Genomic DNA, 94,219 nt, shown 5'->3' with positions numbered 1-94,219 from the left:
CTGGCGGGGTGTCCGCTCGCGCTCAACAAACGCTAAGTCGATCCAGCCGGTATCACCGTCGAGGCGGTCGATTTCGACCATAGACCACTCGAAACACCGACCGCCTCGCTCTTAACTTAACAGCGCCTGTCGCTGGTCTCCCTAAAGCTATCTCACAAGCGCGGAGATGTTTTGATGGGGCGATACGAACACGGAGTCATGATTCCTAACTACGAGGACAAATACGACGCGGAAGCGGTGTTCTCACCGGAAGAAGTAGTCGGGATGGGTGGCGAGGGACTGCCGGACGTTCCTCCGGCCGTGATTCTCGGATACCAGCCGAAGCTCACGGAGTTCGTCGAACGGCGGGCCGACTCGCCGGTCCAGATAGTTCGTTCACAGGAGCTGTACCCGGTGACCGAGACGGTCGGGTACGTCCCCGTCCACGAGTGGGGCGTCGGTGCGCCGGTATCAGCGATGGCCACTGAGAACCTCATCGCAGCGGGCGCCGAAGCCATCGTCCTGTTGGGCGGTGGCGCGGGACTGCAGCCGGACCTCCCAGCCGACGCGGCCATCCTCCCCACCGATGTCATCAGAGACGAAGGGGTCTCCTACCACTATATCCCAGACGGGGAGTCGGTGACACCGACAGCCTCGCTCGTCGACGGCCTGGACGACGCCCTCTCGGAGGCGGGCTTCGACACACCGCGTGGGACGACGTGGACGACCAGCGCCTTCTACCGGGAGACGGTCCCCGAAATCAGGGCCTACGGCGACGACGGCGTCGTCACGGTGGACACGGAATCCGCAGCCATCTGGGCGGTGTGTCAGTACCGTGGCGTCGACACCGCTTCCGTCCACGAACTGGGTGGCGTTCTCACGCCCGAGGAGTGGCAGCCGGAAACCCAGCGTGACCGGGGCGTGACGGACATGTTCGACCCGACCGTCGCCGGCTTGGAAAGCTACGTGGCCGATACGTAGCGCCGCTGGAGAAGGGGAGAGTGGCCGAAACGTGGGCGCGTTAGTCGCTCGCGGATTCCCCGCCCGCCAGACTGCTGGAGCGGTCCCGGTCGGCGCGGGACGGCGGCGGGTAGCGGTCGTCGTCGGGCGCCCGCCAGCGCTCGTCGTCCCGGGGGAGGACACAGCGGTCCGGTTCGCGGTTGACGTGGGCGTACTCCTCGGGCGTGTTGGCGAGGGGGTGGGCGGGGTTCTCGCCGCTGTCGATGCGGGCCGCACGGAGTTCGTCGAACCCGGCGACGCGAGCGCGGATGCCGCGCCAGTGGTAGGCGGTTTCGGACGGAACGCGAACGGGGTACGGCGGGCGGGCGCCGGGTTGCTGGCCGGCGAGCATGACCCGGTTGACGTTCGCCGCGAGGTCGTCGTGGTCTATGAGGACGCCGACGCGGGCGTTGTCGGGCGCGCGGTTGGCGAGTACGTCGAGGCCGAGGTGGAGCGCCCGATACTCGGCGACGTTGTTGTCCGGGACGGAATCGGGCACCGAGAGGCGGGCGACGCGCTCGCCGTCTCGGGTCTCGATAACGACACCCAACCCTCCGCGGTCGTCGGAGCGATAGGAACCGTCCGTCGCGAGATAGAAATCGCGGCGGTGTGTGCGCGGAGGATGCGCGATGTGGGGGGTCGGTGAGTCGTCGAACAGGTTGCGCAAGACCGGCCGGCAGTACGCGGCCATATGCGGGGTAGGGGACGCGGCCCATATAAATCTCCGGGCGGGAATCAGGCGACGACCTGTGACCACGCGAGAACGACGACGATTCCGCCGACGACCGCGCTGATGGCGGCGTGGGTTCGCAGTCGGTCCTGAAGTTGGTGGAGGTCGCCGTCGAATTCGGCGTCGGTCGGACACGTCTCGCTTCCGGCGGTACACTCCGGCAGGAGGTCGATGGCGACGTGCAGGAACACGCCGGCCGCGACGCCGAATAGCAGCCCTCGAACCGCGGTCGACGGAGCGAAGCCGACGATACCGACGGGCAGCGCGACGAGTCCGACGGCCGCCGCGGGCAACAGGAGCACGACGGCGGAGTGTCCATTGTCGACGAGACGGCGCGCGGCCGCGTAGCCCGCGGGTGCCTTGTGCGAAACGAGGACGACCCCGAGGACCGACGTGAGTGAGGGCATCGCGGTGTATATCGCGCCGATGATCGCGCCCGCGGAGACGGCGTGGACCGTCAACTCCGCCGCCGTGTGGTCGACCGGCAATTCGAGGTGTGTGAGCCGGTGGCCGAGCGTGTGGCCGACGTAGCCGGCGAGGAAGCCGCCGGCGATGCCGAGGCTCCCGAACTGGCCGTGCTGGTCGAGCGCCTGTGGCACCAGAAAGACCGCGGTGCTGGTGACCATCGCCCCGCTGGCCAGCCCGTATCCCCACACCGGTTCGAGTGGGTGGTTCGTCGCCGCTGTACGCGCGCCCAGCGGTGCCCCGATGGCCATCGCTCCGAACGCGAACCAGGAGACGGCCAGCAGTTTCCACGTGACGCCCACCGCCAAGGCGAGAGCGGAAAGCGCCACCAGTGCAACGAGGCCGCCGAGACCGATGGCTAGCCCGCCGGCGTTCTCCCGGACGCGGCTCGATTCTATCGACGAGGTGGTAGGTTCTCCAGTCACTACGATGTATTAATAATACATACACATTGATTATTAAGACTTTCGGGAGGGGTTCGCCGTGCCGGTGTATCGTGGGCTCGCTGGCGGTAGACTGTCTTAAACGGTCGTCCGAATATGTTCTTTCAGAGGGGTCTTATGGCGTCGAACTCCTCGATTCGATGATGTCTGAGGCTCAGTCGATATATGCGAGAATCGGCGGTCAGGAAGCCGTCGAGGCCGTTGTATCGGATTTCTACGACCGCGTCTTCGATGACCCGCTTCTCGAACCGTACTTCGAGGATACCGACCGCGAAGCACTGTACGCCCATCAGGTTCAGTTCATCAGTTCCGTCGCCGGCGGCCCCGTCTCCTACGACGGCGCCGACATGCAGCAGGCCCACGAGGGGATGGGAATCACCGAGGAGGCCTTCGGTCGCGTTGCGACCTATCTCGAGGATGCACTCAGAGAAAACGACGTCCCCGAGGACGACGTCGACGCGATTCTCAAGGAGGTCGGCGCGCTCGAACCCGACGTCGTCGCACAATAGTCGACACCCCCTCGGAGCGTTCGAATCGCAGGAATCAGAGCGAAGCCCCACGCCCGCACCGATGCCGAACAGTTCTCAGTCGGCGGGGTCCTCGATAGGGTCGTCGGCTGTGGCGACCTCGCTGCTCCTGCGGCGGTCGCGGAGTTTGCCGGCGAGGACGGCGACGATGTAGATGCCGACTGCGACGAGGACGATGGTCCCGCCGGCAGTCGTCTCGTACTGATACGAGAGCGTGATACCGGTCAAGACGGCCAGTTCGGCCAGTACGACCGAGGCGAGGAGTGCAGTGCTGAATCCGCGAGCCAGTTGTGCGGCGGCGGCGACGGGCACCACGAGCATCGCGGCGACGAGGATGACGCCCATGATCTGCATCGCGCCGACGACGACCATCGCGGTCAACATGGCCATCACGCGATTGTACCACGGGACGTTGACGCCGGCGACCCGGGCGGCCGTCTCGTCGAAGGTGACGTAGACCAGTTGCTTGTAGGTGGTCGCGACGACGCCGACGATGACCGCAAAGAGGACGACGAGGATGGCGGCGTTCTCCCGGGAGACCGTCGAGAGGTTCCCGAAGAGGTACTGGTTGACGCCGACCGCGAGTCCGCCCGCGTTGATACTTATAAGGACCGCGCCGAGGGCAAAGCCCGTCGAGAGGACGATGGCCATCGAGACGTCGTTGTAGGCGTCGGTCACCTCGGAGATGAGTTCGATGGCCAGCGCCGCTATCATGGCGACGATGACGGCCGTGATGTACGGCGAGATGCCCGCATCGAAGACTGCATTTATAAACAGACCGACGGCGACGCCGGCGAAGGCGGTGTGCGCCAGCGCGTCACCGATGAGGGAGAGTTGACGGTGGACGAGGAAGGTGCCGATGAGCGGCGCCATCACGCCGATGAGCAGGCCGACGAGGAAGGCCCGGTGCATGAACGAGTAATCGAACATGCCGATGCCGAGCAACTCCCCGAGAAGCGACAACAGGTCGCTCCAGCGGTCGATGAGCCAGCCGAGCGGCGCCACCTGCAGGACGAGCGCGCTGGCGCCGAGGGCGGTCATCGGGAGACCTCCGCAGTCGGTCGGATTCGCGTCCCGTAGGCGCGTTCGAGGGCGTCGGCTTCGAGGAAGTCATCGGGCGGGCCGTCGAAGTAGAGTTCGCGGTTCAGACAGACCACTCGCGAGGCGTGTTCGACGACGGCACCGATGTCGTGTTCGACCAGCAGGACGGTGATGCCCTCGTCGTTGAGCGAATCCAGCAACTCGAAGAACGCCTCGACGGATTCGGCGTCGACGCCGACGGTCGGTTCGTCGAGGACGAGGAGTTCGGCTTCGGCCGCGAGCGCGCGGGCGATGTAGGCCCGCTGGCGCTGGCCGCCGGAGAGTTTCGTGATTCGGCGGTCGGCGAGGTGGTCGATGCCGACCGTCCGGAGGGCCTCGCGGGCGCGTTCGCGGTCCCCGCCCGTGATGCGGCCGAAGCCCGCGTGAGGGTATCGACCCATGAGGACGACTTCGGCGACGGTAATCGGCATGCCCTTCGTATCGCCGGTGACGTCCTGTGCGACGTAGCCGACGCGCTCGCGGTTCTCGAAGGCGCGGGCGGGCGCACCGAGCAGTTCGACGCTACCAGCGTCGGGTTCCAGCAGGCCGAGGATCAGCTTCAGGAGCGTGCTCTTGCCGGAGCCGTTGGGACCGACGATGCCGACGTATTCGCCCGAATCGACGTCGAGGGAGACGTCCTCGACGACGGGATGGGCGGTGTAGCCGAAGGTGACGCCGTCGACGGCGACGAGTGTCTCGTCGGTCATTCGAAGTTCCGCCACTCCTCGCCGAGGCTCGTTTCGTCGGGGGCGGCGGCCCCGAAGATGACACGGAACGTCTCCATGTTGATGTTGCGCGCGATATCGGTGTACCCCCAGCCACGGTCGACCCATGCCTCGGTCGTTCCCGCATAGGGCGTGACCGGGTAGTAGGCCTCGACGCGAGTGTCGGAGACGAGCTGTCGGGCGGGTCGTCGCGGTTCGAACACCGCGGCGCCGATATACCGGATGTCGTAGTCGTCGATGGTCTCGCGGGCCCGCTGCATGTCGGCCGGCCGGACGTCGTCGCTGGCCGCGAGGTTCGTCACGAGCGGTTCGATGGTCGCGCCGTAGCGTTCGCTGACGTACTGGAAGGCGTTGTGGGCCGCGAGGAAGGCCACCTCTCGGTCGGCCGCCTCGAAGAGCGTTTCCCACTCGTCGTCGATGGCGTCGAGGTCGGCCCGGACCGCCTCGCCGTTTTCGGCGAGTGCATCCGCGTGGTCCGGCACGACGTCGGCGAGGCCTCCGACGATGTTGTCGACGGACTGCTTGGCCCGCTGTGGGTCCAGCCAGAAGTGGGGGTCCCGGCCGTCGGCGACCTCCTCGTCCTCGTCGAGGCCGGCACCGAGCGGGAGGAGGTCGACCCCCTCGCGAACGTTGAGAAGGTCGGTCTCGGCCCCGTCGTCCTTGACGGTCTGGATGGCCCGGTCGGCCCACGGCTGGAAGTCGGGCCCGACGTGGAGGAACGCCTCGGCATCGATGATGTCGCGAGTGATGGATGGGTCCGGCTCCCAGCCGTGGCCGTGCAGTCCCGTCGGAACGAGGTTCCGAATGGTCACCGGCGTTCCCTCGGCGACCTGCCGAGCGAAGTCGTAGAAGGTAAAAAACGACGCGACGGCGACGGGCCCGTCGTCGGTCGAGGCGTCCGCAGACCCCCCGAGACAGCCGGCCGAACCGAGGGCGCCGAGACTCCCGAGGCCGGCCAGGACCGACCGACGTGAAACCCGCATACCACTCGCACAGTTCGTCGTCATTACGTGATAATGTACTGTCGAAGTATATAATTGCTTGTATCTAAGCTAAAGATTAGACTACTCTAATCCACGACCCGAACGCCTACCTTGGAGGCCCGCCAACGGGCGGATATGGTCACTGCACGCGACATCATGACCCGCGAGGTCGAGACCGTCTCACCGGACGACGACGTGAGCGACGTTCTCACGCGACTCGCCCGGGCCGATTTCAACGGCTTTCCCGTCACCGAGGACGGCCTCGTCGTCGGCATCGTCACACAGGGCGACCTCGTGGACCTCTTTCAGCCCTCCGACCGGACGCTGTGGATTCCCATCGGCTTTCCGCCGTTCCTCGAGTCGCTCACCTACGGCGTCGACCTCTCGTGGGACGAACTCGACGTGGGACTGGACCTCGCGCGCAATGCGGGCCGCCCCATTAGCGAGGTGATGACCGAGGAGGTCGTCACCGTCGGCCCGAAGACCGACATCGACGAGATACTCGCGCTCATCGCCGACGAGACCCGGGACATCAACCGCCTGCCCGTCGTCGACGAGGCCGGCGCCCTGATGGGCATCATCGCCCGGCAGGACGTCCTGCGGACCCTCAAGGAGGAACGCGACGCCGAGGCCAGCGAACGGCAGGACTGACCGGCCCGTTCCCCGCGCCGATATCCGGAGACGAAACCTTGAGGCAACCCCCGTTCGGAGTTCCGCCGTGCGCTATCGCAACCTCCTGTTGTTCTGTGCGCTGGCGGCGGTGTGGGGGTCGGCCTTCATGGCCATCAAGGCCGGACTCGGTAGTGCCGCCGCGCCCGCGTACTTCTACGATGCTCCCGTGTTGTTCGCCGCGGTCCGCTACGACGTCGCCGGCGCCATCATGCTCGGCTACGCCGCGTGGGTCACCGACCGGTGGCGGCCGCGAACCCGCCCGGAGTGGCTCGTCGTCGGCATCGGCGCCGTCTTCCTCATCGCCGGCTATCACGCCCTGCTGTTCGTCGGCGAACTCGGCACGACCAGCGCCGCCGCCGCGGTCATCGTCTCGCTGTCGCCCGTCCTGACGACCGCCTTCGCCCGCGCGTTCCTCCCGGAGGAACGACTCACCGTCGTCGGCCTCGTCGGGATGGCGCTGGGACTGGTCGGCGTCGTCATTCTCTCTCGGCCCGACCCCAGCAATCTCGTGGGCTCTCGGTTCGAGGCGCTCGTCTTCGGCGCCGCGCTCTGTTTCGCCCTCGGAAGCGTCCTCACCCGACGGTTCGAGACGGACCTCCCCATCGAGACGATGGAAGCGTGGTCGATGGTCGGCGGCGCCCTCCTGATGCACGGCATCAGCCTCGGCCTGCAGGAATCGGTCGAGGGGCTGCCGCCCCTCCGAGAGACCGTCGCGCTCGTCTATCTCGCCATCGTCGCCAGCGCCGCCGGCTTCCTCATCTACTTCGACCTGCTGGACCGACTCGGCCCCATCGAAATCAACCTCGTCTCCTACGTCGCCCCGATATTCGCGGCGCTGACGGGCTTTCTCTTCCTCGGCGAGGTCATCGACGCGCCGACGGTCGTCGGCTTTCTCGTCATCCTCGCCGGCTTTCTCCTCATCAAGCGGCGCGCGATTCGCGAGGAACTGGCCCGGCGGCGGTAATCACGTTCCGTAGTCGTGGCCGACGAACAGCGCGAGGACGTTTCCGGCGATGAACCCGGCGAAAAGCGCGTAATCCGCGTTCGTATCGAGGCCGCTCGCGAGTAAGCCGAGCGTACAGAAGGGCAACAACACCGCCGCCCAGAAGGCACCGGCCCTGAGATGCCGCCGCAACGAGGACCGCTCCCCCGTCGACACGGCGGATTCGTTCGCGGGAGTGGAGGGACTCATTACGACTGGCTTATCTCGGAGTAAGCCCTAATAACTGCGAGAGCGTTCGGCACGTTTCAGGCCGTTTCACGGAGTAGGCGTCTACTACCCGACGTTTTATTATCCGGTCAAAAACAGCCAGAGGTTTCATGCGGGCTGGAACACCCCGTATCAGTCCTCATCCGCCTCAGCCGAGCGGCGCGACCCGGACCTCGTGTGGCCCCTCGGGCGTCTCGATGGTCACTCGCTCCCGAAGCCGCTCGCGGACGGCCGCTCGCCACTCGTCGACCGCCGCCTCGTGTCGTTTCCGGTGTTCTGCCCGGCTGTATTCGGTTTCGGGGTCGGCCCGAATCTCGTCTTCCGTGTCGTCGGCGCTCGGAAAGGCCGGCACCGATTCGACGAGTTCCGACGGCTGGATGTGGACCGGCTTCGGCGTCCCGTAGTCGCCTTCGGTCCCCGCGCGATGAATCCGGGCGCGCATCCGGCCGCTGAACGGCGGCGTCACGCGAAGGACCGCACCCGCCTCGCGCCGCTGGTTGGCCTCGATGGCGGCCACCACGTCGTCGACCGTAACGGCGATGGCTCGAATCGCCGATGGGTCCTCCGAGGTCACGTTCGATACAGCGTGGGCCACCCGCTTGATACTGCCGGCTGTACTTCCGTGAGTATCATTTCGAGAGCTTCGTCAGTAGACAGTCCGAAGCCCGGGGTTCCGGACGTCCATTCGTCAAATAGGTACAGCCGGCAGTATGAGACTACCGCCCGATTACAGTCCAGGCTCGAACTCGCGGAACCGCTCGCGCCACGCCTCAGGAACCGGCTGGGTGCTCTCGCCGTCCCCATCCAGTACGACCTGTACCGTCGTTCCGGTCGCGGCCGGCTCCTCGTCGTCGCCCGCGTAGACGCGGTAGCCGAGGCTGAAACTCGACTCGCCGACCTCGGTGACGCCGACCTCGACGCGGACGTACTCGTCGGCGTGAACGACGGGCCGCCGGAAGTCGAGGTTGATGTTGGCGAGTACCATCTCCCACTCGTCGAAGGTCATGTCGATTACCTCCTCGACGTACTCGATGCGGGCCTGCTCGATGTAGGAGCTGTAGACGGCGTTGTTGACGTGGGCGAGGGCGTCCATGTCGCGATACCGGACCGTCATCTCGACCTCGAACCGGAACTCCTGATCCATACCGGTGTCGCGGCCCTCTCCGCGAAGGGCGTTTCGCTTCGGGCGAACGCCACGGCCGTCAGGGTTTCCACGCGATTCCCCGCCGTTCCTTGGGCGGGGCCAGCGGACTCGACGGGAGGTCCGGCCGTGGTTCGGGGTCGTTGTATCCGCCCGGCGCCACGTCGTTGGGCGCGTCGGGATAGAACAGCGACGCCAGCGCCTGTATGTGCGCGCGCCCGACGTCGAGTTCGAACTGACCGCCACCGTAGCACCGGATTCCTCGGTCCCGAGCGTACTCGATTGTCGCCAGCACCGACCGCACCGACCCGAACCGGGAGGGCTTGACGTTGAGCCAGTTCGGCTCCCACGGCAGCGCCTCGACGCTGTCGACGCTCGTTATCGGATAGTCCCACGAGATTCGGTCGCCGGCGGCCTCGATTATCGGTCGCGTCTCGTCGGTGAGGTCGGGGTCCTCGATGACCGCCTCCGGGAAGGCCTCGACGACCAACTCGTAGAGGTCCGGGTCACCCGACTGGTCGACGTCGGTGCCCTCGTACTGGCCCTTGAGGTCGAGAATCCGGACCGCATCCGTCTCGGCGAGTCGGTCGACGAGCTCCGGCGTCCACTCGTCGGTCGGGTCGAGTTTGAATTCGAGGGCCGAATCGAGCCCCAGCAGCGTCTCGATTCGGTCGAAGGTCGGCGGCTCGCCGAGGCGCGTGCTCACGACGAACCGGACCGGGTCGTAGGCCCGACCCAGCGCCTCTCCGAGGGTGGTCTCTGCCTGCTTCAACGCGAGGTCGAGCGCCGCGCTCTCGAAGGCCCAGCGGCGATAGTTCCGAAACGTCGACTGCCCGGGGTCGCCCGCCGGAAAGAGGTCCCACTCGCCGACGGCCGTCGAGAACTCGTCGAAGGAATACTCGCCCGCCAGCGACGGGAGTTCGGCGTCCTCGTGGAGGCGGTAGTGGTCCTCGCTCTCGTAGGTGACGTCCTCGCCGTAGCCCGTCTCGCCGGCGCCGTGGAGTTCGACGACCGTCGTGGTCCGAGTGAAATCGCTCGACGTCTCGCGTTCCCGAAGCGAGAGCCGACACTCCTCGATTGCGACCGGCAAGTTCGAGATGGAATCGTACAGCGACACGGACGGTAATCGCGCGCCGCGGTCTTGGTCGTTCCGCCGGGATAGCGCTGTCGCTGGCCGGCTCGTAGTTCGCTTAGAAGTATGCCCGGGGAGGACCTCCGAACTACGCCGAGACGTGCTCGTTCGCTTCGCTCACTCCGCGGCGACTCGTCTACTTCGGAGCCCTCGGGGCAATTCTCACAGCGCTGCCGCTCACTACGTTCGCGGCGTCTGTGAGAATATGCCCGGGGAGGGCTCCGAACCCTCGATCTCCGCATGTCCCAGGAACGAGGCGCAGGCAACGCCTCGGGACATCGCGGTTGCCGCCTCGTTAACCCTATGAGTGCGGCGCTATGTCCAGCTAAGCCACCCGGGCTCGTTTTTGGGTTACCGGTTGGCACCCTTCAACCTTCCTATCTCCGTCGGTCGATTCGGTCCGCCAGCACACCCCACGACCCGACCCATCGTTTTATAGCCCGCAACGAACACACCGCAGGCATGGACGAACTTCCGGAACGGCTGGTCGAGGCCGTCGGCGACGCGACGGCCATCGAACTCATCGACATCGGCGGTGGCGACATCGTCGCCGTCACCCGAGCGGCGACGTACTGCTACCGCTCCGAAGGGCTGCTATCCGACGAAACCGTCGACCGATTCACCCACGATATCGAGCGGATGAGCGTCGATGCCGGCCGTCGAAAGACGACGGTTCGCTTCGAGACTATCGACGGCGAGCAGAGCCTCACCGTTCCCGGCGGCGTAGCCGACGAGGTCATCGAAGCCGTCCTGAAAGGCGTTCTCCGAACGACCGACGTCGTCGACGACGACGAGACCATCCAGTCGCTGTTCCGCTTCAGCGAACTCACGCTGGCCGTGACCGACCACCAGCTCCTGAAACACGTCGGCGGCGCCGTCTGGAACGACGACTACGAGGCCTTCCCCTACGAGGAGTTGACCGACCTCGATTTCGAGGAGGGCAGCGTCGCAACGCAGGTCATCGTCGAGGTCGGCGGCCGCCGCCAGCGCGTGAAGGTGCCGAACGAACACGCCGGCCGCGTCCGGCAGGAGGTCCAAAGCGCCGTCTTCGAGTACCACGACGTCTCCTCGCTGGGCGGCCTTCGCGCGGAGGTCCGCGAGGAGGAAGCAGGCGAGGACGGCGAGGAAAGCGAGGCGACGACCGACGAGGAAAGCGAACCCGTCGAGTCCGAGTCGGCCTCCATCGCCGATACGGGTTGGTCGCCGCCCGCCGACCAGGACGTGACCAGCGGCGCCCGGGACGATTCCAGCATCGACGAAAGCACCTCCGAGTCGGCGACCGACGCCGGAGCCGACGGCGAGACCGACATCGACGCGCTGGCCGAACAGGTCGAGGAACTGACTCGAACGGTCGAACGGCAGAGCGAACTCATCGAGGCCCAACAGGAGACCATGGAGAAGTTGGTCGACGAACTCCGCCGCGGCCGATAAGCCGTCGCCGGTAGTCTATTCTCGCCCGGTCACTTTCCGGATGCACGACGACCCGAACGGTCCGTGCTCGCCAGCCTCCAGTTTCATGAAGTAGCCCGTCGAGATGGAGGCGCCACAGCGCCGACACTCGAAGTCGCCGTCCCGGGAGACGACCTCGCTTTCGAAGCCGAGGAACTGCCCGCCCGCCGGCTTGACGGTATCGCCCTCGCGGGTGATGTGGCCGCGCTTTTCGGCCTCCTCGAGGATGGCGCGGGTCGTCTCCGGATGGGTCGTAATCGTCTCGATGCGGTCGATGACCTCCGCGAGCGATAGCTCCGCGTGTTCGAGGCGAGCGAGCAGTTGCACGCCGAGTTCGACCGGGTCCGCCGTCTCGTCCACACCGGATTCTCGATTCGAGCCAGTAAAAATGGCCGGGTCAGCCCACCACAAGAGGTTTGTCGGATGGGTGGCTTGCTCCGACGTGAACCGCGCGACCGCTCGTCAACTGGCTGGCATCGGCGTCGTCGTCGCCATCGCCGGCGTCGTCGCCCTGTCGACCTCCCCGTCGGCGCTTTTCGCCCACGCGGAGGCGCTGGCGGCCCGCCCGGCCCTCCTCGCGCTCGCGCTCGTCGGCCTGTATCTCGTCCGGCCGGTGCTCGCGTGGCCGATAAGCGCCCTCTCGATTCTGCTCGGCTACCTCTTCGGCCCCGTCGCCATTCCCGTCGCGCTCGGCGGCGCCGTCCTGACGGCCCTGCCGGCCTACACGCTCGCGCGCCATCTCGGTCACGACGCCGGGATGCTCTCCCGCGTCGGCGACGCCGGAAACGTCGTCCGGAAGACCACCGGCGACCTCCGGGGCATCATCGCGGTCCGACTCGCGCCGCTGCCGACCGACCCCGTCTCCTACGCCGCCGGCCTCGCCGGCGTCCCGCTGCGACCCTACGTCCTCGGGACGGCCCTCGGCGAATCGCCGTGGGTCGTGACGGCGGTCCTGCTGGGGGCGTCGATGGGCGAGTTGACGGCCGCAGGAGCCTCGGCCGACCCGCTGTTGCTCGTCACCGCCGTCGCCCTCGCGGCCCTGCTCGCGCTGTCCGGGCCGGCCTATCGCCGCGTCGTCGGGAACGCCGGGGCCTAATAAAAGGTATCCGCACAATCGTAGACGACGCCGTGTTGCGGGCAGACGTACTTGCAATGCCGCTCGTACATCGGCCGCTCGCACATCGGACACGGCCGGCCGCCCGTATCGCCGTCGCTCATACACGGACGGTCGGAACGTGGGCGAATAAGCCTATCTCACTCGTGAGCGAGACTCACGGGTCGTACACGCCCGGTAACAATATAAAAAGGCGGTCGAACAGCCGATTTCGCGTCGATTAGATTCCGAACGCCGTTAGCACTCGGACCAGCCGCAGGACTCGCAGGTCTTGCAGCCTTCCGAGTAGTACAGCGTCATGCTGCTACATTCGGGACATTCGGGGGACTCGCCGGATTCGATGACCGACTGGGTGTCCCCGGTGTCGTCGTTCGGCGACTCTGCGGAGGCAGAGCCGGACGCGGAGACGGCGCCGCCGTCGGTTTCGGGCGCCGTCGCGTCACGCTCGGCTTCCTCGCGCTCTTCGACCTGCTGGGCGGTCTGGTCGAGGGTGGCCTGGTCGGGGTAGGCCTTGTCGACCTCGCCGTCGAGGTAGCGGCGCATCGCGGTGCCGATGGCGTCCGGGATGGAGTTGATCTGCTCGCCCTTGTCCCACGCGACCTTCGGCGAGCGGATGCCCTGCAGTTCGTCGGCGATCTCCTCGGGGTCGACGCCCGAACGGAGCGCCGTCGAGATGGTCTTCGCGAGCGCCTCGGTGAAGGAAGCGGTGAAGCCGCCGGAGTTGCCGATGTTGGCGAAGAGTTCGAACGGCCGACCCGTCTCGGGGTCCTCGTTGATGTTGACGTAGAGTTTCCCGTAGCCGGTGTCGATGCGCTGGGTGACGCCGTGGAGGACGTCGGGCCGCGGACGCTTCTTGCCGAGGTCGACCTCCATGTCCAGCAGGTTCTCGACGTCCGTTTCGAGGGCCGCGGCGACCTCCTCGCTGTCGAGGAAGCCCTCGATGTCGCCGAAGATTTCCTGAATGTTCTCGACGATGGCTTCGGCGGCCTCGGCCTCGTCCATGTCGGAGAACTCGGCGTTCTTGGCGCGGGTGGTCAGCACCTGCTTCGAGCGGGTGCCGTCGCGGTAGTAGGTGACGCCCTTGCCGCCGTGTTCGTAGATGTACTCGAAGACCTCCTTGGCGTCCTCGACGGTCGAGTCGTTGGGCGCGTTGACCGTCTTCGAGATGGCGGAGTCGACGCCCTCCTGACAGGCGACCTGCACGCCGGCGTGCTGCTTCGCCGAGAGGTCGCCGGTGACGACGAAGAGTTCGCCGATGGCGTCCGGGACGGTGTCGAGGCCGTCGATGCCGTCGAACTCGTTGTTGGCCATCTGTTCCTGTGCCTCCTTCTTGACGGCCTCGACGTCGAGGCCGTTCTCCTCGAGCACGCGGAGGAAGTAGTCGTCGAACTCGACGAGCATCTCGTCGCCCTGCACGTCGTCGGAGACGTTCTTGTAGTAGGCGACGTTGTAAATCGGCTCGCAGCCGCCGGTCGTGTTGCCGACCATCGAGGTGGTGCCGGTCGGGGCGATGGTCGTCGTGTTGTGGTTCCGGATGGGGAAGCCCTCGGCCCAGTCGTCGGCATCGAGGCCGGTCTGCTTCTCGAACCACTCGCGGTATTCGGTGGGGTTCGCGTACTTCGATTTGTCCCACTCGTCGAAGCTGCCGCGCTCCTCGGCGAGTTCGTGGGAGGCCGACTTCGAGCCGTGGTTGATGTGCCGCATCACCTGTCGGGCGACCTCGTTGCCCTCGTCGCTGCCGTACTTGATGCCGAGTTGGATGTACAGTTGAGCCAGCCCCATGACGCCGAGGCCGATCTTCCGCATCTCGCGGACCTTCTCCTCGATTTTCGGGACCGGGAAGTCCGACATCGTGACGACGTTCTCGAGGAAGCGCGTGCCCATCTCGATGCGGTGGTCGAACTCGTCCCAGTCGACGGCCTCCTCGAGGAACGCCGCGACGGCGTCCTCCTCGGAGTCGAACTCGTCGCCGTGGCGCTCGTTCCAGACCCGCCAGTCCGGCGAGTCCTCTGCCGCCAGCGTCGAGAGATTGATGTGACCGAGGTTACAGGCCTCGTACTCCTCGAGGGGCTGTTCGCCGCAGGGGTTGGTCGCGAGGATGCGGTGGTCGGGGTGTTCCTCGACGTCGAAGGAGTGTTCCTTGTTGATGCGTTCGAGGTAGACGACGCCGGGTTCGCCGTTCTCGTGGGCGCCCTCGACGATGTGTTCCCACAACTCCTCGGCGGGAACGGAGAGTTCCTCGCCGACCTCGACGTACTCGCCCATGTCGAACATCTCGTAGAGTTCCTTCGTCTCGGGCGTCGCGACGTGGGATTCACCGGTTCGCGGATTGGTGAAGGTGAAGTCCTCGCCGTTCTCGACGGCCTCCATGAAGTCGTCGGTGATGCCGACGGAGATGTTGAAGTTCGAGAGGTGGCCCTCGACGGCGTTCCGGAGGTGCTTGGGAACGCGTCCCTCGTCGTCGATGAGTTCGCGGGCCTCCTCCAGCGCCTCCGCGAAGGAGTTGTGTGTGAAGTCGTCGGGGTCGTTCAGTCGCAGCGTCTCCGCCAGCGAGACGTCCTTGTTCTTCGCGTGGAGGAACTGGATGACGTCCGGATGGGAGACCCGCATGACGCCCATCTGCGCCCCGCGCCGGGCGCCGCCCTGGGCGATAGTCTCGCACATCTGGTCGTAGGTCCGCATGAACGTGATGGGCCCCGAGGCGATGCCGCCGGTCGAGCCGACCGCGTCGCCGTAGGGGCGGAGTCGCCAGAACGCATACCCCATGCCACCGCCGGACTGGAAGACCTGCGCGGCCTCCTTTGCCGTCTGGTGGATGTCGTCGATGTCGTCCTTCGGGGAGTCGACGAAACATGCCGACAGCTGCTGGAGTTCGTCGCCGGCGTTCATCAGCGTCGGCGAGTTCGGCATGAACGCGAGCCGTTCCATCAGGTCCTGGAACTCGTCGGCGGTCTCCTCGACGTGTTCGCGGATGTCGTCGGGGAGTTCGGGAACGAGCGTCTCGTAGGCGAACTTGTTGACGTTATAGATGGAGAGCGTCGTCTCGGCGTCGTCCTCGGCGGTGACGCCCGTGCCGAAGACCTCCGCGGCGAGTTCGTCGCGCCGCGGGTGGTCGGGCTTGAGCTGCTCGGGCGTGACCGTAACGTCGACGCCCTGTTTTTCGGACTCGAAGACCGCCTCGGCCAGAGCGATGTTCTTGGCGACGCGGTCGAAGAGGTCCTCCTGCTGTTCGATGGGTTCGCCGTCGGCGTCCTTCCGCAGATAGCGGGCCGGCAGAATGTTGTGATAGGCGTTGCCCGTGAGGCGCTCTTCGAGGGTATCGCCCTCGGTGCGCTTGACGGGGAGTGTAATCTCGTCCGCGGAGAGGTCGGCCCCGGACATTACTCGGCCCTCCGGTGACGAGCGGCATGTTCCCCTACGATTCCTCGGCTAACGAAAGTGATGGCGCGGGTCATCTATGACGGAGTTTTCGTACTGTGGGATGCCCAATAACCCTTGGCATCTCGGAAGGGTTCTTGTCGAGATTCCGATACATATCGTGGGCACTCGTTGTTTCCCGTTTCGACGGCCATGCGCGTGCCCCTGCGCGTACGACCTGTGTTGTTCGCTGGAACTCTTATAAGGATGGGTAGACCGTAGTGAAAGTGGTATTCGAACCCCCGAAACCGCAAGAAGGAAGCGATGTTTCCATTGGAAGTAATCGGGGGTTGGAATCAGCTCTTGTACGGTTGTGACAGCCCACACAGAAACCGTGTGGCTAGTCGGCACATCGCTACGGTGTCACAGCACAAAAACGGGCACATGGCCGGGAACTCCAGAAAATATATTTTTTCTTAGAATAATCGCCCGCCTTATTTTCGTCCGAGTTCTATTACTAGAATGTCGCAGTACCTCCCCCTGCTGCCGACGCGTGAAATCCGACAGCGGGACGGGCTGCCCTATGGGACGAAGCTATTCGACGCCTGCCAGGAAGTTCTCGATGAGGTCGTGGCCCACGCCGGTCAGCACCGACTCGGGATGGAACTGGACGGCCTCGATGGGGTGTTCGCGGTGGCGAACCCCCATCACCAACCCCTCCCCTTCGTGGTCGGTGGTCGCGGTCACCTCGAAGACGTCCGGCACCTCCAGAGCGACGAGGGAGTGATACCGACCACCCTGGAAGCCGTCGTCGAGACCCGCGAAGACGCCCTCGCCGTCGTGGTCGACCGAGAACGCCTTGCCGTGTATCGGCTCGGGCGCGCGGCCGACCGACCCGCCGTATTCGTGAACGGCCGCTTCGAGGCCGAGACAGACACCGAGCGTCGGCACCTCGGGGCTAATCTCCCGAAGCACGTCCATCGTCACGCCGACGTCGCGGTCGTTCTTCGGGTGGCCGGGGCCCGGCGAGATGACGATGGCGTCGGGGTCGACGTCGCGGACGTCTTCGAGGGAGGCCGTGTTCCGCAACACCTCGGTTTCGGTGCCCTCGTGCTGGCTCACGTACTCCACGAGGTTGTACGTGAACGAATCGAAGTTGTCGATAAAGAGGACGCGCGTCATTCGGCCATCCCCTCGATTTCGTCCTCGGGTGCCGATTCACGAATGCGGTCCAGCGCCGCCAGCACGCCGTCCATCTTCTTTTCCGTTTCCTCGAACTCGCTTTCGGGGTCCGAATCGGCGACGATACCGGCACCGGCCTGTACGGTCACGCGGTCGGTGCCGTCGACGCCGGCGCCGTCCTCGACCGTCGCGGTCCGGATGACGATGGCGAAGTCGGCGTCGCCGGTCCACGAGTAGTAGCCGACGCCGCCGCCGTAGAGGCCGCGCGGTCGCTCCTCGAGGTCGTCGATAATCTCCATCGCGCGGATCTTCGGCGCGCCCGACAGCGTCCCGGCGGGGAAGGAGGCCCGCGTCGCGTCGAAGGCGTCGCGGTCCTCGCGCAACTGCCCGGTCACCGTCGACTCGATGTGCTGGACGTGGCTGTACTTGAGGACGTTCATGAACTCCTCGACGCGGACGCTGCCGGCCGCACAGACGCGGCGAACGTCGTTGCGCGCGAGGTCGACGAGCATCGTGTGTTCGGCCCGCTCCTTGCCGTCCGCGAGCATCTCGCCGGCCAGCCGTCGGTCCTCGACGGGGCTGTTTCCGCGCGGGCAGGTGCCCGCGATGGGATTGCTCATCACCTCACGACCGCGGACCGACACTAGCGTCTCCGGGGAGGCGCCGACCACCGAGAGGTCGTCGTAATCGAGGACGTACATGTACGGCGAGGGGTTGACCTCACGAAGCGCCTCGTAGAGGCCGAGCGGGTCGATGTCGCCGTCCAGTTCCCGCGTGCGGGAGATGACGCCCTGATAAATGTCGCCGTCGAGGACGTGCTCTTTGGCGGTCCGCACCGCATCCTCGTAGTCCTCTTGCGGGCCGGCCCGCTCTGCGACCTGCTGGAACCCGCCCGTCGAGACCCCCTCGGCGTCGGCCAACAGTTCCTCGACGCGGTCGACCTCGTCTTGAAGTTCGTCGTAGATAGCGCCGGGGTCGTCGTCCTCGCGAACGACCGGCGTGAACGCCAGCGACACCGTCCCCGCCGCGTCGTCGAAGACCAGCGTCTTCGTGGTGAGGACGAACTGCGCGTCCGGGAACCGCGAGTCGGGATGTTCCAGTCCGACCTCGTCGAGCCACAGGTCGTAGACCGCATCGTAGGCCAGAAAGCCGACCAGTCCACCCTGCAGTTGCTGGCGCTCGGTCTCCGGGAAGTTCCGCAGCGGCAGGTCGGGTAGCGATGCCCGAAGCTTGTCGACCGTGTCGCCACCGTTGGGCGTCAGCAGGCCCTCGTAGCGGTCGTCGACCACCTCGACGGACGCACCCTCGTCGGCCTCGACGGTCACGACGGCCGCGGGGTCGTAGCCGACGAAGGAGTAGCGGGCGTGGCGGTCGGCACCGTGGCCGGCCGTGAACGCGCCATCGGGGTCGCTGGAGGCCACCTTCTCGGCGCTTTCCAGCAGGAAGGCGTAGTCGCCGGCCTCGGCGTCGGTCGTCCGGCCCGTCACCGCGGCGTAGGCCGCCAGCGGTTCGGTCGACGCGTCCAGTTCCGCGACGGCCCGAACCACGGCCGGGCCGTCGTCGGCCAGTTCCACGAACGCCTCGCGGGAGATCACGGTCGTTCGCCTCCCGCACGTACGAACGCCGAGACGGCATCGGGGTCCTTCCGGCCGGGGTCGGCCTCGACGCCGCTGGCGACGTCGACGGCGAACGGTTCGACCCGACGGACCGCCTCGCCGACGTTCTCCGGGGTCAGTCCACCGGCGAGTACGACCGGCGATGCCAGCGAGTCGACCAGTTCGGCCGTCCGGTCCCAGTCGTGTGTCTCGCCCGTGCCGCCCGCACCCGATTCGTCCAGCGAATCGACGAGCAGGGCGTCGGCAACCGTATCGTACTGTGTCGCGTCCTCGGGCGAGACCGCCTTGATGACGTCGCCCTGAACCTTCGCCGAGAGGTAGGCGAGGTCGCCGGACGAGAGGTCGCCGTGGACCTGTACGACATCGGGTTGGACGCGCGAGGCCAAATCGGCGGTCGCCTCGGGGCGTTCGGCCATCGTCACCAGCACCGTCGTCACGAACGGCGGCGCCGCGCGGGCGAGTTCGACCGCGCGCGTGGCCGAAATCTCACGGGGCGTGTCGGTCGAAACGTCGGCGATGAACCCGACGGCGTCGGCGCCGGCGTCGACGACCATCTCGAGGTCCTCGCGAGTGGTGATGCCACAGATCTTCACGCGCGTCATGGCTCGAACTCGCGGAGCGTTCGCAGTTGCTCCGCTGCGGCCCCGGAGTCGATGGATTCGCGGGCGGCGTCGACTCCCGCCTCCAGACTGTCGGCCTCCCCGGAGACGTAGATCGCCGCGCCGGCGTTCGCAAGGATGATATCCCGCTTTGCGCCGTCGACCTCGCCTTCCAGAATGCCGCGGAGGTCCGCCGCATTCTCCTCGGGCGTCCCGCCGGCGACGTCCTCGAGTCGGTGTTGCTCGACGCCGAGGTCGGCGGGCGTGACGGTGTATTCGGTGACTGATTCGCCGTCGACCTCGGCGACCGTCGACGCGCCGTGGACGCCGATCTCGTCCAGCCCGGCCCCGTGGACGACGAGCGCCCGGTCGACGGCCATATTCGAGAGCGCATTCGCGAGAACGGGCACGAGGTCCGAATCGTAGACGCCGACGACCTGTGCGTCCGCATCGGCGGGATTGGTCAGCGGACCGAGCACGTTGAAGATGGTCCGCATCCCCAGTTCCTTTCGCGGACCGATGACCGCCTTCATCGCCGGATGGAACACCGGCGCGAGCATGAAGCCCATGCCGATGTCCTCGATGCATCCCTCGACGGCCGACGGTTCGGCGTCGATAGTGACACCCACCTTCTCCAGTACGTCCGCGCTCCCCGACGAGGAAGACACGGAGTAGTTGCCGTGTTTGGCGACGGGGACGCCGGCGCCGGCGACGACGAACGAACTCGTCGTCGAGACGTTGATGGTGTCGTGGCCGTCCCCGCCGGTCCCGCACGTATCGACCAGCGGCTGTCGGTCGGGGTCTATCGTTCGGGCGGCACCGCGCATCCCCTGTGCGAACCCCGCGATTTCGGCCTCCGTCTCGCCCTTCGCGCGAAGGCCGGCCAACAGCGCGCCGATTTGAGCCTCCGTCGCGTCCTCGAAGACCCGCGATGCTGCGTCACGCGCTCCCGACTGCGTGAGATCGTCCCCGTCCGTCACTCGTCGAATGAAATCCTTCATGCTGAACACCAATGTCCGATGATGCGTTGTAATGTACAAGTAAGTACACTCGTTTAAGCCTGTCGCTACGGCTGACGCTGGCGGGGCGTGAAACCGAAAAGGAAAGCGGGTCAGTTATTCGTCGGCGGTGGGTGCGGGGAAGCTCGGGTACTCGGTAAACTGCGGGAGGCCACGGGTACCGGGCTGACATTCCTCGCCGTCACAGTCGACTTCGACGCCGACGCGCTTGTTCAGCACCTCGACGTCCGTGTACGTGTAGACGCTACCGTCCTCCCAGTAGCGGACTCGGGGCTCGACGGCGTACTCCTTCTCCCCGTCGCTGACCGCAAAGCGAAGCTGATTGTCACCGTAGTCGGGATTCGCACCGAGGGCGACGACGCCCGACGTGCCGGGACCCTCTCCCGACTCGTTGAGGGTCACGTCGTAGAGGACGACCGCGAGGACGCCGCCGTCGTTCTCACCGATGTACTGGACCTCTCGGTCGTACCCGGGGTCGACCTCGTCGTCACCCGTTATCGGGTTGTAGCTCGGGTCGTTGGGGTCCTGAATATCACACTGGTTCGGCGTCGCACCGAAGACGATGGCCGCGACGGCCTGCGGCGTCACCACATCCGTCGGCACGCCCGGCGGCTGGGCTTCCGACGGCAGGTCGTCGAACCACGGCACCTGCTCGAGCGGCACGTTCTCCTGAGCAACGTCTCCCACATCCGTACAGACCTCGCTCGGGACCGTCTCGTTTTCGTCGCCTCCGTCGTCGGCAGTCGGAGCTGGGAAGCTCGGGTACTCGGTGAACTGCGGGAGGCCACGGGTACCGGGCTGACATTCCTCGCCGTCACAGTCGACTTCGACGCCGACGCGCTTGTTCAGCACCTCGACGTCCGTGTACGTGTAGGCGCTACCGTCCTCCCAGTAGCGAACCCGCGGTTCGACGGCGTACTCCTTCTCCCCGTCGCTGACCGCAAAGCGAAGCTGATTGTCACCGTAGTCGGGGTTCGCACCGAGGGCGACGACGCTCGAAACACCGGGACCGTTACCGGATTCGTTGAGAGTCACGTCGTAGAGAACGACCGCGAGGACGCCGCCGTCGTTCTCACCGATGTATTGGACCTCTCGGTCGGCGGCCGGGTCCACCTCGTCGTCGCCCGTCACCGGATTGTAACTCGGGTCGTTGGGGTCCTGAATATCACACTGGTTCGGCGTCGCACCGAAGACGATGGCCGCGACGGCCTGCGGCGTCACTACATCCGTCGGTACTCCCGGTGGTTGGGCCTCCGACGGCAGGTCGTCGAACCACGGCACCTGCTCGAACGGCACGTTCTCCTGAGCAACGTCTCCCACGTCCGTACAGACCTCCTCGGGGAACGGTTGGTCCGTTTCGTTTTCGAGGGGCGTGTCGTCGATGGGCCCGCCATCGTCGGACGGCGTCTCGACGACATCGTCGACTCCGCTGTCGTCGAGGGAGACGTTCTCGTCGTCGGGCGAAACGCCATCATCAACCGAGATATTCTCGTCAACAACGGAGACGCCATCGTCATCGATCGAAACGTCGTCATCACCGACCGAGACGCCATCGTCATCGACCGATACTCCGTCGTCGCCGACCGACACTCCGTCATCGCCGACGGAGACGTCGTCATCAATGGAGACATCGTCACCATCGAGGGCCGCAGCAGGGGCGGCCGTAAAGCCGATGACCATCACGACGGCGAGGAAGCAGGATATGGCTGCTCTCACGGTACTCGATTCCATTGCTGCCTCGTTGTTGCTCGTTTCTCGGTATCACCCTTCTGCCCAGAATATACGGCGTTTTTTATATTACGGACGAAGCGACGGTTTCGCGGCCGGCAGCGACGTACAGCAGGTTTTTCGACGGCGACTACTCGCGGGTAGCGGTGTCACGGGGGAGAATGACGGACGGCGGGCTATTCCGAAAGGTTCAATTACCTTACCGAGGTATGAATGAGTGCAGGCAAGCACCAGCGTGGGTTCGTGGTCTAGGCTGGTTATGACACCTCCTTGACATGGAGGAGGCCGGCAGTTCAAATCTGCCCGAACCCATCCCACTTCTAACACTTTCGGTACCTCAAGTAAGCACTCACAAGTATCTTCTGCAGGTTCACCATCTTCACCCCGAAATAACTACCAGCGCGCGGATACTTTCAGAGGTGGTCCGCGTTGAGCGGATCACTCGTCGAATATCGCTGTCGGAGCTGCCACGACTGGTGTCTTAATCCTCGTCGAGAATCACCGACGAGATATCGGGAGTGCCGTGACTGCTACCGCGTACCCGACCTCCAGCGTGAGCCGGTCGACGAACTCCTCCCATCGCTTCACTGGTTCGTCGATTTCGACTCCGCTGCCCTTCCTTTCTCTCCCCACGAGTTTACTGCGGTAAGCATCCGCGAGCGAGCGGAATCCCCGTCTCGGAGCGGGCCGAGGCGAAACGAGCCGCAGGCCCGCGAGAATACGGCGTTTCTTGCGCGAGCGAGCGGTTCCCGCGTGCGCACCGACGGAGGTGAGGATGTCTAACCCTCCGTCTTTGTGCCATACTGGCGAGGGCTATGAGTACGTCCGGTGTCGCGCCAACGGAGCTGATGATACGGTCTACATCCATCGGCTCCTGTACGTTGCCGAACACGGCCTCGATTCCCTTCCTGCTGACTACGAGGTTCATCATCGTGACTCGGTTCCGTGGCTCAACATTCCGGATAACCTCGTCGCGGTCGAACCCGAGGAGCATTCGCGTCATCATCTCCACGACGATTCTCTCGCTTCCTCTCCATGAGCGGGGCCGATCAACAACCTGCGGCCTCTCGGCCTTCCAAGCAGACTAACTCTGTAAACACCTCTACCGACGAATTATCCGATTACGAGGAGAAAATCCACGAGCGCGTTTCGGAGTTCGTCCGAAACTATCCGGAGCTGGCCGACCTCCCGATCTCCGAACAACACCAGCGGTCACTCCGTCGGGTCGTGACCGAAGCCGAGTATGAGGACGTGTACGTTGAAACCGAAAAGGACGTGGACCGGAATTTCATGGTATCGGAACTCCAGCGGCGCGAAGCCGCTACTTGGGCTGATGCCGTCTCCGCGTTTCTCTTCGCGCACGCGGAGTATCGAGGACTGACGGCCCGCTTCGCGAACCACTACGGCGAATCATTTGAAATTCCGTTGATGGACGCATGGGGCGAATCGTACAGCAAAAAGGAGTACGCGCGGGCGATGGCGCTTGAGCGTGAGATGTCCGGCGGGAAGCGACCCACCGCCGGTTCGTCCGTCGGTGAATGGTCGAACCCGTCGACGGCGATGCTCACGTTCACCGCGTCATCGAAACCCGATTCGCGGCTTCCACCCATCGAACACCTCGACGCCATTCACGACGCTTTCTCGAAACACGGCGTTCGGGACGCACTACGGAATACGATGGAGTATCACCTCGGGCTCGACTCCGATGATTGGATATACTGGAGTCAGGCCGAACCGCACGGCATGGGTGCCGCTGCCGACCCGGACAAGAAACCGGGCGCGAACGCCTGTTACACCCATCTTCACGTCGGCGTTTACTTCGACCAAGATGCTCTCGCGACGACCTCGCTCGAAGAGGTCGGCAGTGAACTAGAACGAGTGATAGACAAGCATATAGAGGAATGTGACCCAGCGTCTTTCCGGGCGCACAACTATACCTCGATAGATTCTTACGTAGAAGATTCAGACGGCTGTATTTCGATAAATGGTGATATCGAGAATATGGGATCATATATGGCCGCCTACATGGGCGGCTACACCGAGGAGCTGATCGAGAAACCCATCGAATACCTCGCGTGGGGCGCGCTGTACTGGTCGGGTTCCCGTCGACGTGTCTCCCGTTCGGACCTCGCGAACGCTGCTATCAAAGCCGACGCTTGCGACCAGCGGTTTGAATCGGAACAGGCCGAACAGGACATTCCGCACGGTGAACTGGTCGAATGGAATGATGGCCGTGGTGCCGATGTCGTCTGTGCCTGCTGCGAAGCCTCGTGGCGGATTGACCAAAACCAACTTGAAGCGCCGACGACGGACGGCGGTGAGAAGATCGTCGAGGACGATGACCAGGAGGTCAGCCACTTCGACAAGTCGATGGCCGAACGGTGGCCCTCCGCGAGCGGTGGTGTCTCCATCGGTGAGACGCTTTCTCGGTCACAACTCCGAAGAGAGATTCTATCTCTCGTCGATGATTCTCCTCGCGACGACTGGACGATTCCCGAAGTGATGGGCCAACTGTCGCTGAAGCCGTCGAATCGGTCGTTCGTTGCTGACGTATTGGACGATCTCGATGAAGGGCGTACTCGCCCGGAAACTGATTCGTTCCAAGCACCGCCACCCTCGCCTGATGAGTGGGAACTCGACGCTATCATTGATAACGACGGTGAGGAACACGAACCCGGCGGTGGTGGCGGTGTCGATATGGTGAAACTCCATCTGCCGGTGAAAGCTATCGAGGAGGAAACCCGCCTTTCGATACCGCTCCAGAAGGCAGAGGTCTATCGGTGCCGTATCTGCGGGTTTTCCTCGCATGAGTCGGAGACGATGGCGTATCACTTCCACGATGATCACGGATTGGAGGAACCTGCAGCTGCCGACCGCGCGCTACGGTACCAGCATTATCATGACGAACACGGTGAGAAACGGCCTGAGACAGAATATCCGTATTAGGCCCCAAAGAACCGATTATCTCCAATATTTCAGTTTCACCGAGGTTCCCCTTAACCCCATTCCTTTATGTCTAGTATACTAGAATGCAATGGCGACAGACAAGCCAACCCCGCCCGAGGGGTTCGAAGAGTTCGAATCGAGTACGAACGACGGCGAAACCGAGACGGTCGACCTCGACCCCGGTGAGGTTCTGAGCGGCGTCGTTCTCGACCTCACCGAAGGCGAGAACGATAACGGTCCGTGGTACCGGCTCAAAATCAAGGACGAGTCGCGTGGTCTCGTGAAGTATTTCGCTAAGGACCAGGCGAAGCGTGCAGCTGCGGAGGGTCGCATCGAGGTCGGGGAACCGATCTGGATCGCGATGGACACCGAGGAAGAGTCCTTCGAACGTCGTGACGGTGAGACGGTTACCTACAACCCGACGAAGGTGGCCTTCCCCGGAGGTAACTAACGATGGCGTCGGCTCGCGCATCCCTCGACTCGACGCTTCGGGACTACGCCCAACTGAACACGGTGCCGGCGCTGCTATCCATCGTGTTCGCGGTGGCATCCCTGTACGCCTTCGGCGGCGTTTCCGAGATTCATCTGGAGTGGTTCAACTACACCCTCACGGCAGAACATTCGACGATCTTCTCGCTGGCTGTGCTGGCGGTCGCCTTCGCCAGCTCGGAAACGCGAGAGTTCCAGAACTACGAGCGATGGGAGCAGATCATGATCGCCCTCGCTCCGGTGCTGATCGTCGGGAACCAGTACACGAACTTCGTGAGTGACTTCATCGCGACGAACGCTCCGGCTGCTGGCATCGCGGCGTTTCTGATCACCGTCGCCTCGTGGGGTGTTGCGGTCCGATGAAGCGGATTACCGCGCTGCTGTTCGCGTTGGTCGTCATGCTGGCTGGTGTCGCTGGACTCGCTGCGGCGGCGACGTTCCACGACTCGACTCACTCGGTTTCGTCCAACACCTCGCACATCTTCGTCGACGTGGAGGACACGAACGGTTCGGACGTGACGGTGACGATCTACGGGATCGACTCGACCGGCGCTGAGACGCAGGTCAATCAGACAACGCTGAACGCGCCGTCCGGTGAGGTCGCGTCCTATCAGTACGAGGACGTGAACGCGACGAAGTACCCCGAGTACCGAGTTACGGTTGAAGGGACTGGTGACGCCCCGGTGTCTGTCGAATCCGGTGCAGCGGATGAAACGAGTTCGGGCGCTGGCTTCGACCTTTCTGAAACGTTCGCTATTCCCGGATGGGTCATAGCGATTATCGCGCTGGCTGTTGTCGCTGGTCTCCTCTCTGCGAATGGGAACGGAGGTCGTCGACGATGACTGAACGTCAGGACACAGTAAGCCCGTCTCCGACTCGTAGGGGGTTCCTCAAGACGGTTGCTGCTGGTGGCGCTGCCTGTGCCACGACCTCGACGATCTCCGCGCCTGCGGCTGCCGACGGCTACGATTGGAAGGAGACTATCGAGGACGCTACGCTCTACTCACTCGGCGGGCCGACCGCCCTCGGTGTCGACTACATGATGGGCAACAACTACGTCGATGAAGCGACAACTCGAATCGCCAACTACGCACATCGTCGATTCGGTGATATGCGAGATTACTCTGGATACACAGGAGCAGATGCTCTACATACAGAGATTATTACTGGTACCACCCAAATGCGACTTGCTGACGAGAAGGTTTTGACCTCTCTCGTCAACAATATCGAAGCCTCTGATAACGTCGCGTATTCGAAGGGTCAACTTGCTGTCGCTGACGCTCTCAATGCGGGTAAATCTGAGACGGAGGCTCAAAACCAGATGGAAACGACGTTAGATGATTACTTCTCCAAAGTTCAGAAGAATATTCTTGCCCACGTTGACACCCAGATGGGCCAGCTGTATCATATGATACAGCAGGTCGATTCCCACAGTAACCTATCAGTTGAGACCGTTTTCGAAGGGTATCAGTTGGATGGTAATAGCACGCCGTTTACTTGGGAGACGCTTACCTACTCGTTCAACCTGCTTAACGGGAACACGTACGATGTCACGGTTCCAAAAGTCACCAACGGCTCCGGCGACGAGATGAATTTCATTTGGGGGTGGCTTGATAGCTCCTCCGGTACCAGCGTCGACGACAATGTTACACACAAACCAACGCTGGCTAACTCTCCCGCAAGTCCTACCTACACCAGTAATGGATTCTGGGTTCGTGCCCGTGACACCGACGGTTCGTCCCTTAATCTGCAATGGAATGAGGCCTATAAAGACCCCGATGGCGATGGGGAATATAACGCGGTTCAGGTCTTTGAAGCGTGGGACCAGTTGGTTCAGACGCGGGATAATGTCTTTTCGGACCTCACGGGCTACGTTTCGGACGTGTACGCTGAGTATGAACCCGGTGAGGTTGACCTGACCGACGTGGTGGACCCGACGACCTTCGCCACCGAGATGGCTCAGGAAAACAACGACGAGGCCTTTAGACAGGCCGCCGCCGCCGAAGGCGGTTTCCCGACCGCCGCGACGGAAAACGTCGTTATCACGATTACTTCGACCGACGCCGACGGAAACGAGGTTTCCGACCAAATCCGTACCGACCTGTACACTCAACACGTCCCGACCGACGGGAGCGGCAACGAGGTTGGCTTCCAAGTCGGTGAAACCTACGACCCGAGTACGTGGTCCGAACCGCTGTTCATCACCTACCGGAGTCAGCAGGACGGCCACCAGAAGATGGGCCAGCTCGAGGACACCTTCACTATCAACAAAGCCTACGACCCCGATGGGACCGAGGTAGACACCTTCTCCGTTGAGGATACTACCACCCACACCTCCGACGTGCAGGAACTCCAAAACCAGTTGGACCAGTTGCGCCAAGAGCAGCTCCGTCTACAAGAGCAGGCCGAGAACACGGCTCCCAGTACCGACGATGGCGCAGGCGGTGGCACCGGCTCCGGTGGTATCATCGGCTGGATGAACAACAATCTCGGCATCGGCCCGATTCCCGGTGCTGCTGTCGGCATCGGCTCGATTTCGGCGGCGGCCTACGGTGTGTACAGTTCCACGGTCTCGGCGGCCTCGAATGCCGGGCCGAACATCAACGTCGGGAGAAACGGTCGGGACAAGTAACTGCCATGAAGCCCGTTTTCACGCTCGTACTCGCGCTGGTAGTCCTATCCGTTGCCTCCGGTGGTGTCGTTGCACAGGAGAACGCGACCGACGACGACCTCGACGCCAATCTCGAAGGTGAGGAGTGTCCGGAACCGGAAACTATCGACGAGAATACCGTACTCTGTGAGGCGTACCTGAACGACGACGGGAACGCGATTCTCGTTTTCAAAAGCGACGAACTCCAACGAGTTACCCTGACGGACTCCGGTGCGTTCATGGCTGGCGGTGAGGTGCCGCAAAGAGACGTCGTGCTTCGCTCCGAGGGTACGAATCACGTCGAATGGTCGGTGACGCAACACGACGGCTTCGCCGGGGTGTCTGTCTCGACCGGTTCGACCCTCTACGCTGTCCCGCTCGAAAATCGGTCGACGTTGATCGGCGGCCCGTGGGGTGCGAACGACGTACAACTCGCGGCGATCTCGTCGGCGACTGGTGTCGGCTCGGTCGCTATCATCGTCGTCATTCGAACCGTGCTTGGTCGAACCGAGGAACCGGAGCGGGTAGCATGACCGAACCGGAGTTGAAACAGCGGCCCTCGAAGCTCGCTCTCGCGGTCGATTTCGTCAAAAGTCGGCTTGGGACGCTGCTCATACTCGGCGGTATCGCCGCCGTCGCGTGGGGATACTTCGACCCCTCGTTTACCGTCTCCCGAGAGGCGAAGATCGTCCTGCTGTCGTTCATCGGTGCCGGTGTCCCGCTCGGACTGTTGTCCGGCAACTACATCACCAGCATCCTCTACGACCCGACGTTCATCTGGTTGATCGATCTCGACGCACGTCGGCTCGACGGCGGCCTCTACGCGATTCCCTACGCGGACTTCAAGGAGTTGACCGTCACGGACGAAGAGGGCGAACCGAACGACGTTCACGACATCACGCAGTTGACGCCACAGCTGTACGTCGGCAAGAAGGTCGACCTCCAAGAGATGACGGTCGTCGGGACGTGGCGCGGGACGCTCGATGACCGGGAACTCGCCCGGAGTCTCCAGAAGGTGCGTGAGTGCCGGAATCAACTCGAAGAGGACGCAAAGCGTGGCTTCGCCATCGAGACGAGCGCGTTTACTATCGTCCGAAACGCGGCCCGGGAAGCCACCCTCGACGTGATCGAGTCGTTCCAGGAGGGGACGCTTCCCGATGCTGGCGACTCCCTGAACGGTGCGGTAGATGACGCGCTGGAAGATTACGGACTCGAGGAAGAGTTGGACAACGAACTCACTCCCGAAGCCGTCGACGCCGAGGAGGTTTCGACGAGTCCCGAGGAGGAAGCCGGCGCCGAGGACGCGAACGGCGCGGAGGTGCCTGCCGATGACTAAGCGTCGACTCGTCGGCGTGTTCGTCTCGGTCGTGCTGCTCTACACGGCTTCGTCGACGGCAATGGACTACGTGGCGTCGACGCTTCCGAGTCGACCACCACGGCTCTACCTGACCGTCTCGCCGACGGTCGTGACGCTGCCGGTTCCCAGCATCGAGACGGTGTTCCTCGTGTTCGCTGGCTGGCTGCTCGGTGTCGCCTACGGAATCTACCTCTTCGAACGCCACAACAAGAACCGCTCGCTGACCGACCTCTTTCGTCAAAAACTGAACCATGAGTGACCCAGATAACAGCCTGCTGAACGCGTCGAAGCTCCGCGAACAGGTTCGCGGCGAGATGGAAGGCGCCGAGGAGCTTCACCCGCACGCGGGCGTCGTCTCCGACCCGAACCGGCAGTCTACGCTGTCGTTCGTCGAATCGGTGCTGGCTGAATCGGACCTCTCGGAGCGGAATATCGACGCCACTTCGTTCGGTGATACGGCGCTCGGTGAGGCCGTTACCTCGTCGTTCCTTACCGAGGAGGCCACCGAGGCAATTCACCGGGAACAGGCGTCGGTAGTCGCTCACTTCACCGGCATCACCGAACAGGACCTCGACGGCTCCCGGCTCCGGCTGCCGATGCGTATCAACTCGTGGCTGCACAACAACGATGCTCCGGCGTTCATCGTCGGCGCTGGAAACCCGAACACCGGCAAGACGAACACAATGAGCGAGCTGGTGGAAATTCGGAACTACGCCCTCGATGACGATCTCTTGGTACTCTCGAATATCCGTTCGTGGGACCGGACGGATCACGTCGTCACCAGCGCCCACGACCTCGCGGTGAAACTGCTGGAGCATCGGGAGCAACCGAAGTTCATCGTGCTCGACGAGGCGTCGACGCACATGGACGCTCGTGTGTATCGGCGGGAGGTTGCGACTCAATGGACGCCGCTGGCGAAGCGGTTCGCGAAGATTGGCGTCGACGCTGCTGGCGTCATCTGTCACACCGGGAAGGACCTCCATCCCGAGGCGAAGCGGCTTGCGACGCTTCCGTACTTCAAGTTAGAAAAAGACGTCGTCGAGTTCTACGAACGGTGGCCTGCTGATGCCGACTACCCGCAGGATGAGCGGATGACAATCGAGGACCTCGAACCGACCTCCTACGGCTATGACCCGGATGATGCTGCTCCGTGGAGTTGGAATCTTCGAGCTGACCTGTTCGCTGAGGACGTTACATGGAACTCCTTACTTGATTTACTTCGAAATAAAGGCCCAACTGAGAACTAATCTATCTGTCTGCTTCAATACCTATACTGCCTGTTATTGCGTGTCTCGATACAAATTGACGCTCTATTTTTCGTGCGACTCAGCCCTCGAAACGGGGAACGTTTTAAACAGGTTGCCTGTGCTACGGCTACCTGTAACGCAGTTTGCACGCGAGAAAACCGGGATGAGGGTGTGACCCAAGTTCCCCTCTCGACAATCGAATGTTGACGAGGGCGGACATAAACCCCGCGGCCCCATTCTCGCTGTGAGAACACTGCGTCCGAACCAACCATGCAATTCAAACAACTACTCAAAGACGACGATGCGGTCTCGCCTGTCATAGGCGTGATCCTCATGGTCGCGATAACCGTGATTCTCGCGGCTGTCATCGGGACGTTCGTTCTTGGACTTGGCGACCAAGTCCAAGAGACGGCACCGAATGCACAGATAAGTTTCGATTACACAGAAGGGACCAGTGACACGCTCCAAATTACTCATGATGGAGGAGACCCTCTTCCGGGCGCTCAGACGTATGTCGTTATTAGTGGTTCGTCCGCCGACACAGACATCAACAGTCGACATGAGTGGGAGACTGATATGAGTGGAGACGCTGAAGTGACCGCTGGCAATTCAGTTACTATTGATGATACTACACCTGTAAGTAACGGGAATATTGATCTCAGTAGCGCAAGCGTCCGCATCGTTTGGGAATCCGAAAGCGGTGACCAGTCCTCGACAATTACGACGTGGGAGGCCTAACGCATATACATGAATTTCAAACAACTACTTAAAGACGATGACGCAGTATCGCCTGTTATTGGTGTTATACTCATGGTCGCGATAACCGTGATACTTGCCGCAGTTATCGGGACCTTCGTGCTTGGTCTTGGTGACCAAGTCCAGCAGACTGCACCGAACGCACAGTTTAGCTGGGACTACGACAGCAGCGGCGGCGCAGGCGGCGAAGGAGAGGTCGTGGTCACTCACGATGGTGGGGATGGAATTACTGCCAGCCAGATTTCGGTTGCCGGGACCGGTATCGTTCCGGCGGATGGCGACCAATGGCAGGACCTCACCGACACTTCCGAATCGTCTGGTTCATCGGTCACTGCCGGCAGTTCCGCGACAATCGGTGTTGATAGCACCGATGCCGAAGCGCGCCTCGTCTGGAACTCCGAGAGCGGCGACCAGTCCTCGACGCTCACCGAGTGGGAACTGTAACCCCCCGCTGACCAACCGCTTTTTATTGCACATCCTAATCCCATAGCATGCTCGCCGACCCGACCGACAGCACCGGCGCCAAGAAAGCCCTCGTGCGGACCTACGACCCGCCGGGCTACGCCGACCCGTGGGATTGCGTGCAGGATTACGAGCGCGTCCAGCGGGCTGCCGCCGAGCATCCGAATAAGGGCTCGCAGGCATTGAGTTCGGTCGTCGAACTCCCCCGATCTCGCATCCGTCCGTGGTTGGATGGTGCTCAACCCGACTGCTATCGCGGCCTGCAGACCGCCCTCAACCGCGGTTGGATTCTCGATAGTTGGTCATCCGATGCTGCGCGCACATTGAACCGGCTGGCGGCATGGCTGCTGGCCTCGGGGTCAGTCAGCCACCAGACGCGTGTGCCGGACTTCGTCGTCGAAACGTCGGCACAGGAAGACCGACTACTCGGCTACTTCGAAACCTTCGACCTGCGGCCGCGAGTTGTCACTCGCGACGGCAAGCCCGACGAGTGGATTCCGCGGTCGGATGCGAGCATTCTGGGGCGCGTCCTTCAGACGTGGACCGGCCTCGACGGCGACAAGACATCACTGGATACGCGCTTCCCTGAATATCTACAGTATGCGCCCGTCGGTATCGCTCGCGGCTTCGCCGAGACCTACGTCTCGCTGCGGGCGACTGTACGAACGGACCGCGGCGACCGGCTCCAGATTCAAGCCGAGCGGAGCGAGTATTTCCGCCAGCAATTGATCGAATTGCTGTCTCGTGTTGTCGACCCGGACGAGATTCGCGGCGACTCTTGGCCCGTCTATTTAGTCGATGATGCGGCTTTTCAGTTGTTCAATCCGGACTTGGCAGGGTACGAAGCGGACGACGTTTTCAGCCAATAACGTTCGTTTCGACGAGAATCCGCCACCGCTTTACCCACCTCCCCAAAGCCGCGTTTTGGCCGAACCCCCTCCCTGCGAGGGGGTGACGGCCTCTATATGTATTCGTCCAACTGCCGAGGCGATCTGGGCCGAGGGTACAGCTCTACATCGAGTTCCCCATCGAGGTACAGCTGCCCCTCGGTAGTGAGTTGAACCATCCAGCCAGAATCAGGTTCAATCGCTAACAGTTCCGCATCGGCTAGCACTTTACACCGCTCTCGAATCTGATTCTCCGTCGCGTGAATCGACGGCTCGACCGTCATCGTCGACGGTGTTGACCAACTCTCCTCTGAGAGGTGTTCGAGGATTCGTTCATCTAAAGCCTGCTGCCACCGGGCGGTGCGTCGTTGAGTCATGGAGGGCTAAATCTCGTTTTCCGATTTTGCGCTTTCTGTCGAAGGAGCATCCGTCTGGTCTTGGTTGATAAACTTCCCCTGTTCTACGTCATACTCTTCTTCGAGGTAGGCCTGCCCCTCGTCGGTGATCATGTAGACACCGTGGCCGACCTTCCGAAGGAGGCCATGCTCTTCGAGTTTCTTGCATCTTCGTGAGATTTGCGTCTTAGAAACCCGAATGTATTCGTTTTCGTGGAGGTCACCGACGCTCATTACCCCATCTTCATCCGCCTCGATAGCCTCCAAGATTCGGTCATCCCAGACGCTTTGCCACGATCCGCTTCTTCTCACTAAATTCCTCTCCGGTATCTCAGTACCTAATTCCCTTTATTATTCCCTATTTACCTTAAAGTAGTGCTGTAGCATCGTCGTTACATTTATGCAACTATGTCGTGAGAGAGGAATTGCGGGGTCACCACACCCTGCTGGCGATGCTATACGTCGTCAGAAGGTCGGGCCGTGCGCCAACACGGCCCGTAGAAGGTGGCTCCGGGGAAACCACGAATGTCGGAACGCACCAACGCGGGCGAAGCCCGCACCGACCGAGAGGAACTGTATCCAAATGAAACCGGCGGGTCAACGACGATCTCCGCGCGTCCGCACCTGGTCCGACTCGTGTACGTCTGCCTCAGTTGCGGCTCAACCGTCTGCGAGTGGCGGGAAGCGCCGGGCCATCCCGGTGACTGTATCGAATGCCGGAATCCCCCGCATCTGGAGGGTCACCGATGACGGAACCCTATTGCGCGGTTTGTCGCCGAACCGTTACCCCAGACGGTGATCACGTTGAGGCCACGCTCGTCACCAACCCGAAGGAGGCCCCCGACGGAACGACCTTCTACTTCCATAATAACTGCTTCGAGCAACCAAACTGGGAGGTTCCGGCGTAATGATCGACGACATTCCAGCCCGTCCGCGCTGTACGTTCTGCGATAGCTCGGTATCGGAGCATCGTCGGCGTCCATGTGCTCGCTGTTCCTACGCTCTCGAACAGCTACACCAACCCGGTGTTTCCGTCGTCTCGAAGGAAGGGGAGGTGATTCGATGAGTCTCCAGTATCACGAACACGAATGTTCCGACTGCGGGAATTCGACGGTTCATCATATCCACCCTCATGAATCGAAGGGCGATGAGGCTCGCTTCTGGTGTCGACATTGCGAGGAAGATGTGACCGGAACTATTGGAGGGTTCTTCGCGTGACGGTACTTCATCTCGACCTCGAATTCTCTTCGCGCGAGCGGGCTATTATCGCCTGTTCCCTCGTTGCTGGCTTCGTCGTTGGAATGTGGTTCGGTATTACAACTATCCCCGCTGAGGCTCTGGACGTTCCGAAATACTACGGTGACGAGTATGTTCGGACAGCTTACAATCCGGTTGATACCGCACATGTGTTAGCGACGTTCGCGCTTCCTCTCGTGGCTGTCTACTATGCCTACCATACCCCGTTCGACGATTCTGAGGGAGGTGCCGAAGAATGACCGACAATCGTCGCGACCCTCCCGAGGACCTGAGCGTTCGTGATGCGGTCCAGAAGTATCTCACCCGGCTCCGCCGTGATCGTGCCGAGGCGACCGTCGACGCCTACCGCCTCGATCTTCGTCAGTTCGTGCTGTGGTGTGAGGACGAAGGTATCGAGCAGGTGTCGGACCTCACCGGCTACGATTTCGAACTCTACGAAACGGACCGGTCCCAAGAGATCGCTCCCACCAGTCTCGAAAACCAGATGGGACTGGTAAAACGGTTCATCGAGTTCTGCGAAGACATCGGAATCGTTCGCGACGGGCTTCATGAATCGGTTCACGTTCCCCGTACTTCGGTCACCGAACAGTCTCGCGACGACAAGTTGTCGACCGACGACGCGAAGAAGCTGCTGAAGCATTTCCGTGACCGGAGTAACGGACTCTACGGAACGAAGTGGCACGCGATTCTCGAAGTAGCATGGCACGTCGGCGCTCGCATCGGCGGCATCCGGGCGCTCGACCTGGACGACTACGATAGTGATTTCCGGGTCCTCGAATTCCGCCACCGACCGAAGACAGATACGCCCCTCAAGAACCAACTCGGTGGTGAGCGTGACGTTGGGATTCTTCCCGAAGTGGCCGACGTGCTGGACGCCTACATCGAGGAGCATCGCCATGATCGCCACGACAAGAACGGTCGCGCTCCCCTGTTCGCTACTCGGTCCGAATACGGACGGGCGTCGAAGAACGCCCTACGGAGTTGGGTCTATCAGGCCACGCAACCCTGTTGGCACACCGACCCCTGTCCGCATGACCGTGAGCGGACCAATTGCGAATTGACGATTCAGAGCAAGGCCAGCCAATGCCCATCCTCGAGGTCGCCGCACGCGGTTCGAACCGGCTCGGTGACGTTCCACCAGGACCGTGGGTTCGACCCCGAGGATACTGCCAAGCGGGTTAATGCCTCCCTTCGGACGATTCGCCGCCACTACGACAAGGCGTCTCGCCGCGATGAGATGGAGAATCGTCGACGGCCGCAGTTGGATAAACTTCGCCTCGACCGCGACGGAGGTGACGATGTTTCGACGTGAACTGAGCGGCGGATTTTCGTCCCTGAAATATTCTGCCCGAACCCACTCGCTTTTCGATTCGCTACGTTCGATAGATGGTAGTCGTTCGTCCCGATTACCGGTCGGACCGAACTGCGTCGACAAGCGGTTCGTCGATATCCAGCAGGTCGGCGCGCCGTTTCCAGAGTTCGACCATCGCTTCCCACGCCACTCGTCGACCCCGTCACGAGGGCCGCCGTCCCGGAGAGGTCCCGGCCGGCGATACCCGCCTTTTTTCCGGCTCCGTATCGGTCCGTCGCATCTCGGCAGGGGTTGTGGGGACCGGCTCATGTTTGCACCGGTCGTGGATGGACCGTGCTATGGGCCGACTACGCGTCGAACAGGTCGGCCAGCAGTTCGTACGTGCCGACGACCATCGACGGGACGACGAACATGAAGAGGTGTTCTTCGAGGGGCACGTCGGCTATCTCGACGCCGGTTCGTAATGGAATCTCGAAAACGCCGGCTTCGAGCGTATACCTGTCCCACGCGTACGCGAATGGATAGAGGACCAGACAGACACGGAGTGCCTCTCGCGTCGAGTCGGTCCGTCGCAGCAGGGCGGCGGCGACGGTTCCCCACAGGAGTTCGGTGACCAGATACGTAAACCGGCCGAATACTGTGATATCGGGTCGCATAGAATCCATATCGGTCCCGCGCCTAATAGACCGCAGGGGTGGGTCACATCGCGGGGAGTACTTTGAAGAGCCATCGTGGCGAAGTCCGACGGGAGAGATGAATATTGCAGATATCGCCACCGACGAGTATATCGAGGTGGACGTCGACGACCGTCTCGGCAAGGTCCGCTCGGTCTTCGAGCGTGAGCGGTCGAAGGGTATTATCGTAACCGACGACGGCGACTACGAGGGTATCATCACCGAGCGCCAGCTCCTCCAGTCGCACATCGAGGACGACGCCAAGGCGAACGTGATGGTCCGGCGCAACATCCCGCGAATCGGCCGCGAGGACGGCGTCCGCGACGTCGCACGCATGCTCGTCGAGGGCAACACGAAGGTCGCGCCCGTCTTCGAGGGCGACGAACTGTGGGGTGTCGTCACCGAGGACGCGATTCTGGAGGCCGTCCTCGACAACCTCGAGGTCCTGACGGTCGGACAGATATACACCCAGGAAGTCGTGACCCTCACCGAGGACGACAACCTCGGGAAGGCCATCAACTACCTCCGCGAACACGGCATCTCGCGGCTACCGGTCGTCAACGAGAACGGGAAACTGACCGGGATGGTCACGACCCACGACATCGCCGACTTCGCCGTCCGGACGATGGAACGGCAACACTCCGGGGACCGTTCGGGTGACACCGACCGGATGCTCGATTTGCCGGTCTACGACCTGATGAACAGCCCCGTCGCGACGATTACACAGGAGGCGACCGTCCGCGAAGCCGTCGAGCGGATGCTGGCAAACGACTACGCCGGCCTCGTGGTGACGCCGGAGGGCGACGGCGAGACCATCGCCGGCATCGTCACGAAGACGGACGTGCTGCGGGCACTGACCTACACGGAAAAGGAGAGCATGGACGTCCAGATTACCAACATCAACCTGCTGGACACCATCTCCCGACAGGACATCACCGACGCCATCACCGAGGTGACCGACAAGTATCAGGACATGCAGGTCCAGCACGCCCACGTCCGCTTCCACGAGCACAAGGAACGGCTCCGCGGGACGCCGCTCATCCAGTGTCAGATTCGCCTCCGGACCAACCGCGGACAGGCCCCCGGAACGGGCGAAGGCTACGGCGCCGAGACCGCCTTCCACGTCGCCCTCGACAAACTCGAGCGGAACGTCCTCGAACTCAAGGGCACCCGCGCCGACGAGGAGTACGAGGGCCAACTCCTCCGCAAACTCGGCGAACTGTAACGGACAGCCGCCGACGGCGACCCCGGACCGAGCCATCATTTCCGTTCTCCCGTTTCCGGTCGAACAGCCGCCCGGCCGACCGGCTACTCGCTCTCGCGGTGTTTCGCCAGTGCCTCCTCCATGCTCAACTCGCCGGTCGCGACCTTGCGGGCCAGCCGTTCGCTGATGGTGCGTTCGGCCTCGCTTTCGCGGCGCGAGCGGTCCTTGATGCGCTGTATCTCGCCGGGCGTCGGCTCGATGTCCCGCTCCTGTACGACCTCCCCCTCCAGCCGCGCGATGTTGACCGCCGCGAGCACGTCTCCCATCCCGCGTGCACCGGTACCGAGATACGGCGTCGTCCCTGTTTCGTCGACCACTTCGACAGGGGCGTCCTCGATGGCCTCGATGATTTTGGCGCCCGCCAGTCGTGCGCCGTCGCCGATGCGGACCAACGGGTCGCCCGCGTCCTCGATTTCCCGAGCGACGACCTCGGAAGTCTCGTCGGCCGGCACCTGAAACGCGGCGACGACCGTCTCACCCGAGAGGACGGCGATACCGGGTCTATCACCGGGGTCGATGCCGACGACTGTGCGGCCGTCCGAGCCACGGAGGATGGCAAGGGCCTCGTCGACGGCCCGACGTGGGTTCTCCGGGTCGGCCCGAACCGTATCGATATTCGGGTGTTCGTCCTCAGGGCCGACGATGGCGACGCGGGCGGCCTCCGGAAGGGGGTCGCCGGGTTCGATAGTCGTGAATCGGACGCCGCGGTCCCGCAACTCGTCGACCACGCCGTGATAGACCTCGAAGTTCTCCGTCGCGACGACGATCACTACCGACGGTTCGGGCGAGGCGTGCTTAAAAACGACGGCAGGAGGCCACCGCCTCGCCGAAACCTCCCTATCGCGGGAGCGCGCCGGTTCCGGCGTCGACCACGCCGAGGTCAAAGCGGCCCTGCGAGATGGGAACGCCGCCGTAGGGGTCGGCCTCCAGCAGGAGCGACCCGTCGAGGTCGGCGTAATCTAACAGCGGAAGCAGGTGGGCACCGCCGGCGATGGCGGCGTTCGTCTCCAGCATACAGCCACACATGACCTCCAGCCCGTGTGCCCGCGCCGCGTGAATCAACTCGACTGCGGGCGTGGTGCCGCCGGTCTTCATGAGCTTCAGGTTCGCGATGTCACAGCGGTCGGCGATGGCGGGGATATCCGCGGCAGTGAGGCAGGACTCGTCGGCCGCGATGGGCAGCGGCGACCGCTCGTAGACGTGCCGCAGGCCCTCGGGGTTCTCCGCGGGGACCGGCTGTTCGACGAACTCCACGCCGTAGTCGGCCAGTTCTTGGCACTTGCGGACGGCCTCCTTCGGCGTCCACGCCTCGTTGGCGTCGACCCGAATATCGACATCGGGCTCGACGGCGCGAATCGCCTCGATGATACGCAGGTCGCGGTCGGTCCCGAGTTTGACCTTCAGGACCGGGTAGCCGGCCCGAGCGGCCTCCCGGGCGCGGCGTTTCATCGCCGCTGTCTCGTCGAGGCCGATGGTAAAGGACGTCGGCGGGCACGCTTCGGGGTCGTCGGCGAGACCGAGCAGCCGATAGACGGGTTGGTCGAGGAGCTTTCCGGCGAGGTCCCACAGCGCGATGTCGACCGCCGCGCGCGCGGCGGGGTTGTCACGGGCCACAGCCAACATCTCGTCGTGGATTCCCCGGCGGGCGTGCGGCGACTCGGCGTTCTCGACGACCTCGAACAGTTCGGGGAGCAGCGCCTCGACGGTGCCGGTCGTCTCGCCGTAGTGGCGGGACGGCGCGGCCGCGCCGTAGCCCGTCTCGCCGTCGTGGTCGATTGCGACGACGACGTTCTCGGTCGTGGCCGTCGTCCCGCGGGAGATGGTAAACGGCACGTCCAGCGTCAGTTCGACGGTCTCGAAACCCGCGTTCATTCTAGCTGGTCGATGAGCGTCGCGGCGTCGTTTCGGACCGGGTCGATGGCGGGCGCGCCGATGGACTCCTCGTAGTCGGCCAGGGCCTCGCCGGCCTCGGTCTCGGTCAGGTGTGACGTGTTCAGCGTGCCGCCGAGGAGTTCGGTCGGCGCGACGTTCTCCGCGAGGTCGAGATAGAGGTCGACCACCTCGCCGGGGTCGGGAATCGCGAAGTCCTCGTAGCCGTGAATCGCCTCGCGACCGGCCTCGTGACAGAGGACGATGTGGTCGGGCATCGCCCCGTGGAGGATGCCGCAGGTGACCGCCGAGTAGGCGGGATGGGTTATCGAGCCCTGCCCCTCGACGAAGAGGTAATCGTGTTCGTCGGCCTTCTCCACGAGCATCCGCTCGACGGCGCCGTTGGTGAAGTCGCTGATGGTGCGGTCAATGGGGATGCCCCAGTCGGCGATCATGATGCCGGTCTGGCCGGTCGGGACGAAGCCGGCATCGAGGCCGGCCTCGCGGGCGGCCTCGACGAGTTCCAGCGTCGCCGTCATCTTGCCGGTCGAACAGTCGGTGCCGACAGTCAGGACGATTTCGGCATCGAGGTCGCGGGCGACGCCGTCGGCGACGGTCAAATCCTCGGGCGGCTTGCGGACGTCGCGCAACTCGACGCCGTTTTCGTCGGCGAGGCGGGCGAACTCGTCGTCGTCTTCGAGGAAGTAGTGCAGGCCAGCAACCACGTCCGCACCGCGTTCGATGGCCCCGGTGACGTCGGGGCGCCACGACTCGTCGAAGCCGCCGCCGATGGGCGCGATGCCGATGACCAGCGCATCGAAGTCGGGCGCGTCGTGGACGCCCTCGACGACGGGGGCCTCGGAGTCGATATCGGGGATGTGGTCGCCGACGGTCGTACCGGCGTTGTCTCGGTCGAGGACGGCGACGACGTCCTGTTGACCGTATCGGAGGACACCGACGGCCGTCTTCGCCCGGTCCGGGAACTGCTCGTGAGCGAGAATCGCGATGCGCATACGCGGACCGAAGCGGTCCGGGGGTATAAACACATTCAGTCCGGGCGGTGAGCGGGACGTTCCGTAACGGGTCGAACAGTGACCGACTACCGGCGGGACGGAGAGCCCGGTATAATCACCGATTAAAGCCCGTAGACGGCCACCGACCAGAAGTCCTCGAAGGCGTCTTCGAGGGCGGGTTCGGGCTTGCCGGTGGCGTCGACGGCCGCCGTCGCGTCGGTCTCGAACTCCTCGATGAGTCGTCGGTCCCCGACGACGAAGGTGCGGTCGGCGTCCACGTCGGCCAGCGCGTCCTGACACTTCTCGACGTGTTCGGCGATCTGGTCGTCGCGGATGCGCTCGAACCGGGACTGGGAGAAGCCACCCTTCGAGTGGTCGCTTTTTACGTTGCTACTGAAACCCTCGTAGTCGACGCGGTCGTCGCCCTCGTAGACGCCGACGGCGAAGACGTCCGAGCGGACCAACGCGAGTGCGTAGCGGCCGCTCGGTTGGAACCACGAGCGGTCGATACGCGGCGCCGCCTCCCACGTGACGAAGGGGTCGGGGGCGATGGGCGGCCGAAGGGCGACCGCCAGCAGGCCGGCGTCGTCCGCACAGACGAGACAGGGTTCGGCCCGGGAGACCAGCGGCGCGTGGTCGCCGAGCAGTTCCCGGACCGAATCCGGGATATCGCCGTCGACGTAGGCCGTCAGGACGCTCTCGGGGTCGCCCCGAAAGGACTCCAGCCGCGAGAGGACCGTATCGAGCCGAATGCCCCGAACCGACGCCTGATGGCGGAAGCCGATGGCGGCCTCGTCGGTGTCGGCCTCGACGCGGCCTTCGAGGTCGGCGATGCGGTCTTCGAGGCGGTTGACGCGCTCTTCGGCCTCCTGTCTGGCGCTGACGGCCGTCGCGCGGCGCTCGCTTTCGGCCTCCAGTTGGGCCTGAAGGCTCTCGACCTCGTCTTCGAGTTCCGCGATTTCGTCTTTCAGTTTCGTCCGACCGAGGAGGTCGTCGAGCATCGCCGGACCGACGGGACGGGGCGCCTAAAAGCCCGCGGGACCGTCGCCGTCCGCCGGGTCGATGCCGAGCAGTTGGGTGGCGCGGTCGGCTTTCGCCAGCAGGACCTCCCGGAGCGTGGGCGGGTTGTCCACGCCGGTCGCTTCCAGCGCCGATTCGGGGAGGCCGACGGTTCGACCGGGGACGTCCTCGGCCCCGTGGACGGGGACGTGTGCAGACCCGATCTTCATGACGAGCGGGCTCTCGCTTTGCCCGTCGTAGAGCTGTCGGTTAACCTGCTCGTGTTCCGCACGATGCATGACCGCGCGGTCGCCCTCGTAGGGCTCGACGTAGAGCCGCCCGAGGTAGTAGCCGCTTGAGAACGGTTCGAACATTGCCGCTAGTGTTGTGTCATTCGTTACCACACATAAGCGTTGTGCGGAAGCCCTTATGCCGTCGGGCAAACAGCGAACTCTCGCGGGGACGCATCGACTGGCCTTACCCGTCGACAGTTACGGTGTTTAATCCGATTATAAACGCTATTGGACGGTATAGAGTAGTTTCACGGGGCTGGTGAACGGACCAAACGGAGGGCGGGTTTTTACGATGTGTGCGTCTCAGAGGCAGGTAATGAGAACTGATGCCGTCGCGGCGGGCCTCCTCGTGGCCCTTGCCGTCCTCGCGGTCGCCACGATGGGGGGCGCCGTCGCTGATACCCAAGACAACGGAACTGAGGCGAACGCCGCCGGCGCGAACGTCTCGGTCGGCGCGGAGGTGTCCTCGTTCATGCAGGCCAGCACCGCCGAGGCCGAGGGCGAGGTCGACGATGGAATGTTCGAGGCGTCGCTGCGGCGGACCGAGGACCCCGAGGAGCGCCGACGGCTCGTCGAGAACCGGACCCGGCGGCTCGAAGAGCGCCAACAGCGCCTCGAAAACCGGCGGGCGAACATCGAGGGCAGCGGCACCGTGCGTGACCGGGCGCTCGCCGTCGGCGTCGCCGTCGGGGCCAACCAGCTAGAGGAGTCCGTCAACGAGACCGAACCGGTCGCCGAGCGCGTCGGCGTCGACACCGGACGCCTGCACGAACTCCGGACGAACGCGCGAAACCTCTCCGGCGGCGACGTCGCCGACCTCGCCCGGGGTATCGCCGGACCGCCCGTCGACCGTCCCGACGTAATCGGCCCGCCGAACGAGTCGCCGGACGTGAACGTCAGCGGCGACCGTGGCGGTGGCATGGGAAACGCGCCCGAGGTGGGGCCGGGTAACCGAACCGCTGGCGAAGCCAACGGACCCGGTGGTCAGGCGGCCGCCCCCGAGGACGCCAGCAACCGGAGCGGTAACGCGTCCGTCGAGGACGGCAATCCTCAGAACTCCGACGACGCGGAGCGACCGAACGACGGCGGGAGTGATGCCGACGCGGACGCCGACAACGCGGAGTAATCGCTCGGCCGATTCGCGTCACGCTTTTTCGTACGCGTCCCCAAGAGTCACCTAATGGATTCGGCGGCCCTCTTGGATTTGTTGGGCAACGAGAACCGCAGGCGCATCCTGCGACTGCTCGCTCGCAAGCCCTGCTACGTGACCGAAATCAGCGAGTACCTCGGTGTGAGCCCCAAGGCCGTCATCGACCACCTTCGGAAGCTCGAGGAGGCAGGCCTCGTCGAATCGACCGTCGACGACGGCCGCCGCAAGTACTTCTCCATCGCGCGCAACCTCCGTCTGGAGGTCAACGTCTCCCCCTACGATTTCGGGACGAAAAGCGCGTATTCGGCCTCCTCCAGCCTCGATATCACCTCGTGGCGGCACGTCTCGCTGGACACCGACCGCGAGGACCTGACGGATATCGACGCCGCCGACAAGGACCTCTCGGAGTTGGCCGCCGACCTCGAATGTCTGGAACAGCTCGAAAACGAACTGTCGATGGCTCAGCGGTGGGTACAGGGTCGGCTTACCGAAACGCTCGACCAGATTAGCGCCCACTTCGAGGGACTTGACGGCCGTTTCTATGCCGACCTGTTGCGCGGACTCGCGACCGGCCCGGCGACGCCCGAGGAGTTGAGCCGGCAGGTCGAGGCACCGCCGGACGTGGTCGCCGATGCGCTGGAGGGGCTGGCCGCCCACGGCGTCGTCGAGCAGGACGGCGACGCGTGGCGGTTAGTCTAGACCTACGCGACGTCTCGCGTCAGGCCGTCCCGCAGGTCACGGCCGAAGTAGTTGCCGACAGCACCGACGGCACCGCCGAGGAGACCGCCGAGCGCCGCCAGCGGTAGGCCGAAGCCGCCTAAAAAGGCGACGACGGCCACATCGAGGACGGCGCTGCCGGCCATCGCGATAGCGCCTGCGAGAATCGCTTCGGCGTAGCGGCGCTCGGAGACGATGAGGCCGAACCCGAACGTGGCGAGGAACACCCCGAGCAGGCCGCTTCCGGGGATAGGGAGGAACGCGCTGCCGAGGAAGACCCCGAAGGCCGAAAGCAACAGGGCGGCGACGAACAGCCGCGGCGAAAAGAGGGAGTTCGCGCGCGAGCCGACACGGCCACGGATACCGGACGGCTGGGTTTCGGCCGAGGATTCGGCGTCCAAGTCCTCGTCAAGGCCGATGTCGCTCTCGACGTCGCTCCCGGAGCGGTCCCTCGTCCGAGTCCGGTCACGGCTCATATCGGATGATGGGCCGCCACGGGCATCGGTCTTTCCCACGTCGCGGCGGACAGATATACCCGGCTCAGGCACGTAGTCGTGGTGTGAACCGCACGTATCGGTGCCTCAACTGCACCGAACACACCGTCTCGCGGCCGTTCGACACCTCGCACCTCTCGAAGCACTGTCCCGTCTGTGACTCCTTCGAACGACTGGTCAACGACGCCGTCTTCGAGCAGTTCCGGACCTTCGAGGAGTCACCGCCGGAATCACTGTCGTGGTCGAAACTGGAACGTCAGGAGAAACTCCTCATCAGCGAACAGGTCACCCGGAAGGGCCGTTCGGTCGAGGATTTCTCCATCGAAGCTTAAGCACGGTCCGGGGGGGCGAGACGCGTCAGTCATCGCCCTTCGGCACCGGCGCGTTAGCGACCGCAACTGAACGACGCCCACGGGGAAAAGTGGGTTTGAAGGGTACTGGTGTGGTAGCCGACTGTATGAACGCAGGGGACCGCGTCCGTGTCGACCGCGGCACCGCCACCTACGAGGGCGTGTTGATGCCCTCAACGACGGCCGAGAACCTGGTCGTCAAACTGGAGGGCGGCTACAACGTCGGTATCGACCGCGACGAGGCCGACGTCGAGGTACTGGAACGGGATAGCTACGACATCGAGGAGGCTCAGGACACCGGCGGCACCTCCGAAATCACCTTCGAGGACGAGTTGCCGACCATCTCGCTCATCTCGACCGGCGGGACCATCGCCTCGACGGTCGATTACCGGACGGGCGCCGTGACGGCGCAGTTCGACGCAGAGGACGTCCTCCGGGCCGTTCCCGAGTTGGCTGGCCGAGCGAACTACCGGGGTCGCGTCGTCGCGAACATCCTCTCGGAGAACATGTCTCCCGACGTGTGGGTCGACCTCGCCGAGGCCGTCCACGAGGAAATCGAGGGGGGCGCCGACGGCGTCGTCGTGATGCACGGCACCGACACGATGCAGCACACCGCCTCGGCGCTGTCCTTCATGCTCGATACGCCGGCGCCGGTCGTCTTCACGGGCAGTCAGCGCTCGGCGGACCGACCGTCCTCCGATAACGTGATGAACGCCGTCTGTGCCGTCGAGGCCGCCAAGGCCGACCACTCCGAGACGGTCGTCTGTATGCACGCTGACGAGTCCGACGACGACTGTGCGCTGCATCGCGGCACGCGCGTCCGGAAGAACCACACCTCCCGCCGGGACGCCTTCGAGACGGTCGGCGCCGAACCGCTCGGCGAGGTCGAATGGAAGACCGGCGAGGTGTCGTTCAACCGCGAACCCGCCGCCCGCGGCGCCGATGACCTGCATCTCGCCGAAGGGCTGGACCGCGATGTCCAGCACATCAAGTTCGTCCCGGGCGCGCCCGTCGAGTTCCTCGACGTCGCCGAGGACGCCTCGGGACTGGTCATCGAGGGCACGGGCCTCGGCCACGTCAACACCGAGTGGATTCCGCGCATCGAGGAACTCATCGAGGACGGCACGACGGTCGTCATGACCAGCCAGTGTCTGGAGGGCCGCGTCTGTGACCGCGTCTACGACACCGGCCGTGACCTGCTGGACGCCGGCGTCGTCGAGGCCGGCGACACTCTCCCGGAGACGGCCTACGTCAAACTGATGTGGGCGCTGGCGAACGTCGAGTCCGTCGAGGAGACGATGCGGCGGTCGGTCGCCGGCGAACTGCAGGAACGCTCCGTTCCGTGGACGTGAGATGAGCGACGCCGAGACCGCTTCCGGCGCGCCGGTCGAGACGCGGCAGGCCCGCGCGGAGGACCGCGAGGCCGTCGTCGCCTTCACCCGCGATACGTGGCCGGAACTCGGCGGCGATTACATCCCGCGAGTCTTCGACGAGTGGGTCGAAACGGACGGCCCGGACCAGCGAACCTTCGTCGCAACCGTCGACGACCGGCCGGTCGGCATCTGTCAGGGCGCCCTGCTATCGGACCACGAGGCGTGGGCACAGGGCATGCGCGTCGACCCCGAGTACCGTGGCCGGAGCATCAGCCCGAAACTCACCGAAGCCGTCTACGAGTGGGCCGCCGACAGCGGCGCGACGGTCTGCCGGAACATGGTCTTCTCGTGGAACGACGCCGGCCTCGGCCAGTCGCGGGCGATGGGCTTCGAACCCCTCGCGGAGTTCCGCTGGGTGGAGCCGGAGCCGCGTGCTGGCGCCGACCCCGAACTCGACGTCGTCGACGACCCGACCGTCGCGTGGAGCGTCTTCCACGGCAGCGACACCTACCACGAACTCCGCGGACTCGGACTGGACCTAGACGAATCGTGGGCGCTCGCGGAGGTCACCAAGGAGCGCCTCGCGGCGGCCGAGCGAGCCTTCGCGGTTGCGGACGACGAACGCGCCCGCGGGATGACCTACCGGACCCGGACCTTCGAGCGCGAGAACGACGACGGCGAGGCCGAGACGTGGTGTGAGTACGGCGTCGGTGCGTGGGACGACCACGGGACGCTCAGGGCGCTCGGCGACGCAATCGCCCGCGACGCCGCCGAGCAGGGCGCCGAGAAGGCGCGAATGCTCGTCCCCGAGACCCCCCGACACGTCTCCGATGCCGCCTACGCCCGCATCGACTTCTCCGATGACCCCGACTTCGTTCTGGAACGGGACCTGACGCGGTACTGAGCCCGAAGGTTCCGGCCGGTTGCGGTCAGTTTCGGTTCGCTGAGTCGTCGCTGTCGACGAGCCGTAGAAAACTTTATGTCCTTTGGTAACTAATAACAATGTCCCGACGGGCGCCGCGAGGGCTCGCCGGACGATCCGCTCCGGTCCGGTCACAAACCGGGTTGGAGGGGGTTAGAGGCAAAACCAAAGCCCCCGTAAAAGGGGAACAAGGTGAACGCCTCGAAGGAGAACCGAAGCGGCCCGAAACCCGTCCGCCATGGCGGATCGGCGCGAAGGCCAAGTAACGGACCTCGTGTAAACGGGGCTCGCGAATCCGGGTCACCGGCAAAAGCCGTATGGGCCGTGGAAAACATCTCCCGTCCGGGTCCAAATCGCGGCGTCCGTTCGTTACCGTTCTTTTCGATTCCGTAGCGCCTACACTGTCAGGTCGAAGGAGACAGCGACGGCGCCGTCGCCGATGGCACCGAAGTACGCGAACCGGTATCGACCGGACTGCAGGTCGGGACAGACCCCGGCGTCGTCGTGGTAGGTCCCCTCGACGATACCGTCCTCGGTCAACTCGATGTCCCACGCGAAGCCGTCACCGGGCGGGTGACCGACCGCTTCGTCGGTGTACTCGAAGTAGCCGTCCTCGTCTTTGACCCGCAGGTCCTGCCACCCCTCGTCGGTGTAGACCTGCAAGTTGTACTTCGCGCGGGTGCCGGTCGAGAGGGTCTCGTCGGCGACGTTCGTCAGTTGGATGCGGGCGGTATCGCCGTACTCGTAGTCGACGCTCTCGACCCGGACCGAGAACGCCGACTCGCCGTCGGCTTCGAGGTCGCCCCACGCCACGTCGCCCTCGTCGAACCACTGGGGATGGCGCTTGATGCCGTCGCGGGCACAGTCCAGCGGCGCGACGGGCGATGGTTCGGCGTCGGGACGGACGTGTCCCGGTAGGTCGGCGGGGTCCGGAGACAGCGCGTCGTCGGCAGTCGCGGTCACGGTCGCTTGCTCGCCCCAGCCGTCGGTCACGTCGATGGCGACCTCGTCGGCGGGCGCGTCCTCGAAGGCCACTCGGAGGAGCGTCGAGGGAAACGTCACGACATCGGCACACGCCTCGTCGTCCTCGCTGGTGTCGGCGACCGTCGCGTCGGCGCGGAGTCGACCCTCCTCGACGCGGACGCTCCCGACGTCGAGTCGGCTGTAACAAGCGTTCGGTCCGGCCGACTCGACGACGACGAGCCGTTCGGTCTCGTAGTCGATGCCGTCGAGGAAGTCGCTGATGTCGTCGTGGCGGTCCCCGGAGGGGTCGAAGATTCCGATGAGGGCCCGCCGGCGGTCCTCCGAGTCGGCCACGGCGGCATAGCCGACCGAATCATCGTACCAGTCGGGGTCGTTTCGAACCGTGAACGGAAGCGTCTCGACGTCGGCGATGCCGACTCCGCCGGATGTCGGCGTTTCGGTGCCGCTGTCGCCGAGGCCGAGACAGCCGGCAAGCGCCGCGCCGGCGCCCAAACCGACGGTTCGGAGGAGGGCGCGTCTATCGGGGGTCATGGTGGAAGGGAGGCGGCGAGTATATGAATCCCTTCTGTAGCCTCAAAGAACCGTTGAACGTATCAATCGGCGCCGCCGCTGACGGGCGGGAACAGGGCGAGTTCGTCGCCGTCTTCGAGGACCGTCTCGAAGCCGTCGTCTTTCACGAAGGGGTTGGCGTCGTTGCGGAGGACGCGGATGTGGTCCCGTAGCTCTCCCTCGTCGTCCAGTACCTCATCTTCGAGTTCGGGATGGGCATCGAGCAGTTGCTCGAAGGCCGCACCGAACGTGTCGCCGGGTTCCGCGGGGACCTCGACGTGTTTCGTGCCGGCGGTCTCCGCGAGGTTGGCGAACAGGCGCCATTCCATGCTCGGTGGTCGGGTTGGGTTCCTCTTAGGGGTGTCGGCGGCGACATCCGCGCGCCCGTGACGTAATCCTTACCGCCGTCGGCCTGATACGGCTGGTAATGCGAGATATCTTCGAGTTGCGGGACGTCGACGGCGCCGGCCGCATCGGCGAACTCGACGTCCCACGCGCTGGCGTCACCGTCGAGACGCCCGCGCTGTTGCCGGTCATCAATCCCCACATCCGGACGATAGAGCCCTCGACGCTGGAGGCCGATTTCGGCGCTGACATCCTCATCACAAACGGCTACATCTTCTATACCTCCGAGGAGTACCGCGAGCAGGCTCTCGATGAGGGCCTACACGAACTGCTGGATTTCTCCGGCGCCATCATGACCGATTCGGGGTCGTTCCAGCTATCGGAATACGGCGAAATCTCGGTCACCAACGAGGAGATTCTCCGATTCCAGGCAGACATCGGTTCCGACATCGGCACGCCCGTCGACATTCCGACGCCACCGGACGCCAGCCGCGAGCAGGCCGAAGACGAACTCGCGACGACCAAGGCGCGTCTCGAAGCCGCCGAGAACGTCGACGTGGGCGACATGCTCGTCAACGCGCCCGTCCAGGGGTCGACCTACACCGACCTCCGGACCGAGGCCGCCGAACACGCCTACGGGACGGGACTCGACGTGTTCCCGGTCGGTGCCGTCGTCCCGATGATGAACAACTACCGGTACGCCGACATGGTCGAGGTGGTGCTGGCGGCCAAACGCGGCCTCGGCGCCGACGCACCGGTCCATCTGTTCGGCGCCGGCCACCCCATGATGTTCGCGCTGGCAGTCGCCGCCGGCTGTGACCTCTTCGATTCGGCGGCCTACGCGCTCTATGCCCGCGACGACCGCTATCTCACGATTTCGGGGACGGAACACCTCGACGACCTCGATTACCTGCCCTGCTCGTGTCCAGTCTGTGCCGAACACACGCCCGACGAACTCCGGGCGGCCGACGAGCGACACCGCGAGGAACTGCTGGCCCGCCACAACCTCCACGTCAGCTATCAGGAACTCCGGACGGTCAAGCAGGCGATTCGCGACGGCGAACTCATGGAACTCGTCGAGCGGCGCGCCCGGAGCCACCCCGCGATGGCCGACGGCTACAAGGCGCTGCTCGACGGCGCCGACCAACTGGAACGACACGACCCCGTCTCGAAGGGGTCCTTCTTCTACCTCTCGCCGCAGTCTGCGCGCCGGCCCGAAGTCGCCCGCCACCACGACCGCATCGAACGGCTCCCCGTCGAGGCCGACCGCGTCCTGCTGTCGGAGGGCGGCGACAACCGCCGCTTCGACGAGACGTGGCGCCTCCAGCCACCGTTCGGCCCCTTTCCCTCGGCGCTCTCGGAGAGCTACCCGGTCTCGGCGGAGTTCCCCGAACGCTTCGACCGCGAGGCCTACGAGGCCGCCGCCGAGGGCGTCTGCCGACTGGTCGAAGCCAATCCGGACACCGAATTCGCCGTCGCCCACTGGCAGTGGCCCGAAAGCGCGCTGGCGGCGCTTCCGGACGAGATAGAGGTACTCGAACTCGGCGAAGATAGCGAAAACCCGGCCGAGGAATGATTTAAAAGCTCGCTTCGATTTCGTCGAACAGCGCCCGAACGTTCTCACGGACTTCCTCGCGAATCTCGCGGGCCGTCCCTTCGTCGGCACCGTCGGGGTCGCGAAGTGCCCAATCGCGGACGTCGGTGTCGGCGTCGAGTTCCAGCGTCGAACAGCCCATCGTAGCGACGATATCGCAGGCGTTCAACTCCTCGGTCGAGACCTCTCGGGGCCTTCGCTCGGAGAGGTCGAAGCCCTCCTCGTCCATGAGTCGGACGACGATGTCGTGAACCTCGTCGGCGGGGTCGGTGCCGCCGGTGACGATGTCGACGGCCCCTTCGAGGCCGCGTTCGGCGCGTTCGCGTTCGGCGAAGGCCGTCGCCATTTGACTGCGGCCGGCGTTCTGTACGCAGACGAATCCGAGTCGAATCGAGTTGTCGGTCATGTCAATCGTCCTCTCTGGGTGGGTCGGCTGGCGGGTCGGGAGCGTCGAGGCTGCCGGTCCTGTGGCCGGTCCAGTCGATACGCCGCTGGAACCAGATAGCGACGTAGACCAAGGAGAGCAAGACCGGGACCTCGATGAGTGGGCCGATGACCGTCGTGAAGGCGACACCGGAACTGACGCCGAAGACGGCGACGGCGACGGCGATAGCGAGTTCGAAGTTGTTGGAGGCGGCGGTAAAGCCGATGGCCGTCGTCGTGGAGTAGTCCGCGCCGATGGCGTGGCCCATGCCGAAACTGACGAAGAACATGACGACGAAGTAGATTGTCAGCGGCACCGCGATGAGCAACACGTCGGTCGGCGCCGCGATGATGGCGTCGCCCTGCGTGGCGAACATCACGACGACGGTAAAGAGGAGGGCGACGAGCGTCAGCGGGCTCACGGTCGGAACGAACGTCTCCTCGTACCACGACTCACCCTTGAGGCGAACGCCGCCGGACCGAGAGAGGAGACCGCCGAGGAAGGGGACACCGAGGAAGACGGCGATGGCCCAGAACACCTGTTGAGGAGTGATGTCGAACGTACCGATCTGGGCTGCCAGCGCGTTCAGACCGAGCAGGTTCGGCGCGACGAGGGCGAACAGCCAGACGTAGACCCCGTAGGTGAGTATCTGGAAGACGCTGTTGAAGGCGACGAGGCCGGCGGCGTACTCGCTGGAACCGTCCGCGAGGTCGTTCCAGACGAGCACCATCGCGATACAGCGGGCCATCCCGATGAAGACCAATCCGAGGAAGAACTCGGGGCGAGCCGGCAGGCCCGGGACGACCCCGCCGAAGAAGACCACCGCGAGGCCGAACATCAGCGTCGGGCCGATGAGCCAGTTTTGCAGGAGGCTCAACCCGAGGACGCGCCACTGGCGGAAGACGGTCGGCAACTGGCGGTAGTTCACCTTCGCCAGCGGTGGGTACATCATCAGGATGAGCCCGATTTCAACGAGGTAGTAGTTCTCGATGGGTTCGACGACCGACGGCGCGACGTAGCCGAGGCCGACGCCGAGCCCCATCGCGAGGAATATCCAGACGGTCAGGTACTTGTCGAGGAAGTCCATCGACCGCGGGTCGCCGCAGGCCTCACAGCCGCAGTCCGGGCCGTGTTCGTGTTCGACGTTACTCATCGACGCTCACGCTCCCGTCGAGTACGGTGACGATGGCGACCGCTCGGTTCGTCGCCCGATACTGCTTCCAGCGGCCGTCCTTGCGGCCTCGAACGAGGCCGGCGTCGACGAGGTCCGACATCGCGTGGCTCAGCGCGCTCTCGCTGACGTCGACGACCGCGTTGAGTTCGCAGACGCAGAGTTCCTCTCCGGCCGCGACCAGCACGCGAAGCAGCGTATACCGCGTCTCGTTGCTCAGGGCGGCGAGGACGTCGAGTTCCCGGTCGATGCGGCCGCCCTCGATTGCGGCCGTCAAATTGCCGAGTTCGTCAAGTCGTTGGTCGACGTCCTCGCTTCGGCACTCCCCGAGCTGGTCTTCGAGGTATCGTTCGAGCCGTTCGGTTGCCTGTGACACGAGAGATAGTTGAAGGCTCTTTCAATTAATAATTCCTATTCCGCGACGGGGGAGGTACGGCGTTAGCTCTGTGCTTCCTCGATGGCAGATTCGAGTTTCTGCATCTGTGCTTCTTTGACGTCCTCCGTCGCCGGTACGTAGCCGACGTCGCCGGCGACGAGGTCCTCGTTGGTGGTCTGCTCGACGAAGAACCGGGCGAACTCGGCGACGTGGTCCTTCTCGAGTGCGGACATGGCAGGGTAGGTAAAGAGCGGCCGCGATAGCGGCTGGTACTCGCCGGATGCCGCCGTCTCCAGGCTCGGTTCGACACAGCCGTCGCCGTTGTCGATGCCCAGTGCCTTCACCTCGTCCGGGTTGTTGTAGTAGTACGAAAAGCCGAAGTAGCCGATGGCGTATTCGCTGCCGGCGACACCTTGCGCAATCGTGTCGTCGCGTTCGGTCGCCTGGTAATCGTCCGTGTGACCAGCCTCCGCGCCCTGGACGTTCTCGATGAAGTAATCGTAGGTACCCGACGTATCAGCGGCCCCATAGCGTTCGATTTCCTCGTTGGGGAACTCCTCGCGAACCTCGTCCCACGTCTCGACGGCGTCGGACTCCCAGATACTGGCCAACTCCTCGATGGTCAGACAGTCCACGAAATCGGCTTCGGGATTCACGACCACGGTGAGGGCGTCGGTGGCGGCGATGAGTTCTATATAGTCGACGTCGTTGTCCGCACACAGCTCCTCCTCTTCGCCTTTTATCGGCCGACTGGCGTTGTTGAAGTCGGTGTTGCCCGGACAGAAGTGGTTCGCGAAACCGCCGCCCGACCCCGTCGAGGAGATGTCGATGTTCACGTCCGGGTGGTCCTCGCTGAACTCCTCCGCGACCGCACTCATCAGGGGGAAAACGGTGCTCGAACCGGCGATATTGATATCACCGGAGAGGCTCCCGTCCCCCTGTTCGGTTCCGCTCGTCTGCGTACAGCCGGCCGCCGCCACTGCGGCAGCGCCGCCGAGCGTTTTGAGTGCGTTCCGCCGCGTCAGGTCACTGAATCGGTTCGTCGGCATCACCTGAGCGTTGCCGAGGGATTGATAAAACAGATGCTATGAGCAATGTATATTCTATCGTATCTATATATCCAATTCCGAAAGAGCCCATTGACATATATTCTCACACGAAGTGACGAGATATCACAAAGTAGGCGACAGTCCACTGGCGGAACACGTCGAAACGATTCGGGCGAGGAGAAAGGAGAGAAACGAAGGAACGCCGTAGTGCCTACTCGGCCTTGTTCCGGATGACGATGGCGGTGGCGTTCATCCCCAGCAAGACGATGAGCAGGGTGACGACGCCGGCGGCGACGACGCCGTAGCGGAACTCGTCTTGCGGGTAGTTCGCCCACGCGTAGATCTGCATCGGCATCGCGCTGACCTTGCCCCAGATGCTGCTGGGCGGGCTGAATACGGTCGTCGCGGCGCCGACCATGATGAGCGGTGCGGTCTCCCCGATGGCACGGCCCAACGCGAGGATGGTTCCGGTCAGGATACCGGGCAACGCCTCGGGAAGCACGATGTTCTTCGTCGTCTGCCAGCGGGTCGCGCCCATCGCGTCCGAGCCCCGGCGCATGTCGTCGGGAATCGAGCGGATCGCCTCCTGTGCGGAGATGATGGTGATCGGGAGGATGAGCAACGAGAGCGTGATGCCGGCGGTGACGGCCGTCCCGAAGCCGAACCCGAGCAGGTTGGCGAACAGGCCCAAGCCGAGCAGGCCGTAGACGACCGAGGGAACCGCCGCGAGGTTGGCGATGTTGACCTGAACGAGTCGGGTGAGTGCGCCGATGATGCCGGTGTCGGAGGTGTACTCCTCGAGGAAGACGGCCGTCCCGACCCCGAGGACGAACGAGAGGATGGCCACGATGGCGATGATGAGGACCGACCCGACGATGGCCGGATACAGACCGGCTTCGACGGCGTTCCGGGAAGGTGCGCTCGTCACGAAGGAGGGGTCGAGCCACGGGTCCGGCCGCGGAACGCCCCACGCGCTTACGATAGCGGCCCCGGCGAGCGCCCCGCCGATGAGCAAGAGCGGGAGCAGGAGCCCTTCCTGACCGTCGCGTTTCTCGAAGACGCGGTCGACGAACGTGATCGTCGGCGCGCTGGCGGTCAGCAAGACGAGCGTCGCCTTCGCCATCGGTTGGCCGACCATACCCGACGCGAACCCGCCGCCGGCGGCGATGGCCAGCGTCAGGAGGCCGATGACGACGCCGACGGTGCGGCCGCGACGGCGGTAGGTGACCGCGCCGACGGCGGCCGCGACCGGCACGACCAGCGTCCAGACGTAGATGATGAAGGTGGTCGGGTAGACGTTGAGGGTCTGCCGGACGACCGTAGCGGCGACGAACCCGACGACGGCCAGCGGCACCGCGGCCATCGAGACGCGGGAGTCGGGTCTGAAGCGACCATAGAGGAAGACGACCGCGGCCGGGAAGACGCCGAAGGTGTAGGCGAGGAACCAGAGCCGCGCGTCGAAGACCAAAAAGAGGACGACGAGTGCGAGACCCAGCGCCGCACCGCCGAGAAGCCGCCCGAGGAGGCCGAAACCGGCCTTGCCGGCCGGTCGCTGGCTGCCGACGAAGGTGACGTAGGCCGTCACGGGCGTGACGACGACGAACAGGTAGACCAGTTGCCACGACAGCCGCGGGACGGTACCGACGAAGGTTTCGACGGCGGTGAAGACCACCGCGGTGCCGACGAGGCCGCCCCCGAGGGCGATGGCCGTGTTCCGGGCCAGTTCGCGACTTTTCGCGCTGTAAAGGCAGAAGCCTACGAAGGGGAGAACGAGCGTCAAGAAGTAGGCCAACAGCCACTCGGGGCTGGCCTCGGCGAGGTCGAAGGCGTCGACGAAGACGTAGATGAGCAGCACCGCCAGCGCGATGAGACCGATGACCGACGCGCCGAGCGAGAGGTACTCGAAGAGAACGCCCTTGGTTCTGCTGACCTGTTCGAACTCGGGTGAGGTCTCTTCGGTCGCCATCTCAGTACTCCTCCCGGTAGCGCTGTGCGATGAGGTCGCTGATGACGTTCATGATTAGCGTGACGACGAACAGCGTCAGACCGAGGGCGAACATCGCGTCGTATGCGATGGAACCGCCAGTGAGGTCGCCGTTTGCGATCTGGACCATCGCGACGGTGATCGTCATCCCGGGTTCGAGCAGCACGTCGGCCGGGTTGACGAAGGGGATGCCGTTCCCGACCGCGAGTTCGCGAATCGGCGGCAGGTTCGCCTGCGAGCCCATCGCGACGACGACGATCATCGTCTCGCCGATGGCGCGGGAGACGGCGAGGATGTAGGAGGAGGCGATACCCGAAATCGACGCGGGAACGACGATGCCGGTCGAGACCTCGAACTTCGTGGCGCCGAGACCGTAGCCGGCCTGTCGCAGTTCGTCGGGGACCGCGCTCATCGCGTCCTCGCTGATGGAGGAGACCATCGGGATGGTCATGATGCCGACCATCAGCGACGCCGACAGCGCGTTGAACGTGCTGATTTCCGGAAACAGGGTCGCCTCCAGTACGGGTGTCACGTAGACGAGCGCGAAGTACCCGTAGACGACCGTCGGGATGCCGGCGAGGATTTCCAGCAGCGGTTTGAGTATCGACCGGGCGCGCGACGTGGCGTACTCGCTGAGGTAGATGGCCGTCAGCGTGCCGATGGGAATCGCGACGAACGCCGCGGTTATCGTGACGACGACCGTCCCGATGAGAAGCGGGATGATACCGAATATATAGCCGTCACCGCGCGGGTTCGGACTCCACTCCAGTCCGGTCAGGAACTGGACGACGTTGTACTCGATGAAGAAGGCCACCGCGTCCGACAGCAGCGTCAGGAAGATGGCCAGCGTCGTCAGCAGCGTCACCGCTGCACACGCGAGGAAGAAGCCGCTGTAGGAGCGTTCCCTGAGGCGGTCGATAGTACCAGAGCGCTGCAGGTCCGGCCCCTCCGTACCGCTCACGGTCGAATCCACCTCCGGTCAGCCGACCAGCCAGCGTGGAGCGGCGGGTCGGCGTCGTTCGTATCTCGGCTCATGCGTTCAGCTCTGTGCTTCCTCGATGGCGGATTCGAGTTTCTGCATCTGTTCTTCCTGTGTCTCCTCGGTCAAGGGAACGTAGCCGACGTCTTCGGCGACGAGTTCTTCGTTGGTGGTCTGCTCGACGAAGAACCGAGCGAACTCGGCGACGTGGTCTTTGGCCAGCGACGACATCGCGGGGTACGTGTAGAGTTCCCGCGAGAGGGGTTGATATTCACCGGATGCCGCCGTCTCCAGGCTCGGTTCGACACAGCCGTCGCCGTTGTCGATGCCCAGTGCCTTCACGTCGTCCGGGTTGTTGTAGTAGTACGAAAAGCCGAAGTAGCCGATGGCGTATTCGCTGCCGGCGACACCCTGGGCGATGGTGTCGTCGCGTTCGGTCGCTTGATAATCGTCCGTGTGGCCGGCCTCTGCGCCCTGCACGTTCTCGATGAAATAATCGTAGGTGCCGGAGGTGTCGGCCGCACCGTAGCGTTCGATTTCCTCGTTGGGGAACTCCTCGCGAACCTCGTCCCACGTCTCGACGGCGTCGGACTCCCAGATACTGGCCAACTCCTCGATGGTCAGACAGTCCACGAAATCAGCCTCGTTGTTGACCACGACGGTGAGGGCGTCCGTCGCCGCGACCAGTTCTATATAGTCGACATCGTTTTCGTCACACAACTCCTCTTCTTCCGGTTGGATTTCCCGACTGGCGTTGTTGAAGTCGGTGTTGCCCGGACAGAAGTGATTCGAGAAGCCGCCGCCCGAACCCGTCGACGAGATGTCGATGTTTACGTTCGAGTGTTCGCTGCTGAATTCCTCCGCAATCGCGCTCATCAGGGGAAAAACGGTACTCGAACCGGCGATATTGATATCACCGGAGAGGCCCCCAGAATCGCCGTTTTCGGTTTCGGTACAGCCGGCCACCGCGACTGCGCCGGCGCCGCCGAGTGCCTTTAGCGCGTCACGTCGTGTCAGGTCGCCGAATCGGCTCGCTTCCATCATTGTCGCGTATCCGAGGAGCACATATAGGAGGTACTATGTTTACTGTAGATATCCCTATATCCGAACCGTGGATAATACAAACATACATAGTACTATATAGAATCCGAATCGCGGCCGGTTAGATGTCGAAAGGACGGAAGCAGCAATCGAAATAGAATCCGTTGTGGGCCGTTACAGGCTCGCGACGGCGTCCAGCGCGATGCGAATCGCGCGGCCGACGTTGTCCTTGGCCTTGTCGGGAAGTTCCTCGTCCTCGGTTTCGCCTTTTTGGGTCCCCTCGACGAGGTTGCCGTCGACCGTACAGATGGCGCCGGCGCTGAGGCCCTTCCGCCGGGCGAGCGTGAAGAGCGCCGCGGCCTCCATCTCGACACAGAGCAGGCCGGCGTCTTCCCACGCCTCGACGAATTCGTCGGTTTCGGCGTAGAAGGCGTCGTCGGTGGCGATAGGGCCAACGTGGACGGGCGCTTCCCGCCGTTCGGCCGAATCGACAAGCGCGTTCAACGTCTCGTAGTCGGGGACAGCGGGCACCTCGACGGCCTCGTAGCGTTTCGTCGTCCCCTCGTCCTTGGCGGCGCCGGTGGCGACGACCATGTCGCCGATTTCGATGCCGGACTGGAGGGCGCCGGTGGTGCCGACCCGGATGAACCGTTCGACGCCGACGGCGGCCATCTCCTCGACGGCGATGGCCGTCGACGGCGACCCGATACCGGTCGAACAGATGGTGAGGTCGGTTCCCTCGTAGGTGGCGTTGACGACCTTGTATTCGCGGTTCTCGGCGACCGTTTCGGCGTCGTCACAGTGGTCGGCGATGCGGTCGACGCGACCGGGGTCGCCGGGCACGAGCGCGACGTCGGCGAGGTCGCCCTCCTCGACGAGCAGGTGCGGCTGTTTTGCCATGCCGAAAGGGTCGGCGCGCCGCCTCAAAAGTCGCGTGGGTTCGAAGCGGGCGGTCCGCTTGGGCGGTCTATACCGGGAGGGCCCGGTGGATGGCCGTCAGGGCGGCGAACACCAGCGGGGCGTACACGGCGACGGAGACGGCCCACTGCCGGCGGACCGCCTCGGCGCCGCTCTCGAAGGCGACCCCGCCGTATCGGGGGAAGACGACCCACGCGAAGAAGCCGTAGAGAAAGAGGGCGACGAGGGCGAGCGCGAGCAGTTCGAGGACGGAGATAACGCCGGCGACGATTACCTCGATGCCGATACCGAGTGCCGGTCGCAGGCGCTCGGCGCCGACCACGAGTACCTCGAAGAGGACGCCAGCGAGCATGCCGGCGACGATGTGGACCGCGTTGGCCGCCGACCACGAGACCCGTTCGGGAGGCTGTCGCCAGAGGGCGCTTGCCGCCACGTAGGGCGGGACATAGCCGCGGGACTGCAGGCGCATCGCGACGGTCATCCCGAGGGTCGCAGCCAGCCCCGCAAGTGCCGCCACCGCGAGGCGAATGTCGATAGACGTCGTCGTTCCGGCGTGCAACGGGAGGAACGCGGCATCCAACATCGAGGCCCCGCCCATCATCGCACCTCCGCGACCGGGTCGGCGGGGAGGTTCGGTCGCGGACCGTAGGTCGCTGCCGCGAGCGCACCGCAGGCGTTGGCGACCGCCAGCGCCTGTTCGGGGTCGCGGTCCGACAGCCACGACGACAGGAAGCCCGCGGCGAAGGCGTCGCCAGCCCCGGTCGTGTCCACGACCGATTCGACGTCGAACCCGGCGTGACTGAACTCGCCGTCCGGCCCCGCGTAGGTCGCCCCGGCGGCGCCGTGTTTGGTCAACTGCCGCGGGACCGACACCTCGAGGAGCTCGGCCTCCCGGTCGTTGACGAAGACGAGGTCGGTAAGCGTCAGGGCGTCGGTGAAATCCCGGTCGGCGAGTCGACGCCCCGGATCGAAACTGACGAGCACGTCGCGTTCGGCCGCGAGGCTGGCGATGCGGTGTGCGGTATCGGGCCGCTGTCCGGTGAGGTGGACGCAGTCGGCGCCTTCGAGCAGGGCCGGCGAGATATCGCCGGGGTCGATGGCCTCGTTCGCGCCGTCGGTGCCCAGAAGCGCCACCTCGCCGTCGGCGTCGATGAGGATGTACTTCGTCGTCGTTTCGGCGTCCTCGACGACGGTCACGAGCGGGTCGACGCCCGCCTCTCGGAGTTCGGCCACGGCTCGACGCCCGGGGCCGTCGTCGCCGACGCTGCCGAACAGCCGTGTCTCGACGTCGAGTCTCGACAGGTCGACGGCGACGTTGGCCGCGCTTCCGCCGCCCGAGGCCGACCGCTCGTGAATCCGGGCCTCGTCGTCGGGGGCCGGAAGCCGGTCGACCCGGAGACGCACGTCCCAGTTGACATGACCCGCACAGACGACGCGCATACCGGACGTGGGGGCGGCGACGGTATAAATGCCGTCAGTTACGCGATGGCGAAAAGGACGACGTTGTGGGCACCGGGACCGAGGCCGACGGCGGCGATGAGCCCCAAAAAGAGGTAGCCCTCGGTCGGTTCCTCGCGGATGTACTCCTCGAAGGCGGCGACGACGACCGCCGCGAGCACCAGTTTCACGAGGACGAAGAGCCACCCGGCACCGAGGAGTTCGGCCGTGGGCAACGCTCCCCCGGCCTCGATGATGATGCGGGACAGCGGCGTCTGTTCGCCGAAGCCGAGCAGGTCGTAGCCGACGGCCGTCGAAACGCCGTCCAGCGCGTGGCCGAACACCGCCAGCAGGCCGACCGAGCCGCTCGCCTCGATTGCGCCGGGGCGGAAGCGGGTGAGCAGAACCCAGACCACGGCGACCGACAGGAGGGTTCCGAGCAGGATGCCGAACGTGATTCCGACCTTGATTTCGATACCGCGGTCGACGGCGTTCAGGTAGCCGGCCGTCGCCGCCGAAAGGAGGACGAGAACGCCCGTAATCGCCACAAAACCGGGCGTCGTGGTCGGCCGCCAGCCCTCCGGGGGACGGTCTGCCACGAGCACCAGCACGATTCCCGCGAGGACGCCGGTGGTGAGGTAGACGGCGGGCGAACTGAAAAGCGGCCGTACGCTCGTCGGTACGGCCTCGGCCTGATAAATCGCATAGAGCGCGCCGCCGCCGGCCATCCACGGCGCGAGCGCGGTTACCGTCTCCTCGGTGACGGCCGGTCGGCGCCGATACAGCAGGGCCACCGTCGCCGCGCCGGCGACGAGCAATCCGAGCAGGTACGGGAGCGCTGGCAGCGCGAAATCGGACGGGAGTAGCGGCACTACCGGATTCGGCGGGGCGGCGACTCGAAAACGTTGCGATTCGGCCACTCTCCCGGGAACACAATCCCTTTTATCGCACCTGCCGAACCCGAAGGCATGACCGTGGACCTCTCCGACGAGAAGTTCGAGAAACACCGGGAAGCCGGCGAAATCCTCGCGCAGGTCCGCGAGGAGGCCGCCGAGCGGGTCGAGGTCGGCGTCAGCCACCTCGAAGTCGCCGAGTTCGCCGAAGAGCGCATCCGCGAACTCGGCGGCGAACCCGCCTTCCCCGTAAATATCAGCATCGACGAGGAGGCCGCCCACGCGACGCCGGAACCCGGCGACGACGCCACCTTCGGCGAGGAGATGGTCAACCTCGACATCGGGGTCCACGTTGACGGCTGGCTGGCGGATACCGCCGTCACCGTCGACCTCTCCGGACATCCGGAACTCGCCGAGGCACCCGCCGAGGCACTCGATGCCGCCCTCGACATCGTCGAACCCGGCGTCCACACGGGCGAAATCGGGGCCGAAATCGAGGACGTCATCGACGGCTACGGCTACAACCCCGTGGTCAACCTCTCGGGCCACGGCCTCGGCCACTGGGAACAGCACACCGACCCGAACATCCCGAACCGCGGCGTCAAGCAGGGCGTCGAACTGGAAGTCGGCGATGTGGTCGCCATCGAGCCCTTCGCCACCGACGGCGGCGGCAAGGTCAACGAGGGCGCTGACGAGGAAATCTACGCGCTCGAACGCGAGGCCAGCGTCCGCAACCGCGCGGCCCGCGACGCGCTCGAACAGATCGTCGAGGAGTTCAAGACGCTGCCCTTCGCCCGCCGCTGGCTCGATACCCAGCGCGCGGAGATGGCGCTCCGGCGCCTCAAACAGCAGAACGTCGTCCACGGCTATCCCGTCCTCAAAGAACAGGACGGCTATCTCGTCAGTCAGAAAGAACACACAATCATCGTCACCGAGGACGGCTGTGAAGTGACGACGCGGGCCTGAGTTCCCGCCCAACGGTATTCGCGTCCGAAGCCGACCTCGTCTCGACTACCGAATATAAAACGAGTCGAACGCTAGCGCGTTGTCAGCGCGCCGTGTAACGACGGAGCGAAAATCAGGCGTTGTTCATCCGCACGGATTGCTCGGTCCCGCAGACGCGACACGTGGAGACCCGGTAGGGCTCACGCGAGAACTCCGCGTTCTCCTCCTTCCGACTCTCGGTCAGGAGCTGGATGCTCACCTCGTGGGGGGTCTCCCGGCCACACTCGCTACACTCCTCGGCCATCCCCTCGTCGTCGATTCGAGTTGCCATAGTCACCCGGTCGTAGTCCGGAGATGAGTATAAAAACCAACCTCGGTTAACCACCGTTTAATCCAGTTTCGATGACAACAGTACCCAATGGGACGAGAGGTGTTCTAATCGGCCGATACAGTTCATAGCCACTATTTAGAGTATTTCGAGATTTTAGCGAGTCTGTAAACCGACGAAAAGTATTTATATTAGAACCCGCCGTGGACAGGGTTAACAGCGCGCCGAACCGAGGGAGTCGGTATGGACCAGTTGTTCGCTCCGTGGCGAATCGAGTGGGTGGAACGCGACGACGACGACGAGGTGGAAATCGAGGGCTGTCCGTTCTGTGTGCTTCCCGACCGTTCGGACGCACGCGAGGCGAGGGTCGTCGCCGAATCCGACCACGCGTTCGTCCTGTTGAACAATTATCCGTACAATCCCGGCCACGCGATGGTCATCCCCCGCGTGCACACGGGAGACTACACGGACCTCGACGACGAGGTGTTGCTGGACCACGCCCGCCTCAAACAGCGGACCATCGAGGCCATCGAGTCGGGCCTCGGTGCCGATGGCGTCAACGCCGGCCTCAACCTCGGGAACGCCTCCGGTGGCTCCATCGACGACCACCTCCACACGCACGTCGTGCCGCGCTGGCACGGCGACACCAACTTCATGCCGGTCCTCTCGGATACGAAGGTCATCGTTCAGGCGGTCGACGACACCTACGAGGTCCTCCACGATGCGTTCGCGGCCCACCCCGACGCGTCGGTCACCGATAGCGGCGCGGTCCGATTCGAGTTTTAGCCGCGGCGAACGCACCCCTTCGCCCCCTCTAATCCTATCACTTATCCGGGTGGTCACGCTACGGTCGGTATGAGCGATGCGGCGTTGACCGAGACGGGTGTCGAAACCGGCACCGAGCGGCGCGATTTCATCCGCGCCAGCGTCGTCAACGTCCTCGGCAACGCCGTCAAAATCGTCGTCGAAGCGGCCGCCGGCCTCGCCTTCGGGTCGCTCGCACTCTTGGCCGACGCCGCCCACTCAGTCGCGGACCTCGTCGCCAGCATCGTCGTGTTGGTGTGGGGCCGCAGCGTCTACGCCGACCCCGACGACACCCACCCCCACGGCCACCAGCGCGTCGAACCGCTGGCCGCGCTGTTCGTCGGCAGTGTCGTCGCCCTGCTCGGTCTGAACTTCTTTTACGAGTCCGTCCGGGGGTTCATCGTCGGTGTCGACGTACGCTTCAGTCCGATACTCGTCGCCGCGCTACTCTTCGCGATGGCCGATATGTACGTCCTCTACCGGTATACGACGTGGGTCAACGAGACGGTCGATTCGGCGGCGCTGGACGCGCTCGCGGTCGATTGTCTCAACGACATCTATACGACCATCGCCGCCTTGGTCGGCATCGCCGGCGTCTTCTTCGGCTACCCGCTGCTCGACGCCGGGGCCGGCGCCGTCGTCAGCGTCCTCGTCATCTATCAGGGGTTCGAGATCGGCCGCGAGAACGTCTCGTATCTGGTCGGTGCCGCACCCTGCGAGGACGACTACCAGCGGGTCGTCGAGGCGCTCCGCTCCCATCCCGCCGTCGAGGGCGTCCACGACGTGGCCGTCTTCTACGACGGCACCGACCTCGAAGTCGAGGCCCACGTCGAGGTCGACGGCGAACTGACGCTGGTGGAGGCCCACGACATCGAGACGGAACTCATCGGGCGCATCCGGGACCTCGATATCGTCGGCGACGTCCACCTCCATCTCGACCCGGCGGGTATCGGGGAGTGGAAAGACGCTGAAGAAAACCGAGAGTGAGTCGTTTTATATCGGGTCGCCGAAGCAGTAGACGTTCTCGTTGGTCGTGATTTCGACCTCGAAGAAGTCGCCGATTTCGACGTCCGTCTCGGAGGCGTTCGTGACGATGACCTGCCGGTAGGCCTCGTCGCGGCACTTCAGGGAGTCGCCAGTGCCCTCCTGTACCGCCAGGACTTCGTGGGTCTCTCCGACCATCGACTCGTGAGCCTCCCGGCAGACGTCCATCTTCAGGTCGGTCATCTCCTTGGAGCGTTCCTTCTTGAGGGTCCCGCCGAGGCCCTTCATCTCGGCGGCATCGGTGCCCGGTCGCTTCGAGAAGCGCGTGATGTTGATCTTCTCGGGGCGGACCTCATCGAGTAGTTCCATCGACTTCCGGTGGTCCTCGTCGTCCTCCGTGGGGAAGCCGACGATGAAGTCCGTCGACAGCGTCCAGTGGTCCAAGCGGTCGTCGAAGGTGTCGACGATTTCCTCGAATTTCTCGACGCGGTGCTGGCGGCGCATGTCCTCCAGTACGTCGTCGCTGCCGGACTGGACCGGCGCGTGGATGAAGTTGTAGAGCTTCTCGTTTTTCGCGAAGACGTCGGCCAGTTCGTCGTGAATCCCGTGGATGCCGCCGGGGTTGGCCATCCCGAGCCGAACCCGAAAGTCGCCCTCGATATCGCAGATGCGGTCCAGCAGTTCCGGGAGCTTCCGGTCGCCCTCGTCCCAGCCGTAGACGCCGGTGTCCTGACCGGTGATTCGGATTTCCTTCGCGCCCGCGTGAACCAGCGCCCGGGCCTTCTCGACGTTCTCCTCGACGGGCGGGGAGTCGACACGACCGGTCGCGAACTTCGTGATGCAGTACGAGCAGTTGGACATACAGCCGCGGGCGATGGGCAGGATGCCGACGACGCCATCGAGGATGGGTTCGGCGTCGGGCGTCGTCGTCGGGCACTCGCCGTTCGTCACGGCGGTCGGGACGTCCTCCCAGTGGAGGACCTGCGCGTCGACGTCCTCGAACTCCTCGCCCTGCGCGAGGGCCATACAGCCGGTGACGATGAGGTCCGACGTCTCGTCCTCCAGTTCCTCCGCCCGGCGGAGCATGTTTCGTTCGGTCTTCTCGACGACCGTACAGGTGTTGAGGATGGCCACGTCGGCTTTCTCGGGGCCGTCGACGCGGTAGTGACCCGCGTCGCGGAGCTTGCGCTCTATCTGACGGCTCTCACCCCGGTTGGACGTACAGCCGTACGTCTCGATGTGATACGTGGCCATCGTGTACCAGCAGATTACGTACGGGCGCTCAAAAGGGCGACGTTTCGGGCCCCAAAGACACTTGTCGGTTCGCACGCATTCGCCGGCCATGCCCTCCAGACGACGCCTTCTCTGCGGTTTCGGGAGCCTCGCGGCAGCGGGGCTGGCCGGCTGTACCGACGGTCCGTCCGGGAACGACGTTTCCCCCGGAACCGAGACCGATACCGAGTGGCCCCAGCCCGGCGGCACCGACCGGTTCGATTGCTACCGTGCCGACGCCGCCGCCCCCCGGGACTCCCCCGACGAACGCTGGGCGGTCCCGAGCATCTGGCCGGCCGGCCGACCCGTCGTCGCCGGTGGGCGGGTGATGCTCCCGACACAGGGCGGCCTCGTCGCCTACGACGTGGCGTCGGGCGACGAGCAGTGGCGGTTGGGCTTCGGCGAGGACGGGCCTGACCTCCGAACACCACCGCTCGTCGTCGACGACATCGCCTACCTCGGGACGCGGACCGGTCTGGTCGCAGTCGACGTCACCGACGGGACCGAAGCGTGGACGGCCGAGTTCGACACGTCGGCCACCGCCCCGCCGGTGGTCGGCATCGACCGTGAGCGACTCGCGGTGGGAACCGATTTCGGCCTCATCGGCCTCGATACCGATGGCCAAAAACTGTGGCGACGCGAGACGTTCACCGAAGTCACCGCGCTGGCGTCGTGGGGTGACGTCCTCTACGCCGGCACCTCGGGCGGCGAACTGTTCGGGTACGCTGGCATGGACGACCCGAACGGAATGTGGCGCCGACAGTTGGACGGACGGGTCGTGCAGGTGGCCCTCCTCGACGGGGACGGCATGGTCGCCTCGGTGTTCGGCGGCCCGACGACCCGACGGGACGACACCGCCGCCGGGGCGGAACGCTGGTCGCACGCCACCGGCTCACACGGGTTCGTTCTCGCGGGCGACACCTACGCGGTCGGTGGGGGACTCACCGCGATACACACCCGGACCGGCGAACGGCGCTGGTCGGTCGACGACCGCCTCCGTGCGCCGCCGGCCGGCGCGGGCGATACGGTCTATACCGGCGGCGACGGCTTCGTCGTCGGCTACGCGATGGGCGGCGGTACCGGCGTCGGTGCGTATCGAACGAACACGGAGCGCTGGCGATACGAGGTCGACGGTGCCGTCACGTCGGGACTGGCAGTCGCTGATGGAGCAGTATTCGCGACAGCTATGAACGACGACGGCGACACGACGCTGTACGCCCTCGAATAATCATACTGTCGGACGTAATTTCGCAAACCGCCGAATCGAGGAGGTCCCCGAAACGCTGGTAGGGGGATCGATACGTGAAACGTCGCTTCGAATAGTTACGTCCGACAGTATCAGAACGCGCCGGCGTCGTAACCCTCGACGATTTCCACACCCGACGATGCGCCGATACGCTCCGCGCCCGCCCCCAGCATTGCGACCGCTTCCTCGAAACTCCCGACGCCGCCGCTGGCCTTGACCGGGAGATACTCGGCCATGATTTCGACGTCCTCGACGGTCGCACCACCCTCGGAAAAGCCGGTCGCGGTCTTGACGAACGCCGCGCCTGCCTCCTCGGCGAGTTCGCAGGCGGTTCGGAGTTCGCCCACCGAAAGCAGCGGCGCTTCGACGATGACCTTCACTGGGAGGGGGACGGCCGCGACGACCCGTTCGAGTTCGTCCGCGATGGCGTCGCCGTTGCCGTCGTGGAGTCGTCCGACGTTGAGGACGACGTCTATCTCGTCGGCCCCATCTTCCCACGCGTGTTCGGCTTCGCTCTCCTTGGCCTCCGGCGCTTCCTGTCCGTGTGGGAAGCCACAGACCGTGACGAGGGTGACCTCCGGTGCGTACTCGGCGGCCTCGGCGACGTAGCACGGCGGGATACACGCGTTCATCCCGTGCTCGGCCGCGGCATCGAGGACCGTCTCGACGTCCTGCCACGTGGTTTCCGGTCCGAGAACGGTGTGGTCGATACGCGCGGCGAACTCGGTGCGGTCCATACCGGAGTGTGACGAGCAGGCGTTATAAATCCCGCCGGGCGCGGGGCTTTTGCCCGTCCCGTGCCAAGGACGCGCATGGACAGCACGTCGGGGCTCCATCCCGAACTCGAACGGACGGCCGAAGACATCGCGGAGATGGAGGTCCGCGGCGCGGCCGCCATCGCCGATGCGGCAGCGGCGGCGCTCGGCGCGCAAGCGGCCGACTCCGATGCCGAAACGCCCGAAGCGTTCCGTTCGGAGATACGCGAAGCCGCCCGCCGACTCCACGACACCCGGCCGACGGCGGTCAGCCTCCCGAACGCGCTCCGATACGTCCTCACGGAAATGCACGGCGATACCGTCGCGGAACTGCAACGGTCCGTCGAGCGGAGCGTCGCCCGGTTCCGGACCGACCTCGATGCGGCCCAGGACCGCCTCGGCCGCATCGGTGCCGGCCGACTCAAGGACGGCGACGTGGTGATGACCCATTGCCACTCGACGGACGCGCTGGCCTGCATCGAGGCTGCCGTCGAGGACGGCGCGGACCTCGAAGCCATCGTCAAGGAGACGCGCCCGCGCAATCAGGGCCACATCACCGCCGAACGCCTCTCGGAGATTGGCGTCCCTGTCACACTCATCGTCGACAACGCGGCCCACCGGTTTCTGGACGACGCCGACCACCTTCTGGTTGGCGCCGACAGCATCGCCGCCGACGGCAGCGTCGTCAACAAAATCGGCACCGCCGGCCTCGCCGTCTCGGCCAGAGACCGCGGCGTCCCCGTCATGGTCGCCGCCCAGTCCATCAAACTCCACCCCCGAACCCTGACCGGCGCTGCCGTCGAAATCGAACAGCGGGATGCCGAGGAGGTCATCGACGCCGAAACCCGAAAAGAGGTCGGCGACATCGGCGTCGCGAACCCCGCCTTCGACGTGACCCCGCCCCGTCACGTCGACGCCATCGTCACCGAGCACGGGCAGTTCCCGCCCGAGAGCGTCGTCGTCCTGATGCGAGAGCTGTTCGGCGATAGCGTCGAGGAGCCGTGGAGCGAGTAATCCCGATTAGTAGCACGGTTTCGTTATTCAGAAGAACTGAAACAGCCGAAAGAACGGGCGTGCATAATCCGTATCAATTTAGCTATTTTTAATATAAAGTAGATGGTCAGGAGAAAATCATGGTTGACTGGGACCCGAAAGAGCACATGGGGTATATCTCCTATATTAAGTTCAAATCGGGTCGGTGGGTAAAGGTAGATACTGTCCCAAATTGGGTTCAGAACGCTTCCAACCCCCCCAAGGAAAACAGAGATCCCACTAAATGGAAGTGTAGAAGCGACTTTTACAGGTGACAGTTTAGAGTACAAAGTCGTAACAAAGCGACTTCCGCGGGGGGCAGGTACTTATACAGAACAAGAGTTCGCTGTTCGGATTAAGAAACATAGATAGTTCCTGAAGTCATCCTCTACATCAACAGGTTTTGTCGTGCATTGATTCGGGACCAAGACCGAATTAAAATCGCATCATCAACTACTTCCTAATGCCTGTGTGACACTCTGTAACACCCACCAACGTCTCTAAACACTTATCCGCCCGCCTTGGCTTAACTCGGGCATGAGCGATATCGTTGTCACGCTGCCGGACGGCTCCCAACTCGAACTCGAGGAGGGGTCGACGGTCGAGGACGCGGCCTACGAAATCGGACCGGGCCTCGGTAAGGACACCGTCGCGGGCGTCGTCGACGGCGACCTCGTCTCGAAGTACGACGAACTCGAAGACGGCGCGGAACTCGTCATCGTCACCGACCAGTCCGACGAGTACCTGCAGGTGCTGCGCCACTCCGCGGCCCACGTGTTCGCACAGGCCCTTCAACGTCTCTTCCCGGAGGCGAAACTCGCCATCGGCCCGCCGACCGAGGAGGGCTTCTACTACGACGTGACGAACGTCGACCTCGACGCCGACGACCTCGCGGACATCGAAGCCGAGATGTACGACATCATCGAGGCCGACTACGACATCGAGCGTGTCGAACGTTCCCGCGAGGAGGCCCTCGACATCTACGAGGACAACCGCTACAAACAGGAGATTCTCGCAGAGGAGGCCGCCGGCGAGGAGACCGTCTCCTTCTACGTGCAGGACGACTGGCAGGACCTCTGTCAGGGCCCCCACGTCGAGTCGACGGGCGAGGTCGGTGCCGTCGAACTGCTGAACATCGCCTCCGCGTACTGGCGCGGCGACGAGGAGAACGAACAGCTCACCCGCGTCTACGGGACGGCCTTCGAGTCCGAGAAGGACCTCGAGGCCTTCCTCGAACGCCGCGAGGAGGCCAAGGAGCGCGACCACCGGAAACTCGGACAGGAACTGGACCTCTTTTCGATTCCCGAGACGACGGGGCCGGGACTGCCGCTGTATCACCCCAACGGCAAGCGCATCCTGCGTGAACTGGAGGGGTTCGTCGACCAACTGAACGACGACGAGGGCTACGAGTTCGTCGAGACGCCGCATCTCTTCCGGACGGAACTCTGGAAGAAGTCCGGCCACTACGACAACTACGTCGACGACATGTTCCTCCTCGACGTCAACGAGGAAGAGTACGGCCTCAAGCCAATGAATTGTCCCGGCCACGCGACCATCTTCGACCAGGGCAACTGGTCGTATCGCGACCTGCCCATCCGGTATGCCGAGAACGGGAAGGTCTACCGCAAGGAACAGCGCGGCGAACTGTCGGGGCTCTCGCGGGTCTGGGCGTTCACCATCGACGACGGCCACCTGTTCGTCAAGCCGGAATCCATCGAGCGGGAGGTCAACACCATCATGGACCAGATAAACGAGGTCCTCGACACGTTCGACCTCGATTACGAGGTGGCGCTAGCCACGCGCCCCGAGAAATCGGTCGGCAGCGACGAAATCTGGGAGCAGGCCGAGAATCAGCTCCGGTCGGTCCTTCAGGACAGCGGCATGGACTACGACATCGAGTCCGGTGACGGCGCCTTCTACGGCCCGAAAATCGACTTCGCCTTCGAGGACGCGCTGGGGCGCAAGTGGGACGGCCCGACGGTCCAACTCGACTTCAACATGCCCGAGCGGTTCGACCTCTCGTATACGGGCGAGGACAACGAGGAACACCGCCCGGTCATGATTCACCGCGCGCTCTACGGCAGTTACGAGCGGTTCTTCATGGTGCTCGTCGAGCACTTCAACGGGAACTTCCCGACGTGGCTGGCGCCCGAGCAGGTGCGTATCCTGCCCGTCTCCGACGACAACATCGGCTACGCCAAGCAACTCAAGAACCGCTATCTCGGCGACTTCCGCGTCGAAATCGAGGACCGGTCGTGGACGGTCGGCAAGAAGATTCAGACGGCCCACGACGACCGCGTCCCCTACATGCTCGTCGTCGGCGACAACGAGGAGGAAGCCGGGACCGTCTCGGTCCGTGACCGATTCGAGAACGAGCAGAAGGACGTGGAAGTCGACGCGTTCCGCGAACACCTCGAATCGGAAATCGACGACAAGCGGGTCGAACCCGACTTCATCGACGAATAGCGTGACGGGCGCGGATTTCAAACACGAACTCGTCGCGGGGAGCCGAGACGCCGGCAACGGCCACGTCGACAACACCGTCTTTCCGGCCTACGTCGCGTCGGTCCGGGAGGCGTTCCTCCGGGAGACGGTCCCCCGGTTCGAGGAGTACGGTCGGCCGGTCGCTCGACTCGAAGTCGATTACCACGCGGAACTGTTCGCCGGCGACCGTATCGTCGGCGAAATCGAGGTGCTGGAGGTCGGAACGACGAGTCTCACGACCGAGGTGACGCTGTGGCGCGGCGACGAGAAGGCGGCGACCGGCAAGACGGTTCAGGTCATCGTCGACCCCGAGGCCGACGAACCGACGCCGGTGCCCGAGGACTGGCGGGCCGCACTCACGAAACGGGTTCCGCCGTCGGCGTAGCTACTCCTCTTTGTCCTCGTCTTCTTCCTTGAGTTCCTCGAGTTCGGCCTCGATTTCGGGGTCCGAGGAGGGAGCGTCGGCCTCCGTGTCGGCCGCTGCCGGTTCGGCCTCACTCTCCGCGCCGGTTTCGGACTTCAGCGTCTCCAGTTCGGCCTCGACTTCGCCCTCGCGGCGCATCTCCTCGAGTTCGGCGTCGATATCGTCGCCCTCGGAAAGCGCGCTCTCGAAGGCGCCGCTTTCCTCGAGTTCGTCCATCGCGGCCGACCGGGCTTCCATCTCCTCGGTCTGCTCGCGGGCCCGCTCGATGGAGCGGTTGATGTTCTCCATCTCGTCGCCGGCGCCGGTCATGGCCTCGCTGACGCGGGCGCTGGCCTTGGCGGCGTCGTGGCGGGCCTTCATCGTCTCCTTCTCGGTGCGGAACTGCTGAATCCGGCTCTGGAGTTCGTTCTTCTTCTCGACGAGGTTGTCCTGCGTGTTCTGGAGGTCCGCTATCTGGGCCTCCAGTTCCTCGATCTGGGACATCTTCTGTTTCTTCTTTTCGAGGGCCTTCCGCGCGAGGTCGTCTCGGCCCTGCTCGACGGCCTGTCTTGCCTGCTCGTTGTGTTTATCGACGTTCTCCTCGAGACGGCGCTTCTGAATCTCGAGGCGCTTTTTCTGTGTCGTCAGATCGGCGATGCCCTGCTTGACGTTCTGGAGTTCGTCACGCAACTGCTCGTAGGAGTAATCGAGCGTCTCGTGGGGGTCTTCGGCACGGTTCAACAGCGCGTTCACTTTCGACCGGATGACGTAGGAGGCCCGCGAGAGGATACCCATACCCGCCTATTGTGCGTCACGGCCCTTAAAACGCTACGCGCGCTCGGCGGCCGACCGGACACGCTCAAGTCGGCCCGTTCCGAAGCGCCGGTATGAGCGAATCCGTACTGGTGCCGTCGGACCGCGACGTTCGCGGGACGCTGGATTCACCGGATAGCGACACCTGTGTCGTCGCCTGCCCGCCACACCCCCAGATGGGCGGCAGTCGGACCGATTCGAAGTTGCGGGCGGTCAGCGACGCGCTCGACTGTGCCTGTCTCCGCTTCGATTACGGCGCGTGGGACGAGGGCGACGGCGAACTGGCGGACACGAGGGATGCTTACGCGTGGGCGCGGGACCGCTACGCGCGGGTCGGCCTGTTCGGCTACAGTTTCGGCGGCTGTCTGGCACTGGTTGCCGCTGCCCGCGAAAGCAAGGCGGGGCGGCCACCCTTCGCAGTTGCCGCGCTCGCGCCTGCGGCCAACATCACCGCCGACATCGATGCGGTCGAAGCCATCGACGATATCGACTGTCCGGTCGGTATCGTCTACGGCAAACGCGATACGACGGTCGACGCCGAGGCCGTGGCCGAACGCGTCCGCGCTCGTGGCGGTACCGTCGAGGCGGTGGGCGCCGACCACTTCTTCGTCGGACAGACGACGAAGGTCGCCGAGACGGTGGCGTCACTTCTTATTTAGGGACTCGACTTATCCCTACCCACCGATTGCTATCGGTATGCTCGATATCGACTGGGCGGCAGGAAAACCGCCCGTCAACGATGTTGAGCAGGTCTGGGCGTCGGCCGAGTTCGAGGCGGTGTCACCGGATGCGGCGCCGGTCGACGACTACGTCGATGCCCTGTCAGCGACGCGGCCGCGCGGTGACGCGCGGCTCTGCTGTGTTCGGGCCCCCAAATCTCAGGCATTGGACTGGTATGCGGCACACAACGCGCTCGCGGAGGCGGACTTCTTCGCCGAGTTGCTCTCCTCGGCGGCGGTCGCTGAGGGACTCGACATCGAGGCCGACGACGACCTCGACCCCGAGTTCACCGTCGAATCGGCGCTGTCGCTGGACGGCGTGCTCGCCGAACAGCTCGTCCACGGCGGGTCGAAACCCTACGACGAGACAGTCGACCAGCAGTACGGCGGCTGTGCGAAGGCAAAGCGACTGTCGAGAGCGGCCGCCGACGCCGTCGTCGAGGACCGCTACGAGGAGGTCACCGTCCACCGCACCCGCGAGGCCTGGAGCGACTGGTTCGGCCACCCGTGGTGGAACCTCACGCTCGTGGTCGTCGACCGCCGCTACCGGTGGGTGTGGATACTGGTGGCGACCGACGAGGGGCTGATGGAAGCCGCAAAAGAGGAAGCCGGCTTGTAGCCCGCTCGCGTCGGCCGTCACTCGCTGGCGTGACAGGCCGGCCCGAAGCGGGTGGGTGTCGAAACCGTTTTGTCCGACGCTCGCGGACCGTCGGTATGCCGACGGAGCTTACTGATTACGACCCCACACTGGGGAACAAGTTCATCTTCGTCACCGGTGGCGTGATGTCCGGCCTGGGCAAAGGCATCACAGCGGCGAGCACGGGGCGGTTGCTCGCCAACGCCGGTTTCGACGTGACGGCCGTGAAAATCGACCCGTATCTCAACGTTGACGCGGGGACGATGAACCCCTACCAGCACGGGGAAGTCTACGTGCTGAAGGACGGCGGGGAGGTCGACCTCGACTTGGGGAACTACGAGCGGTTCCTCGATATCGACATGACCTTCGACCACAACATCACGACGGGCAAGACCTACCGCCACGTCATCGAGAAGGAACGGGCCGGGGACTACCTCGGCAACACCGTCCAGATCATCCCCCACATCACCGACGACATCAAGCGCCGGATTCGGGAGGCCGCCGAAGGCCACGACGTCTGTCTCATCGAGGTCGGCGGCACCGTCGGGGACATCGAGGGGATGCCCTATCTCGAAGCCCTCCGCCAGTTCGCCCACGAGGAAGACGACGAGGACATCCTCTTTACCCACGTCACGCTCGTCCCCTACTCGAAGAACGGCGAACAGAAGACCAAGCCCACCCAACACTCCGTCAAGGAACTCCGTTCTATCGGCCTCCAGCCCGACATCCTCGTCGGCCGCTGTGAGGACAAACTCGACCCCGAAACGAAGGAGAAAATCGCGCTGTTCTGCGACGTGCCGACCGACGCCGTCTTCTCGAATCCCGACGTCGAGGACATCTATCACGTCCCCCTGATGGTCGAGGAGGAAGGCCTCGACGAGTACGTCATGGAGCGGCTGAATCTGGCCGACGAGGCCATTCCAGCCGACGAGCGCGAAAACGAGTGGCGCGACATCGTCACACAGGAGACGACCGACGAGGTCGACATCGCGCTTGTCGGCAAGTACGCGCTGGAAGACGCCTACCTCTCGATTCACGAATCGCTCAAACACGCCGGCTTCGAGACCAACACCGACGTCAACGTCCTGTGGGTCGATGCCGACGAGATGGACGATGCCCACGCCAACCGCCTCGAAGAGGCCGACGGCATCATCGTCCCCGGCGGTTTCGGCGCCCGCGGAACCGAAGGGAAAATCGAGGCCGTCCGATACGCCCGCGAGAACGACGTCCCGTTCCTCGGCCTGTGTCTCGGCTTCCAGATGGCCGTCGTGGAGTTCGCCCGCAACGTATGTGGCTTCGAGGGCGCCCACTCCGCGGAGATGGAGGAGGACACGCCGCATCCGGTCATCGACATCCTGCCCGAACAGTACGAGATCGAGGACATGGGCGGAACGATGCGGCTCGGCGCCCACGAGACCGATATCGAACCCGGGACGATGGCCCACGAGGTCTACGAGGACACCTCCTGCACCGAGCGCCACCGCCACCGCTACGAGGTCAACCCCGAATACATCGACGACCTCGAAGACGCCGGCCTCGTCTTCTCCGGCCGCGCCGGCAACCGGATGGAGATACTCGAACTGCCGGACCATCCGTTCTTCTTCGGCACGCAGTTCCATCCCGAGTTCCGCTCTCGGCCGGGGCGGGCCTCCCCGCCCTTCCTTGCGATGCTCGAGACCATCCTTGACGAAACCGAATCCACCGAAGAGGTGACCGCATAATGGTAAACACCGACGAATTCATCGACGAGAAGATAGAGGAGATTAGCGACGCAATCGGCGACAAGAACGCAGTCATCGCCCTCTCGGGCGGCGTCGACTCATCGACGGCCGCCGCACTGGCCTACGAGGCCGTCGGCGACCAGTTGACCCCCGTCTACGTCGACACCGGCCTGATGCGGAAGGGCGAAACCGAGAGCGTCCGCGAGACGTTCGACTACATGGAGAGCCTCCGCATCGTCGACGCCCGCGACCGCTTCCTCGACGCGCTGTCGGGCGTCACCGACCCCGAGGAGAAGCGCCACGCCATCGGCGAGCAGTTCATCCGGGAGTTCGAGACGGTCGCCCGCGAGGTCGACGCCGACTACCTCGTGCAGGGGACCATCTACCCGGACCGCATCGAGTCGGAGGGGACCATCAAGTCCCACCACAACGTCGGCGGCCTCCCCGAGGTCGTCGACTTCGAGGGCATCGTCGAACCGATGCGGGACCTCTACAAGGACGAGGTCCGCGAGGTCGCCCGCGCGCTGGACCTCGAAGAGGTCGTCTCCGAGCGGATGCCGTTCCCCGGTCCCGGCCTCGCCATCCGCGTCCTCGGCGAGGTAACCGAGGAGAAACTCGAGGTCGCCCGCGAGTCCAACCACATCATCGAGGAGGAACTCGAGGAGTACGAGCCGTGGCAGGCGCTTGCGGCCGTCCTCGGCAAGGCGACGGGCGTCAAGGGCGACAACCGCGTTCACGGGTGGGTCGTCTCGGTCCGGTCGGTCGAATCCCGCGACGGCATGACCGCCCGCGCACAGGAAATCGACTGGGAAACGCTCCAGCGCATCCAGTCCCGCATCACGGGGACGCTCGATAACGTCTCCCGCGTCGTCTACGACGTGACCCACAAACCGCCGGCAACCATCGAATATGAGTAAGGTCGTCATCGCGGGGGCGGACCCCGACGAACTCGGTGCAGCGCTCGAAGACCACGGTGCGGACGTCTCCTACGCCGAGGGGACGGCCAACCGCCCCGCCCTCGAAGAGGCGGGTATCGTCGACGCCGACATCATCGTCATCACCGACGCCGGCCTCGCCACGTCAGTTCCCATCGCGACGGACCTCAACCCCGACGTGCGCGTGGTCTTCTACACCCGCGATTCCGTCCCGGAGTTCGTCAAAGGGCAGGCCGGCCACATCGTCGACCCCGAGTTGCTCGACCCCGAGGCCGTCGCCGAGGAACTCGTCTAGCTACTGTTTTCGACCCCTATTCGACGCCGCCTACCGCGAGTCGACCAGTTGGCGCAGTCGGTCGCTCCCGCCTCGTTTAAACGGCGTCCCGTGACCCATCGCGGCGACCTCGAAGTCCGGGGCCGCCGCGGCGAACGACTCGATGCTCCGGTCGACGGCGTCGGTGTCGTCGGACATGAACCACGGCGCAGGGCGCAGCTCGCCGCCCCGCTCGATGACCAGGTCGCCGAGGAAGGCCGCCTCTAAGTCCTCGTGAACGTAGGCGGTGTGGCCCGGCGTGTGCCCGGGCGTGTGGTAGGCTGAAAAGCCGCCGATGTCGTCGCCGTCGGTGACTGGATGGACCCGGCTGGCGGCGACCTCCGGCACGAGTGGGCCGGAGACGAACTGGGTAAAGCGCTTGACGTTCCGAGGTAGCGGCCGCGTTTCGCCCGTCAAGAAGGGCGCGTCCTCGCGGCCGATGTAGACCGGGGCGTCGACGGCCAGTTTCGCTATCGACCCGACGTGGTCGATGTCGTAGTGAGTGACGAGGATTCGCTCGACGTCCTCGAGACCGAAGCCGACCTCCTCGACGGCCGTTTCGACCGTCAGGGTATCGAACGGCGTCCCCGCGTCCACGAGCGTCACGCCGTCGTCGTCGGCGACGACGTAGGCGTTGACGCCGCTGGCCTCGTACCACCACACCCCATCGCGCAGTTCCGTGACCATACGGATTGGTGGGGCCGCGAACAAATAAAAGACGACGGCGAGTCCCGCCGGCCCCTACGGCTTCGGGGCCGCCTTCTGGAGGGCGGTTTCGGCGATGTTGCCGCCGTAGTCGGCGCTCCGGGACAGCGAGTCGACGACGAGGCCGAGCAGTTGGGCCTGCTGGGGGTCGAGTTCGCGTATCTCGTCGTCGACCCGCCGGGAGAGTTCGTCGATCTTCGTCACGCGCTGGCGGGCGTCGTTGGCGAGGCGGGTCGCACGGTCCGAATCCTCCTCCAAGAGGGCGTCCATCGCCATTTCGATGATTTCGGTCGCCTCGTCGTGGAGTTCCTGCAGGGCCTCGGCGGCGTCGGCGGGCGGGGACCCAAGCGTGTCGGCGTGGGTGGCGATTTTGGCGGCGTGGTCACCGACCCGCTCGAGTTGGCGGGCGCTGGAGTGATAATCGAAGCAGGTCTCGCGGTCAAGTCCGATGGTCGCGGCCGCCGAGGGGTCCCGAAGGACCGACCGGAACACCCGTGAGACCATCGACCACAGGCGGTCGAGGTCGTCGTCGCGCTGGACCACGTCGGCCGCGAGGTCGTCGTCGTCTGCCAGAAGGGCGTCGACGGCGTCGGCCAGCATCGTCGTCGAGACGAGGCGCATCCGCGTGATGGCGTTGTGAATCGACAACTCCGATGAGTCCAGCAGGTCCTGTAGCCTGACCCGCTCGGCGGTCTCGCCGATGACTTCGAGACCGACCAGTCCCTGCGTGGCCTCCCGAATCGTGCGTCGCTGAGCGGCGGTGACCTGCTGGGTCTCCAGCGTGATGATATCGAAGCCGCTGACGTACATTGTCACGACTGCTCGCATCAACTCGTCGGCTTCGAGGCCGGTGATATCGAGGGCCCCTTCGACCTTCTCCTCCTCGCGGCGGGGCGTCAGAAGCAACGAGTCGTCCTCGGGATAGAACTCGACGACGCTTCCCCCGCTGATGTCGTTTGCCGTCGCCCACTCCTTGGGCAGCGAGACGGTGTAGGTAGACCCACCCGTCACCTGCACCTTTCGGGTTTCCATATCACGACTATGGCGAAGGGATATAAATCACTACTGGGATATATAGACGACTGCGTCAATCTAAGGCGACCACACCAGTACGTCACGAACCCGGGGCGCGTCTCGAATCGTGGTCGCCTTCGAACACGGCGCCGAGAACATAGGACTATATAGAAATCATAGATGGGTATTTAGGTGCTCGGCTACCCCTTCCGAACAACGACGCACGGGTAGGCGCGTGGTTCGGGGTCGAACGCGCAGCGAGCGCGGCCCGGGACGGAAACGAGACCAACTGACAATGAGTTCGGACAACACGTTCACCGAGACTGAATCGGAGACGGAATCGCTCGCCGACTCCCCGGTCGCCGGCCTCGAAGAGACGGGGCGCGACGGCACGGGAAGAACCATCGTCGAAGCCGAGAACATCAGCGTCTGGTACGACGATACCCAGGCGCTCGACGACATCTCGATGGAGATTCCCGAACAGCAGGTGACGGCCCTCATCGGCCCCTCCGGCTGTGGGAAATCGACGTTCCTCCGGTGTATCAACCGCATGAACGACCTCATCGACGCCGCCCGCGTCGAGGGGAACCTCCGACTGTACGACAAGAACGTCTACGACGACGATGTCGACCCCGTCGCACTCCGCCGGAAGGTCGGGATGGTGTTCCAGAAGCCGAACCCCTTCCCGAAGTCCATCCGGGACAACGTCGCCTACGGGCTGAATATTCAGGGCTACGACGGCGACATCGACGCCCGCGTCGAGGAGGCGCTGAAAAGCGCGGCGCTGTGGGACGAGGTCAAAGACCAACTCGATTCTTCGGGCCTGGACCTCTCGGGGGGCCAGCAACAGCGGCTCTGCATCGCCCGCGCTATCGCGCCGGACCCGGAGGTCATCCTCATGGACGAGCCGGCCTCCGCGCTGGACCCGGTGGCGACCTCGAAGATCGAGGATCTCATCGACGACCTCGCCGAGGACTACACCGTCATCATCGTCACCCACAACATGCAGCAGGCCGCCCGCATCTCCGACAAGACCGCGGTCTTCCTCACCGGCGGCGAACTCGTCGAGTTCGACGACACCGACAGCGTCTTCGAGAACCCCTCCAGCCAGCGCGTCGAGGACTACATCACGGGCAAGTTCGGGTAATCGGATGACGGACGTCTGACGAACCGCCGGAAGAAACACGTTGGAGACGACAGAACACGACACCAATGGCACGAAAGGGATTTCAGGAGCAACTCCAGGAACTCCGCGAGAACGTCCTCTACATGAGCGAGGTCGTCCTCGAACGGGTTCGCATGGGATTGCGCGCGCTCGAATCGAAAGACGAAGAACTCGCCCGCGAGGTCATCGAGGGCGACCACGAGATCAACGAGCTGTATCTGGAGCTCGAACAGGACTGCATCGACCTCTTTGCCCTCCAGCAGCCCGTCGCCGGCGACCTCCGATTCATCGCCGCCTCCTTCAAGATAATCACCGACCTCGAACGGGTCGCCGACCTCGCGACCAACCTCGGCGACTACACCCTGCAAGCAGAGCGGGACCTCTATCCCGACGTCGACATCCAGGGCATCGGTGACGAGGTCATCGATATGATCGACGACGCGATGGCGGCCTACGCCGACGAAGACGTCGAGGCCTGCTACGAGATCGACGCCCGCGACGACGACGTCGACGCCCTCTGTGAGCGCGCGTCCAGTACCGTCGTCCGTGACCTCATCGAGACGGAGATCGGGGACGACTCCTCCGACCAGGAGATCGAGGCGCTGATGCAGGAGGTCTCGCGGCTGCTATTGACGATTCGGGACCTCGAGCGGATGGGCGACCACGCCGTCAACATCGCCGCCCGGACGCTCTACATGGTCGACAACAGCGACGAACTCATCTACTGACGGCAGCCGCGTCCGAACGTCCCGCCTACCGTAGTTCTTCGAGTTTCCAGCGGACCCGCGAGAGGAGGCTGCTTTCGCCCCGTCGCGACAGCCCGACGGTCGCCGCGACGAGCCCGAACGCCGTCCACGCGAGGAGCATGACGGCACTCGAACGCGGGTCGATGAAGCCCTCACGTTCGGCCGCGACGCCGACGACGTGTTCGAAGACGAGCCCGCGATAGGCGCTGTTCGGCGAGAGCGCGAGCGCGACATCGAGGCCGTCCTCGGGGATGGAGCCGGCGGCCAGCCCCCCGAGAACGAGCAGGTCGCCGCCGACCACGACGGCGACGAAGATGCCGACCGCGAGGGCGAGGGCGGCCCGACTCGACCGCGCGAGTATCGAGGCCGCAAGCGTCACCCCGAGGACCGCCGCGCCGAAGAGGACCGTCAGGGCGACGAACCTGACGAAGAGAATCGGCGAATCGATGCCGCCGGTGGTCGCGAAGACCGCCGAGTCGATGCCGGGCGTCAGAGCGACGAGAGCCATGACCGACAGAAGCGGCAGGCCGACCACGGCCGCGAGGCCGACGAGTCGCCCGAAGAACACGCCCGCGACCAGACTCGCGTTCGAGACCGGATACGTCTTCAACACGGCGGTGTCGTCGTTGTCGCCGCTGAAGGCCCGATAGCCGAGCGCGATAGCGATGACCGGCACCAGCACCTCCATCGGCAACAGGAGGTCGACCGCCGAGGGGACGTACCCGCCCGCGACGGCGTCGCTGCGTTCGACGATACCCAGCAGGACCCCCGCCAGCAGGACCGTCAGAACCGCGTAGGCGCGGGTGCGTGCCATCGTCGTTATCTCGCGGCGGACGACCGCGAGGAAGGCGTTGACGTCGTTCATGCATCGACCCCAGCGACTTCGACGCCACCCGTCTCCTCGGCGATCTTCGAGAGGACCTCCCGGAGCGAGTCCGCATCGAACCGCTCACAGAGGGCCTCCGGGGGCCCCGTTTCGAGGACACGCCCCTCCGAGAGGAGCACGACGGTGTCGGCCGTCTCCGCGACGAGTTCGAGGTCGTGAGAACTCAAAAGCACCGTGTTGCCCTCTTCGGCCGTCTCGGCCGCCGCATCGAAGACGTGCTGGCTCATGTTCGCGTCCAGCCCGCTGGCCGGTTCGTCGAGGATGACTACCGGCGGGTCGCCGACCATCGCCTGTGCGATGCCGAGTAGCTGTCGCATCCCGCCCGAGAGCGCGTCGACGCGCCTGTCGGCGGCCGCCTGTAACCCCACGCGCTCGAGGAGCGTCTCCGGGTCTGGCCCGTCGACGAGCGACGCATAAAAGGAAAGCGTCTCGTGGGCGGTGAACTCCGGCCGGAACGACGTTCGCTGGGGGAGATAGCCGAGCTGTCGCTCGGCGGGCGGTCCGCGATAGGAGACGGACCCTTCCGTCGCCGAGAGGTCGCCGACGAGCAACCGCAGGAGCGTCGTCTTCCCGGAGCCGTTGGCGCCGATGAGCCCGACGACCTGCCCGGTGGGAAACGACACCGTGATGTCCTCGAGGACGGTCAGGCTCCCGAACCGTTTTTTCAGGCCCTCGACTTCGAGGACGGTGTCGGTCGATTCCTTGGCGTCCGCCGATTCGTCCGGGGCCACCGTCTCTGCAGGTTCCTCCAGTTCCGCCGCATCCGATGTCGTGGTATCACTCATGTATTACGTTGTCGTGGGCAGTCGACCGTGCCGTTCGTCTCGTAGTCGTCTCGCAGTTGCCGGCCGGTCTCGACGCGGGAGGAGTTCACCGGCGTCGAGCGCGGTTCGACGTCGACGACGCTGGCGGTTCGCATCCCCGGGACGGCGGTCCGAAGGGTCCGGAGCCCGTATGCCAGCGGCGAGGCCGCCAGCGTCTCGACGGCCGTCGACCGATGGAGGCGGCCGTCTATCGGTCCGCTGGGCGTGAACTCGCGGTCGAGACCCGCCGCACCGCTCCAGTAGTTGCCCTTGCCGTCGTGGGTCCACACCCGGAGGGGCCCGGTCCCGACCTCGACGTGCTCGTCGTTGTCGACGACGTCGTTGCTGTGGACCCGACTCGTCGGGACGATGGATGACGCCCGGAATCCGACGTCGTTGCCGACGAGCGTGTTCTCCGTATACAGCGTGTTCCGCGCGTTCGTCGAGATGCCCTGCCGGCTGGCGACGACGAGGTTGCCGCCGACGTAGCTGTCCGACCCGCTCGTCAGGATGCCCTGCGACGTACCGACGAGCGTGTTCTCGCTGATGACCGTCCCCGAGGGACTCGTCATCACGACGATGCCGGAGAACTCCTGACCGGACATGCAGTTGCCGTGAAGCAACGCCTCCGAGGTGTACATCAGGTGGACGCCGAAGCGGCCGCCCTCGAAGCGATTGTTGCGGACGACGACGCCGTGTGACCGGTGGGTGTAGATGCCGTCCCGGCCGTCGTGGAACGTCGAGTTCTGGAGGACGACGGGCGACCGAATCGTCACGACGCCCATGAAGCCCTCCTGCCACGGTTCGTCACCGCGGACCTCGATATCGTCGATGACGGTTCCGTTGCTGCGACGGACGGAGACGCCCGCGGTCGGCGTCTCGACGTCGACGCCGGTCACGAGCACCCGGTCGGCGCCGGCGACGGTCACGCCGGCGTCGGCGTACCCGTAGGCGATTTCGGTGCGTTCGTCCCAGTCGCCTGTTTCGATGTCGTCCGGGCGGATGTTCTCACCGACGCCGGTAATCGAAACGCCGACGATGGCCACGTCCGAGGCGGTCACCGTCACGACCGTCCCGTTGCCATCCCCGGTGATGGTCGCGTTCTCGCCGCGTATCGTGACCGACTCGTCGACGGTGACCGGGCCCTCGTAGGTGCCGGCCGGCAGTCGAATCGTCGTGTTCGGTTCGGCCGTCGCGAGCGCCTCCTCGAGGGTCGCCGCGTCCTCGCCGACGACGACCTCGCCGTCTCGCTCCAGCAGTTCGTCGGCCGAGTCAACCGTCGCGTCGGCCTCGGCGTGCTGTTCGTCGATTCGCCGCTGGGTCGTTTCGCCGTCCTCCTCGGGAACCGGAAACGCCGACCGGTCGGTCCACTCGAGAACGCGACCGCCGTTCCGTTCGGCGAACCGCTCCGCGGCCGCCCGGTCGGCGAACGGGACCGCCGTCGCCGACCCGGGGATTCGCGCCCCGCTATCGACGACGTAGAACGCCTCGCCGGCCGGAACCCATTCGTTCGTCTGGTTGGCATCGAGATAGCCCTCCGCGTCGAGTTCGACGCCCGCGGGGGCCACCTCGACGTGGACCATCCGTGGGTAGCCGAACTGCTGGCGGACCAGCGGGTCGTCGACCGCCTCGGCGGCCAATCCGACGCCGCGATATCCGATGATGTAGGAGTATTGCGAGTAGACGACCTGCGCTCGCGGGACGAAGGCCCCGCGTTCACGGAGGACGAGTCGTTCTTCGAGGGTCAACCCGATGGAGACCGTATCATCGAAGGCCACGGGTTCTCCCCCCGAGGTGTCCGGCGACACGACGAACGAGCCGGCACCGACGACCACGAGGAGTCCGATGATACCGCCGACGATGAGCCAACCGGTTCTCACGGTCGGTCCTCGGGGGCGAGTTCGTATATGTGGTCTGGTGTGCCTCTCGAAGCCCTCTCATCGACGGCGAAGCCCGCACACAGCGCCGAACGCGCCGTGCGGTTCGGGGCCGGTATCCGGTCGGGAGGGCTGGTCATTCGCCGTCGAGGGCCCGGTCGACGAGCCGGTCGAAGCGGTCGACGAGCTGTTCGTACAGCGTCGGTGAAACCGCTCCGAGCAACTCCCGGGTGCGGTCCGGCTCGACCACCTCGAACGCGAGTCGGCCGTGGTCGGCGTAGTGGGTCTCGACGATACCGGCGTCTTCGAGATTCGAGAGGTGCCAGGCGACGGTACTCCGGGCGACGTCGAGGTCGGCCGTGGCCTCGGTCGCCAGGACCGTATCCTCACGGAGTCCGAGGGCGATTATCTCCCGCGAGGTCTCCCGACGAAGCAGCGCGAGTGCCCGTCGTTCCCACGCGTCGTAGGTGGGCCGGTAGTAGTGCGTCCGGCCGAGAAGCGACTCCGAGTCGAGGTCGCCGCCCCGGACGAGTCGACGGAGGTGGTACTGTGCCTGCCCCGTCGCGACATCGAGGTCGCGGACGATGCCGCTGAAGTGGACGCCGGGGTTCGAGCGAACGTGTTCGGAGATCCGTTTTCGTGTATCGTTCATACGTGGCGTGTGCTCGCTATCGGAGCTAGACGGTACGACGACAAGAACCATGCGCGGTATCTCGATTATTGGGACCGGTCGCGTTCGGGCCGATAGAGGTCACGTTGCGGGTTAGACTCCGCGTTCGTCGATGAGTTCCCGCGAGATGTCGCTGGCCGCAATCGTCTCGCCGCCGTAGGTGTCGGCGAACTCGGTCGCCTCCGCCTCGTCGCTGAACGGGATGATGGCATCACCCATCGCCCCCGTGACGTCGGTCCGAATCACGAGCGTCAGGTCCGAATCCGGCGCGTAAGCGTCCGCCTCGAGATGGGCGGAGATGGTGTTCTCCTCGCCGCCGACCTCGTAGTCGACGGTGCTGTAATCGGTGAGATACGTCACGACCGGGGACCATCCCTCGTCGACCCGCTCGAACCGGTAGTCGTAGGTACAGACCGTACTGCAGAACCACGCCGGTCCGTCCCGCCCGTCGGGGCTGTTCGACTCGAAGAATATCTGTCCGGTCGGTCCGGGGTGGTCCTCGATGACCATCCCGCAGTTATCACACGACTGGCCCTCGTCGAGGGCGACCGGTTCCGGAACCGATTCGCCGCCGAGACAGCCGGCAACGGAGCCGAGAGCCGCGGCGCCGACCAGTCCCAGGACTCGGCGCCGGTCGACCGCCGAGTCGGAGTCGGGAGTAGACATGTTCGGTACTACGCACGGTAGCGATAAAGCCGGTCTGGTACGTTCGACGAAGGTCGTCGACGAGGATACCCGAACGGTTTACGTTTCGAATCACGCATATCAACCGATGGTACAGCGACCGAAACGCGAATCACCGCCGAACGACGCGGCGCGTCCCATAGGGGTGCGTCTCGCGTGGTGACGGCCGTTCTGTCGGCGCTCACCGCGGCTCTGGCCGGTTCCGAACCGGTGGGCGCCTCGACGACGCTGTCGCCCGCGGTGTATCCGGTCGTCGTTGTTGCGGCGGCCGGAACGACCCTGCTGTTCGTGCTCAGCGTCGCCGTCTACTGGCGACGCCGGTCCACCCCGTTTTTCCTCGTCGCGCTCGCTATCGGCCTGCTCGTCGTCCGGTCGGTCGTCGGGTTCGGAACCGTCGCCGGGGTGGTCCCGATGAACGCCCACCACGTCATCGCACACGGCATCGACTTCCTCATCGCGGCGCTCGTGCTGTTCGCGGCCTATCTGAATCGCTCCGGCCGGACGAACCGTGTGGTCGGCGAGGAGTAGCTGTCACCCGCGTTCTCGAACGAGAAACACGGAAAACGATTAATTCGGGGCGGGGCGAACCGGGAGCCAGTGGTTCCGGGATTCGTTCAACTCGGCCTCATCGCCCTGCTGTTCCAGCTCGCGGTCATCGGCGGCTTCTACGGCTATCTCCGGTATCGGCATCCGGTCGGTGACTCGATGGCCCGGCGGCGCGTCCTGAAGGTCCTTGCCGGAGGCGTCTGTCTGCTCGCGATTGGACAGGCCGCCGCCATAGGTTCGGTCGGCTCCCTCTGGGTGAGTCCCCTTCTCTCCTTCGAGCAGGCACTTCTCATCAAGGACGCCGGCCTGCTCCTGACGCTGGTCGGCTATATCGTCGTATTCGCGGGCGTCGTCATCCACAGCAGAACGAGCGTCTCGTGAGGTAGTTATTAGAAGCATCCGCGAGGGCGGGTTCGGAGAACCCGCCCGAAGCGGTTCTACCGCGCCGAACGAAGTGAGGCGCGGGACCAAGGCCCGACTGTAAGGAGGGCCGCCGTGTCTTTTTCATGAAAGTTTTTGCCGGCGCGCGAAGCGCGCCGTGCAAAAAGTTTCTATTGGAACCCGATACGACCGCCGCCCTTCCGGCGACCTGCTTCGGCGCCGCCGCCGCGGAACTCCTCTTCGATCTGCTCGTAGTAGTCGCGGATGTCGTCGGTGATAGTCGGCCGCACGGAGTCCAGCGCCTGCCGGAAGTGGCGCATCTCGACTTCCTCGGCGTCGTCGTCCTCGCGGAGCGCCTCGATGGCGGCCTCTCGCGCGATGGATTCGAGGTCGGAACCGACGTAGCCGCCGGTGATTTCGGCGAGTTCACGGAGGCTGACGTCCGGCGACAGCGGCATGTCCTCGGTGTGGATGCGGAGGATCTGCTCGCGGCCCTCGACGTCGGGTTCGCCGATCATGACGAGGCGGTCGAACCGGCCCGAACGGATGAGGGCGGGGTCGATCATATCGGGGCGGTTGGTCGCGCCGATGACCATCACCTCGCCCATGTCTTCGAGGCCGTCGAGTTCGGTCAGCAACTGGTTGACGACGCGCTCGGAGACGTTCGAGCCGGTTTCGCCGCCGCGACCCGGGGCGAGGCTGTCCAGTTCGTCGAAGAAGATGACCGTCGGCGAGACCTGCCGGGCCTTCCGGAAGGTCTGTCGGATGGCCTTCTCGCTTTCGCCGACCCACTTCGAGAGGAGTTGCGGGCCGCGCACCGAGATGAAGTTGGCGTTGGTCTCGTTGGCGACGGCCTTGGCCATGAGGGTCTTGCCGGTGCCGGGCGGGCCGTACAGCAGGACGCCCGAGGGCGGATTGATGCCGAAGCGGTCGAACTTCTCCGGTTGGCTCATCGGCCACTCGACGGACTCCTGGACCTGCTCTTTGGGGTCGGTGAGACCGCCGACGTCGTCCCACGAGACCTTCGGGAGTTCGACCAGCACCTCCCGCATCGCCGAGGGGTCGACCTCGTTGAGCGCCCCGCGGAAGTCGTCCCGCTTGATTATCATCCGGTCGATGAGGCTCGGCGGGATGTCCTCCTCGTCGAGGTCGATCTCGGGGAGGTAGCGCCGGAGCGCCTTCATCGCTGCTTCCTTGGTCAGGCTCTCGATGTCCGCGCCGACGAAGCCGTGGGTCTCGTCGGCCATGTGGTCCAAGGAGACGTCGTCAGCCAGCGGCATGCCGCGGGTGTGGATCTGGAGGATCTCCTTGCGGCCCGTCTCGTCGGGGACGCCGATCTCGATTTCGCGGTCGAAGCGGCCGGGACGGCGAAGCGCGGGATCGACCGAGTCGACCCGGTTCGTCGCCGCGATGACGACGACCTGGCCGCGCTCTTCGAGGCCGTCCATCATCGTCAGCAACTGGGCGACGACACGGCGTTCGACCTCGCCGGTGACGTCCTCGCGCTTGGGCGCGATAGAGTCCAGTTCGTCGATGAAGATGATAGACGGGGACTCCTCGGTCGCGTCCTCGAAGATTTCTCGTAACTGTTGTTCGGACTCGCCGTAGTACTTCGAGATAATCTCGGGGCCGGCGATGGAGAAGAACGACGCCGACGTCTCGTTGGCGACGGCCTTCGCCAGCAGGGTCTTGCCGGTGCCGGGCGGACCGTGGAGCAACACCCCCGCGGGCGGTTCGATGCCGAGCTTCTTGAATATCTGGGGGTGTTTCATCGGCAACTCGACCATCTCGCGGACCCGCTGAATCTCGTTTTGCAGGCCGCCGATGTCCTCGTAGGTAATTCCCCCGCCGGTCTTCTCGAAGCCGCTGATGGGCTCCTCGCGGAGTTCGACCTCGGTGTCCTCGGTGATGAGACAGACGCCGTCCGGGTCGGTCTCGACGGCGATGAGCGGAATCGCCTGTCCCGGCGACCGCATGAACGGGTGGTTCGTCGAGGACATCACGGGAACGATGTCGCGTTCGACGACCGGCCGCTTGAGAATCTGGCGTTTGACCATGCCGGCGGCGTCGGAGCCGAACTGGACGGACGCCTCCTCGGGCGGCGCGAGGACGAGTTTATCGGCCTTCGTCGCCTCCGCCTTGCGGATGGTGACGCGCTCGCCGATACCGACGTCGGCGTTCTGCCGCGTGAAGCCGTCGATACGGACCGTGTCCGTGTTCCAGTCCTGCCGGTCGGCCCGCCAGACCTTCGCGGCGGTGGTCTCTGCCCCCTCGATTTCGATGATGTCCCCCGGCGACAGCTTCAGGTGCAGAAGCGTGTCGGGGTCGAGGCGCGCGATGCCGCGTCCCGAGTCGTTCGGGTAGGCCTTCGCGACCTCCAGTTGAACCTCGTTCATCCTGATACATAGTGTCGGGACGCGCCGGAGATATGCTTTTTGCTGCCGGGGGTCGGGTTACCGCTGCGGCTTCACCAGCACTTTGATGGCTTCACGCTCGTCCATAGCGCGATAGCCGTCCGGAACGCCGTCGAGGTCGACCGTCTTCGTAAAAATCGGCGACGGGTCGAGCGTCCCCTGCAACACGTCGGCCATCAACTCCTCGGCGTAGGCCCGCACGGGCGCGACGCCGCCCCGAAGCCCGATGTTGTCGCCGAACATCGAGTAGAGTTCCAGTCCCTTCTCGTCGACGCCGTGGGGGACGCCGACGTAGCCGACGGTGCCGCCGGGTCGGCAGACCTCGATGGCCGTCTCCATCGCCGAGGCGGCGCCGACACATTCGAGGACGTGATTGGCACCGCCGTAGGTGAGTTCGCGTGCTCGTTCGACGGCTTCCTCGCCGCGGGCGGCGACCGTCTCGGTCGCGCCGAACTCCTCGGCCAGTTCGAGGCGCTCGTCGTGGTGGCCCATCGCGATGATGCGCTCGGCGCCGAGTCGGCGGGCCGCGAGCACGCCACAGAGGCCGACCGCACCGTCGCCGACGACGATGCAGGTGTCGCCTTCGTCGACGCCCGCGCTGACCGCCGCGTGGTGGCCGGTCCCCATCACGTCGGTCAGCGGCAGCAGGGAGCGCAGGGTGTCCTCGTCGTCGGCGTGGCGGTCCGGGACCCGGACGAGCGTGCCGTCGGCGTGCGGCGACCGGACGTACTCGCCCTGTGCGCCGCCGTTGGTGCCGCTCCAAGAGCCCCCGTCGACACACGAGGTGTGGAGGCCCTTCCGACAGAACTCACATTTCCCGCAACTGATGACGAAGGGCGCGAACACGCGGTCGCCCGGAGCGACGGAGGTGACCTCGTCGCCGACGTCCTCGACGATACCCATCGGTTCGTGGCCGACGCGCGAACCCTTCTCGCGGTCGCTCAGCCCGCGGTAGAACCAGAGGTCCGACCCGCAGACGGCGGTGTGGGTGACCCGGACGATGGCGTCGTTCGGGTCCTCGATTTCCGGCTTCGGAACCTCCTCGATGGCGATGTCTTCCGGTTCGTTGTAGATAGCGGCACGCATACTCTGCTGGACGGGGGGATGGGGGTTAAACCTCGGCCTCCCACCCGCCGGCACCGTGTCACTTTTCGCGCCGGCAACCTGACTCGCGGGTATGCAGACGCTCGCTTTCGACGGCCGGACCGGCGCCAGCGGTGACATGGTCCTCGGCGCCCTAATCGCGGCCGGCGCCGACCCAGACCGTCTCTCCGTGGTCGAGGACGTCCTCGACGTCGAGTACCGCATCGGCGAAACCACGAAGAACGGCATCGTCGCGACGAACGTCGACGTGCTGGTGGCCGACGAGGAAGCCGACGCCGACGGAACGGACGGCAGGCACGAACACGGCCATGACCACGAGCACGGACATGACCACAGTCACGGCCACGAACATGACCATGACCACGACCACACTCACGACGACCACGCCGAGGGCCACGGCCCCCACCGGACCTACGCTGAATGCCGCGACCTCGTCGCCGAGATGGACCTGCCGAAGGCCGTCGAGGCGGACGCACAGGCCGTCTTCCGCATCCTCGGCGAGGCCGAGTCCCGCGTCCACGGCACCGACCTCGACGATACCCACTTCCACGAGGTGGGCGCCGACGACGCCATCGCCGACATCGTCGGGTCGGCCCTGCTGTTCGACGACCTCGACCTCGACCGCATCGCGACGACGCCCGTCTCCGTGGGCGGCGGCGAGGCGTCGATGAGCCACGGCGTCTACCCGGTCCCGACGCCGGCGGTGTCCTACATCGTCGAGTCGGCGCCGTGGGACGTCCGAGGCGGGCCGCTGGACGAGGAACTCCTGACGCCGACCGGCGCGGCGCTGCTCGCTCACTTCGCCGAGGGCGTGGCCTCGCTGCCCGAGATGCGCATCGACGCCTCGGGCTACGGGGCCGGAACGAAATCCTTCGAAGAGTATCCGAACGTCCTCCGGGCGACCGTCGGCGAGGCGAAGGCAGGACTGACGCGCGACGGGATTCGCGTACTGGAGACGAACCTCGACGACGCGACGCCGGAGGTTCTTGGCGGCTTGCAGGACCGACTTACGGACGCCGGCGCCCGCGACGTGACCATCCTGCCGGCGACGATGAAGAAATCCCGGCCCGGCCACCTCGTGAAGGTCATCGTCAAACCGGACGACGTGCAGGCGGTCGCTCGCCGACTCGCCGAGGAGACGGGCACGCTCGGAATCCGGGAGACGGCGGCGACCCACCGCTGGATAGCCGAACGGGACTTCGAGACGGTCGAACTCACGGTCGACGGCGAGACGTTCGAGGTGGCGGTCAAGGTCGCTAGCGACGAGGACGGCGCGGTCTACGACGCCAGCGCCGAATACGAGGATGCGCTTGCGGTCGCCGAGGAGACGGGCCTCACCGTCAGGGAAGCCGTCCGGCGGGCCGAGGCAGCGTATCTGGACGATTAAAAGCGAGCGTCAGACGTCCTCGTCGACGCCTTCCAGACCGGTATCGGCGATGCGGAACCGGGCCGTCTCGCCGGCAGCCTTGGCGCGGTGCTTTTCGAGGGTCGCCCGGCGGTTACCGGCCCGGAAGCGTTCGAGACGGAGGACGGTACCGGACCAGTGGGTCAGGGTGTGGCCGCCGAGCGGGCGCGCCCGCGAGGATTCGGAGTCGGGGTCCGAGTAAACCTGGTTCGTGATGACGACCGCGAGGTCGTGGCGGCGGGCCAACGACAGCAGGTGTGTCACCTGACTCGCGACCTGTCGGAGCGTATCGCCTTCGTCCTCGTTGTGTCGTTCCAGTCGGTAGAAGCCGGTCGCGCTGTCGAGGACGACGAGGTCCGCCTGCTCGGCGAAGTCCGCGGCGTCCTTGACGGCTTCCCCCTGTTCGTCGAAGTCCAGCGCGTCGGTGATGATGACCCGGGAGGCGATGTCCTCGATGGACTGTTCGTCGTCGGCCTTCGCACGGGCGAGTTGCTCGAAGCGGTCGACGGAGATGCCCTCGGTGTCGATGTAGAGGGCGGTCCCGCCGTCGGCGGCGACTTCGATGGCCGCCGCCAGCGCGAGGTTCGTCTTGCCCGCGGCCGGCGGGCCGTAAATCTGCGTGACGGTACCCCGCTCGAAGCCGCCGTTCAGGAGATCGTCGACGGTGTCACACCCCGTCGGAATCGGCTCGCTCACGTGTGTCCGTTCGCCGCGTTCCGTTAAAAACCTCCAGTTCCGTATCGGCAGTCGAGAGCGATGCCGGCACCGACACCCAAATGGCCCACCGAAGCGAGGCGCCGGTATGGAGCACTACCGCAAACTCGAACGGATGTACCACGACGCACCCTGCAACGAGGGCGTCGACCCGACGCTGTCGATTACGGGCGAAGGGACCGCCGAACTCCGCATCGAGGCCGACGAGAGCCAGCACCACGCCGCGGGTGCGGTCCACGGCTCCTACTACTTCAAGGCGCTCGACGACGCCACCTTCTTCGCCGCCAACTCCATCATCGAGGACGTCTTCGTGCTGACGACGGACTTCCACCTCCAGTTGACCCGTCCCGTCTCGACGGGCGAACTCGTCGCCACGGCCGAAGTGGTCAACGACCACCCGAAACAGCTCATCGCCGACGGCGTCCTCCGGGACGGGGAGGGCAACCAACTGGCTCGCGGCACTGGCACGTTCCTCAAAAGCGACGTGGAACTGGGCCCCGACGTGGGCTACGAGTAGTCCAGTACAGTCGGCTAGGTTTTAAGTTGCCACCGCACCGAGGCCGAAGCCTTTTGATAACACGCAACAAGCACGTGTTCGATGAAGTTCTATCAGCAGGAACCGCTGCGGCATCTCGGCGACCTGCCGTCGATGGGTGCCGAACGGTACGGGGACAGACTCGCCTTCGAGTACCGGGGCGAGGAGTACAGTTACGAGGACCTCGACGCGCGGTCGAATCAGGTGGCGAACGCGCTGGTCGAGGCGGGCATCGAACCCGGCGACCGCGTCGCGCTGTATCTGGAGAACTCCCTGCAGTTCCCCGAGTCCTTCTTCGGCGTCATCAAGGCCGGCGCCGTCGCGGTCCCGCTGAACCACCGCATGGACACCGACAGCCTCCGGTACATCCTCTCGGACGCCGACGCGGCGGCGCTTATCACCTCGCCGGTCTTCCCGAGCGTCGGCACGGCCCTCGCCGAGGAGGTACCACTAGCCTTCATTCCGGGCGGCGCCGAGGGACTGGGGGATTACGACGAACACGTCGACGATGCCCCGGCCGAGTTCGATCGGCCCGACCGCGCGTTCGACGACGTGGCGGTCCAGTGCTACACCTCGGGGACGACCGGCGACCCGAAGGGCGTCCTGACGACCCACGAGAACCTGCTGTCGACCGTTCAGGCGTACACCTCCCGCAGCGGGTCGGACCCCGAGGAGGACGTCTCACTGTGTTTCCTCCCGTTGTTCCACATGTACGGGCTCAGCACGGTCATGCTCACCAGCGTCTACAACGGCGTGGCCGTCGTTCTCCGGACGATGCCCGTAGCCTCGGAGTTGCTCTCGGCCATCACCGAGTTCGAGGTGACCTCCTTCGCGGGCATTCCCGCCGTCTACATCGAGATGCTCGAAGAGATGGAGGCCAATCCCGATGAGTACGACGTCTCGAGCATCACCACCCTCGGCAGCGGCGCGGCGCCGCTGGCGGACGACACCCGCCGCCGCATCGAGAAGGCCTTCGACACTCCGATAACCGAAGGCTGGGGCATGACCGAAACCTCCCCCGCCGGCACCACCGAATCGACCTACGGCGTCACCAAGGGCGCGGGCTGTATCGGCCAACCCCTTCCGAACGTCGAAATCAAACTGGTCGACCCGATAAGCCGCGAGACGCGCGTCCCGCCGGAGGCGTTGGACCCGACGGCCGCCAAGACGCTCGAAGACCACGGCATCGACCCCGACGACGAGGAGCAGGTCACCGGCGAAATCGCGATTCGCGGCCCACAGGTCTTCGAGGGCTATCACGAACTGCCGAAGAAGACGGCGGAGGTCTTCGACGAGGAGGGGTGGTTCTACACCGACGACATCGCCCGCATCGACGAGGACCGCTTCCTCTGGATGGTCGACCGTGCCGACGACATGCTCATCGTCGGCGGCGAGAACGTCTATCCCGCCGAGGTTGAGGACGCCCTCTTCGAGCATCCGGACGTACAGGCCGCCGCCGTCGTCGGTGCGCCACACGAGCGGAAGGGCGAGGCACCGGTCGCCTATGTCGTTCTCGAACCGAGCGTCGAGGAATCCGAGTCGCCCACCGAACACGAGATTCGGGAGTTCGCCCTCGAACACGTCGCCTCCTATGCCCATCCGCGGCGGGTCTTCTTCGTGGACGAACTGCCCCGAAGCGGGACCCGGAAGGTCCAGCGCTACAAACTGGAGGAGGACGTCGAAGAGCGACTCGACGGCCCGCTGGAATCAAGCGAGCAACTGTAACGGGGCGGGGGACGCGGGGGCCGTCCCACAGGCCGAGACCGATGGAAACGCCTTTCCGCCGTCGCAGGCACCCACACAGTAATGACCAGCGTCAAGGAGTTCCGTGTCGAGGAAGCCGCGACGGCGGACGAACTCGGGACGGGCGCCTTCGTGTTCACGGACGATTACTCGGTGTTCGACTGGGGGAAAATGCCCGATTCGATTCCGAACAAGGGTGCCTCGCTGTGTGCGATGGGGGCGGCGAACTTCGAGGCTCTGGAGGCCGAGGGCATCCCGACCCACTACCGCGGCGTCGTCGCCAACAGCGGCGAGGTCGTCCCGTTGGACGAGACGGCCGCCCCGCCGCGGGAGATGGCCATCGACCTGACGCGCGTGCCCGACCTGCCCCACGAGGGCCGCGAGTACGACTACACCGCCTTCCACGAGGAGGCGGGCGAGAACTACCTGATTCCGCTGGAAATCGTCTTCCGGAACACGGTCCCCGTCGGGTCGTCGCTGCGCTCGCGGGCCGACCCCGCCGACTTCGGCCTCGATTTCGAGGCGTGGCCCGACGAACCCATCGACCTCCCCGAACCGGTCGTCGAGTTCTCGACGAAGTACGAGGAATCCGACCGCTACCTGACGCGGGACAACGCCGACTACATCGCCGGCGAGGCCGACGTCGACGACCTCGAAGAAGTCGCC

Annotated in this window: 100 protein-coding genes, 2 tRNA genes and 1 pseudogene (1 of these 103 cut by a window edge); 49 read left to right on the top strand and 54 right to left on the bottom strand. The window is 64.7% G+C overall.

Annotated features, from left to right (window positions below; translation table 11 throughout):
- A pseudogene (locus U5914_RS16870) lies at positions 1-81 on the bottom strand (IS6 family transposase); the annotation flags it as partial.
- 117 nt (positions 82-198) lie between these two features.
- On the opposite strand from U5914_RS16870, the gene U5914_RS09850 reads away from it, so the two are divergent.
- Positions 199-960 carry a nucleoside phosphorylase gene (locus U5914_RS09850; protein WP_336135585.1) on the top strand — a complete coding sequence of 254 codons (762 nt, stop codon included), beginning with the start codon at positions 199-201 and terminating at the stop codon, positions 958-960.
- Between the two features lie 40 nt (positions 961-1,000).
- On the opposite strand, the gene U5914_RS09845 is transcribed toward U5914_RS09850, so the two are convergent.
- Both U5914_RS09845 and U5914_RS09840 read right to left on the bottom strand, forming a co-directional pair.
- Positions 1,001-1,669 (bottom strand): ribonuclease HI, encoded by a 669-nt coding sequence (locus U5914_RS09845; RefSeq protein WP_336135584.1) that lies wholly within the window; start codon positions 1,667-1,669, stop codon positions 1,001-1,003.
- Between the two features lie 44 nt (positions 1,670-1,713).
- Positions 1,714-2,598 carry a ZIP family metal transporter gene (locus U5914_RS09840; RefSeq protein ID WP_336135583.1) on the bottom strand — a complete coding sequence of 295 codons (885 nt, stop codon included), beginning with the start codon at positions 2,596-2,598 and terminating at the stop codon, positions 1,714-1,716.
- 161 nt (positions 2,599-2,759) lie between these two features.
- Here U5914_RS09840 and U5914_RS09835 point away from each other — a divergent pair, with 161 nt between their 5' ends.
- Entirely contained in the window at positions 2,760-3,125 is a 366-nt protein-coding gene (locus U5914_RS09835) for a group I truncated hemoglobin (protein ID WP_336135582.1), read from the top strand.
- A gap of 75 nt (positions 3,126-3,200) precedes the next feature.
- Here the strand turns inward: U5914_RS09835 and U5914_RS09830 are convergent, their stop codons facing one another.
- From U5914_RS09830 to U5914_RS09820, 3 genes are read right to left on the bottom strand one after another with little or no spacing between them, the layout of a single operon-like run.
- Positions 3,201-4,184 (bottom strand): metal ABC transporter permease, encoded by a 984-nt coding sequence (locus tag U5914_RS09830; RefSeq protein WP_336135581.1) that lies wholly within the window; start codon positions 4,182-4,184, stop codon positions 3,201-3,203.
- Positions 4,181-4,930 (bottom strand): metal ABC transporter ATP-binding protein, encoded by a 750-nt coding sequence (locus U5914_RS09825; RefSeq protein WP_336135580.1) that lies wholly within the window; start codon positions 4,928-4,930, stop codon positions 4,181-4,183. The genes U5914_RS09830 and U5914_RS09825 overlap by 4 nt, the downstream gene beginning before the upstream one ends.
- Positions 4,927-5,955, bottom strand: coding sequence for a metal ABC transporter substrate-binding protein (locus U5914_RS09820; RefSeq protein ID WP_336135579.1), 1,029 nt, complete (start codon positions 5,953-5,955; stop codon positions 4,927-4,929). Before U5914_RS09820 ends, U5914_RS09825 begins: the two co-directional genes overlap by 4 nt.
- 111 nt (positions 5,956-6,066) lie before the next feature.
- Between U5914_RS09820 and U5914_RS09815 the strand changes: the two genes are divergently transcribed.
- Both U5914_RS09815 and U5914_RS09810 read left to right on the top strand, forming a co-directional pair.
- Entirely contained in the window at positions 6,067-6,582 is a 516-nt protein-coding gene (locus U5914_RS09815; RefSeq protein WP_336135578.1) for a CBS domain-containing protein, read from the top strand.
- Between the two features lie 67 nt (positions 6,583-6,649).
- A complete protein-coding gene (locus U5914_RS09810; RefSeq protein WP_336135577.1) occupies positions 6,650-7,567 on the top strand; it encodes a DMT family transporter in 918 nt (305 codons plus the stop codon).
- On the opposite strand, the gene U5914_RS09805 is transcribed toward U5914_RS09810, so the two are convergent.
- The 5 genes from U5914_RS09805 to U5914_RS09785 all read right to left on the bottom strand — a co-directional run bounded on the left by U5914_RS09805 (position 7,568) and on the right by U5914_RS09785 (position 10,426).
- Positions 7,568-7,795: a DUF8028 family protein gene (locus U5914_RS09805; RefSeq protein ID WP_336135576.1), complete on the bottom strand. Its 228-nt coding sequence runs from the start codon at positions 7,793-7,795 to the stop codon at positions 7,568-7,570.
- Positions 7,796-7,961: 166 nt separating this feature from the next.
- Positions 7,962-8,387 (bottom strand): DUF8009 family protein, encoded by a 426-nt coding sequence (locus tag U5914_RS09800; protein ID WP_336135575.1) that lies wholly within the window; start codon positions 8,385-8,387, stop codon positions 7,962-7,964.
- 153 nt (positions 8,388-8,540) lie between these two features.
- Positions 8,541-8,957: an acyl-CoA thioesterase gene (locus U5914_RS09795; protein WP_336135574.1), complete on the bottom strand. Its 417-nt coding sequence runs from the start codon at positions 8,955-8,957 to the stop codon at positions 8,541-8,543.
- A 58-nt stretch (positions 8,958-9,015) separates the two neighbouring features.
- Entirely contained in the window at positions 9,016-10,071 is a 1,056-nt protein-coding gene (locus U5914_RS09790) for an enolase-like domain-containing protein (protein ID WP_336135573.1), read from the bottom strand.
- Between the two features lie 221 nt (positions 10,072-10,292).
- Positions 10,293-10,426 (bottom strand) — tRNA-Met (locus U5914_RS09785).
- Between the two features lie 122 nt (positions 10,427-10,548).
- Between U5914_RS09785 and U5914_RS09780 the strand changes: the two genes are divergently transcribed.
- Entirely contained in the window at positions 10,549-11,517 is a 969-nt protein-coding gene (locus tag U5914_RS09780; RefSeq protein ID WP_336135572.1) for a DUF7115 domain-containing protein, read from the top strand.
- A 15-nt stretch (positions 11,518-11,532) separates the two neighbouring features.
- Here the strand turns inward: U5914_RS09780 and U5914_RS09775 are convergent, their stop codons facing one another.
- Positions 11,533-11,895: a DUF5830 family protein gene (locus tag U5914_RS09775; RefSeq protein ID WP_336135571.1), complete on the bottom strand. Its 363-nt coding sequence runs from the start codon at positions 11,893-11,895 to the stop codon at positions 11,533-11,535.
- Positions 11,896-11,977: 82 nt separating this feature from the next.
- On the opposite strand from U5914_RS09775, the gene U5914_RS09770 reads away from it, so the two are divergent.
- Positions 11,978-12,631: a TVP38/TMEM64 family protein gene (locus U5914_RS09770; RefSeq protein ID WP_336135570.1), complete on the top strand. Its 654-nt coding sequence runs from the start codon at positions 11,978-11,980 to the stop codon at positions 12,629-12,631.
- On the opposite strand, the gene U5914_RS09765 is transcribed toward U5914_RS09770, so the two are convergent.
- From U5914_RS09765 to U5914_RS09735, 7 genes are all read right to left on the bottom strand, one after another.
- Entirely contained in the window at positions 12,628-12,753 is a 126-nt protein-coding gene (locus U5914_RS09765) for an HVO_2523 family zinc finger protein (RefSeq protein WP_336135569.1), read from the bottom strand. The two genes, U5914_RS09770 and U5914_RS09765, sit on opposite strands and share 4 nt — an antisense overlap.
- 133 nt (positions 12,754-12,886) lie before the next feature.
- Entirely contained in the window at positions 12,887-16,030 is a 3,144-nt protein-coding gene (locus tag U5914_RS09760) for an adenosylcobalamin-dependent ribonucleoside-diphosphate reductase (RefSeq protein WP_336135568.1), read from the bottom strand.
- 570 nt (positions 16,031-16,600) lie between these two features.
- The gene (trpG, locus tag U5914_RS09755) at positions 16,601-17,188 is read right to left on the bottom strand and encodes an anthranilate synthase component II (RefSeq protein WP_336135567.1); all 588 of its coding nucleotides are present in this window, start codon (positions 17,186-17,188) and stop codon (positions 16,601-16,603) included.
- Entirely contained in the window at positions 17,185-18,783 is a 1,599-nt protein-coding gene (trpE, locus tag U5914_RS09750) for an anthranilate synthase component I (protein ID WP_336135566.1), read from the bottom strand. The genes trpG and trpE overlap by 4 nt, the downstream gene beginning before the upstream one ends.
- Positions 18,780-19,406 carry a phosphoribosylanthranilate isomerase gene (locus tag U5914_RS09745; RefSeq protein ID WP_336135565.1) on the bottom strand — a complete coding sequence of 209 codons (627 nt, stop codon included), beginning with the start codon at positions 19,404-19,406 and terminating at the stop codon, positions 18,780-18,782. Before U5914_RS09745 ends, trpE begins: the two co-directional genes overlap by 4 nt.
- Positions 19,403-20,404: an anthranilate phosphoribosyltransferase gene (gene trpD, locus U5914_RS09740; protein WP_336135564.1), complete on the bottom strand. Its 1,002-nt coding sequence runs from the start codon at positions 20,402-20,404 to the stop codon at positions 19,403-19,405. The genes U5914_RS09745 and trpD overlap by 4 nt, the downstream gene beginning before the upstream one ends.
- A gap of 114 nt (positions 20,405-20,518) precedes the next feature.
- Positions 20,519-22,153, bottom strand: a complete 1,635-nt coding sequence (locus U5914_RS09735; protein ID WP_336135563.1) for a hypothetical protein — start codon at positions 22,151-22,153, stop codon at positions 20,519-20,521.
- Positions 22,154-22,387: 234 nt separating this feature from the next.
- Here U5914_RS09735 and U5914_RS09730 point away from each other — a divergent pair.
- The 14 genes from U5914_RS09730 (at position 22,388) to U5914_RS09665 (ending at position 32,926) form a co-directional block, all read left to right on the top strand.
- Positions 22,388-22,462, top strand: a tRNA-Val gene (locus tag U5914_RS09730).
- A 463-nt stretch (positions 22,463-22,925) separates the two neighbouring features.
- Complete coding sequence (locus U5914_RS09725) at positions 22,926-23,189, top strand: HNH endonuclease (RefSeq protein WP_336135562.1); 264 nt, start codon at positions 22,926-22,928, stop codon at positions 23,187-23,189.
- A 251-nt stretch (positions 23,190-23,440) separates the two neighbouring features.
- A complete protein-coding gene (locus U5914_RS09720; protein ID WP_336135561.1) occupies positions 23,441-25,096 on the top strand; it encodes a hypothetical protein in 1,656 nt (551 codons plus the stop codon).
- An 88-nt stretch (positions 25,097-25,184) separates the two neighbouring features.
- On the top strand, positions 25,185-25,547 hold the full coding sequence (locus U5914_RS09715) for a hypothetical protein (RefSeq protein WP_336135560.1): 363 nt from the start codon (positions 25,185-25,187) through the stop codon (positions 25,545-25,547).
- A gap of 2 nt (positions 25,548-25,549) precedes the next feature.
- Positions 25,550-25,948 carry a DUF8023 family protein gene (locus U5914_RS09710; protein ID WP_336135559.1) on the top strand — a complete coding sequence of 133 codons (399 nt, stop codon included), beginning with the start codon at positions 25,550-25,552 and terminating at the stop codon, positions 25,946-25,948.
- 35 nt (positions 25,949-25,983) lie between these two features.
- Complete coding sequence (locus U5914_RS09705) at positions 25,984-26,427, top strand: hypothetical protein (protein ID WP_336135558.1); 444 nt, start codon at positions 25,984-25,986, stop codon at positions 26,425-26,427.
- Positions 26,424-28,217, top strand: a complete 1,794-nt coding sequence (locus tag U5914_RS09700) for an Env/VP5 family phage fusion protein (RefSeq protein WP_336135557.1) — start codon at positions 26,424-26,426, stop codon at positions 28,215-28,217. Before U5914_RS09705 ends, U5914_RS09700 begins: the two co-directional genes overlap by 4 nt.
- Positions 28,218-28,222: 5 nt before the next feature.
- Positions 28,223-28,768: a DUF8063 family protein gene (locus U5914_RS09695; RefSeq protein WP_336135556.1), complete on the top strand. Its 546-nt coding sequence runs from the start codon at positions 28,223-28,225 to the stop codon at positions 28,766-28,768.
- The gene (locus U5914_RS09690; protein ID WP_336135555.1) at positions 28,765-29,571 is read left to right on the top strand and encodes a DUF8125 domain-containing protein; all 807 of its coding nucleotides are present in this window, start codon (positions 28,765-28,767) and stop codon (positions 29,569-29,571) included. Before U5914_RS09695 ends, U5914_RS09690 begins: the two co-directional genes overlap by 4 nt.
- Entirely contained in the window at positions 29,564-29,851 is a 288-nt protein-coding gene (locus tag U5914_RS09685) for a hypothetical protein (protein ID WP_336135554.1), read from the top strand. Before U5914_RS09690 ends, U5914_RS09685 begins: the two co-directional genes overlap by 8 nt.
- Positions 29,844-30,839 (top strand): hypothetical protein, encoded by a 996-nt coding sequence (locus tag U5914_RS09680; RefSeq protein WP_336135553.1) that lies wholly within the window; start codon positions 29,844-29,846, stop codon positions 30,837-30,839. Before U5914_RS09685 ends, U5914_RS09680 begins: the two co-directional genes overlap by 8 nt.
- Before the next feature lie 270 nt (positions 30,840-31,109).
- A complete protein-coding gene (locus U5914_RS09675) occupies positions 31,110-31,577 on the top strand; it encodes a type IV pilin N-terminal domain-containing protein (RefSeq protein WP_336135552.1) in 468 nt (155 codons plus the stop codon).
- Positions 31,578-31,586: 9 nt separating this feature from the next.
- The gene (locus U5914_RS09670; protein WP_336135551.1) at positions 31,587-32,039 is read left to right on the top strand and encodes a type IV pilin N-terminal domain-containing protein; all 453 of its coding nucleotides are present in this window, start codon (positions 31,587-31,589) and stop codon (positions 32,037-32,039) included.
- A 47-nt stretch (positions 32,040-32,086) separates the two neighbouring features.
- Positions 32,087-32,926 (top strand): hypothetical protein, encoded by an 840-nt coding sequence (locus U5914_RS09665; RefSeq protein WP_336135550.1) that lies wholly within the window; start codon positions 32,087-32,089, stop codon positions 32,924-32,926.
- A gap of 401 nt (positions 32,927-33,327) precedes the next feature.
- On the opposite strand, the gene U5914_RS09660 is transcribed toward U5914_RS09665, so the two are convergent.
- A complete protein-coding gene (locus U5914_RS09660) occupies positions 33,328-33,573 on the bottom strand; it encodes an ArsR family transcriptional regulator (RefSeq protein WP_336135549.1) in 246 nt (81 codons plus the stop codon).
- A gap of 980 nt (positions 33,574-34,553) precedes the next feature.
- On the opposite strand from U5914_RS09660, the gene U5914_RS09655 reads away from it, so the two are divergent.
- Positions 34,554-34,835, top strand: coding sequence for a hypothetical protein (locus U5914_RS09655; protein WP_336135548.1), 282 nt, complete (start codon positions 34,554-34,556; stop codon positions 34,833-34,835).
- Positions 34,832-35,908: a tyrosine-type recombinase/integrase gene (locus U5914_RS09650; protein WP_336135547.1), complete on the top strand. Its 1,077-nt coding sequence runs from the start codon at positions 34,832-34,834 to the stop codon at positions 35,906-35,908. The genes U5914_RS09655 and U5914_RS09650 overlap by 4 nt, the downstream gene beginning before the upstream one ends.
- Before the next feature lie 347 nt (positions 35,909-36,255).
- Here the strand turns inward: U5914_RS09650 and U5914_RS09645 are convergent, their stop codons facing one another.
- Positions 36,256-36,564 carry a lycopene cyclase domain-containing protein gene (locus U5914_RS09645; RefSeq protein WP_336135546.1) on the bottom strand — a complete coding sequence of 103 codons (309 nt, stop codon included), beginning with the start codon at positions 36,562-36,564 and terminating at the stop codon, positions 36,256-36,258.
- A gap of 97 nt (positions 36,565-36,661) precedes the next feature.
- On the opposite strand from U5914_RS09645, the gene U5914_RS09640 reads away from it, so the two are divergent.
- Positions 36,662-37,807: a CBS domain-containing protein gene (locus U5914_RS09640; RefSeq protein ID WP_336135545.1), complete on the top strand. Its 1,146-nt coding sequence runs from the start codon at positions 36,662-36,664 to the stop codon at positions 37,805-37,807.
- Positions 37,808-37,890: 83 nt separating this feature from the next.
- Here the strand turns inward: U5914_RS09640 and U5914_RS09635 are convergent, their stop codons facing one another.
- The 5 genes from U5914_RS09635 to U5914_RS09615 all read right to left on the bottom strand — a co-directional run bounded on the left by U5914_RS09635 (position 37,891) and on the right by U5914_RS09615 (position 42,101).
- On the bottom strand, positions 37,891-38,616 hold the full coding sequence (locus U5914_RS09635) for a hypothetical protein (protein WP_336135544.1): 726 nt from the start codon (positions 38,614-38,616) through the stop codon (positions 37,891-37,893).
- A gap of 67 nt (positions 38,617-38,683) precedes the next feature.
- Positions 38,684-39,718 carry a dipeptide epimerase gene (locus U5914_RS09630; protein ID WP_336135543.1) on the bottom strand — a complete coding sequence of 345 codons (1,035 nt, stop codon included), beginning with the start codon at positions 39,716-39,718 and terminating at the stop codon, positions 38,684-38,686.
- Positions 39,715-40,728 (bottom strand): N-acetyltransferase DgcN family protein, encoded by a 1,014-nt coding sequence (locus U5914_RS09625; protein ID WP_336135542.1) that lies wholly within the window; start codon positions 40,726-40,728, stop codon positions 39,715-39,717. The genes U5914_RS09630 and U5914_RS09625 overlap by 4 nt, the downstream gene beginning before the upstream one ends.
- A gap of 122 nt (positions 40,729-40,850) precedes the next feature.
- On the bottom strand, positions 40,851-41,729 hold the full coding sequence (locus tag U5914_RS09620; protein ID WP_336135541.1) for a Vms1/Ankzf1 family peptidyl-tRNA hydrolase: 879 nt from the start codon (positions 41,727-41,729) through the stop codon (positions 40,851-40,853).
- Positions 41,730-41,753: 24 nt separating this feature from the next.
- Positions 41,754-42,101 (bottom strand): DUF5802 family protein, encoded by a 348-nt coding sequence (locus U5914_RS09615; RefSeq protein ID WP_336135540.1) that lies wholly within the window; start codon positions 42,099-42,101, stop codon positions 41,754-41,756.
- A gap of 235 nt (positions 42,102-42,336) precedes the next feature.
- Here U5914_RS09615 and U5914_RS09610 point away from each other — a divergent pair, with 235 nt between their 5' ends.
- Both U5914_RS09610 and U5914_RS09605 read left to right on the top strand, forming a co-directional pair.
- Positions 42,337-43,146: a hypothetical protein gene (locus U5914_RS09610; RefSeq protein ID WP_336135539.1), complete on the top strand. Its 810-nt coding sequence runs from the start codon at positions 42,337-42,339 to the stop codon at positions 43,144-43,146.
- Between the two features lie 54 nt (positions 43,147-43,200).
- Positions 43,201-43,869, top strand: a complete 669-nt coding sequence (locus U5914_RS09605) for an ArsR/SmtB family transcription factor (RefSeq protein WP_336135538.1) — start codon at positions 43,201-43,203, stop codon at positions 43,867-43,869.
- Between the two features lie 2 nt (positions 43,870-43,871).
- Here the strand turns inward: U5914_RS09605 and U5914_RS09600 are convergent, their stop codons facing one another.
- Positions 43,872-44,363 carry a hypothetical protein gene (locus U5914_RS09600; protein ID WP_336135537.1) on the bottom strand — a complete coding sequence of 164 codons (492 nt, stop codon included), beginning with the start codon at positions 44,361-44,363 and terminating at the stop codon, positions 43,872-43,874.
- A gap of 83 nt (positions 44,364-44,446) precedes the next feature.
- Here U5914_RS09600 and U5914_RS09595 point away from each other — a divergent pair, with 83 nt between their 5' ends.
- From U5914_RS09595 to U5914_RS09585, 3 genes are all read left to right on the top strand, one after another.
- Positions 44,447-44,713: a hypothetical protein gene (locus U5914_RS09595; protein ID WP_336135536.1), complete on the top strand. Its 267-nt coding sequence runs from the start codon at positions 44,447-44,449 to the stop codon at positions 44,711-44,713.
- A 125-nt stretch (positions 44,714-44,838) separates the two neighbouring features.
- Positions 44,839-46,083, top strand: a complete 1,245-nt coding sequence (gatD, locus tag U5914_RS09590) for a Glu-tRNA(Gln) amidotransferase subunit GatD (protein WP_336135535.1) — start codon at positions 44,839-44,841, stop codon at positions 46,081-46,083.
- A 1-nt stretch (position 46,084) separates the two neighbouring features.
- Positions 46,085-47,008 (top strand): GNAT family N-acetyltransferase, encoded by a 924-nt coding sequence (locus U5914_RS09585; RefSeq protein WP_336135534.1) that lies wholly within the window; start codon positions 46,085-46,087, stop codon positions 47,006-47,008.
- A gap of 414 nt (positions 47,009-47,422) precedes the next feature.
- On the opposite strand, the gene U5914_RS09580 is transcribed toward U5914_RS09585, so the two are convergent.
- Together U5914_RS09580 and U5914_RS09575 are read right to left on the bottom strand one after the other, a co-directional pair.
- On the bottom strand, positions 47,423-48,541 hold the full coding sequence (locus tag U5914_RS09580) for a hypothetical protein (RefSeq protein WP_336135533.1): 1,119 nt from the start codon (positions 48,539-48,541) through the stop codon (positions 47,423-47,425).
- Between the two features lie 62 nt (positions 48,542-48,603).
- Positions 48,604-48,888, bottom strand: coding sequence for a ubiquitin-like small modifier protein 1 (locus U5914_RS09575; RefSeq protein ID WP_336135532.1), 285 nt, complete (start codon positions 48,886-48,888; stop codon positions 48,604-48,606).
- A gap of 98 nt (positions 48,889-48,986) precedes the next feature.
- On the opposite strand from U5914_RS09575, the gene tgtA reads away from it, so the two are divergent.
- The gene (gene tgtA, locus U5914_RS09570; protein ID WP_336135531.1) at positions 48,987-50,480 is read left to right on the top strand and encodes a tRNA guanosine(15) transglycosylase TgtA; all 1,494 of its coding nucleotides are present in this window, start codon (positions 48,987-48,989) and stop codon (positions 50,478-50,480) included.
- A gap of 1 nt (position 50,481) precedes the next feature.
- On the opposite strand, the gene U5914_RS09565 is transcribed toward tgtA, so the two are convergent.
- The 11 genes from U5914_RS09565 to U5914_RS09515 all read right to left on the bottom strand — a co-directional run bounded on the left by U5914_RS09565 (position 50,482) and on the right by U5914_RS09515 (position 60,749).
- Positions 50,482-50,904, bottom strand: coding sequence for an arsenate-mycothiol transferase ArsC (locus tag U5914_RS09565; RefSeq protein WP_336135530.1), 423 nt, complete (start codon positions 50,902-50,904; stop codon positions 50,482-50,484).
- A gap of 1 nt (position 50,905) precedes the next feature.
- Positions 50,906-52,075, bottom strand: coding sequence for an ACR3 family arsenite efflux transporter (arsB, locus tag U5914_RS09560; RefSeq protein ID WP_336135529.1), 1,170 nt, complete (start codon positions 52,073-52,075; stop codon positions 50,906-50,908).
- Positions 52,068-52,469 carry an ArsR/SmtB family transcription factor gene (locus U5914_RS09555; RefSeq protein WP_336135528.1) on the bottom strand — a complete coding sequence of 134 codons (402 nt, stop codon included), beginning with the start codon at positions 52,467-52,469 and terminating at the stop codon, positions 52,068-52,070. Before U5914_RS09555 ends, arsB begins: the two co-directional genes overlap by 8 nt.
- A gap of 62 nt (positions 52,470-52,531) precedes the next feature.
- Positions 52,532-53,518 carry a PstS family phosphate ABC transporter substrate-binding protein gene (locus U5914_RS09550; protein WP_336135527.1) on the bottom strand — a complete coding sequence of 329 codons (987 nt, stop codon included), beginning with the start codon at positions 53,516-53,518 and terminating at the stop codon, positions 52,532-52,534.
- A 211-nt stretch (positions 53,519-53,729) separates the two neighbouring features.
- Entirely contained in the window at positions 53,730-55,484 is a 1,755-nt protein-coding gene (gene pstA, locus U5914_RS09545) for a phosphate ABC transporter permease PstA (protein WP_336135526.1), read from the bottom strand.
- 1 nt (position 55,485) lies between these two features.
- Positions 55,486-56,463, bottom strand: a complete 978-nt coding sequence (gene pstC / locus U5914_RS09540; RefSeq protein WP_336135525.1) for a phosphate ABC transporter permease subunit PstC — start codon at positions 56,461-56,463, stop codon at positions 55,486-55,488.
- Between the two features lie 78 nt (positions 56,464-56,541).
- A complete protein-coding gene (locus tag U5914_RS09535) occupies positions 56,542-57,522 on the bottom strand; it encodes a PstS family phosphate ABC transporter substrate-binding protein (protein WP_336135524.1) in 981 nt (326 codons plus the stop codon).
- A 174-nt stretch (positions 57,523-57,696) separates the two neighbouring features.
- The gene (locus U5914_RS09530) at positions 57,697-58,422 is read right to left on the bottom strand and encodes a nucleoside phosphorylase (RefSeq protein ID WP_336135523.1); all 726 of its coding nucleotides are present in this window, start codon (positions 58,420-58,422) and stop codon (positions 57,697-57,699) included.
- Between the two features lie 67 nt (positions 58,423-58,489).
- Positions 58,490-59,038, bottom strand: a complete 549-nt coding sequence (locus U5914_RS09525) for a hypothetical protein (protein ID WP_336135522.1) — start codon at positions 59,036-59,038, stop codon at positions 58,490-58,492.
- Positions 59,038-59,880, bottom strand: a complete 843-nt coding sequence (locus U5914_RS09520; protein WP_336135521.1) for an ATP-dependent ribose-1-phosphate kinase — start codon at positions 59,878-59,880, stop codon at positions 59,038-59,040. Before U5914_RS09520 ends, U5914_RS09525 begins: the two co-directional genes overlap by 1 nt.
- A gap of 38 nt (positions 59,881-59,918) precedes the next feature.
- Positions 59,919-60,749 (bottom strand): DUF63 family protein, encoded by an 831-nt coding sequence (locus U5914_RS09515; RefSeq protein ID WP_336135520.1) that lies wholly within the window; start codon positions 60,747-60,749, stop codon positions 59,919-59,921.
- A 96-nt stretch (positions 60,750-60,845) separates the two neighbouring features.
- Between U5914_RS09515 and map the strand changes: the two genes are divergently transcribed.
- Complete coding sequence (gene map / locus U5914_RS09510) at positions 60,846-61,736, top strand: type II methionyl aminopeptidase (protein WP_336135519.1); 891 nt, start codon at positions 60,846-60,848, stop codon at positions 61,734-61,736.
- Between the two features lie 112 nt (positions 61,737-61,848).
- Here map and U5914_RS09505 read toward each other — a convergent pair whose 3' ends face one another.
- Positions 61,849-62,046: a DUF7835 family putative zinc beta-ribbon protein gene (locus U5914_RS09505; protein ID WP_336135518.1), complete on the bottom strand. Its 198-nt coding sequence runs from the start codon at positions 62,044-62,046 to the stop codon at positions 61,849-61,851.
- 240 nt (positions 62,047-62,286) lie between these two features.
- On the opposite strand from U5914_RS09505, the gene U5914_RS09500 reads away from it, so the two are divergent.
- Entirely contained in the window at positions 62,287-62,829 is a 543-nt protein-coding gene (locus tag U5914_RS09500) for an HIT family protein (protein ID WP_336135517.1), read from the top strand.
- A gap of 69 nt (positions 62,830-62,898) precedes the next feature.
- Entirely contained in the window at positions 62,899-63,834 is a 936-nt protein-coding gene (locus tag U5914_RS09495; RefSeq protein ID WP_336135516.1) for a cation diffusion facilitator family transporter, read from the top strand.
- Positions 63,835-63,840: 6 nt separating this feature from the next.
- On the opposite strand, the gene U5914_RS09490 is transcribed toward U5914_RS09495, so the two are convergent.
- Positions 63,841-65,085 carry a tRNA (N(6)-L-threonylcarbamoyladenosine(37)-C(2))-methylthiotransferase gene (locus U5914_RS09490; protein ID WP_336135515.1) on the bottom strand — a complete coding sequence of 415 codons (1,245 nt, stop codon included), beginning with the start codon at positions 65,083-65,085 and terminating at the stop codon, positions 63,841-63,843.
- An 88-nt stretch (positions 65,086-65,173) separates the two neighbouring features.
- On the opposite strand from U5914_RS09490, the gene U5914_RS09485 reads away from it, so the two are divergent.
- Positions 65,174-66,331: an outer membrane protein assembly factor BamB family protein gene (locus U5914_RS09485; protein WP_336135514.1), complete on the top strand. Its 1,158-nt coding sequence runs from the start codon at positions 65,174-65,176 to the stop codon at positions 66,329-66,331.
- Between the two features lie 110 nt (positions 66,332-66,441).
- Here U5914_RS09485 and deoC read toward each other — a convergent pair whose 3' ends face one another.
- Complete coding sequence (gene deoC / locus U5914_RS09480) at positions 66,442-67,086, bottom strand: deoxyribose-phosphate aldolase (RefSeq protein WP_336135513.1); 645 nt, start codon at positions 67,084-67,086, stop codon at positions 66,442-66,444.
- Positions 67,087-67,161: 75 nt separating this feature from the next.
- Between deoC and U5914_RS09475 the strand changes: the two genes are divergently transcribed.
- The 3 genes from U5914_RS09475 (at position 67,162) to U5914_RS09465 (ending at position 71,005) form a co-directional block, all read left to right on the top strand.
- Positions 67,162-68,118 carry a ribose 1,5-bisphosphate isomerase gene (locus U5914_RS09475; RefSeq protein ID WP_336135512.1) on the top strand — a complete coding sequence of 319 codons (957 nt, stop codon included), beginning with the start codon at positions 67,162-67,164 and terminating at the stop codon, positions 68,116-68,118.
- Between the two features lie 555 nt (positions 68,119-68,673).
- Positions 68,674-70,602, top strand: coding sequence for a threonine--tRNA ligase (gene thrS, locus U5914_RS09470; RefSeq protein ID WP_336135511.1), 1,929 nt, complete (start codon positions 68,674-68,676; stop codon positions 70,600-70,602).
- Between the two features lies 1 nt (position 70,603).
- Positions 70,604-71,005: an acyl-CoA thioesterase gene (locus U5914_RS09465; protein ID WP_336135510.1), complete on the top strand. Its 402-nt coding sequence runs from the start codon at positions 70,604-70,606 to the stop codon at positions 71,003-71,005.
- Here the strand turns inward: U5914_RS09465 and U5914_RS09460 are convergent, their stop codons facing one another.
- Positions 71,006-71,818, bottom strand: a complete 813-nt coding sequence (locus U5914_RS09460; RefSeq protein ID WP_336135509.1) for a PspA/IM30 family protein — start codon at positions 71,816-71,818, stop codon at positions 71,006-71,008.
- 92 nt (positions 71,819-71,910) lie between these two features.
- On the opposite strand from U5914_RS09460, the gene U5914_RS09455 reads away from it, so the two are divergent.
- The 5 genes from U5914_RS09455 (at position 71,911) to U5914_RS09435 (ending at position 76,143) form a co-directional block, all read left to right on the top strand.
- Complete coding sequence (locus U5914_RS09455; protein ID WP_336135508.1) at positions 71,911-72,495, top strand: alpha/beta hydrolase; 585 nt, start codon at positions 71,911-71,913, stop codon at positions 72,493-72,495.
- A 37-nt stretch (positions 72,496-72,532) separates the two neighbouring features.
- A complete protein-coding gene (locus tag U5914_RS09450; RefSeq protein ID WP_336135507.1) occupies positions 72,533-73,174 on the top strand; it encodes a hypothetical protein in 642 nt (213 codons plus the stop codon).
- A 95-nt stretch (positions 73,175-73,269) separates the two neighbouring features.
- A complete protein-coding gene (gene pyrG, locus U5914_RS09445; protein ID WP_336135506.1) occupies positions 73,270-74,913 on the top strand; it encodes a glutamine hydrolyzing CTP synthase in 1,644 nt (547 codons plus the stop codon).
- Positions 74,913-75,830, top strand: a complete 918-nt coding sequence (guaA, locus tag U5914_RS09440; RefSeq protein WP_336135505.1) for a glutamine-hydrolyzing GMP synthase — start codon at positions 74,913-74,915, stop codon at positions 75,828-75,830. The genes pyrG and guaA overlap by 1 nt, the downstream gene beginning before the upstream one ends.
- Positions 75,823-76,143, top strand: coding sequence for a DUF7126 family protein (locus U5914_RS09435; protein ID WP_336135504.1), 321 nt, complete (start codon positions 75,823-75,825; stop codon positions 76,141-76,143). The genes guaA and U5914_RS09435 overlap by 8 nt, the downstream gene beginning before the upstream one ends.
- A 30-nt stretch (positions 76,144-76,173) precedes the next feature.
- On the opposite strand, the gene U5914_RS09430 is transcribed toward U5914_RS09435, so the two are convergent.
- Entirely contained in the window at positions 76,174-76,848 is a 675-nt protein-coding gene (locus U5914_RS09430) for an MBL fold metallo-hydrolase (protein ID WP_336135503.1), read from the bottom strand.
- A gap of 54 nt (positions 76,849-76,902) precedes the next feature.
- Positions 76,903-77,898 carry a PhoU domain-containing protein gene (locus U5914_RS09425; RefSeq protein ID WP_336135502.1) on the bottom strand — a complete coding sequence of 332 codons (996 nt, stop codon included), beginning with the start codon at positions 77,896-77,898 and terminating at the stop codon, positions 76,903-76,905.
- A gap of 277 nt (positions 77,899-78,175) precedes the next feature.
- Between U5914_RS09425 and pstB the strand changes: the two genes are divergently transcribed.
- Entirely contained in the window at positions 78,176-79,027 is an 852-nt protein-coding gene (pstB, locus tag U5914_RS09420) for a phosphate ABC transporter ATP-binding protein PstB (protein WP_336135501.1), read from the top strand.
- 65 nt (positions 79,028-79,092) lie between these two features.
- Positions 79,093-79,773 (top strand): phosphate signaling complex protein PhoU, encoded by a 681-nt coding sequence (gene phoU / locus U5914_RS09415; RefSeq protein ID WP_336135500.1) that lies wholly within the window; start codon positions 79,093-79,095, stop codon positions 79,771-79,773.
- 25 nt (positions 79,774-79,798) lie between these two features.
- Here phoU and U5914_RS09410 read toward each other — a convergent pair whose 3' ends face one another.
- The 5 genes from U5914_RS09410 to U5914_RS09390 all read right to left on the bottom strand — a co-directional run bounded on the left by U5914_RS09410 (position 79,799) and on the right by U5914_RS09390 (position 84,693).
- Positions 79,799-80,656 (bottom strand): ABC transporter permease, encoded by an 858-nt coding sequence (locus U5914_RS09410; RefSeq protein WP_336135499.1) that lies wholly within the window; start codon positions 80,654-80,656, stop codon positions 79,799-79,801.
- Entirely contained in the window at positions 80,653-81,462 is an 810-nt protein-coding gene (locus U5914_RS09405; protein WP_336135498.1) for an ABC transporter ATP-binding protein, read from the bottom strand. Before U5914_RS09405 ends, U5914_RS09410 begins: the two co-directional genes overlap by 4 nt.
- A complete protein-coding gene (locus tag U5914_RS09400; protein ID WP_336135497.1) occupies positions 81,459-83,360 on the bottom strand; it encodes a NosD domain-containing protein in 1,902 nt (633 codons plus the stop codon). The genes U5914_RS09405 and U5914_RS09400 overlap by 4 nt, the downstream gene beginning before the upstream one ends.
- 133 nt (positions 83,361-83,493) lie before the next feature.
- Positions 83,494-84,009 (bottom strand): winged helix-turn-helix transcriptional regulator, encoded by a 516-nt coding sequence (locus U5914_RS09395; RefSeq protein WP_336135496.1) that lies wholly within the window; start codon positions 84,007-84,009, stop codon positions 83,494-83,496.
- Positions 84,010-84,120: 111 nt separating this feature from the next.
- Positions 84,121-84,693, bottom strand: a complete 573-nt coding sequence (locus U5914_RS09390) for a nitrous oxide reductase accessory protein NosL (protein WP_336135495.1) — start codon at positions 84,691-84,693, stop codon at positions 84,121-84,123.
- A 174-nt stretch (positions 84,694-84,867) separates the two neighbouring features.
- Between U5914_RS09390 and U5914_RS09385 the strand changes: the two genes are divergently transcribed.
- Positions 84,868-85,239: a DUF7471 family protein gene (locus U5914_RS09385; RefSeq protein ID WP_336135494.1), complete on the top strand. Its 372-nt coding sequence runs from the start codon at positions 84,868-84,870 to the stop codon at positions 85,237-85,239.
- Positions 85,240-85,308: 69 nt separating this feature from the next.
- Positions 85,309-85,638 carry a hypothetical protein gene (locus tag U5914_RS09380; protein ID WP_336135493.1) on the top strand — a complete coding sequence of 110 codons (330 nt, stop codon included), beginning with the start codon at positions 85,309-85,311 and terminating at the stop codon, positions 85,636-85,638.
- A 170-nt stretch (positions 85,639-85,808) separates the two neighbouring features.
- On the opposite strand, the gene U5914_RS09375 is transcribed toward U5914_RS09380, so the two are convergent.
- A complete protein-coding gene (locus U5914_RS09375; RefSeq protein ID WP_336135492.1) occupies positions 85,809-88,034 on the bottom strand; it encodes a CDC48 family AAA ATPase in 2,226 nt (741 codons plus the stop codon).
- Between the two features lie 57 nt (positions 88,035-88,091).
- Entirely contained in the window at positions 88,092-89,138 is a 1,047-nt protein-coding gene (locus U5914_RS09370; protein ID WP_336135491.1) for a zinc-dependent alcohol dehydrogenase family protein, read from the bottom strand.
- Between the two features lie 91 nt (positions 89,139-89,229).
- On the opposite strand from U5914_RS09370, the gene larC reads away from it, so the two are divergent.
- Positions 89,230-90,543, top strand: a complete 1,314-nt coding sequence (larC, locus tag U5914_RS09365; protein ID WP_336135490.1) for a nickel pincer cofactor biosynthesis protein LarC — start codon at positions 89,230-89,232, stop codon at positions 90,541-90,543.
- A gap of 9 nt (positions 90,544-90,552) precedes the next feature.
- Here larC and radB read toward each other — a convergent pair whose 3' ends face one another.
- Positions 90,553-91,257: a DNA repair and recombination protein RadB gene (radB, locus tag U5914_RS09360; RefSeq protein WP_336135489.1), complete on the bottom strand. Its 705-nt coding sequence runs from the start codon at positions 91,255-91,257 to the stop codon at positions 90,553-90,555.
- A gap of 106 nt (positions 91,258-91,363) precedes the next feature.
- Between radB and U5914_RS09355 the strand changes: the two genes are divergently transcribed.
- The 3 genes from U5914_RS09355 to U5914_RS09345 all read left to right on the top strand — a co-directional run.
- Positions 91,364-91,792, top strand: coding sequence for a PaaI family thioesterase (locus U5914_RS09355; RefSeq protein WP_336135488.1), 429 nt, complete (start codon positions 91,364-91,366; stop codon positions 91,790-91,792).
- Positions 91,793-91,873: 81 nt separating this feature from the next.
- Positions 91,874-93,535, top strand: a complete 1,662-nt coding sequence (locus tag U5914_RS09350) for a class I adenylate-forming enzyme family protein (protein ID WP_336135487.1) — start codon at positions 91,874-91,876, stop codon at positions 93,533-93,535.
- Positions 93,536-93,616: 81 nt separating this feature from the next.
- On the top strand, positions 93,617-94,219 hold the 5' portion of the coding sequence (locus U5914_RS09345; protein ID WP_336135486.1) for a phosphoribosylaminoimidazolesuccinocarboxamide synthase. 420 nt of this gene lie beyond the right edge of the window; 603 of the gene's 1,023 nt are visible here — the first part of the coding sequence; its start codon is at positions 93,617-93,619; the stop codon falls past the right edge of the window.

Source organism: Natronomonas amylolytica (assembly GCF_037031205.1).
Taxonomy (GTDB): domain Archaea; phylum Halobacteriota; class Halobacteria; order Halobacteriales; family Haloarculaceae; genus Natronomonas; species Natronomonas amylolytica.
This window is presented reverse-complemented; position numbering and strand designations above follow the sequence as displayed.

Coding starts and splice junctions, on each gene's coding strand:
- U5914_RS09760 (WP_336135568.1), bottom strand. CDS start 16,030: ATGTCCGGGGCCGACCTCTCCGCGGACGAGATTACACTCCCCGTCAAG.
- thrS (WP_336135511.1), top strand. CDS start 68,674: ATGAGCGATATCGTTGTCACGCTGCCGGACGGCTCCCAACTCGAACTC.
- U5914_RS09725 (WP_336135562.1), top strand. CDS start 22,926: ATGTCTAACCCTCCGTCTTTGTGCCATACTGGCGAGGGCTATGAGTAC.
- U5914_RS09650 (WP_336135547.1), top strand. CDS start 34,832: ATGACCGACAATCGTCGCGACCCTCCCGAGGACCTGAGCGTTCGTGAT.
- U5914_RS09370 (WP_336135491.1), bottom strand. CDS start 89,138: ATGCGTGCCGCTATCTACAACGAACCGGAAGACATCGCCATCGAGGAG.
- U5914_RS09500 (WP_336135517.1), top strand. CDS start 62,287: ATGGACCAGTTGTTCGCTCCGTGGCGAATCGAGTGGGTGGAACGCGAC.
- U5914_RS09780 (WP_336135572.1), top strand. CDS start 10,549: ATGGACGAACTTCCGGAACGGCTGGTCGAGGCCGTCGGCGACGCGACG.
- U5914_RS09430 (WP_336135503.1), bottom strand. CDS start 76,848: ATGGTCACGGAACTGCGCGATGGGGTGTGGTGGTACGAGGCCAGCGGC.
- U5914_RS09460 (WP_336135509.1), bottom strand. CDS start 71,818: ATGGGTATCCTCTCGCGGGCCTCCTACGTCATCCGGTCGAAAGTGAAC.
- larC (WP_336135490.1), top strand. CDS start 89,230: ATGCAGACGCTCGCTTTCGACGGCCGGACCGGCGCCAGCGGTGACATG.
- U5914_RS09495 (WP_336135516.1), top strand. CDS start 62,899: ATGAGCGATGCGGCGTTGACCGAGACGGGTGTCGAAACCGGCACCGAG.
- U5914_RS09455 (WP_336135508.1), top strand. CDS start 71,911: ATGAGCGAATCCGTACTGGTGCCGTCGGACCGCGACGTTCGCGGGACG.
- U5914_RS09835 (WP_336135582.1), top strand. CDS start 2,760: ATGTCTGAGGCTCAGTCGATATATGCGAGAATCGGCGGTCAGGAAGCC.
- pstB (WP_336135501.1), top strand. CDS start 78,176: ATGAGTTCGGACAACACGTTCACCGAGACTGAATCGGAGACGGAATCG.
- U5914_RS09610 (WP_336135539.1), top strand. CDS start 42,337: ATGAGAACTGATGCCGTCGCGGCGGGCCTCCTCGTGGCCCTTGCCGTC.
- U5914_RS09425 (WP_336135502.1), bottom strand. CDS start 77,898: ATGGAAACCCGAAAGGTGCAGGTGACGGGTGGGTCTACCTACACCGTC.
- U5914_RS09350 (WP_336135487.1), top strand. CDS start 91,874: ATGAAGTTCTATCAGCAGGAACCGCTGCGGCATCTCGGCGACCTGCCG.
- pstA (WP_336135526.1), bottom strand. CDS start 55,484: ATGGCGACCGAAGAGACCTCACCCGAGTTCGAACAGGTCAGCAGAACC.
- U5914_RS09490 (WP_336135515.1), bottom strand. CDS start 65,085: ATGGCCACGTATCACATCGAGACGTACGGCTGTACGTCCAACCGGGGT.
- U5914_RS09505 (WP_336135518.1), bottom strand. CDS start 62,046: ATGGCAACTCGAATCGACGACGAGGGGATGGCCGAGGAGTGTAGCGAG.
- U5914_RS09690 (WP_336135555.1), top strand. CDS start 28,765: ATGACCGAACCGGAGTTGAAACAGCGGCCCTCGAAGCTCGCTCTCGCG.
- U5914_RS09395 (WP_336135496.1), bottom strand. CDS start 84,009: ATGAACGATACACGAAAACGGATCTCCGAACACGTTCGCTCGAACCCC.
- U5914_RS09820 (WP_336135579.1), bottom strand. CDS start 5,955: ATGACGACGAACTGTGCGAGTGGTATGCGGGTTTCACGTCGGTCGGTC.
- U5914_RS09585 (WP_336135534.1), top strand. CDS start 46,085: ATGAGCGACGCCGAGACCGCTTCCGGCGCGCCGGTCGAGACGCGGCAG.
- U5914_RS09815 (WP_336135578.1), top strand. CDS start 6,067: ATGGTCACTGCACGCGACATCATGACCCGCGAGGTCGAGACCGTCTCA.
- U5914_RS09605 (WP_336135538.1), top strand. CDS start 43,201: ATGGATTCGGCGGCCCTCTTGGATTTGTTGGGCAACGAGAACCGCAGG.
- U5914_RS09410 (WP_336135499.1), bottom strand. CDS start 80,656: ATGAACGACGTCAACGCCTTCCTCGCGGTCGTCCGCCGCGAGATAACG.
- U5914_RS09390 (WP_336135495.1), bottom strand. CDS start 84,693: ATGTCTACTCCCGACTCCGACTCGGCGGTCGACCGGCGCCGAGTCCTG.
- U5914_RS09565 (WP_336135530.1), bottom strand. CDS start 50,904: ATGACCGACAACTCGATTCGACTCGGATTCGTCTGCGTACAGAACGCC.
- U5914_RS09850 (WP_336135585.1), top strand. CDS start 199: ATGATTCCTAACTACGAGGACAAATACGACGCGGAAGCGGTGTTCTCA.
- U5914_RS09675 (WP_336135552.1), top strand. CDS start 31,110: ATGCAATTCAAACAACTACTCAAAGACGACGATGCGGTCTCGCCTGTC.
- U5914_RS09625 (WP_336135542.1), bottom strand. CDS start 40,728: ATGCGCATCGCGATTCTCGCTCACGAGCAGTTCCCGGACCGGGCGAAG.
- U5914_RS09805 (WP_336135576.1), bottom strand. CDS start 7,795: ATGAGTCCCTCCACTCCCGCGAACGAATCCGCCGTGTCGACGGGGGAG.
- U5914_RS09830 (WP_336135581.1), bottom strand. CDS start 4,184: ATGACCGCCCTCGGCGCCAGCGCGCTCGTCCTGCAGGTGGCGCCGCTC.
- U5914_RS09765 (WP_336135569.1), bottom strand. CDS start 12,753: ATGAGCGACGGCGATACGGGCGGCCGGCCGTGTCCGATGTGCGAGCGG.
- trpD (WP_336135564.1), bottom strand. CDS start 20,404: ATGAAGGATTTCATTCGACGAGTGACGGACGGGGACGATCTCACGCAG.
- U5914_RS09700 (WP_336135557.1), top strand. CDS start 26,424: ATGACTGAACGTCAGGACACAGTAAGCCCGTCTCCGACTCGTAGGGGG.
- map (WP_336135519.1), top strand. CDS start 60,846: ATGACCGTGGACCTCTCCGACGAGAAGTTCGAGAAACACCGGGAAGCC.
- U5914_RS09475 (WP_336135512.1), top strand. CDS start 67,162: ATGGACAGCACGTCGGGGCTCCATCCCGAACTCGAACGGACGGCCGAA.
- U5914_RS09670 (WP_336135551.1), top strand. CDS start 31,587: ATGAATTTCAAACAACTACTTAAAGACGATGACGCAGTATCGCCTGTT.
- trpG (WP_336135567.1), bottom strand. CDS start 17,188: ATGACGCGCGTCCTCTTTATCGACAACTTCGATTCGTTCACGTACAAC.
- guaA (WP_336135505.1), top strand. CDS start 74,913: ATGGTAAACACCGACGAATTCATCGACGAGAAGATAGAGGAGATTAGC.
- U5914_RS09705 (WP_336135558.1), top strand. CDS start 25,984: ATGCTGGCTGGTGTCGCTGGACTCGCTGCGGCGGCGACGTTCCACGAC.
- U5914_RS09375 (WP_336135492.1), bottom strand. CDS start 88,034: ATGAACGAGGTTCAACTGGAGGTCGCGAAGGCCTACCCGAACGACTCG.
- U5914_RS09715 (WP_336135560.1), top strand. CDS start 25,185: ATGGCGACAGACAAGCCAACCCCGCCCGAGGGGTTCGAAGAGTTCGAA.
- U5914_RS09355 (WP_336135488.1), top strand. CDS start 91,364: ATGGAGCACTACCGCAAACTCGAACGGATGTACCACGACGCACCCTGC.
- U5914_RS09575 (WP_336135532.1), bottom strand. CDS start 48,888: ATGGAATGGCGCCTGTTCGCCAACCTCGCGGAGACCGCCGGCACGAAA.
- U5914_RS09720 (WP_336135561.1), top strand. CDS start 23,441: ATGGTATCGGAACTCCAGCGGCGCGAAGCCGCTACTTGGGCTGATGCC.
- U5914_RS09630 (WP_336135543.1), bottom strand. CDS start 39,718: ATGAACGCGGGTTTCGAGACCGTCGAACTGACGCTGGACGTGCCGTTT.
- pyrG (WP_336135506.1), top strand. CDS start 73,270: ATGCCGACGGAGCTTACTGATTACGACCCCACACTGGGGAACAAGTTC.
- U5914_RS09405 (WP_336135498.1), bottom strand. CDS start 81,462: ATGAGTGATACCACGACATCGGATGCGGCGGAACTGGAGGAACCTGCA.
- U5914_RS09680 (WP_336135553.1), top strand. CDS start 29,844: ATGAGTGACCCAGATAACAGCCTGCTGAACGCGTCGAAGCTCCGCGAA.
- deoC (WP_336135513.1), bottom strand. CDS start 67,086: ATGGACCGCACCGAGTTCGCCGCGCGTATCGACCACACCGTTCTCGGA.
- U5914_RS09645 (WP_336135546.1), bottom strand. CDS start 36,564: ATGCGACCCGATATCACAGTATTCGGCCGGTTTACGTATCTGGTCACC.
- U5914_RS09600 (WP_336135537.1), bottom strand. CDS start 44,363: ATGAGCCGTGACCGGACTCGGACGAGGGACCGCTCCGGGAGCGACGTC.
- U5914_RS09845 (WP_336135584.1), bottom strand. CDS start 1,669: ATGGCCGCGTACTGCCGGCCGGTCTTGCGCAACCTGTTCGACGACTCA.
- U5914_RS09640 (WP_336135545.1), top strand. CDS start 36,662: ATGAATATTGCAGATATCGCCACCGACGAGTATATCGAGGTGGACGTC.
- U5914_RS09520 (WP_336135521.1), bottom strand. CDS start 59,880: ATGCGCGTCGTCTGTGCGGGTCATGTCAACTGGGACGTGCGTCTCCGG.
- U5914_RS09525 (WP_336135522.1), bottom strand. CDS start 59,038: ATGGGCGGGGCCTCGATGTTGGATGCCGCGTTCCTCCCGTTGCACGCC.
- U5914_RS09550 (WP_336135527.1), bottom strand. CDS start 53,518: ATGCCGACGAACCGATTCAGTGACCTGACGCGGCGGAACGCACTCAAA.
- U5914_RS09695 (WP_336135556.1), top strand. CDS start 28,223: ATGAAGCCCGTTTTCACGCTCGTACTCGCGCTGGTAGTCCTATCCGTT.
- U5914_RS09660 (WP_336135549.1), bottom strand. CDS start 33,573: ATGAGCGTCGGTGACCTCCACGAAAACGAATACATTCGGGTTTCTAAG.
- U5914_RS09435 (WP_336135504.1), top strand. CDS start 75,823: ATGAGTAAGGTCGTCATCGCGGGGGCGGACCCCGACGAACTCGGTGCA.
- arsB (WP_336135529.1), bottom strand. CDS start 52,075: ATGAGTAACGTCGAACACGAACACGGCCCGGACTGCGGCTGTGAGGCC.
- U5914_RS09615 (WP_336135540.1), bottom strand. CDS start 42,101: ATGTTCGAACCGTTCTCAAGCGGCTACTACCTCGGGCGGCTCTACGTC.
- U5914_RS09825 (WP_336135580.1), bottom strand. CDS start 4,930: ATGACCGACGAGACACTCGTCGCCGTCGACGGCGTCACCTTCGGCTAC.
- tgtA (WP_336135531.1), top strand. CDS start 48,987: ATGCGAGATATCTTCGAGTTGCGGGACGTCGACGGCGCCGGCCGCATC.
- U5914_RS09665 (WP_336135550.1), top strand. CDS start 32,087: ATGCTCGCCGACCCGACCGACAGCACCGGCGCCAAGAAAGCCCTCGTG.
- U5914_RS09485 (WP_336135514.1), top strand. CDS start 65,174: ATGCCCTCCAGACGACGCCTTCTCTGCGGTTTCGGGAGCCTCGCGGCA.
- phoU (WP_336135500.1), top strand. CDS start 79,093: ATGGCACGAAAGGGATTTCAGGAGCAACTCCAGGAACTCCGCGAGAAC.
- U5914_RS09685 (WP_336135554.1), top strand. CDS start 29,564: ATGACTAAGCGTCGACTCGTCGGCGTGTTCGTCTCGGTCGTGCTGCTC.
- U5914_RS09620 (WP_336135541.1), bottom strand. CDS start 41,729: ATGCTCGACGACCTCCTCGGTCGGACGAAACTGAAAGACGAAATCGCG.
- U5914_RS09795 (WP_336135574.1), bottom strand. CDS start 8,957: ATGGATCAGGAGTTCCGGTTCGAGGTCGAGATGACGGTCCGGTATCGC.
- U5914_RS09580 (WP_336135533.1), bottom strand. CDS start 48,541: ATGACCCCCGATAGACGCGCCCTCCTCCGAACCGTCGGTTTGGGCGCC.
- U5914_RS09735 (WP_336135563.1), bottom strand. CDS start 22,153: ATGGAATCGAGTACCGTGAGAGCAGCCATATCCTGCTTCCTCGCCGTC.
- U5914_RS09710 (WP_336135559.1), top strand. CDS start 25,550: ATGGCGTCGGCTCGCGCATCCCTCGACTCGACGCTTCGGGACTACGCC.
- U5914_RS09535 (WP_336135524.1), bottom strand. CDS start 57,522: ATGGAAGCGAGCCGATTCGGCGACCTGACACGACGTGACGCGCTAAAG.
- U5914_RS09745 (WP_336135565.1), bottom strand. CDS start 19,406: ATGACGCGCGTGAAGATCTGTGGCATCACCACTCGCGAGGACCTCGAG.
- gatD (WP_336135535.1), top strand. CDS start 44,839: ATGAACGCAGGGGACCGCGTCCGTGTCGACCGCGGCACCGCCACCTAC.
- U5914_RS09450 (WP_336135507.1), top strand. CDS start 72,533: ATGCTCGATATCGACTGGGCGGCAGGAAAACCGCCCGTCAACGATGTT.
- U5914_RS09530 (WP_336135523.1), bottom strand. CDS start 58,422: ATGGCAAAACAGCCGCACCTGCTCGTCGAGGAGGGCGACCTCGCCGAC.